General features: G+C 70.9%; 105 protein-coding genes (2 of these 105 only partly in view). 34 read left to right on the top strand and 71 right to left on the bottom strand.

The window, feature by feature from the left end:
• The 8 genes from argJ to infC form a co-directional block, all read right to left on the bottom strand.
• A protein-coding gene (gene argJ / locus AC3CBB_RS03250; protein WP_488625970.1) for a bifunctional glutamate N-acetyltransferase/amino-acid acetyltransferase ArgJ crosses the window boundary here: on the bottom strand, nt 1-84 show its 5' portion. It extends 1,074 nt beyond the left edge of the window; 84 of the gene's 1,158 nt are visible here — the first part of the coding sequence; it begins with the start codon at nt 82-84; its stop codon lies off the left edge, out of view.
• Nucleotides 81-1,127: an N-acetyl-gamma-glutamyl-phosphate reductase gene (gene argC / locus AC3CBB_RS03245; protein ID WP_488625969.1), complete on the bottom strand. Its 1,047-nt coding sequence runs from the start codon at nt 1,125-1,127 to the stop codon at nt 81-83. Before argC ends, argJ begins: the two co-directional genes overlap by 4 nt.
• Before the next feature lie 55 nt (nt 1,128-1,182).
• Nucleotides 1,183-3,699 (bottom strand): phenylalanine--tRNA ligase subunit beta, encoded by a 2,517-nt coding sequence (pheT, locus tag AC3CBB_RS03240; protein WP_488625968.1) that lies wholly within the window; start codon nt 3,697-3,699, stop codon nt 1,183-1,185.
• Complete coding sequence (gene pheS / locus AC3CBB_RS03235; RefSeq protein WP_488625967.1) at nt 3,699-4,739, bottom strand: phenylalanine--tRNA ligase subunit alpha; 1,041 nt, start codon at nt 4,737-4,739, stop codon at nt 3,699-3,701. The genes pheT and pheS overlap by 1 nt, the downstream gene beginning before the upstream one ends.
• Before the next feature lie 201 nt (nt 4,740-4,940).
• Nucleotides 4,941-5,744, bottom strand: coding sequence for a TrmH family RNA methyltransferase (locus AC3CBB_RS03230; RefSeq protein ID WP_488626702.1), 804 nt, complete (start codon nt 5,742-5,744; stop codon nt 4,941-4,943).
• Between the two features lie 46 nt (nt 5,745-5,790).
• Complete coding sequence (gene rplT, locus AC3CBB_RS03225; protein ID WP_123505957.1) at nt 5,791-6,180, bottom strand: 50S ribosomal protein L20; 390 nt, start codon at nt 6,178-6,180, stop codon at nt 5,791-5,793.
• 27 nt (nt 6,181-6,207) lie between these two features.
• Nucleotides 6,208-6,402 (bottom strand): 50S ribosomal protein L35, encoded by a 195-nt coding sequence (gene rpmI, locus AC3CBB_RS03220; RefSeq protein ID WP_055962484.1) that lies wholly within the window; start codon nt 6,400-6,402, stop codon nt 6,208-6,210.
• A gap of 61 nt (nt 6,403-6,463) precedes the next feature.
• On the bottom strand, nt 6,464-7,120 hold the full coding sequence (gene infC, locus AC3CBB_RS03215) for a translation initiation factor IF-3 (RefSeq protein ID WP_488625966.1): 657 nt from the start codon (nt 7,118-7,120) through the stop codon (nt 6,464-6,466).
• A 253-nt stretch (nt 7,121-7,373) separates the two neighbouring features.
• On the opposite strand from infC, the gene AC3CBB_RS03210 reads away from it, so the two are divergent.
• Nucleotides 7,374-7,715 carry a DUF1844 domain-containing protein gene (locus tag AC3CBB_RS03210; protein ID WP_123506489.1) on the top strand — a complete coding sequence of 114 codons (342 nt, stop codon included), beginning with the start codon at nt 7,374-7,376 and terminating at the stop codon, nt 7,713-7,715.
• On the opposite strand, the gene AC3CBB_RS03205 is transcribed toward AC3CBB_RS03210, so the two are convergent.
• From AC3CBB_RS03205 to AC3CBB_RS03180, 6 genes are all read right to left on the bottom strand, one after another.
• Nucleotides 7,708-8,526, bottom strand: coding sequence for an SseB family protein (locus AC3CBB_RS03205; protein WP_488625965.1), 819 nt, complete (start codon nt 8,524-8,526; stop codon nt 7,708-7,710). The genes AC3CBB_RS03210 and AC3CBB_RS03205 overlap by 8 nt on opposite strands.
• Entirely contained in the window at nt 8,526-9,272 is a 747-nt protein-coding gene (priA, locus tag AC3CBB_RS03200; protein ID WP_488625964.1) for a bifunctional 1-(5-phosphoribosyl)-5-((5-phosphoribosylamino)methylideneamino)imidazole-4-carboxamide isomerase/phosphoribosylanthranilate isomerase PriA, read from the bottom strand. Before priA ends, AC3CBB_RS03205 begins: the two co-directional genes overlap by 1 nt.
• 40 nt (nt 9,273-9,312) lie before the next feature.
• On the bottom strand, nt 9,313-10,020 hold the full coding sequence (gene hisH, locus AC3CBB_RS03195) for an imidazole glycerol phosphate synthase subunit HisH (RefSeq protein WP_488625963.1): 708 nt from the start codon (nt 10,018-10,020) through the stop codon (nt 9,313-9,315).
• The gene (gene hisB / locus AC3CBB_RS03190; protein ID WP_488625962.1) at nt 10,017-10,631 is read right to left on the bottom strand and encodes an imidazoleglycerol-phosphate dehydratase HisB; all 615 of its coding nucleotides are present in this window, start codon (nt 10,629-10,631) and stop codon (nt 10,017-10,019) included. Before hisB ends, hisH begins: the two co-directional genes overlap by 4 nt.
• Nucleotides 10,628-11,713 (bottom strand): histidinol-phosphate transaminase, encoded by a 1,086-nt coding sequence (locus AC3CBB_RS03185; RefSeq protein ID WP_488625961.1) that lies wholly within the window; start codon nt 11,711-11,713, stop codon nt 10,628-10,630. The genes hisB and AC3CBB_RS03185 overlap by 4 nt, the downstream gene beginning before the upstream one ends.
• Nucleotides 11,714-12,012: 299 nt before the next feature.
• A complete protein-coding gene (locus AC3CBB_RS03180; RefSeq protein WP_123505964.1) occupies nt 12,013-12,381 on the bottom strand; it encodes a LysM peptidoglycan-binding domain-containing protein in 369 nt (122 codons plus the stop codon).
• Between the two features lie 277 nt (nt 12,382-12,658).
• Between AC3CBB_RS03180 and lexA the strand changes: the two genes are divergently transcribed.
• A complete protein-coding gene (gene lexA, locus AC3CBB_RS03175) occupies nt 12,659-13,348 on the top strand; it encodes a transcriptional repressor LexA (RefSeq protein ID WP_488625960.1) in 690 nt (229 codons plus the stop codon).
• 82 nt (nt 13,349-13,430) lie between these two features.
• Here the strand turns inward: lexA and hflX are convergent, their stop codons facing one another.
• Complete coding sequence (hflX, locus tag AC3CBB_RS03170) at nt 13,431-14,960, bottom strand: GTPase HflX (RefSeq protein WP_123505966.1); 1,530 nt, start codon at nt 14,958-14,960, stop codon at nt 13,431-13,433.
• A gap of 41 nt (nt 14,961-15,001) precedes the next feature.
• Between hflX and AC3CBB_RS03165 the strand changes: the two genes are divergently transcribed.
• Nucleotides 15,002-15,613, top strand: a complete 612-nt coding sequence (locus tag AC3CBB_RS03165; RefSeq protein WP_488625959.1) for a class I SAM-dependent methyltransferase — start codon at nt 15,002-15,004, stop codon at nt 15,611-15,613.
• 713 nt (nt 15,614-16,326) lie between these two features.
• On the opposite strand, the gene dapF is transcribed toward AC3CBB_RS03165, so the two are convergent.
• The 13 genes from dapF to thyX form a co-directional block, all read right to left on the bottom strand.
• On the bottom strand, nt 16,327-17,223 hold the full coding sequence (dapF, locus tag AC3CBB_RS03160; protein ID WP_488625958.1) for a diaminopimelate epimerase: 897 nt from the start codon (nt 17,221-17,223) through the stop codon (nt 16,327-16,329).
• Nucleotides 17,220-18,158: a tRNA (adenosine(37)-N6)-dimethylallyltransferase MiaA gene (miaA, locus tag AC3CBB_RS03155; RefSeq protein WP_488625957.1), complete on the bottom strand. Its 939-nt coding sequence runs from the start codon at nt 18,156-18,158 to the stop codon at nt 17,220-17,222. Before miaA ends, dapF begins: the two co-directional genes overlap by 4 nt.
• A gap of 3 nt (nt 18,159-18,161) precedes the next feature.
• Nucleotides 18,162-19,841 (bottom strand): tRNA (N6-isopentenyl adenosine(37)-C2)-methylthiotransferase MiaB, encoded by a 1,680-nt coding sequence (gene miaB / locus AC3CBB_RS03150; protein WP_488625956.1) that lies wholly within the window; start codon nt 19,839-19,841, stop codon nt 18,162-18,164.
• A gap of 177 nt (nt 19,842-20,018) precedes the next feature.
• Nucleotides 20,019-20,885 (bottom strand): regulatory protein RecX, encoded by an 867-nt coding sequence (locus AC3CBB_RS03145; RefSeq protein ID WP_488625955.1) that lies wholly within the window; start codon nt 20,883-20,885, stop codon nt 20,019-20,021.
• A 164-nt stretch (nt 20,886-21,049) separates the two neighbouring features.
• Nucleotides 21,050-22,159, bottom strand: coding sequence for a recombinase RecA (gene recA, locus AC3CBB_RS03140; RefSeq protein WP_488625954.1), 1,110 nt, complete (start codon nt 22,157-22,159; stop codon nt 21,050-21,052).
• A gap of 445 nt (nt 22,160-22,604) precedes the next feature.
• Nucleotides 22,605-22,829 (bottom strand): DUF3046 domain-containing protein, encoded by a 225-nt coding sequence (locus tag AC3CBB_RS03135; RefSeq protein WP_123505970.1) that lies wholly within the window; start codon nt 22,827-22,829, stop codon nt 22,605-22,607.
• A 125-nt stretch (nt 22,830-22,954) separates the two neighbouring features.
• On the bottom strand, nt 22,955-23,263 hold the full coding sequence (locus tag AC3CBB_RS03130; RefSeq protein WP_123505971.1) for a helix-turn-helix domain-containing protein: 309 nt from the start codon (nt 23,261-23,263) through the stop codon (nt 22,955-22,957).
• Between the two features lie 122 nt (nt 23,264-23,385).
• Nucleotides 23,386-23,856 (bottom strand): CinA family protein, encoded by a 471-nt coding sequence (locus tag AC3CBB_RS03125; RefSeq protein WP_488626701.1) that lies wholly within the window; start codon nt 23,854-23,856, stop codon nt 23,386-23,388.
• A gap of 17 nt (nt 23,857-23,873) precedes the next feature.
• A complete protein-coding gene (gene pgsA, locus AC3CBB_RS03120) occupies nt 23,874-24,530 on the bottom strand; it encodes a CDP-diacylglycerol--glycerol-3-phosphate 3-phosphatidyltransferase (RefSeq protein ID WP_488625953.1) in 657 nt (218 codons plus the stop codon).
• Nucleotides 24,531-24,534: 4 nt separating this feature from the next.
• Nucleotides 24,535-27,435 carry an FtsK/SpoIIIE family DNA translocase gene (locus AC3CBB_RS03115; RefSeq protein WP_488625952.1) on the bottom strand — a complete coding sequence of 967 codons (2,901 nt, stop codon included), beginning with the start codon at nt 27,433-27,435 and terminating at the stop codon, nt 24,535-24,537.
• 177 nt (nt 27,436-27,612) lie between these two features.
• Nucleotides 27,613-29,289, bottom strand: a complete 1,677-nt coding sequence (locus tag AC3CBB_RS03110; protein ID WP_488625951.1) for a ribonuclease J — start codon at nt 29,287-29,289, stop codon at nt 27,613-27,615.
• Nucleotides 29,290-29,348: 59 nt separating this feature from the next.
• Nucleotides 29,349-30,326, bottom strand: coding sequence for a 4-hydroxy-tetrahydrodipicolinate synthase (dapA, locus tag AC3CBB_RS03105; protein ID WP_488625950.1), 978 nt, complete (start codon nt 30,324-30,326; stop codon nt 29,349-29,351).
• Nucleotides 30,327-30,389: 63 nt separating this feature from the next.
• Nucleotides 30,390-31,091, bottom strand: coding sequence for an FAD-dependent thymidylate synthase (thyX, locus tag AC3CBB_RS03100; protein ID WP_123506493.1), 702 nt, complete (start codon nt 31,089-31,091; stop codon nt 30,390-30,392).
• Nucleotides 31,092-31,216: 125 nt separating this feature from the next.
• Here thyX and AC3CBB_RS03095 point away from each other — a divergent pair, with 125 nt between their 5' ends.
• Nucleotides 31,217-32,125, top strand: coding sequence for a TIGR01777 family oxidoreductase (locus AC3CBB_RS03095; RefSeq protein ID WP_488625949.1), 909 nt, complete (start codon nt 31,217-31,219; stop codon nt 32,123-32,125).
• Nucleotides 32,126-32,168: 43 nt separating this feature from the next.
• On the opposite strand, the gene AC3CBB_RS03090 is transcribed toward AC3CBB_RS03095, so the two are convergent.
• Nucleotides 32,169-32,612 carry a hypothetical protein gene (locus AC3CBB_RS03090; protein WP_488625948.1) on the bottom strand — a complete coding sequence of 148 codons (444 nt, stop codon included), beginning with the start codon at nt 32,610-32,612 and terminating at the stop codon, nt 32,169-32,171.
• The gene (dapB, locus tag AC3CBB_RS03085) at nt 32,609-33,352 is read right to left on the bottom strand and encodes a 4-hydroxy-tetrahydrodipicolinate reductase (protein ID WP_123505977.1); all 744 of its coding nucleotides are present in this window, start codon (nt 33,350-33,352) and stop codon (nt 32,609-32,611) included. Before dapB ends, AC3CBB_RS03090 begins: the two co-directional genes overlap by 4 nt.
• 36 nt (nt 33,353-33,388) lie before the next feature.
• On the opposite strand from dapB, the gene AC3CBB_RS03080 reads away from it, so the two are divergent.
• The gene (locus AC3CBB_RS03080) at nt 33,389-33,865 is read left to right on the top strand and encodes a GNAT family N-acetyltransferase (protein WP_488625947.1); all 477 of its coding nucleotides are present in this window, start codon (nt 33,389-33,391) and stop codon (nt 33,863-33,865) included.
• Between the two features lie 257 nt (nt 33,866-34,122).
• Here the strand turns inward: AC3CBB_RS03080 and AC3CBB_RS03075 are convergent, their stop codons facing one another.
• Both AC3CBB_RS03075 and AC3CBB_RS03070 read right to left on the bottom strand, forming a co-directional pair.
• Nucleotides 34,123-34,725, bottom strand: a complete 603-nt coding sequence (locus AC3CBB_RS03075; protein WP_123505979.1) for a histidine phosphatase family protein — start codon at nt 34,723-34,725, stop codon at nt 34,123-34,125.
• Nucleotides 34,726-34,736: 11 nt separating this feature from the next.
• Nucleotides 34,737-36,110, bottom strand: coding sequence for a M16 family metallopeptidase (locus AC3CBB_RS03070; protein WP_488625946.1), 1,374 nt, complete (start codon nt 36,108-36,110; stop codon nt 34,737-34,739).
• Nucleotides 36,111-36,324: 214 nt separating this feature from the next.
• Here AC3CBB_RS03070 and AC3CBB_RS03065 point away from each other — a divergent pair, with 214 nt between their 5' ends.
• On the top strand, nt 36,325-36,930 hold the full coding sequence (locus AC3CBB_RS03065) for a TetR/AcrR family transcriptional regulator (RefSeq protein ID WP_488625945.1): 606 nt from the start codon (nt 36,325-36,327) through the stop codon (nt 36,928-36,930).
• Nucleotides 36,931-36,990: 60 nt separating this feature from the next.
• Here the strand turns inward: AC3CBB_RS03065 and AC3CBB_RS03060 are convergent, their stop codons facing one another.
• Together AC3CBB_RS03060 and AC3CBB_RS03055 are read right to left on the bottom strand one after the other, a co-directional pair.
• Nucleotides 36,991-38,049, bottom strand: a complete 1,059-nt coding sequence (locus AC3CBB_RS03060; RefSeq protein ID WP_488625944.1) for an aldo/keto reductase — start codon at nt 38,047-38,049, stop codon at nt 36,991-36,993.
• Nucleotides 38,050-38,480: 431 nt separating this feature from the next.
• A complete protein-coding gene (locus AC3CBB_RS03055; RefSeq protein WP_123505981.1) occupies nt 38,481-40,754 on the bottom strand; it encodes a polyribonucleotide nucleotidyltransferase in 2,274 nt (757 codons plus the stop codon).
• Between the two features lie 328 nt (nt 40,755-41,082).
• Here AC3CBB_RS03055 and AC3CBB_RS03050 point away from each other — a divergent pair, with 328 nt between their 5' ends.
• From AC3CBB_RS03050 to AC3CBB_RS03035, 4 genes are read left to right on the top strand one after another with little or no spacing between them, the layout of a single operon-like run.
• The gene (locus AC3CBB_RS03050) at nt 41,083-42,318 is read left to right on the top strand and encodes a coiled-coil domain-containing protein (protein ID WP_488625943.1); all 1,236 of its coding nucleotides are present in this window, start codon (nt 41,083-41,085) and stop codon (nt 42,316-42,318) included.
• 56 nt (nt 42,319-42,374) lie between these two features.
• A complete protein-coding gene (locus AC3CBB_RS03045; RefSeq protein ID WP_488625942.1) occupies nt 42,375-43,859 on the top strand; it encodes a class I adenylate-forming enzyme family protein in 1,485 nt (494 codons plus the stop codon).
• Nucleotides 43,856-45,079, top strand: a complete 1,224-nt coding sequence (locus tag AC3CBB_RS03040; protein ID WP_488625941.1) for an acyltransferase — start codon at nt 43,856-43,858, stop codon at nt 45,077-45,079. Before AC3CBB_RS03045 ends, AC3CBB_RS03040 begins: the two co-directional genes overlap by 4 nt.
• Before the next feature lie 10 nt (nt 45,080-45,089).
• Complete coding sequence (locus AC3CBB_RS03035) at nt 45,090-45,887, top strand: hypothetical protein (protein WP_488625940.1); 798 nt, start codon at nt 45,090-45,092, stop codon at nt 45,885-45,887.
• 29 nt (nt 45,888-45,916) lie between these two features.
• On the opposite strand, the gene AC3CBB_RS03030 is transcribed toward AC3CBB_RS03035, so the two are convergent.
• The 4 genes from AC3CBB_RS03030 to AC3CBB_RS03015 form a co-directional block, all read right to left on the bottom strand.
• Nucleotides 45,917-47,230, bottom strand: a complete 1,314-nt coding sequence (locus tag AC3CBB_RS03030; protein WP_199738254.1) for an MFS transporter — start codon at nt 47,228-47,230, stop codon at nt 45,917-45,919.
• 216 nt (nt 47,231-47,446) lie between these two features.
• A complete protein-coding gene (gene rpsO, locus AC3CBB_RS03025) occupies nt 47,447-47,716 on the bottom strand; it encodes a 30S ribosomal protein S15 (RefSeq protein ID WP_123505986.1) in 270 nt (89 codons plus the stop codon).
• A gap of 87 nt (nt 47,717-47,803) precedes the next feature.
• Complete coding sequence (locus AC3CBB_RS03020) at nt 47,804-48,286, bottom strand: VanZ family protein (protein WP_488625939.1); 483 nt, start codon at nt 48,284-48,286, stop codon at nt 47,804-47,806.
• Nucleotides 48,287-48,379: 93 nt separating this feature from the next.
• On the bottom strand, nt 48,380-49,156 hold the full coding sequence (locus AC3CBB_RS03015; protein ID WP_488625938.1) for a nuclease-related domain-containing protein: 777 nt from the start codon (nt 49,154-49,156) through the stop codon (nt 48,380-48,382).
• Nucleotides 49,157-49,334: 178 nt separating this feature from the next.
• On the opposite strand from AC3CBB_RS03015, the gene AC3CBB_RS03010 reads away from it, so the two are divergent.
• Nucleotides 49,335-50,069, top strand: coding sequence for a M50 family metallopeptidase (locus AC3CBB_RS03010; protein ID WP_488625937.1), 735 nt, complete (start codon nt 49,335-49,337; stop codon nt 50,067-50,069).
• A gap of 85 nt (nt 50,070-50,154) precedes the next feature.
• Here the strand turns inward: AC3CBB_RS03010 and AC3CBB_RS03005 are convergent, their stop codons facing one another.
• The gene (locus AC3CBB_RS03005) at nt 50,155-50,688 is read right to left on the bottom strand and encodes an adenine phosphoribosyltransferase (RefSeq protein ID WP_488625936.1); all 534 of its coding nucleotides are present in this window, start codon (nt 50,686-50,688) and stop codon (nt 50,155-50,157) included.
• 141 nt (nt 50,689-50,829) lie between these two features.
• Here AC3CBB_RS03005 and AC3CBB_RS03000 point away from each other — a divergent pair, with 141 nt between their 5' ends.
• Nucleotides 50,830-51,840 (top strand): glycoside hydrolase family 6 protein, encoded by a 1,011-nt coding sequence (locus tag AC3CBB_RS03000; RefSeq protein WP_488625935.1) that lies wholly within the window; start codon nt 50,830-50,832, stop codon nt 51,838-51,840.
• A gap of 33 nt (nt 51,841-51,873) precedes the next feature.
• Here the strand turns inward: AC3CBB_RS03000 and AC3CBB_RS02995 are convergent, their stop codons facing one another.
• The 4 genes from AC3CBB_RS02995 to AC3CBB_RS02980 form a co-directional block, all read right to left on the bottom strand.
• Nucleotides 51,874-52,200 carry a nuclear transport factor 2 family protein gene (locus tag AC3CBB_RS02995; RefSeq protein WP_488625934.1) on the bottom strand — a complete coding sequence of 109 codons (327 nt, stop codon included), beginning with the start codon at nt 52,198-52,200 and terminating at the stop codon, nt 51,874-51,876.
• Between the two features lie 75 nt (nt 52,201-52,275).
• Nucleotides 52,276-54,525 (bottom strand): UvrD-helicase domain-containing protein, encoded by a 2,250-nt coding sequence (locus tag AC3CBB_RS02990; RefSeq protein ID WP_488626700.1) that lies wholly within the window; start codon nt 54,523-54,525, stop codon nt 52,276-52,278.
• A gap of 180 nt (nt 54,526-54,705) precedes the next feature.
• Nucleotides 54,706-55,548, bottom strand: a complete 843-nt coding sequence (locus tag AC3CBB_RS02985; protein WP_488625933.1) for an aldo/keto reductase — start codon at nt 55,546-55,548, stop codon at nt 54,706-54,708.
• Nucleotides 55,548-55,922 carry an FKBP-type peptidyl-prolyl cis-trans isomerase gene (locus AC3CBB_RS02980; RefSeq protein ID WP_123505993.1) on the bottom strand — a complete coding sequence of 125 codons (375 nt, stop codon included), beginning with the start codon at nt 55,920-55,922 and terminating at the stop codon, nt 55,548-55,550. Before AC3CBB_RS02980 ends, AC3CBB_RS02985 begins: the two co-directional genes overlap by 1 nt.
• Before the next feature lie 208 nt (nt 55,923-56,130).
• Here AC3CBB_RS02980 and AC3CBB_RS02975 point away from each other — a divergent pair, with 208 nt between their 5' ends.
• A complete protein-coding gene (locus AC3CBB_RS02975; protein WP_488625932.1) occupies nt 56,131-57,447 on the top strand; it encodes an MFS transporter in 1,317 nt (438 codons plus the stop codon).
• 77 nt (nt 57,448-57,524) lie between these two features.
• On the opposite strand, the gene AC3CBB_RS02970 is transcribed toward AC3CBB_RS02975, so the two are convergent.
• Nucleotides 57,525-58,691: a PrsW family intramembrane metalloprotease gene (locus AC3CBB_RS02970; protein WP_123505995.1), complete on the bottom strand. Its 1,167-nt coding sequence runs from the start codon at nt 58,689-58,691 to the stop codon at nt 57,525-57,527.
• A 33-nt stretch (nt 58,692-58,724) separates the two neighbouring features.
• Between AC3CBB_RS02970 and AC3CBB_RS02965 the strand changes: the two genes are divergently transcribed.
• A complete protein-coding gene (locus AC3CBB_RS02965) occupies nt 58,725-59,906 on the top strand; it encodes a YihY/virulence factor BrkB family protein (protein ID WP_488625931.1) in 1,182 nt (393 codons plus the stop codon).
• A gap of 59 nt (nt 59,907-59,965) precedes the next feature.
• Here the strand turns inward: AC3CBB_RS02965 and AC3CBB_RS02960 are convergent, their stop codons facing one another.
• Nucleotides 59,966-61,369, bottom strand: a complete 1,404-nt coding sequence (locus AC3CBB_RS02960; RefSeq protein ID WP_488625930.1) for a 3-keto-alpha-glucoside-1,2-lyase-like domain-containing protein — start codon at nt 61,367-61,369, stop codon at nt 59,966-59,968.
• A gap of 143 nt (nt 61,370-61,512) precedes the next feature.
• On the opposite strand from AC3CBB_RS02960, the gene AC3CBB_RS02955 reads away from it, so the two are divergent.
• Entirely contained in the window at nt 61,513-63,012 is a 1,500-nt protein-coding gene (locus AC3CBB_RS02955; RefSeq protein ID WP_488625929.1) for an aspartate ammonia-lyase, read from the top strand.
• A gap of 252 nt (nt 63,013-63,264) precedes the next feature.
• Here the strand turns inward: AC3CBB_RS02955 and AC3CBB_RS02950 are convergent, their stop codons facing one another.
• The 5 genes from AC3CBB_RS02950 to AC3CBB_RS02930 all read right to left on the bottom strand — a co-directional run bounded on the left by AC3CBB_RS02950 (nt 63,265) and on the right by AC3CBB_RS02930 (nt 68,921).
• On the bottom strand, nt 63,265-64,260 hold the full coding sequence (locus AC3CBB_RS02950) for an alcohol dehydrogenase catalytic domain-containing protein (RefSeq protein WP_488625928.1): 996 nt from the start codon (nt 64,258-64,260) through the stop codon (nt 63,265-63,267).
• The gene (locus AC3CBB_RS02945; protein WP_488625927.1) at nt 64,257-64,778 is read right to left on the bottom strand and encodes a MarR family winged helix-turn-helix transcriptional regulator; all 522 of its coding nucleotides are present in this window, start codon (nt 64,776-64,778) and stop codon (nt 64,257-64,259) included. Before AC3CBB_RS02945 ends, AC3CBB_RS02950 begins: the two co-directional genes overlap by 4 nt.
• A 74-nt stretch (nt 64,779-64,852) precedes the next feature.
• Nucleotides 64,853-67,579: an ABC transporter permease gene (locus tag AC3CBB_RS02940; RefSeq protein ID WP_488625926.1), complete on the bottom strand. Its 2,727-nt coding sequence runs from the start codon at nt 67,577-67,579 to the stop codon at nt 64,853-64,855.
• Nucleotides 67,576-68,298, bottom strand: coding sequence for an ABC transporter ATP-binding protein (locus tag AC3CBB_RS02935; protein ID WP_488625925.1), 723 nt, complete (start codon nt 68,296-68,298; stop codon nt 67,576-67,578). Before AC3CBB_RS02935 ends, AC3CBB_RS02940 begins: the two co-directional genes overlap by 4 nt.
• Nucleotides 68,295-68,921: a PadR family transcriptional regulator gene (locus AC3CBB_RS02930; RefSeq protein ID WP_488625924.1), complete on the bottom strand. Its 627-nt coding sequence runs from the start codon at nt 68,919-68,921 to the stop codon at nt 68,295-68,297. The genes AC3CBB_RS02935 and AC3CBB_RS02930 overlap by 4 nt, the downstream gene beginning before the upstream one ends.
• A gap of 366 nt (nt 68,922-69,287) precedes the next feature.
• On the opposite strand from AC3CBB_RS02930, the gene AC3CBB_RS02925 reads away from it, so the two are divergent.
• Entirely contained in the window at nt 69,288-70,286 is a 999-nt protein-coding gene (locus AC3CBB_RS02925; RefSeq protein ID WP_488625923.1) for an aggregation-promoting factor C-terminal-like domain-containing protein, read from the top strand.
• 49 nt (nt 70,287-70,335) lie between these two features.
• On the opposite strand, the gene AC3CBB_RS02920 is transcribed toward AC3CBB_RS02925, so the two are convergent.
• On the bottom strand, nt 70,336-71,247 hold the full coding sequence (locus AC3CBB_RS02920; protein WP_488625922.1) for a diacylglycerol/lipid kinase family protein: 912 nt from the start codon (nt 71,245-71,247) through the stop codon (nt 70,336-70,338).
• A gap of 383 nt (nt 71,248-71,630) precedes the next feature.
• Between AC3CBB_RS02920 and AC3CBB_RS02915 the strand changes: the two genes are divergently transcribed.
• Entirely contained in the window at nt 71,631-72,389 is a 759-nt protein-coding gene (locus tag AC3CBB_RS02915) for a hypothetical protein (protein WP_488625921.1), read from the top strand.
• 9 nt (nt 72,390-72,398) lie between these two features.
• Here the strand turns inward: AC3CBB_RS02915 and AC3CBB_RS02910 are convergent, their stop codons facing one another.
• Genes AC3CBB_RS02910 through AC3CBB_RS02900 form a run of 3 tightly spaced genes read right to left on the bottom strand, consistent with a single transcriptional unit; the run spans nt 72,399 to nt 75,463 of the window.
• Nucleotides 72,399-72,611 carry a hypothetical protein gene (locus AC3CBB_RS02910; RefSeq protein WP_488625920.1) on the bottom strand — a complete coding sequence of 71 codons (213 nt, stop codon included), beginning with the start codon at nt 72,609-72,611 and terminating at the stop codon, nt 72,399-72,401.
• On the bottom strand, nt 72,608-73,882 hold the full coding sequence (locus AC3CBB_RS02905; protein ID WP_123506006.1) for an inorganic phosphate transporter: 1,275 nt from the start codon (nt 73,880-73,882) through the stop codon (nt 72,608-72,610). Before AC3CBB_RS02905 ends, AC3CBB_RS02910 begins: the two co-directional genes overlap by 4 nt.
• Before the next feature lie 57 nt (nt 73,883-73,939).
• Nucleotides 73,940-75,463: a carboxylesterase/lipase family protein gene (locus tag AC3CBB_RS02900; RefSeq protein WP_488625919.1), complete on the bottom strand. Its 1,524-nt coding sequence runs from the start codon at nt 75,461-75,463 to the stop codon at nt 73,940-73,942.
• Between the two features lie 149 nt (nt 75,464-75,612).
• Between AC3CBB_RS02900 and AC3CBB_RS02895 the strand changes: the two genes are divergently transcribed.
• On the top strand, nt 75,613-77,373 hold the full coding sequence (locus AC3CBB_RS02895) for a cation:proton antiporter (protein ID WP_488625918.1): 1,761 nt from the start codon (nt 75,613-75,615) through the stop codon (nt 77,371-77,373).
• Nucleotides 77,374-77,401: 28 nt separating this feature from the next.
• The gene (locus AC3CBB_RS02890) at nt 77,402-77,653 is read left to right on the top strand and encodes a hypothetical protein (protein ID WP_488625917.1); all 252 of its coding nucleotides are present in this window, start codon (nt 77,402-77,404) and stop codon (nt 77,651-77,653) included.
• 92 nt (nt 77,654-77,745) lie between these two features.
• Here the strand turns inward: AC3CBB_RS02890 and AC3CBB_RS02885 are convergent, their stop codons facing one another.
• A complete protein-coding gene (locus tag AC3CBB_RS02885) occupies nt 77,746-78,063 on the bottom strand; it encodes a hypothetical protein (RefSeq protein WP_123506010.1) in 318 nt (105 codons plus the stop codon).
• A 145-nt stretch (nt 78,064-78,208) separates the two neighbouring features.
• The gene (locus AC3CBB_RS02880) at nt 78,209-78,706 is read right to left on the bottom strand and encodes an 8-oxo-dGTP diphosphatase (RefSeq protein ID WP_488625916.1); all 498 of its coding nucleotides are present in this window, start codon (nt 78,704-78,706) and stop codon (nt 78,209-78,211) included.
• 48 nt (nt 78,707-78,754) lie between these two features.
• Between AC3CBB_RS02880 and AC3CBB_RS02875 the strand changes: the two genes are divergently transcribed.
• The 3 genes from AC3CBB_RS02875 (at nt 78,755) to AC3CBB_RS02865 (ending at nt 81,880) form a co-directional block, all read left to right on the top strand.
• A complete protein-coding gene (locus AC3CBB_RS02875; protein WP_123506502.1) occupies nt 78,755-79,090 on the top strand; it encodes a hypothetical protein in 336 nt (111 codons plus the stop codon).
• Between the two features lie 23 nt (nt 79,091-79,113).
• On the top strand, nt 79,114-81,234 hold the full coding sequence (locus tag AC3CBB_RS02870) for a S9 family peptidase (RefSeq protein WP_488625915.1): 2,121 nt from the start codon (nt 79,114-79,116) through the stop codon (nt 81,232-81,234).
• Nucleotides 81,235-81,334: 100 nt separating this feature from the next.
• Complete coding sequence (locus AC3CBB_RS02865; protein ID WP_488625914.1) at nt 81,335-81,880, top strand: DUF1697 domain-containing protein; 546 nt, start codon at nt 81,335-81,337, stop codon at nt 81,878-81,880.
• 451 nt (nt 81,881-82,331) lie between these two features.
• Here AC3CBB_RS02865 and AC3CBB_RS02860 read toward each other — a convergent pair whose 3' ends face one another.
• Nucleotides 82,332-83,843 carry a CYTH and CHAD domain-containing protein gene (locus AC3CBB_RS02860; protein WP_488625913.1) on the bottom strand — a complete coding sequence of 504 codons (1,512 nt, stop codon included), beginning with the start codon at nt 83,841-83,843 and terminating at the stop codon, nt 82,332-82,334.
• A gap of 63 nt (nt 83,844-83,906) precedes the next feature.
• Here AC3CBB_RS02860 and AC3CBB_RS02855 point away from each other — a divergent pair, with 63 nt between their 5' ends.
• Nucleotides 83,907-85,256: a maltokinase N-terminal cap-like domain-containing protein gene (locus tag AC3CBB_RS02855; protein WP_488625912.1), complete on the top strand. Its 1,350-nt coding sequence runs from the start codon at nt 83,907-83,909 to the stop codon at nt 85,254-85,256.
• 37 nt (nt 85,257-85,293) lie between these two features.
• Here the strand turns inward: AC3CBB_RS02855 and AC3CBB_RS02850 are convergent, their stop codons facing one another.
• Nucleotides 85,294-87,051, bottom strand: a complete 1,758-nt coding sequence (locus AC3CBB_RS02850; RefSeq protein WP_488625911.1) for a pyruvate dehydrogenase — start codon at nt 87,049-87,051, stop codon at nt 85,294-85,296.
• 64 nt (nt 87,052-87,115) lie between these two features.
• Here AC3CBB_RS02850 and AC3CBB_RS02845 point away from each other — a divergent pair, with 64 nt between their 5' ends.
• The gene (locus AC3CBB_RS02845) at nt 87,116-87,382 is read left to right on the top strand and encodes a mycoredoxin (RefSeq protein ID WP_488625910.1); all 267 of its coding nucleotides are present in this window, start codon (nt 87,116-87,118) and stop codon (nt 87,380-87,382) included.
• Between the two features lie 3 nt (nt 87,383-87,385).
• Here the strand turns inward: AC3CBB_RS02845 and AC3CBB_RS02840 are convergent, their stop codons facing one another.
• Nucleotides 87,386-87,979 carry a hypothetical protein gene (locus AC3CBB_RS02840; RefSeq protein WP_488625909.1) on the bottom strand — a complete coding sequence of 198 codons (594 nt, stop codon included), beginning with the start codon at nt 87,977-87,979 and terminating at the stop codon, nt 87,386-87,388.
• Between the two features lie 6 nt (nt 87,980-87,985).
• On the bottom strand, nt 87,986-88,384 hold the full coding sequence (locus AC3CBB_RS02835) for a VOC family protein (RefSeq protein WP_488625908.1): 399 nt from the start codon (nt 88,382-88,384) through the stop codon (nt 87,986-87,988).
• Nucleotides 88,385-88,665: 281 nt separating this feature from the next.
• Between AC3CBB_RS02835 and AC3CBB_RS02830 the strand changes: the two genes are divergently transcribed.
• Nucleotides 88,666-89,457: a type IV toxin-antitoxin system AbiEi family antitoxin gene (locus tag AC3CBB_RS02830; RefSeq protein WP_488625907.1), complete on the top strand. Its 792-nt coding sequence runs from the start codon at nt 88,666-88,668 to the stop codon at nt 89,455-89,457.
• An 84-nt stretch (nt 89,458-89,541) separates the two neighbouring features.
• On the opposite strand, the gene AC3CBB_RS02825 is transcribed toward AC3CBB_RS02830, so the two are convergent.
• The 3 genes from AC3CBB_RS02825 to AC3CBB_RS02815 all read right to left on the bottom strand — a co-directional run bounded on the left by AC3CBB_RS02825 (nt 89,542) and on the right by AC3CBB_RS02815 (nt 94,787).
• Nucleotides 89,542-91,716 (bottom strand): DEAD/DEAH box helicase, encoded by a 2,175-nt coding sequence (locus AC3CBB_RS02825; protein WP_488625906.1) that lies wholly within the window; start codon nt 91,714-91,716, stop codon nt 89,542-89,544.
• A gap of 313 nt (nt 91,717-92,029) precedes the next feature.
• Complete coding sequence (locus AC3CBB_RS02820) at nt 92,030-93,511, bottom strand: FAD-dependent oxidoreductase (protein WP_488625905.1); 1,482 nt, start codon at nt 93,509-93,511, stop codon at nt 92,030-92,032.
• 22 nt (nt 93,512-93,533) lie between these two features.
• Nucleotides 93,534-94,787, bottom strand: coding sequence for a phosphotransferase family protein (locus AC3CBB_RS02815; protein ID WP_488625904.1), 1,254 nt, complete (start codon nt 94,785-94,787; stop codon nt 93,534-93,536).
• Nucleotides 94,788-94,869: 82 nt separating this feature from the next.
• Here AC3CBB_RS02815 and AC3CBB_RS02810 point away from each other — a divergent pair, with 82 nt between their 5' ends.
• Nucleotides 94,870-95,934: an FUSC family protein gene (locus tag AC3CBB_RS02810; RefSeq protein WP_488625903.1), complete on the top strand. Its 1,065-nt coding sequence runs from the start codon at nt 94,870-94,872 to the stop codon at nt 95,932-95,934.
• A gap of 29 nt (nt 95,935-95,963) precedes the next feature.
• On the opposite strand, the gene AC3CBB_RS02805 is transcribed toward AC3CBB_RS02810, so the two are convergent.
• Together AC3CBB_RS02805 and AC3CBB_RS02800 are read right to left on the bottom strand one after the other, a co-directional pair.
• Entirely contained in the window at nt 95,964-96,683 is a 720-nt protein-coding gene (locus AC3CBB_RS02805; RefSeq protein ID WP_488625902.1) for an esterase/lipase family protein, read from the bottom strand.
• A gap of 9 nt (nt 96,684-96,692) precedes the next feature.
• Entirely contained in the window at nt 96,693-97,052 is a 360-nt protein-coding gene (locus AC3CBB_RS02800; protein WP_148061182.1) for a hypothetical protein, read from the bottom strand.
• A gap of 191 nt (nt 97,053-97,243) precedes the next feature.
• Between AC3CBB_RS02800 and AC3CBB_RS02795 the strand changes: the two genes are divergently transcribed.
• Together AC3CBB_RS02795 and AC3CBB_RS02790 are read left to right on the top strand one after the other, a co-directional pair.
• Complete coding sequence (locus AC3CBB_RS02795; protein WP_123506026.1) at nt 97,244-97,783, top strand: Dps family protein; 540 nt, start codon at nt 97,244-97,246, stop codon at nt 97,781-97,783.
• Nucleotides 97,784-97,817: 34 nt separating this feature from the next.
• Nucleotides 97,818-99,041 (top strand): NAD(P)/FAD-dependent oxidoreductase, encoded by a 1,224-nt coding sequence (locus tag AC3CBB_RS02790; protein ID WP_488625901.1) that lies wholly within the window; start codon nt 97,818-97,820, stop codon nt 99,039-99,041.
• Between the two features lie 16 nt (nt 99,042-99,057).
• Here the strand turns inward: AC3CBB_RS02790 and AC3CBB_RS02785 are convergent, their stop codons facing one another.
• Nucleotides 99,058-99,915 carry an SMP-30/gluconolactonase/LRE family protein gene (locus AC3CBB_RS02785; RefSeq protein WP_488625900.1) on the bottom strand — a complete coding sequence of 286 codons (858 nt, stop codon included), beginning with the start codon at nt 99,913-99,915 and terminating at the stop codon, nt 99,058-99,060.
• Between the two features lie 68 nt (nt 99,916-99,983).
• Here AC3CBB_RS02785 and AC3CBB_RS02780 point away from each other — a divergent pair, with 68 nt between their 5' ends.
• Both AC3CBB_RS02780 and AC3CBB_RS02775 read left to right on the top strand, forming a co-directional pair.
• The gene (locus AC3CBB_RS02780; RefSeq protein WP_488625899.1) at nt 99,984-101,870 is read left to right on the top strand and encodes a glycoside hydrolase family 15 protein; all 1,887 of its coding nucleotides are present in this window, start codon (nt 99,984-99,986) and stop codon (nt 101,868-101,870) included.
• 24 nt (nt 101,871-101,894) lie between these two features.
• Nucleotides 101,895-102,623 carry a VOC family protein gene (locus tag AC3CBB_RS02775; protein WP_488625898.1) on the top strand — a complete coding sequence of 243 codons (729 nt, stop codon included), beginning with the start codon at nt 101,895-101,897 and terminating at the stop codon, nt 102,621-102,623.
• On the opposite strand, the gene ku is transcribed toward AC3CBB_RS02775, so the two are convergent.
• Complete coding sequence (ku, locus tag AC3CBB_RS02770; protein ID WP_488625897.1) at nt 102,620-103,570, bottom strand: non-homologous end joining protein Ku; 951 nt, start codon at nt 103,568-103,570, stop codon at nt 102,620-102,622. The two genes, AC3CBB_RS02775 and ku, sit on opposite strands and share 4 nt — an antisense overlap.
• A gap of 66 nt (nt 103,571-103,636) precedes the next feature.
• Here ku and AC3CBB_RS02765 point away from each other — a divergent pair, with 66 nt between their 5' ends.
• From AC3CBB_RS02765 to AC3CBB_RS02755, 3 genes are read left to right on the top strand one after another with little or no spacing between them, the layout of a single operon-like run.
• The gene (locus tag AC3CBB_RS02765) at nt 103,637-104,524 is read left to right on the top strand and encodes an SDR family oxidoreductase (protein ID WP_488625896.1); all 888 of its coding nucleotides are present in this window, start codon (nt 103,637-103,639) and stop codon (nt 104,522-104,524) included.
• 2 nt (nt 104,525-104,526) lie between these two features.
• Nucleotides 104,527-106,977, top strand: coding sequence for an ATP-dependent DNA ligase (locus AC3CBB_RS02760; protein ID WP_488625895.1), 2,451 nt, complete (start codon nt 104,527-104,529; stop codon nt 106,975-106,977).
• Between the two features lie 9 nt (nt 106,978-106,986).
• A complete protein-coding gene (locus AC3CBB_RS02755) occupies nt 106,987-108,414 on the top strand; it encodes an MFS transporter (protein WP_488625894.1) in 1,428 nt (475 codons plus the stop codon).
• A 174-nt stretch (nt 108,415-108,588) separates the two neighbouring features.
• On the opposite strand, the gene AC3CBB_RS02750 is transcribed toward AC3CBB_RS02755, so the two are convergent.
• From AC3CBB_RS02750 to AC3CBB_RS02740, 3 genes are all read right to left on the bottom strand, one after another.
• On the bottom strand, nt 108,589-108,726 hold the full coding sequence (locus AC3CBB_RS02750) for a hypothetical protein (RefSeq protein WP_158614195.1): 138 nt from the start codon (nt 108,724-108,726) through the stop codon (nt 108,589-108,591).
• Nucleotides 108,727-108,866: 140 nt separating this feature from the next.
• Nucleotides 108,867-109,352 (bottom strand): GNAT family N-acetyltransferase, encoded by a 486-nt coding sequence (locus AC3CBB_RS02745; RefSeq protein ID WP_488625893.1) that lies wholly within the window; start codon nt 109,350-109,352, stop codon nt 108,867-108,869.
• A gap of 46 nt (nt 109,353-109,398) precedes the next feature.
• Nucleotides 109,399-110,106 carry a TetR/AcrR family transcriptional regulator gene (locus AC3CBB_RS02740; protein ID WP_488625892.1) on the bottom strand — a complete coding sequence of 236 codons (708 nt, stop codon included), beginning with the start codon at nt 110,104-110,106 and terminating at the stop codon, nt 109,399-109,401.
• Between the two features lie 126 nt (nt 110,107-110,232).
• On the opposite strand from AC3CBB_RS02740, the gene AC3CBB_RS02735 reads away from it, so the two are divergent.
• Nucleotides 110,233-111,786, top strand: coding sequence for an MFS transporter (locus AC3CBB_RS02735; protein WP_123506035.1), 1,554 nt, complete (start codon nt 110,233-110,235; stop codon nt 111,784-111,786).
• A 688-nt stretch (nt 111,787-112,474) separates the two neighbouring features.
• On the opposite strand, the gene AC3CBB_RS02730 is transcribed toward AC3CBB_RS02735, so the two are convergent.
• On the bottom strand, nt 112,475-112,940 hold the end of the coding sequence (locus AC3CBB_RS02730) for a TIGR03364 family FAD-dependent oxidoreductase (RefSeq protein ID WP_123506036.1). 671 nt of this gene lie beyond the right edge of the window; only the last 466 of its 1,137 coding nucleotides appear in the window; its start codon lies beyond the right edge, outside the window; its stop codon occupies nt 112,475-112,477.

Here is a 112,940-nt window from a genome sequence, read left to right as displayed (position 1 = left end):
GAGCGCCACGTCGGGCCTGCCCGTCGACTTGAGACCGGCTGCGACTCCCGCGGCCTGGAAGCCCTGCGCTGCTGTGACGCTCACGGGGCGACTCCGTTCATGGTGAGGCCGAGCGTCTCGGGAAGGCCGAGCGCGATGTTGGCCGACTGGACGGCGGCGCCTGCGGTTCCTTTGACCAGGTTGTCGAGCGCGCTGATCGCGACGAGGCGACCCGCGGCCTCGTCGACGGCGAGGCCGATGAGACAGGTGTTGGCCCCGACTGTGTCGGCGACGCGGGGGTACTCCCCCGCCGGGAGCACGTGCACGAAGGGCTCGTCGCCGTACGCGAGCTCGTAGGCGCGGCGGACGTCCGACTCGGTGACGCCGGGTGCGAGCTTGGCGGTCGTGGTCGCGAGGATGCCGCGCGACATCGGCACGAGCACCGGGGTGAACGACAGGCTCACGCGCGTGGCGCCGGCCACCCGGAGATTCTGCTGCGTCTCGGGGATGTGCCGGTGGCTGCCGCCCACGCCGTACGCAGAGGCGGAGCCCATCAGCTCGCTGGCCAGCAGGTGCGGCTTGAGCGACTTGCCGGCCCCCGACGGGCCCACGGCAAGGACGGCGACGATGTCGTCGGCCTCGACCAGGCCGGCCTCGACGGCGGGTGCCAGCCCCAGCGACATGGCCGTGACATTGCACCCGGGAACCGCGATGCGCTTCGTGCCCTCGAGCTCGCCGCGCTGCTTGCCCCCGCCGGAGTGGATGAGCTCGGGCATGCCGTAGCTCCAGGCGCCGTAGAACTCGCCGCCGTAGAACGCCGCCCAGTCCGCCTCGCTCGTGAGGCGGTGGTCGGCGCCGCAGTCGACGACCAGCGTCCCCTCGGGCAGCTCGGCCGTGATCTCACCCGACTTCCCGTGCGGCAGGGCGAGGAAGACGACATCGTGGCCCGCGAGGTTCTCGGCCGTGGTCGTGACGAGTGTCAAGTGCGCGAGGGATCGCAGGTGCGGCTGCGCCGCGAGGAGCGGCTGGCCGGCGTTCGTGAATGCGGTGACCGTGGTCACCTCGAATTCGGGGTGCTGACTGAGGATGCGGAGGAGTTCCCCACCGGCGTAACCGCTTGCGCCTGCAACGGCGACGGATAAAGGCATGCTTCTACCCTAATGTTCGACTGGACGATGACGGGGCGGCGGCGCCTCGCGACGGTCAGTCGCGGAGCGTCGCCCCGAATCGCTCGCCAGCGAGACGCACGGAGCCCTGCTTGGCCTCGGAGGCTTCGGCAGCGGTCAGAGTGCGGTCGGTCGCGCGGAAGCGCAGCGCGAACGTGAGGGACTTCGAGCCCTCATCGATGCCTTCGCCGCGGTAGTCGTCCACGAGGCGAGCATACTCGAGAAGCTCGCCGGCACCGGACACGACGGCCTCGAGCACCTCGCCGGCCGGGGCATCGGCCCCGACGACGAGCGACAGGTCTTGAGTCGCGACCGGGTACGCCGATATCGGCACCGGAGCCGGCTCCACCCGCGCCAGGGCCATGACACGGTCGAGATCGAGCTCGGCGACGACGACTCCGCGCGGCAGGTCGAGGTCGGCCGCCACCGCCGGCAGCAGCTCGCCGGCGACGCCGACGACCTCGCCTGCAACGATCAGCTCGGCCGTCCGGCCGGGGTGCAGCGAGACGTGGCGCCCCTGACGGACGCTCACCTCGGCCGCGACCTGGCGGACGGCGGTGCGGACATCGTCGAGCACGTCGGCTAGGTCGGCCGACTGGGCCGCCTGACCGGGCTGGCGCTCGACTGTAGAACCGGAGCGCAGGAACGCGAGATGCCTGGGCTGGCTCGGAAGGCCGGCATTCAGCGCCGCAAGGGTCTCGTCGTCGGGGCGGGCGGCGCCGGCGGGGATGAAGTCGGTCCCGGTCGAAGCGCCGGGCTTCACGTAGAAGACCGAGCCCGACTCGTACAGCGCCAGGTCGAGCAGGCCGCGCGACAGGTTGCGTCGGGCGGTGTCGAGCAGCCCGGGGATCAACGACATGCGCATCTCGGCGGCATCGGTGTCGAGCGGGTTGGCCAGCGTGACCGGCGTCGCCGCATCGGGGCCGTCGAGCACGGGCGAGAACGCGGCGTTGCGGGCGGGTGCGACGAAGGGGTACGCGAAGACCTCGGTGAGACCCGATGCCGCAAGGCCCGCCGAGACAGCGCGACGCAGCGACTGCTCGCGCGTCATGCCTCGCCCGGGAGGAGCGACAGGAAGGACAGACGGGATGCGGTCGTAGCCGGTGATCCGCGCGACCTCCTCGACGAGGTCGGCCGAGGTGAGGAGGTCGGGTCGCCAGGTCGGCGGGGTGACGGTGAAGCCGCCGTCGGCGGGCTCGACCGCGGCGCCGATGGCCAGGAGGCTCTCTTCCACCTCGGCCGTCGTGTAGTCCACGCCCATCATGCGACCGGCGCGGTCTTCGGCGAGGAAGATCGCCGACGGCGCGATGGAGACGTCGTAGACGGAGCCGAGCGTGTCGGCGGTGCCGCCGGCGAGCTCGACGAGGAGCTGGACGGCGCGCTCGGCAGCGGGACGGCTGACCGCCGGGTCGACGCCGCGCTCGAAGCGGCGCGAGGCCTCGCTCGGGAGCTTCTGGCGGCGCGCGGTGCGAGCGATGCTGATCGGCTCGAAGGTCGCGGCCTCGACCACGACGTCGGTCGTGGTAGGCGAGACCTCGGTGCGCTCACCCCCCATGACACCGGCGAGGCCGATCGGGCCGTCGTCGTCCGTGATGAGGAGGTCTTCGACGTCGAGCGCGCGGTCTCTCCCGTCGAGAGTGGTGAGGTGCTCCCCCGCGTTCGCGCGGCGCACCGTGAATCCTCCGGCGACGGTGGCCAGATCGTAGGCGTGCAGCGGCTGGCCGGTCTCGAGCATCACGTAGTTGGTGATGTCGACGGGCAGGCTGATCGAGCGGATGCCGGCGAGGCGGAGGCGCGAGCGCATCCACGGCGGTGTCGGGCGCGACGCGTCGATGCCGCGGACGACCGCGGTGATGAACGTGCTGACTCCGGCGCTGCCGCGGACTGGTGCCCCGTCGGCGACGTCGACGCGGAAACCCTGCCGGGCGACGGGCGACTGCGCGTCAGCCGGATCGCGGTACGCGGCTCCGGTCGAGTGCGAGTACTCGCGGGCGACGCCGCGGATGCTGAACGCGTAGCCGCGGTCGGGCGTGACGTTGATCTCGACGGCGGCGTCGTCGAGCCCGAGCAGCGGGATCGCGTCGGTGCCGACCTCGGGATCGAGACCCAGGTCTTTCAGCAGGAGGATGCCGTCGTGCTCCTCGCCGAGACCGAGCTCGCGCGTCGACGCCATCATGCCGTCGGACACGTGGCCGTACGTCTTGCGCGCGGCGATCGGGAACGGCCCGGGCAGCACGGCGCCGGGCAGGGATACGACGACCTTGTCGCCGACGGCGAAGTTGTGGGCGCCGCAGACGATGCCGCGCACGTCGGCCTCGTCGCTGGCGTGGTCCGGGCCGACTGCGATGCGGCACCAGTTGATGGTCTTGCCGTTCGACTGCGGCTCGGGCGTGAACTCGAGGACCTGCCCGACGACCAGGGGACCGGTCACCTCGGAGAGGTGCACGTCTTCTTCTTCGAAGCCGACGGCGACGAGGGCCTCGTGGACGTGCTCGAGCGTGACGTCGTCGGGAAGGTCGACGTACTCGCCGAGCCAGGAGAGAGGGACGCGCATCAGACCACCATTCCGAACTGCTCACTGAAGCGGACGTCGCCCTCGACCATGTCGCGCATGTCGTTCAGATCGTTGCGGAACTGAAGCGTGCGCTCGACACCCATGCCGAAGGCGAAGCCCTGGTACTCGTCGGGGTCGAGACCCGCCGAGCGGAGGACGTTGGGGTTGACCATCCCGCAGCCGCCCCACTCGACCCAGCGGGCACCGCCCTTGGCGTTCGGCTGCCAGACGTCCATCTCGGCGCTGGGCTCGGTGAAGGGGAAGTAGTTGGGGCGCAGGCGAATCTGCGCGTCGGGGCCGAACATCTGGCGCGCGAGGTGCTCGAGGGTGCCGCGGAGGTGCGCCATCGTGAGACCGCGGTCGATGGCGATGGCCTCGATCTGGGTGAAGACGGGCGTGTGCGTGGCGTCGAGCTCGTCGGTGCGGAAGACGCGGCCGGTCGCGACGTTGTAGACCGGCACGCCCTTCCCGAGCAGCGTGCGGATCTGCACCGGCGACGTGTGCGTGCGCAGGAGCAGGTGCTGGTCGACGGGCTCGACGAAGAAGGTGTCTTGCATGGCGCGGGCCGGGTGGTCGGCGTCGAAGTTGAGGGCGTCGAAGTTGAACCACTCGTGCTCGAGCTCCGGGCCGTCGGACAGCTCCCAGCCCATGGCGATGAAGATGTCGGCCATCTTCTCCTGCAGGAGGCTCAGCGGGTGACGGCTGCCCTGGGCACGACGGACCGGCAGCGCCGTCACGTCGATCCGCTCGGACTCCAGGCGCGCGGCCTCCTCCACAGCGGCGAGGGCCTCCTCGCGTGCGGCGACCGCCTGGTTGACACGGCCCCGGGCCGCGCCCATCAGCCTGCCCGCCGATGCCTTCTGGTCGTTCGGCAGAGAGCGGAGGCCGCCGTTCATTCGCGCAAGCGTCGACTGCTCGCCGGTGTGCTCGCCGCGCACCGTCTTCAGCTCGGCGACGGTCGAGGCCGCCTCGACGGCCGCAAGGGCCGCGGTGACGGCGCTCTCGACGGTGGATTCGGTGATGGCTGGCGTGTCTGACACGAGAAGCAAGCCTACCGAACGGGGGCAGACGGTCGGTTCAGTTCCTGCCCCCGTTCTGTGAGGAGTCGGATCACGCGGGCCGTCGTCGTGATGAAGCCCCGACGCGCCTCGTTCGCCGCGACCCGCATCATGCGCCAGCCGTCGTCCGAATCGGGCCGATTTGCGACAAAGATCGCACTCTCGGCGGGAGGCGCGCCGGCGCTAGCTGCGCTGCGCGAACGCGCTCTCGTAGAGGCAGACGGACGCGGCCGTCGCGAGGTTCATGCTCTCGGCGTGGCCGTAGATCGGCACGACGACAGCCCGGTCGGCTTTGGCGAGGTCCTCGTCGCTGAGGCCGCGGGCCTCGTTGCCGAACAGCCAGGCCGTCGGCGCGGCGAGGATGCCCTCCTTGCGCGCTTCCAGGAGGTCGCCGCCCTTGACGTCGGCGGCCAGCACCTGAAGCCCCGCCTGCGTGGCCAGCGCCAGCACGGCCGGCAGCTCGATGCCGACGGCCACGGGCACGTGGAACAGCGAGCCGGTGGTCGCTCGCACCACCTTCGGGTTGTACAGGTCGACGCTGCGGCCGGTCATGATGACGGCGTCGGCTCCGGCGGCGTCGGCCGCGCGGATGATGGTGCCCGCGTTGCCGGGGTCGCGCACTTCTTCGAGGATCGCCACGAGGCGCACCTCGGAGTCGCCGAAGATGTCTCTCACGCTGGTCGGGAACTGGCGGCAGACCGCCACGAGGCCCTGCGGCGTGACCGTGTCGGCCATCGTCGCGAGGACGTCCTCGGAGACGAACTCGATGTCGACGCCAGCGTCGACCGCAGCCTGCGCAAGCTCCGTGTAGCGCTCGAGCGCCGTCGGAGTGGCGAAGAGCTCGACCACCAGCTCGGGCCGGAAGGTCAAGGCCTCCGTGACGGACTGCGGGCCTTCCAACAGAAAGAGCCCGGTCTGGGACCGGGCATCTCTCTTGGCCAGTTTGGCCACCGCGCGCACTCGGGGCGAACGCGGGTTGTCGATCATCTGGTTGCTGGGCACGGATGCAATCCTGCCTCAGACACGCAGATAATTACGCAGCGTCGACCTTCGGGGCCGACGTGTCGGCGGGAAGGGCCGCCTTCGCGGTGGCGACGAGGCCGGCGAAGGTGGCGGGCTCGTTGACCGCGAGGTCGGCGAGCAGACGACGGTCGACCTCGACGCCGGCCAGGGCGAGGCCCTGGATGAGTCGGTTGTAGGTGAGGCCGTTCGCACGCGACGCGGCGTTGATGCGCTGGATCCAGAGGCGACGGAACTCGCCCTTCCTGGCGCGGCGGTCGCGGTACGAGTAGACGAGCGAGTGAGTGACCTGCTCCTTGGCCTTGCGGTACAGGCGCGAACGCTGACCGCGGTAGCCCTCGGCGCGCTCGAGGACAACGCGACGCTTCTTGGCGGCGTTGACCGCCCTCTTGACTCTTGCCATTTTCTTATTCCCTTACGTTCGCGCGGCTCAGCGGCCGAGAAGCTTCTTGATGACCTTGGCGTCGGCCGGAGCCAGCACCTGGTCCTGGTTCAGGCGGGCCTTGCGCTTGGCGCTCTTGACCTCGAGGTTGTGACGCATGCCGGCCTGCTGCTTCATGAGCTTGCCGGTGCCGGTGACCTTGAACCGCTTCTTGGAGCCGGAGTGGGTCTTCATCTTGGGCATAGTCGTTACTTTCTTCTAGGAACCACCCGGGATGGCCCGGGTGGCGCGAAGCGGGCCGGTGTTACTCGGCCGGTGCCTCGGTGGTCGTGGTCTCGGCGGCGGCAACGGGTGCCTCCGCAGGTGCGGGATGCTTGGGGGGCTTGTTGGCCTGCTTGCGAGCTTCGGACTCGGCTTTCGCCTCGGCCTTGTTCTTCAGCGGACCGATGACCATGACCATGTTGCGGCCGTCGATGGTGGGGTTGTTCTCGACAGTGCCCCACTCCTGCACGTCCTCGGCGAAGCGCTGGAGCAGACGGACGCCCTGCTCGGGACGCGACTGCTCGCGACCGCGGAACAGGATCATGGCCTTGACCTTGTCGCCGGACTGGAGGAAGCCCTCGGCGCGCTTGAGCTTGGTCTCGTAGTCGTGCTTGTCGATCTTCAGGCGGAAGCGAACCTCTTTGAGGATCGTGTTCGCCTGGTTGCGCCGGGCCTCCTTGGCCTTCTGCGCAGCCTCGTACTTGAACTTGCCGTAGTCCATGATCTTTGCGACGGGCGGCTTCGAGTTCGGTGCAACTTCGACCAGATCCAGGTCGGCCTCTGCGGCAAGGCGCAGAGCCATGGCGATGGGGACAACGCCCACCTGCTCGCCGGCGGGTCCGACAAGTCGGACCTCAGGGACGCGGATGCGGTCGTTGGTACGGGGATCGCTGATGCGGGGCTCCTCTGACTGAGTCAACACGCGACGGTTGGTCACGCGGGCGAAAGAGGAGCGGTCGATGCACGTCGGAACAGGCATCCACACCCTTGAAGCTGACCTCGCGTGCAATGCACGTGAAGATCGGGGTGACAACTACCCGGTAACCTGAGGTCGCGGGTGGGAGAGACTCCACTTTCAATACGGGCGCAGGCGCCCGTAGCCGTCCAGAAGCTTAGCAGAGAGAATGCCAGTGAGCCAGACCAACGCCGATCACGTCTCGCCCTACGACTCGATGGGCGACGGCGTCGACGAAGTCGGCGCCGAACGCGACATCGCCGAGGTGCCGGCCGTCGAGGTCATCAACACCGTAGCCGTCCACCTCCTCAGCGCCGCGGCCGTCAAGGTCGGGCTCGCCGACTCCCCCGACGAGCAGACCGACCTCGACGAGGCCCGCAAGCTCATCACCGCCCTGGCCGGCCTCGTCACGGCCGCAGCCCCCGAGATCGGCGACACCCACGCGCGGGCTCTTCGCGACGGACTGCGCAGCCTCCAGCTGGCGTTCCGCGAAGCCTCGCCGATCCCGGACGCCGTGGGGCAGGGGCCGGGCGAGAAGTACACCGGGCCCGTCAACTAGCGGCGACGACCTTGAGACCCAGGCTGTCGACGCGCTCCGCGATGACCGGGTCAAGGGCCCAGGCCTCCTGAAGTCGCTGGAGCAGGGCCGACAGCTCGGCGCGGTCGAGACCCGGTCGGAGCCCCAGCTGCACGACGACCTCGGGCCCCGTGAGCGCGGACGGTCCGGGCTGGGGCGCGAGTCCGACGGATGCGACTGCGGGCTCGAGCTCGACCGACGCGACGAACGCCCGGGCCACGTCGGGATCGAGGGCCGCCGGGACCCACGGCAGGTCCTGCGCAAGAGCCCAGAGTGCTGGTCTCCGCACGCCGAACTCGGTCTCCGAGCCGGGATCGAGCACCATCAGCTCGGTCGACTCCGCCGCCGCCGCGATGGCGATCCGGCGCGACTGCGCAGGAACTGGACGTGCGAACCTGTTCCACGCCTGGAGCGTCCGCACCGAGGTGAAGGCCGGCAGCACCGTGCGGCCGTCGGGGCCGGCCACGGTCACGATCGCGAGTTCCTGCGTCTTGTCGACCCGTACGCCGTGCTCGCCCGCGCCCTCGTCGCCCGCGTGCGCCAGGAGCGGGATGAGGAGGCGGGCGGCGCGCAGGGCGTCGAGCACCGCCGCCTCGTCGGCCTGCCCTGCGAGATGGGCTTCGAGCGCGGCCAGGAGGGCGGGGTCGGCTGATCCGTCGTCGCCGGCGTAGGCGGTGTCGTGCGCCTGGAAGGTGCGCCCCTCCCAGGGGTTCCCGGCGCTGTCGGCGCCGAGCGACCGGGCGAATCCGTGCGCCTCGGCCTGGTCGTGGCCGTGATCGAGCGGCTCGGCCATCAGTGCCCGGCGACGTCCAGAGCCGCGCCGAGCGTGAAGGCGCCCGCGTAGAGGGCCTTGCCGACGATGGCGCCCTCGAGGCCGTGCGGGACGAGCTCGCGGAGTGCGACCAGGTCGTCGAGGCTGGAGATGCCGCCCGAGGCGACGACCGGGCGGTCGGTGCGCTCCATGACCTGCTTGAGGAGCTCGATGTTCGGCCCCTGGAGAGTGCCGTCTTTCGTGACGTCGGTGACGACGTAGCGGGCGCAGCCGGCCTCCTCGAGGCGGGCGAGCACCTCGAACAGGTCGCCGCCTTCCTGCGTCCAGCCGCGCGCGGCCAGCGTCGTGCCGCGCACATCCAGGCCCACCGCGATGGCGTCGCCGTACTGGGCGATGACGTGGGCCGCCCACTCGGGGTTCTCGAGGGCGGCCGTGCCGAGGTTGATCCGCTTCACGCCGGTCTCGAGGGCCGCCTCGAGCGACGCGTCGTCGCGGATTCCGCCTGACAGCTCGACGTCGATGCCCTTGACGTGCGAGATGACGCGGCGGATGACCTCGCGGTTGTCGCCACGGCCGAAGGCCGCATCGAGGTCGACCAGGTGGAGCCACTCGGCGCCCTGGTCTTTCCAGTCGGCGGCGGCGTCGACGGGGTCGCCGTAGTTGGTCTCGGTGCCGGCCTCGCCCTGGGTGAGGCGGACGGCCTTGCCGTCGGCGACGTCGACCGCGGGGAGCAGCGTGAGGGCGGGAGTGCTGGTGAAGTCGGTCATGGTGCTTTCCGGTGTGGGTCGCCGCTCGCGGCGGCAGGCGCTAGAGGGTCTGGAGCCAGTTGGTCAGGAGGCGGATGCCCGGGGCGCCGGACTTCTCGGGGTGGAACTGCGTGGCCCAGAGCGGTCCGTTCTCGACGGCCGCCACGAAGGGCCCGCCGTGGTCGGCCCAGGTCACGAGCGGCGACTTGCGCGCGCCGTGGCCGTCGAGCGACCACTCCTGCGCGGCGTAGGAGTGCACGAAGTAGAACCGCTCGTCACGGATGCCCTCGAAGAGCATGGACTCATCGGGAGCGGACACGGTATTCCAGCCCATGTGCGGGAGGACGTCGGCCTTGAGCTCGTCGATCGTGCCCGGCCACTCCCCCAGGCCCTCGGTGGTCTGACCCCGCTCGACGCCGGTCTCGAAGAGCACCTGCATGCCGACGCAGATGCCGAGGACGGGGCGGCCGCCGGCGAGGCGGCGGTCGATCTTCTCGGCGCCGCGCACCGACCGGAGCTGCGACATGACGGCGGAGAAAGCACCCACACCCGGGACGAAGAGACCGTCGGCCTTGGCCACACGGTCGCTGTCGGCCGTGAGCTCGACCTCGGCTCCGGCCAGCTCGAGCGCCTTGATGGCGGAGTGGACGTTGCCGCTGCCGTAGTCGAGGACGACGACGCGGGGGCGGGCCGCGCCGCTCGGAGCCGTGCGGGCAGTGGACTCGGCGGCTTCGGCAGACCCTCTGGCATCGGCCTGAGCGTCGGTCACAGCGCACCCTTGGTCGACGGAATGCCGTCGACACGCGGATCGGGCTCGATGGCGGCGCGGAGCGCACGGGCGAACGCCTTGAACTCGGCTTCGGCGATGTGGTGCGGGTCGCGGCCGCCCAGCACGGTGATGTGCACCGTCAGGCCGGCGTGGAAGGTGATCGCCTCGAAGACGTGGCGCACCATGCTGCCGGTGAAGTGACCGCCGATCAGGTGGAACTCGAAGCCCTCCGGCTCACCGGAGTGCACCAGGTACGGGCGCCCGGAGACGTCGACGACCGCCTGGACGAGCGCCTCGTCGAGCGGGACGAGCGCGTCGCCGTAGCGGCGGATGCCCGTCTTGTCGCCGAGGGCCTCGCGGAGGGCGGTGCCGAAGGTGATGCCGATGTCTTCGACCGTGTGGTGCACGTCGATGTCGGTGTCGCCGGTCGCCTTGAGGTCGAGGTCGATCAGCGAGTGCTTCGACAGGGCCGTGAGCAGGTGGTCGTAGAACGGCACCGAGGAGTCGATGCGCGAGGTGCCCGTGCCGTCGAGGTCGAGGGATAGGTCGATGCTGGACTCGCTCGTGGACCGCGAGACGGTAGCCGTGCGCGCGGCGCTGTCGGTGCTCATGCTCCGAGCCTAATGTCGCGCATGGCGTCCAGGAACGCGGTCGTCTCGGCCTCGGTGCCCGCGCTCACGCGGAGGTGGCCCTCGATCGCGAGGTCGCGCACGATGATGCCGCGCTCGAGGAGAGCCTCGAAGACGGCGTGCGGGTCGTCGACGCCGCCGAACAGCACGAAGTTCGACCAGGTCGGCCACGCGTGGTACCCGAGCCCGGTCAGCGTCTCGACCATGCGGTCGCGCTGGGCCTTGATGTCGTCGACCATGGCGAGCATCTCGTCGGAGTGACGGAGCGCCGCGACCGCCGCCGCCTGGGTGAGCGACGACAGGTGGTACGGCAGGCGCACGAGACGGAGGGCGTCGATCGCGACCGGGTCGGCCGCGAGATAGCCGACGCGGGCGCCGGCGAACGCGAACGCCTTGCTCATGGTGCGCGAGACCAGCAGGCGCGGACGCCCCTCGAGCAGCGTGACCGCGCTCGGCCGGTCGGCCGGCATGAACTCGGCGTAGGCCTCGTCGACCAGGACGATTCCGCGCGCCGCGTCGTAGGCCGCTTCGATCACGTCGAGCTCCATCGGGGTGCCGGTCGGGTTGTTCGGCGCGCAGAGGAAGACGACGTCGGGGTCGGTGCGCTCGATCTCGGCGCGGACCGTCTCGGGCGAGAGCGTGAAATCGGCGTCGCGCACGCCCTCGACCCACTCGGAGCCGACGCCTCGCGTGATGATCGAGTGCATGGAATAGGTGGGCGGGAAGCCGAGCACACGACGACCAGGGCCGCCGAACGCCTGCAGAATCTGCTGGATGACCTCGTTCGAGCCGTTCGCCGCCCAGATCTGGTCGGCGGTCAGGCCGTGGCCGAGGTACGCGGCGAGGGAATCGCGCAGAGTCGTGAACTCGCGGTCGGGGTAGCGATTGACCTCGAGCACGGCGGCCGCGACCGACTCGACGATGTCTCGCGCCACGTCTTCCGGGATGGGATGCGTGTTCTCGTTGACGTTCAGCGCGACGCGCACCTTCTTCTGAGGGGCGCCGTAAGGCGACTGACCACGGAGGTCGTCGCGGAGGGGCAGGTCGTCGAGAGAAATGGCCACGAGGCTATTTTACGGGGGTCGCGACATGTGTTGCGCCCGGTACCGGGTGTCCTTAGACGAGGACGAGGTGCTCGCTCACAAGGCATTCGAGAGCGAGTTGCACGCGCTGCAAGGAACTGCTCGGCGCGGCGTGCGCTCATGAAGGATCGCTGCCGCCGAGATCCTTGCGAAGCCCCGCCAAGCACAGCACGCGCGCAGAAGCGCCGCCCCGCGAGTGCGGGACGGCGCCGGGCGACGGTGCTCGAGAAGCCGACCGCGTAGATCGAGCTGCCTAGTTCGAGCTGCCTGGTTCGAGCTGCCTAGTTCGAATACTTCGTCGGGATCGCAAGCGACTGACCCGGCATGACCTGCGTGCTCGACAGGTTGTTGAGCGAGACGATGTCGGAGATGACGTCACGCGGATCGGCAGTCGGGGCCACATCTTCGGCGACCTGCCAGAGCGTCTCACCAGCCGCCACGGTGACGTGGTCGAAATGGACGTCGCCCGCTTGGCCGGTGGCGACCGCGCCGCCGCCCGTCAGAACGAAGCCGGCGATGATCGCGACGGCGGCGAGGAGGACGGCGATCGTGAGGACGACGCGACCCCGAGCGGTGATGCGGAGGTGGGAGACGGATGCGGTGCGGGTCGCGGGAGCTGCCGTGGGGAAGGCGGTGATCGTTGCGCTCATGATGCGTACCTCTCTTGTCGATTCTGTCGAGACGACTTGGCTGTGGTCTTCGTGCCAGGCCGCCGGCCGGGGCCGCCTGACACGAAGAGGTGTTCCGAAGAACACTTCCGAACATATCTTCGATTAACACCGATTTCAAGAGGCTCTAGCCGAAAATCGCAGAAAAACCACGCGACACACTCGAACATGTGTTTGTTCTGCTCATTTCGACCGGATACAGTTTCGATCGGTGGGATCAGTAGAACAGCAGCCACCGACATTCGAGAGAGGTGGGCGCGTGCCCGAGGCAACGACTACAGAGGCTGGGCCCGATCCCCGTGCCCGAAAGCCCCTGACGGCGAAGCAGAACCTGATCCTGACGGCCATCCGCGCCTCGATCGCCAGCCGCGGCTATCCGCCGAGCATGCGCGAGATCGGCGACGCCGTCGGCCTCGCCTCCCTCTCCAGCGTCACTCACCAGCTCAACCAGCTCGAGCTCGCCGGTGCGATCCGCCGCGACCCCAACCGGCCCCGCGCTCTCGAGGTGCTCCTCGAGGACCCCGACAAGGTGGTCCCCGAGCCGACGATCGTCCGCTACGACGATGACGACAACGTGACCGCTCGCGTGCCCCTGGTCGGACGCATCGCCGCAGGCATCCCGATCACCGCCGAGCAGCAGGTCGAAGACGTCATGCCCCTCCCCCGCACCCTCGTGGGCAAGGGCGAGCTGTTCATGCTCAAGGTCGTCGGCGAGTCCATGATCGACGCCGCCATCTGCGACGGCGACTGGGTCGTCGTCCGTCAGCAGGGCAACGCCGAGAACGGCGAGATCGTCGCGGCGATGCTCGACGACGAGGCGACGGTGAAGGTGTTCCGGCAGCGCGACGGTCACACCTGGCTGCTCCCGCGCAACTCCAACTTCGAGCCGATCATGGGCGACCACGCGCAGATCCTCGGCAAGGTCGTCGCCGTCCTGCGGTCTCTGTAGGGGCCCGACGGGGCGGAGCCGCCCGAGAATGCCGAATGGCCGCAGGAAGTTCCTGCGGCCATTCGGGTATCAGGGGTGCGTCTCAGTTGGCGAACTCGCGCAGGGGCGCTGCGTCCTGCGGGTAGACCTTGGCCGTGACGCGCGTGCCCTCGGGGAGGTACTCGACGTCGACGACCGTGCCGATCTCGTGGATCCGCGCGATGACCTCGCCTCGGTCGTACGGAACCAGCAGATCGAGCTCGACCTCGGGCCGCGGCAGGAGCTCCGCGAGCGTGGCACGCAGCTCGTCGATGCCCTCACCGGTGCGGGCCGACACGAAGATCGCGTCGGGCACCATCCCGCGCAGCACGAGCCGCTGGCTCTCGTCGACCAGGTCGCTCTTGTTGAAGACGACGACCTCGGGGATGTCTCGCCCGTCGACCTCCGAGATGACCTCGCGGACCGTTGCCAGCTGCGCAGCCGGGTCGGGGTGCGAGCCGTCGACGACGTGCACGATGATGTCGCTGTCGTGGACCTCCTCGAGCGTCGAGCGGAAGGCCTCGACCAGCTGATGCGGAAGGTTGCGCACGAAGCCGACCGTGTCGGCGTACGTGAACGGACGGCCGTCGTCGGTCAGCGACTTGCGCACGGTGGTGTCGAGGGTCGCGAACAGGGCGTTCTCGACCAGGACTCCGGTGCGAGTCATCCGGTTGAGCAGGCTCGACTTGCCGGCGTTGGTGTAGCCGGCGATCGCGACGCTCGGGACCGCGTTGCGCGTGCGGTTGGCCCGCTTCGCCTCGCGTGCCGGCTTCATCTCTTTGATCTTCTTGCGCAGGATCGCCATCCGGGTGTGGATCCGACGTCGATCGAGCTCGATCTTCGTCTCACCCGGACCGCGCGAGCCCATTCCGTTGCCGGCGCCGACCTGGCCACCGGCCTGGCGCGACATCGACTCACCCCAGCCGCGGAGCCTCGGGAGGAGGTACTCGAGCTGCGCGAGCTCGACCTGCGCCTTGCCCTCGCGGCTCTTGGCGTGCTGGCTGAAGATGTCGAGGATCACGGCCGTCCGGTCGATCACCTTGACCTTCACCACGTCTTCGAGCGCACGACGCTGGCTCGGTGCCAGCTCGGTGTCGGCGATCACGGTGTCGGCACCGAGTGCCTGCACAGTGGCCTTCAGCTCGAGCGCCTTGCCCGATCCGAGGTACGTCGACGGGTCGGGGTTCGGCCGGCGCTGCAGGAGGCCGTCGAGCACGACGGCGCCCGCGGTCTCGGCCAGGGCGGCGAGCTCGCGGATCGAGTTCTCGGCGTCCTGGAGCGACCCCTGCGAGTACACGCCGATCAGCACGACGTTCTCGAGCCGCAGCTGTCGGTACTCGACCTCGGTGACGTCTTCGAGCTCGGTCGACAGACCGGCCACACGCCGGAGCGCCTGGCGGTCGGCGACGTCGAGCTGCTCGCCGTCGAAGCTCTCGTCGCGGCTGGTGCCCGCACCGGAGAGCCCTTCGGTCTGGATCGCCTGGGCCGGAGCGAACACGCTCAGACCAGCCCTCGACGACGCGTTGCTCAGGATGCGGTCGACGACGTCGTCGCTCTCCTCGCGCGGCGCATCGGTGCTGGTGTGCTCAGTCATTGCAGTCACATTAGACCTTTCAGGTTCGATAATCTGTGGGGATGGCCAGCGAGCACTACTTCTCATCGCAGCCGTCGAGTGAGCTCCGACCGCGTGAGATCACGGTCGAGCTCGCCGGGCGCGAACTCTCTCTGGCGACCGCCGCGGGCGTCTTCAGTCCGGGGCGGATCGATCCGGGCACCGCAGTGCTTCTCGGATCCATGCCGACGCCACCGCGCGACGGCACTTTCTTGGATGTGGGTTGTGGATGGGGGCCGATCGCTCTCACGCTCGCGCTGCGCTCGCCCGAAGCCGAGGTATGGGCCGTCGACGTGAACGAGCGTGTACTCGAGCTTCTCCGCGAGAACGCGAAGCGGGCCGGGCTGACGAACGTGCACGCCGTGCTGCCGGGCGACGTGCCCGACGACCTCGTCTTCGACGGGATCTGGTCGAACCCGCCGATCCGCGTCGGCAAGCAGGCCTTGCACGACATCCTGTCGGCGTGGCTGCCGCGTCTCGGCATCGACATGGAGGCGTACCTCGTCGTCGCGAAGAACCTCGGAGCCGACTCGCTCCAGCGCTGGATCGCCGACGAACTCGGCCCGGTCGTGGAGATCGAGCGGGATTCGACGTCGAAGGGCTACCGGATCTTGCGGGCTACGCGGCTGGCCTGACGAGGCGCTGGCGTGACGAGCTGCTGGCCTGACGACTTGCTGGCCTGACGCGCCGAGTGTCGCGGTCGGGACTGTTCGCTTGATACGAACTGGTGCAGGAACTGCACGGGGAGACTTCGGTCTCAGATGGAGAACTTCATTGTGCGAGTTTAGCGGGTCGGCGGCGCTGAGGCCAGGGGTGGGCGGTGGCTGGGTCGCGCCGGCGGGGTCGGTGGTGGCGGGGTGCGAGTTCCTGCGCCCGCGGTCGGGGGTGCGTGTCGGCGCGGGAACCCGCCGAAGCGGCGCAGCCCCGCCGCAACCGCGGCGGGATCGAGCCGGAACGGCGGGTACGACGCCGCCGGGGCCCACCCCGACCCAGCAGAGCCCTCCGAAACGGCACAGACCCGCCGCAACCGCGGCGGGATTGAGCCGGAACGGCGGGTACGACGGCGCCGGGGCCCACCCCGACCCCACAGAGCCCGTCGAAGCGGTACAGCCCCGCGGCAATCGCAGCGGGATCGAGCCGAAACGGCGGGTACGACGCCGCCGGGGCCACCCCGACCCCACGGAGCCCTCCGAACCGGCACAGGCCCGCCAGGCAGCCGGCGGGATCGAGCCGAAACGGCGGGTGCCACGCCGCCGGGCCCGCCCCGACCCGGCCGAACCCGCCGAAGCGGCACAGCCCCGCCAGGCAGCCGGCGGGATCGAGCCGAAACGGCGGGTGCAGCCCCGCGTCAGATCGCGAGCTCGCCGGTGAACACCAGCTCGGCGGGGCCGCTCAGCGAGACGTGCTCGCCGTCTTCGGTCGCGAACATGCGGACGCCGACCGTGCCGCCGGGGACGTCGACGCGCCACTGGTCGGGCGCGCTGTCTCCGGCGTAGTACCGGACGGCCAAGGCGGCCGCGGCCGCGCCCGTGCCACACGAGAGGGTCTCGCCTGAGCCGCGCTCGTGAACGCGCATCGAGATGCGGCCGACCCCGTCTGCGACGAGCGGCTCGGCCGGGACGACGAACTCGACGTTGGCGCCGGCGGCGGGGACCGGGTCGAGGACGGGGATGACGGTGAGATCGATACCGGCGAGCTCGTCGGCGGAGGCGAGGGCCACGACGACGTGCGGGTTGCCGACGCTGAGGCCGAGGCCGGGTCGCGCTGCGTGGAGGTCGCGGGCGCGCACCTCGGGGTGGTCGTCGGAGAGCGACCAGCGGCCCAGGTCGACCTGGAAGCCGGCGCGGTTCAGCTGGACGTCACGGACACCGGCGCGGGTGCCGATCGACAAGGTCTCCCCGGGCTCGAGCGTCGCCAGACCCTGCTCGAGGAGGTAGGCGGCGAAGACGCGGATGCCGTTGCCGCACATCTCGGCAACGCTGCCGTCGGCGTTGTGGTAATCCATGAACCACTCGGCCTCGGGCTCTTCGGCCAACGTGGCCGCCCCCTCGGGGTGGCTGGCGCTGCGGACGGCACGGATGACTCCGTCGCCGCCGACTCCGAAGTGACGGTCGGCCAGCGCGCGGATGCGATCGGGCGTCAGGTCGAACGTTCCGTCGGGGTCGGCAAAGAGCACGAAGTCGTTGCCCGTGCCCTGCCCTTTGGTGAAGCGGACGACGGTGGGGATGGTGGCGGTGGTGGTCACCCGGTGAGTGTATCGGCGACCGCTGACACGGCGCTGGCGAGGTCGCCACGGCTCTCGACCCAGGTCACGCGCGGGTAACGCTTGAACCAGCTGACCTGGCGTCGGGCGTAGCGACGGGTCAGCTGCTTGGTGAGGTCGCGAGCCTCGGTCTCGGTCAGCTCGCCGCGAATCTCGGCGATCGCCTGCGCGTAGCCGATGGCGCGCGAAGCCGTGACGCCCAGCGCGGGGCCCTCGGCCAGCAGTCCCTCCACCTCGGCGACGAGGCCCTGCCGCCACATGTCGTCCACGCGACCGTCGAGGCGCTCAACCAGCACGTCGCGGTCGTCGCGGAGCCCGACAAACGCGGCAGGACGCCAGAGCGGGGCGTCTTCGGGAAGCCCCACGGCGAAGGGCTCGCCCGTGATCTCGCCCACCTCGAGGGCTCGCACGATGCGGCGGGCATTGTGCGGGCCGATGGCGAGGGCGGCAGCGGGATCACGCTCCTTCAGGAGGTCGTACGCCGCTCGGGTCCCCCGCTCGGCAGCCAGCCGCTCGTAGCGCTCGCGTACGACCGCGTCCGTGCCCGGGAAGCGGAAGTCGAACACGGCGCCCGAGACGTAGAGCCCGGACCCGCCGACCAGGATGGCGACCGCCCCGCGCCCCAGGATCTCGTCGACGACGTCGCGCGCCCGCCGCTGGTACCACTCGACGCTCGCCTCGTCCGAGACCTGGAGCTCGTCGAACAGGTGGTGCGGGACTCCGCGGCGCTCTGCCTGCGGAAGCTTGGCCGTGCCGATGTCCATCCCCCGGTACAGCTGCATCGCGTCGGCGTTGACGACCTCGGCGCTTCGGCCCCTGCGGCCCAGCTCGTCGGCCAGGTCGAGGGCGAAGTCCGACTTGCCGGTGCCGGTGGCCCCGACCACCACGGCGAGGTCGGGATGCTCGGAGTCCGTCACGCCCTAGGCGAGGTCGGCCGGGCGACGCTCGCCGTCGAGTGCGTCGTAGATCGGAGTGGTCACGGCGGCGCCCTCACCGGTGCCGCCCGCTCTCGTCGGGGCCGGGACTCCGACGCGCAGCGTGGGCAGGCCGAGCGACACACGGGCCGGAGCGCCGGAGGCGGTCGCAGCGCCCGCGGGCGTCGTGACCGCTGGCACACCGCAGGAGGCGGCCTGGGCGGCGTCCCAGGCGTCGCCCGCGCGGGTCCGGCGCACCTCGTAGATCGAGCCGTCGGGCTGGTCGGCGAGGAGGTAGAACGGCTTCGCCTCGGTGATGCGGACGCTCACCATGTCGCCGGGACGCGGCACGTCGCCGCCCTCGGGAACCTCGAAGTGCACCAGGCGCGAGTCGGCGGCGCGGCCCGAGAGGCGATGCGTCGCCGTGTCTTTGCGCCCTTCGCCGGTCGCGACGAGCAGCTCGACGAGAGCGCCGACCTGCTTCGCGTTCTCCTCGGCGCTGATCCGGTCTTGCAGGGCGGTGAGCCGCTCGAAGCGCTCCTGCACGACCTCCTTGGCGATCTGGTCGGGCAGGTCGGCCGCGGGCGTGCCGGGCCGGATCGAGTACTGGAACGTGAACGCCGTGGCGAACCGCGACTGCTCGACGACGCGGAGGGTCTCTTGGAAGTCCTCCTCCGTCTCGCCGGGGAAGCCGACGATGATGTCGGTGCTGATCGCCGCGTTCGGGATCTCGGCGCGCACCCGGTCGAGGATGCCGAGGAACTTCTCGCTCCGGTAGCTACGGCGCATGGCCTTGAGAATCCGGTCGGAGCCCGACTGCAGCGGCATGTGCAGCTGCGGCATCACCGAGGGGGTCTCGGCCATGGCGTCGATGACGTCGTCGGTGAAGGCCGCCGGGTGCGGACTGGTGAAGCGGATGCGCTCGAGGCCGTCGATCTGGCCCGCGGCGCGGAGCAGCTTGGCGAAAGCGCCGCGGTCGCCGAACTCGACGCCGTACGAGTTGACGTTCTGCCCGAGCAGCGTGACCTCGACGGCCCCGTCGTCGACGAGGGCCTGGATCTCGGCGAGGATCTCGCCCGGGCGGCGGTCCTTCTCCTTGCCGCGGAGCGACGGGACGATGCAGAACGTGCAGGTGTTGTTGCAGCCGACCGAGATCGACACCCAGCCGCTGTAGGTCGAGTCGCGCTTCGTGGGCAACGTCGACGGGAACACGTCGAGCGACTCGAGGATCTCGAGCTGCGCCTCGTCGTTGTGGCGTGCTCGCTCGAGCAGCGTCGGCAGGGCACCCATGTTGTGAGTGCCGAAGACGACGTCGACCCACGGCGCCTTGTCGAGGATCACCGACTTGTCTTTCTGGGCGAGGCACCCGCCGACGGCGATCTGCATGCCCTCGTGAGTCCGCTTCGTCTTGGCCAGGTGGCCGAGCGTGCCGTAGAGCTTGTTGTCGGCGTTCTCGCGGACTGCGCACGTGTTGATGACGACGATGTCGGCCTCGGCTCCGTCGGCCGGAACGTAGCCGGCGGCCTCGAGCGAGCCGCTCAGGCGCTCCGAGTCGTGCACGTTCATCTGGCACCCGAAGGTGCGCACCTCGTAGGTGCGGGGCGCGGGGCTCGCCGCTGCCCCGGTGGTGGTGGCTGCTGATGCAGCGCTGGCCGCTGCGGCGCTGGCTTCGAGGACCGTCGACATAGTCCCCCAGTGTAATTCGGGATTCGCAGGCCGAGCACCGGTCGCCTCGTGGGGCCTACGCCGCACGGCCCGGCCGTGGCGCTCCCGCGTCGCCTCCGGCCGTGCCACTGAGCGCCGTCGCGCCGCGCACGACCGCCGGCGCACGCTCGGCGCCGCCGGCCCCGCCCCCGCCAGGGGCTACTCGAAGCGGACGCCGCCCCGTGACGAGCCACCGCGTGGCAGCGCCTTCTCGACCGCACGGCGGATGACCTCGGACCGGTAGCCACGTCGCATCAGGTAGCCGTTGAGACGGCGCTCGGCGGTCGCCTGGTCGAGCCCGCGGAGCTGCCCGGCGCGCTTGCGCGCCCACTCGTCGGCCCGCGACTGCTCTTCGTCGTCGTCGATCTCGTCGACCGCGGCTTCGATGGCCTCCTGTGCGAGGCCCCGCTGACGCAGCTCGGCGGTGATGGCGCCCTTGCCGAGGCCCTTGCGGTCTTGCTTGGTGCGGACCAGGTTCTCGGCCAGCTCGGCGTCGTTCAGGAGACCGACTCCTTCGAGCCGCGCGATCTCCTCCTCCACGACCTCGTCGGGGAGGTCACGGGATCGGAGGGTCTTCGCCATCTCGGACGAGGAGACCCCGCGGCGCGACAGCGCGTGCATGCTGATGTTCTCGGCTCGGGCACGCGCGGCGTCGAGAGTCTCAGCGGGCTCGTCGTCCGACTCGTCGGCGTCGATCACGGCGGCGTCGATCTTGTCGGGGAACTCCGAGCCGGATCGGATGGGCTCGGACTGTGCGCGACCGGGGACGGCCCCGCCTTCGCGGCGCCCCACGGGGAGCGACGTCACGGCCGACAGGCGCTCGCGCGCCTCGGACTTCGCGGCGAACGCCTCGTAGGTCGGGAGGGGGCGGGCCTGCCCCGCGGCGTCGAGATCGGATTCGGCCGCGCGGGATCCTGCGCCCGAAACCGAGTCGAGGTCGTCGGGCGTCTCGTCAGCGTCAGCCGGCGTCTCGTCGCCGTCAGCCAGGGTCTCATCGGCGCCTGGGGCGGCGTCGTCGGCCCACACGGAATCCGCCCTGGCCCACGGGGAGCCTGCCGAGCCTTCCGGCACATCGGCGGCGCCATCGCGAGGACCAGCCTCGCCGGCGGGGCCGCGCTTCGAAGCACGGCCCCCGCCGAAGAGCGGCGTGACGGGAGCGAGGTCGTCGCCCCCGGTGGAGTCGGCGATGACTACGCGCCCTTGCGCTCGGCCAGCTTGCGCTGGGTCGCCGAGAGGGTCGGGGCGGCCGGCTCGCCGGATGCGGCGGCGGCAGCGTCGTTGGCTGCCTTGGCCGCGGCCCCGTCGGTGCCGACGCCGAGCTTCGCCAGGATCTTCTGCTCGATCTCGAGTGCGATCGACGCGTTCTGGAGCAGGAAGTTGCGCGAGTTCTCTTTGCCCTGGCCGAGCTGATCGCCCTCGTAGGTGTACCAGGCGCCCGACTTGCGGACGATTCCGTGCTCGACGCCGAAGTCGATCAGGCTGCCCTCACGCGAGATGCCGACGCCGTAGAGGATGTCGAACTCGGCCTGCTTGAAGGGCGGCGCCATCTTGTTCTTGACGACCTTGACGCGGGTGCGGTTGCCGACTGCGTCGGTACCGTCTTTCAGGGTCTCGATGCGGCGGATGTCGAGGCGGACGGACGCGTAGAACTTGAGCGCCTTACCGCCGGCGGTGGTCTCGGGGCTTCCGAAGAAGACGCCGATCTTCTCACGCAGCTGGTTGATGAAGATCATCGTGGTGCCGGTCTGGCTGAGGCCACCGGTCAGCTTGCGGAGAGCCTGCGACATGAGTCGGGCCTGGAGGCCGACGTGCGAGTCGCCCATCTCGCCCTCGATCTCGGCACGGGGCACGAGCGCGGCGACGGAGTCGATGACGACGAGGTCGATGGACCCGGAGCGTACGAGCATGTCGGCGATCTCGAGGGCCTGCTCACCGGTGTCGGGCTGCGACACGAGGAGGGCGTCGATGTCGACGCCGAGCTTCTTCGCATACTCGGGGTCGAGCGCGTGCTCGGCGTCGATGAACGCGGCGATGCCGCCGGCGGCCTGAGCATTCGCGATGGCGTGAAGGGTGAGCGTCGTCTTACCCGACGACTCGGGCCCGTAGATCTCGACGATGCGCCCGCGGGGAAGACCGCCGATGCCGAGTGCGACGTCGAGGGCGATCGACCCCGTGGGGATGACGGCGACGGGAGCGCGCTCGTCGCTGCCGAGGCGCATGACGGCGCCCTTGCCGAACTGACGATCGATCTGAGCGAGAGCCGTCTCGAGGGCCTTCTCGCGATCTGCAACTGAGGGCATGATGTCTCCTTCTCGGTCGTCGCGCGGACGGCCGGGGTCGTCGCCGTCGAGCGATGCTCGTCGACGTCAGTCGGTGCGCCTATAGGCTGTCGCGTCTGCCCGGGCCGGTGGTACAAGGCCAGGAGGTGTTCGACAAGGCTCAGGGGAAGCGCTGTTGCCGAGAACGTTACGGAGAGCCACCGACACTCGAAGCGCCGCTCAGCCATCTGTGGAGAACCCGGCACCGGAGCGCCCCTGTGGAGGAGAGGCTAGCACCCGACCGAACACATGTTCGAGTCGCCGGCGCGGCGTGTCGACCTCCGAAATTCAAGGAGATTTTGGCCGTGTAAGCCCAACCCGCGGCCATCGCAGGCCACGCCGGCGAAAATCTCCTTGAATTTTTGGGACGCGGGCGGGCAGGAGGCCAGGCGGGGCGGGCAGGAGGGCGGAGCGCCGGCGGCGCGGACTACGGGCGCGGCTTGGGCAGCCCGACGCCGTAGCGGCGCGACTCGGGCACGTTCTCTACCTCGCATAGGGCCAGCCACACGTCGCGCGGGTCGTCGCCCCGACCGATCGCCTCGTCGGCCGACACGCTGCCGAGCGCCGCCAGCACGACGTCGCGCGTCACGACCCGGCCGTACCCTTCGCCGAACTCGTCGACGACCGCTCGGGCGAACTCACTCTTGCGCACGCGTCGAGGCTACCCGCGCAACGCCGACCCCGAACGCAACGCGACCTGAACGCGCCGAACCCGACCCCGGACGCACGAATGCCCCGGCCGACAGGCCGGGGCATTCGTGTGACTCGCGGAGAGCTCTAGCGGACCGCGAGGTCGGCGTCGAACTCGGCGACGAGGTCGTCGGGGAGCGTGTCGGGAACGGGGCTGAGCCCCTCGAGGACCGCCATGCGGTCACCGACCTCACGCATGATCGTGGAGATGGGCGTCTCGAGAGCATCCGCTACCGAGGCGAGGATCTCAGAGCTGGCCTCTTTTTGGCCACGCTCGACCTCACTGAGGTAACCGAGCGCGACACTGGCCTTGGATGCGACCTGACGAAGCGTGCGGCCCTTTTGCAGGCGGAAGTCACGAAGGACGTCACCGATTTCTTGACGTACGAGAACCATAGGACCCTCCTCCTGAGGACGACCCACCGTGATCGGAGTACCAGGTGGGTAGGTGCAACTGTAATCAGCAATGTCTGGATGTGCCGTGCGACCTGAGAGATGTAACAGGACTGAAACCCGCGCTATTCCCTGAACCGCTCGACCATCCGCTGAAGTGCTGCAAGTGATTCGGCGACTGTAGCCGATCGGATTGCCTGGCGGTCACCCTCCAGTGCGAGGGGTACCACTTCGACATGATTCTCCCAGGCGATACCCACGTAGACGGTGCCGACGGGCTGGCCGTCCTGGGGGTCGGGGCCGGCGACACCTGTCGTCGCGATTCCGAACGTGGGCCGGGCGTGGGCGATGGTGAGGCGTTCTCGGACACCCGTCGCCATGGCCGCCGCGACGTCGGGGTGGACCGCGCCGTGCTCGGCGAGGAGAGCCGCGGGCACCCCGAGGAGCGAGTGCTTGACCTCGGTCTGGTAGGCCACCACTCCCCCGGCGACGACGCTGGAGGCGCCCGGCACGGAGACGAGCTCGGCGACGAGCAGGCCCCCGGTGAGCGACTCGGCGACGGCGACGGTGAGTTCCTGCGCCCGAAGAGACGCCATGAGGTCGACGACGAGCGTCACGCTGCGCCGTCCGCGGGGGTGCGCGATCGCGAGTGCTGCAGCGCGACCCGCATGTAGTCGAGCCCCGACAGCACGGTGGCGAGGAAGGCGGCCGACATGAGCACGATGTTGACCCAGTTGAACCAGTCGCCCAGCCAGGTGGTGAACGGGAAGAGGGCGAGCGTCAGGGCCACGCCCTGCAGCAGCGTCTTGAGCTTGCCGCCGCGCGAGGCGGGGATGACGCGGTCGCTGAGCGCGACGAAGCGGTAGACCGTGATGCCGATCTCGCGCACGAGGATGACGATGGTCACCCACCAGGGCAGCTCGCCCAGCACCGACAGCACGATGAACGCGCCGCCGGTCAGCACCTTGTCGGCTAGCGGGTCGACGATCTTGCCGAAGTCGGACACGAGGTTCTGCCGACGCGCGAGGAACCCGTCGAGGCTGTCGGTCAGGATCGCCACCACGAAGATGACCGCGGCCCACACCCGCAGAGCCCCCATGCTGCCGTCGTCGACCACCAGCAGGACGAAGAAGACCGGCGCCATCAGGATCCGCACCACCGTGATGATGTTCGCGATGTTGGCGGTCGAGGCCGGTCCGTCGCCGCGGCTGACGATCCTCCCCGTCAGGGGGAAGGTCTTCGCGCGGGGGGACGCAGGTTCGTGGCTCATGGGATCAGTCTCGTCCTGTCAGACCCCAGGCGTCCTCCGAATCGTCGGCGTCGACCTCTCGGTACCCCGAGGTCATGTCGCCGACCGGGTCGGCGGAGTACCGGTCGTCGGACGGCGCCGAGGGCGCGGTGCTGCGCTCAGGAACTCGCGCCCCCGACCCCGCGCCGGGATCCTCCCCGCCGCGGATCTTCGCCAGCACGCCCGGGAGCTGCTCCACGGTCACCAGGACGTCGCGCGCCTTCGACCCCTCGGAGGGCCCCACGATGTCGCGCGACTCCATGAGATCCATGAGCCTGCCGGCTTTGGCGAAGCCGACGCGCAGCTTGCGCTGGAGCATCGACGTCGAGCCGAACTGGGTCGACACGACGAGCTCGGCGGCGGCGAGCAGGAGCTCGAGGTCGTCGCCGATGTCGCCGTCGATCTCTTTCTTCTCGACGACCTGGGCCACGTCGTTGCGGTACTCGGGGCGGGCCTGGCGGGTCACGTGCTGGACGACGTCGTTGACCTCGCTCTCCTGCACCCACGCGCCCTGGACGCGCATGGCCTTGGACGCCCCCATGGGCAGGAAGAGCGCGTCGCCCTGGCCGATGAGCTTGTCGGCGCCCGGCTGGTCGAGGATGACCCGCGAGTCGGTCACGCTGGTCACGGCGAAGGCGAGGCGCGACGGCACGTTGGCCTTGATGAGGCCGGTGACGACGTCGACGGACGGACGCTGCGTCGCGAGCACGAGGTGGATGCCCGAGGCGCGGGCCAGCTGCGTGATGCGGACGATGGAGTCCTCGACGTCGCGCGGGGCGACCATCATCAGGTCGGCGAGCTCGTCGACCACGACGAGGAGGTACGGGTACGGCTTGAGCGAGCGCTCGCTCCCCTGCGGCAGCACGATCTCGTTGTTGACGACGGCCTTGTTGAAGTCGTCGATGTGGCGGAAGCCGAACGACGCGAGGTCGTCGTACCGCATGTCCATCTCCTTGACGACCCACTGGAGCGCCTCGGCCGCCTTCTTGGCGTTGGTGATGATGGGCGTGATCAGGTGCGGCACGCCGGCGTAGATCGAGAGCTCGACGCGCTTCGGGTCGATGAGGACCATCCGCACCTCGCTCGGCTTGGCGCGCATCAGCAGCGACGTGATCATCGAGTTGACGAAGCTCGACTTGCCGGAGCCGGTGGAGCCGGCGACCAGGAGGTGAGGCATCTTCGCGAGGTTGGCGACGACGAAGCCTCCCTCGACGTCCTTGCCCACTCCGATGGTCATCGGGTGCGCGCTCTTGGTCGCGGCCGACGAGCGGAGCACGTCGCCGAGCGACACGATCTCGCGGTCGGTGTTCGGGATCTCGACGCCGATGGCGCTCTTGCCGGGGATCGGCGAGAGGATGCGGACCTCGTTCGACGCGACCGCGTACGAGAGGTTCTTCGCCAGGGCGGTGACCTTCTCGACCTTCACGCCCGGGCCGAGCTCGATCTCGTAGCGGGTGACCGTCGGTCCGCGGCTGAAGCCGATGACGCGGGCGTCGACGTTGAACTGCGTCAGCACCTCGGTGATGGCCGCGACGATCGTGTCGTTCGCCTCGCTTCGGGTCTTGGCCGGGTCGCCCGGGCTGAGGGTCGAGACCGCGGGCAGGCGGTAGGGCGCCTCGTCGTCGTCGGTGTCGGCGATCTCGAAGCTCGGACGCTCGTCGGCGGGGTCGGGCTCGAAGAACTCGGCCGCGGCGTCCGAGGGGCCGAGTGCGGCCGCGGCGGGCACGACGACGGGTGCCGGTGCGGCGACCGGCGGTGTCGGGATGACGGCGGCGCTCGTTCCTGCGCCCGGTGCGACAGCGGGAGCCCCGGACAGGCCGAGCGCGCTCTCGGCGGCTGCGGCCTCGGCGAAGCCCAGCCCGGAGAGGACGTCGGTCGGGAAGTCATCTTCGGTCTTCGGGCCCTCGATGATGTCGGTGAACGAGTTCGCCTCCTCGCGCGCCTTGCGGCCTCGGCTCTTGCGCGCGACGGGGCCGGTCTCGGCGACCACCGGGGAGTCGTAGGCGGGGTCTTCCTCGCGGCCGCTCTTGTTGCGGCGCCACCAGGGCAGCTCGGCGGCCTCGTCGTCTCCGTCGACGGCGTCTTCGATCGCGGTCGACGAGAGGGCCTTCGACGATCCCGCCTTCGCCCCCTCGGCACCGGGCTCGGACGGACCGGGGGCGCCGAAGAGATAGGCGTAGAGCTCGTGCAGGCGTCGGCCGATGTGGTTCGGCGGCGTCTTCGTGATGATGAGCAGCGAGAGCGCCAGCACGATGGAGACCACCGGCACGGCCACCCAGACGGTCAGGAGGTTGACCATCCACGAGGCGACCACCCAGCCGAGGATCCCGCCGCCGGATGCCAGGCCGGCCATGCCGCCGGACGCCTCAGGCCGCCCGCCGTAGATGTGGCAGAGCCCGGAGATCGAGACGACCATGAGGCCCAGGCCGATGCCGATGCGCGTGTTGTCGTGGACCGACGCCGGGTGCCGGAACAGCCAGCCCGCGAACACGACCATGATCACGGGCAGGGCGTAGGCGACCCGCCCGAACAGCCCGCCGAAGGTGTAGTGGTCGAGGGCGATGGCCGCGGCGTTGCCGGGGTTGAGCCATTCCACGACCGCTCCGGCCACCGCCAGGAGCACGAGGAAGAACGGCACCCCGTCACGACGCTCCGCAGGATCGAGCGACTCGCGGCCGAGCACGCGGAATCCGGCGCCGACCACGTGGGCGAGCCCGAGCCAGGCGCGTGTTCCGATTCCGGGGCCGTGATCGATGACGACCGGGGCCTTGGCGGCAGGGAGCTTCTTGGTCGGTGCGGCGCCGCCCCGCGGGCCGGAGCCCCCGGCGCGCGAGGGTGCGCGATTGGAAGTGCGCGCGCGCGGCGAAGGTTTCGTGCTCGTAGCCATGCGGCAAACGTACCTTGCACCCCCGGTTGAAGGTGTGAAGGATGTTGCGCGTGTTCGGTCGGGCGCCTGCTCCCACAGGCGCAGGGCGCAATCGCATCAGAGGCAAGGCGGAGCCCCGGGAACGATGGCGGAGCCATGTCCCCGGGGCGACAACGCCGCAGGTGATGTGAGTGAGGCCTACGCCGAGATGACCACCGGGACGATCATCGGGCGGCGGCGGTGCTGCGAGTTCACCCAGCGGCCCACCGTGCGGCGGACGACCTGGCTGAAGGCGTGCGCGTCGCGGGTGCCGTTCTGCGCGGCCTCGGTGAGCGCCGCGACGATCTTCGGCTTGACGTCGTCGAAGACCGACTCGTCTTCGGCGAAGCCTCGCGACTGGATCTCCGGCCCCACGACGATGCGGCCGGTCTGCGGGTCGATCGCGAGGAAGATGCTGATGAAGCCCTCTTCGGCGAGAACGCGGCGGTCTTTCAGGTCGGCGTCGGTGATCTCGCCCACGGTCGAGCCGTCGACGTAGACGTAGCCGAGGTCGAGCTGGCCGACGACCTTCGCCACACCGTCGCGGAGGTCGACGACGATGCCGTCCTGCCCCGTGATGATGTTCTTCGGGTTGACGCCGGTGCGCTCGGCCAGGGCGGCGTTCGCGTAGAGGTGACGGTGCTCGCCGTGGACCGGGAGGACGTTCTTCGGACGCAGGATGTTGTAGCAGTAGAGCAGCTCGCCCGCCGAGGCGTGGCCCGAGACGTGCACCTTCGCGTTGCCCTTGTGCACGACGTGGGCGCCGAGCTTGGTCAGGCCGTCGATCACGCGGTAGACCGCGTTCTCGTTGCCCGGGATCAGGCTCGAGGCGAGGATGACGGTATCGCCCTCGCCGATCTCGATCTGGTGCTCGAGGTTGGCCATCCGGGCCAGGACCGCCATCGGCTCGCCCTGCGACCCGGTCGACATGTAGACGATGCGGTCGTCGGGGAGGTCTTTGGCCTTCTTCGAGTCGATGAGGACGTTCTCGGGCACCCTGAGGTAGCCGAGGTCGGCCGCGATCGTCATGTTGCGGATCATCGAGCGGCCCATGAAGGCGACGCGGCGGCCGTTCATGTGCGCGGCGTCGAGCACCTGCTGCACGCGGTGCACGTGGCTCGAGAAGCTGGCGACGACGACGCGACGCGGGGCTCGGGCGATGATGTCGTCGAGGACCGGGCCGATGTCGCGCTCGAGAGCGGTGAAGCCGGGCACGTCGGAGTTCGTCGAGTCGGGCAGGAAGAGGTCGACCCCCTCTTCGCCGAGTCGCGCGAAGGCGCGGAGGTCGGTGATGCGGTTGTCGAGGGGCAGCTGGTCCATCTTGAAGTCGCCGGTGTGGAGCACCAGGCCGGCCGACGTGCGGATGGCCACGGCCAGAGCGTCGGGGATGGAGTGGTTGACGGCGATGAACTCGAGCTCGAACGGGCCGAGCTTCTCGATCTGCCCTTCCTTCACGGCGAGCGTGTAGGGCTTGATGCGGTGCTCCTTGAGCTTCGCCTCGACGAGCGCGAGGGTCAGCGTGGAGCCGAGCAGCGGGATGTCCTGACGGAGGCGCAGGAGGTAGGGCACGGCGCCGATGTGGTCTTCGTGGCCGTGCGTGAGCACGACGCCGAGGATGTCGTCGAGGCGGTCCTTGATCGGGGTGAAGTCGGGCAGGATCAGGTCGACGCCGGGCTGGTGCTCTTCGGGGAAGAGCACGCCGGCGTCGACGATCAGGAGCTTGCCGTCGAGTTCGTAGACGGTCATGTTGCGACCGATCTCGCCGAGACCGCCGATCGGGATGACTCGGAGGGTGCCCTTCGCGAGGGCGGGAGGGGACTGGATCGTTGTGGGCATGTGTTCCTTGGTGTTCTGGTGTGAGGCCGCGAGCCTCCGGTGTAAGTCGTGGGGCGCGCCTAGCGCGTGGTGCCGTGCACCTTCGGGAGCGCACCACCGGCGGCCGCATTGCGGTCGGGGCGGAACCTCGATAAGTCGACGCCGGGGATCTCGCCCACGTGCGACAGCTCGTCTTCGATGAGGGCGGCCTCCGTGTCTTCCGGCCCGACGAGCGGGAGGCGCACGCGGGGGCTCGAGATACGGCCGAGGCCGTGGAGGATGTACTTGGCGGCGACGGTTCCGGGCACGTGGGTCATGACGGCGCGCACTAGTGGCTCGAGCTGCCTGTGGGCGGCGGTCGCGGTGTGGAGGTCGCCCGCGTTGACCGCGTCGACGATGGTCCGGTACGGGGCCGCGGCGATGTTGGCGGTGACGCCGATGAGGCCGGTCGCGCCGATGGCCAGGTGCGGCAGCACGTTGGTGTCGTCGCCCGAGAAGTAGAGCAGGTCGGTCTGGTTCAGCACGCGGCTGACCTCGGCGAAGTCGCCCTTCGCGTCTTTGACGCCGACGATGTTCGGGTGCTTGGCGGCGCGCAGGATCGTCTCGTACCGGATCGGGACGCCGGTGCGGCCGGGGATGTCGTAGAGCAGCACAGGCAGGTCGGTCGCGTCGGCGATCATGCGGAAGTGCGTGAGGATGCCGGCCTGCGTGGGCTTGTTGTAGTAGGGCGTGACGATCATGACGCCGTCGGCGCCGGCCTTCTCGCTGGCCTTGTAGAGCTGAATCGCGTGCGCGGTCTCGTTCGAGCCGCCGCCGGTGATGATCTTCGCGCGGCCGGCCGCCACCGACTTGCCGACCTCGACGAGCTTGAGCTTCTCGGGGTCGGTGAGGGTCGAGGTCTCGCCCGTGGTGCCGGTCACGACGATGCCGTCGGCACCCGCGCTGATGCAGTCGTCGATGTGCTTCTCGACGCCCGGCCAGTCGACTTCACCGTCGGCGGTGAAGGGGGTCACGAGAGCGACGAGGACCTGCCCGAAGGGGTTGGAGATGTTCGACACCCCTACAGAGTATCGGGATCGACGCCCCTCCCCTACCGCCGGGAGGCGACGCGGCGATCGCCGTCAGGGGGCGACGCGGCCGTTCTTCTCGAACGCGGAGTAGGTGAGTGGCATGAGGCCGGCCCAGATGTCTTCCATCTTCTCGGCGCACATCTCGATCTCGCGCTGCGGGAAGGAGGGGAAGTGCGTGCCCTCGCGCTTGGTGCGCAGGCTGAGGAAGTTCATGAGCGAGCGGGCGTTCACCGTGACGTACATCGACGAGTAGATGTTGAGCGGGAGGACGATGCGGGCGACCTCGCGGGCCACGCCGGCCTCGAGCATCTTCTGGTATGCGTCGAAGGCGAGCGTCGACGAGGCGCGGGTGGCCTCCGACACCAGCTCGTACTGCTCGGGGCTGCCGGGCAGGAAGTCGTAGGCGCCGGGCTTGCCGACCTGCACGAGGTTGCGGTTCTCAGCGGGCACGTAGAAGACGGGGTTGAGCTCGCGGTAGCGGCCCGACTCCTCGTTGTACGACGCCATGCGGTGCCGCATGAACTCGCGGAACACGAAGATCGGCGCCTGCACGTAGAAGGTCATGGAGTTGTGCTCGAACGGCGAGCCGTGGCGGTCGCGCATCAGGTAGTTGATGAGGCCCGCGCCCTTGGGGGCGCCATCGCTCTCGGGGGCCTGCGCCGACTCGAGCGTCTGCTCGCCCATCGTCGACACGCGCGCGGCGAACAGCACGTCGGAGTCATGGGCGCTGGAGCGGACGAGCTCCACCGTCATGTCGCTGCGGAACTCGATCTCGGGTGCGGTGGGGGTCTCATCGGTCACGCAACGAGACTACCCGTAGCGGTCGCGGACACGGTCAGCGCGCCCGCCTAGTGTGAGGGATCGACGAAGGGCAGGCAATGACAGCAGAGCACGGCACAGGACTCACGGTCTTGATAGCGGGGGCATCGGGCCTGATCGGCACGGAGGTCGCGAAGCAGGCCCGGGCGAAGGGCCATACGGTCCTCACGCTGGTGCGTCGCCCGACGACGAACCGCGACGAGTTCACCTGGTCGCCGCAGGCCGGGATCCTCGACTACAACCTGCTCGACCGGGCCGACGCCGTCATCAACCTCTCGGGCGCCTCGCTGTCGAAGCTGCCGTGGACGCGCTCGTACAAAGACGAGATCCGCCAGTCCCGGGTCGACGCCACGCACACTCTGGCCGACGCGATGCACCACGCCGCCACGCCGCCGTCGGTGTTCCTGAGCGGCTCGGCCGTAGGCATCTACGGCGACAGGCCGCTCGACATCCTCACCGAGGAGTCTCCCCGCGGCACCGGCTTCCTCGCCGACGTCGTCTCGGACTGGGAGGCCGAGGCCCACCAGGCGCCCGAGGGCACCCGCGTCGCCACGGTCCGCACCGGCATCGTCGTGGGCCCCGGCGGCGCGATGAAGCCGATCCTGGGGCTGACCCGCGCGTTCCTCGGCTCGCGTCTGGGCAACGGCGCTCAGATCTGGCCGTGGATCAGCCTCCGCGACGAGGCCGCCGCGATCGTCCATCTGCTCACCTCGTCGCTCGAGGGCCCCGTCAACCTCACCGGCCCGGTCGCGGCGACGAGCGACCGCCTCACGGCTCGCGTCGCCAAGGACCTCGGGCGCCCGTACAAGCTCGCCGTGCCCGACTTCGCCATCCGCACTCTGCTGGGCGACGCCGGCCAGGAGATGCTGCTGTCGAGCCAGAAGGTCGTGCCCGAGAAGCTGCTCGCCGACGGCTTCGTCTTCCGCGACGAGACGATCGAGAGCGCGCTCGACACCCTCCTGAAGTAGGGGCAGCAGGCTTTCCCCGCAGGAACTCGGGGCGGTCGCCTTCTCAGCGCTCCGCGCGCCGCAGAGAGAACGACTTCCGCATGGCGCCCCGCGCGCGGCGACGGTCGCCGCAGGCGTCGTACGCCAGGCCCAGGCGGAACCACGCGCGCCAGTCGTCCGGTGCCTGCTCGACCGCGGTCGCGTAGGCGGGGAACGCCGAGTCGGCCGCCTCGCGCTCGTAGCGCCCCGAAGGCCGCTTCGGCAGGTCGTCGACGGGCAGCGCGCCCTCGGCGCCGAGCTGGGTGACGATGCGCTCGGTGAGGATGCCGAAGCGGAGCTCGAAGAGCAGCGCGACGACTCCGATGACCGGCAGCACGAACAGCGCGATGCCGAGGATCACGGCGACGACCTCGCCGGTCAGGATGAACAGGACGGCCCGCTGCGCGACGAGCACGAGGTAGACCACGAGGAGCGCGCACATCACGAGCGCGGCGATGCGGCCCTTCACTGCTGAGCGGGCCCGAGCGGCAGGACCTTGTCGAGCCCCACGACCACGCCCTGGATCGACGGGGCCGCGGCGAGGGCGACGCGGATGCCCTGCTCGTACGCTGTCTGCGACGTCGTGTCGTGCTGCAGCGACAGCGTCTCGCCGGGGCCGCCGAACACGACCTCCTGGCGGGCCTCGATGCCCGGCAGGCGGAGGCTGTGCACGGGCACGCTGGCGACCTGCTGGCCGCGGGCGCGCTGGTCGACATGGGGGGCGACGACCGGACCGAGGTCGCGCCTCGCCGCGGCGATGAGCTCGGCGGTGCGGATCGCGGTGCCCGACGGCGAGTCGACCTTGCCGGGGTGGTGGGTCTCGATGATCTCGACGGACTCGTAGAAGCGCGCGGCCATGGTGGCGAACGTCGTCGCGAGGACGGACCCGACGGAGAAGTTGGGGACCACGAGGACGCCTGGGCCCGCGACCTCGGCCACGATCCTGCGCAGGTCGGCGAGGCGGGGCTCGGACCAGCCCGACGTGCCGACGAGCACCGGGATGCCCGCGCGGACCGCCGTCTCGACGATGCCCGGACTCACGGCGGGAACGGTCACGTCGACGACCAGGTCGGCACCCTCGACGGCGGCCAGGTCGTCGCGCGACGACAGCGCCGCGTGCAGCTCGAGCGAGTCGCTCTCGTCGATGAGGCGGCGGAAGAGGCCGCCCATTCTTCCGGTGGCTCCGACGACGGCGACGCGAGTTGACATGCCCCCAACCTACCGGGGTCGGTAGCATCGGTCGTCGTGACCGAGTACCGAGCCGTAGCCGTCGACGACCCCGAAGCGCACGCCCTCCTGGCGGCGTACTTCGACGAGCGGATCGCGACCTTCCCCGACCCGGTCGGCTACACGACGACGTTCCCCGAGCCGGCCGCGTTCGTGCCGCCCGCCGGCGTCTTCCTGGTGGCCGACGTCGAGGGAGCCTCCGGTGTGGCGTGCGGAGGGATCCGGCGCATCTCGGACGACCCCGACGGCGGCGTGCGCTACGAGGTCAAGCACCTGTACGTCGGGCCGGACGGGCGCGGCCGCGGGCTCGGCAAGGCGTTCCTGGCCGAGCTGGAGCGGCGCGCACGCGAGTTCGGCGCCGATTCGGCCGTGCTCGACACGAATGCGAGTCTGACGGCCGCGGGCGGGCTGTACCGGTCGACCGGCTACGAGGACGTCGAGCCCTACAACGACAACCCCAACGCAACCAACTGGTACCGGAAGCCGCTCCGCTAAGGCGGCTTGCCGCCCCCCTTTAGCGCCCTAGCGGCCGGCGAACGAAGGCGGCTTGCCGCCCTTTAGCGCCCCTGCGGCAGGCAGCCGGCACACCGGACGACCGAGGCTTGTCCGAGGTCCGGTGCGCGGCCGCCCGCCGCCCTGAAGAAACGAAGGCGGCTCGCCGCCCCTTCAGCGCTTTTGCGGCAGGCAGCCGGCACACCGGACGACCGAGGCTTGTCCGAGGTCCGGTGCGCGGCCGCCCGCCGCCCAATGAGTTACAGCGGCTGCTCGACCGGCAAGCCCGTGCGCAGCTCGACGGGGAGGTGCGCGAGGTCGTTGTGGGTGACGAGCTCCGGCGGCTTGGCCGAGCGCACGCGAATGATCGTCAGGCCGCCGTTGGCCTGGTTGACGCCCATCCAGCGCCAGGCCGGGGCCCCGAACACCTCGCGCACGAACCAGCCGATCACGAAGTTGTGCGTGATGAGGAGGTCGTGGCGGTCTTCGCGCGCCGGGGTCAGCCACTCGGCGACCGCATCGGCCATCTGCGCCTCGCCGGCCTCGATCTGCTCGCCGGTGACGCCGCCGTAGAACGGCTTGAAGGCGGCCGGCATGTCGGGAGTCGGCCCGGACGGGATGCAGTCGAAGAGAAGCGTCGAGGGCTCGGGTCGGAGCGCGGGCATCACCTCGCTCATGATCCGCGCCGTCTCGGCGGCGCCTTCGAGCGGCGAGTGCCACGCGGAGTCGAACGGGACGCCGCCGAGACGCTCGGCGATGGCTCGCGCCTGACGCTTGCCCCGCTCGGAGAGCGGGCCGTCGGGCAGGCCGTACTCGGCGTCCTGCTGCTCACCGTGGCGGACGAAGTAGAGGTAGTGCGACACGAGGGACTCTTTCACGAACTGGCCTGCGGCGACGTTGCCGCAGGCTGAACAGCGGAGGTCGGGTCGAAGAGAGCGGGCTCGACATCTCCGACGACCACGGTGGACAGTACGCCGGCGCGGAGATCGCCGGCGAGGGTTGACACGCTCGCGGGCGTGACCCGCGCCAGCCGCACCAGCGACTCGTCGAGGTCGACGAACTCGCCCGTCGAGATCTCTGCCCGACCCAGTCGGTTCATGCGAGTGTCGCTGTCTTCGAGCGCCAGCGCGGCCGCGCCGCCGAGCATGCCGATGGCGCGCTCGAGCTCGAGGTCGGAGATCCCGTCGGCCGCGAGCCGGTCGAACTCCTCGAGCATCAGCGACGCGACCTCGGCGGCGTTGCGCGGCGCGCAGCCGGCGTAAAGGCCGAACAGGCCGGCGTCGGAGTAGCTGGGCGTGAACGAGTAGACCGAGTACGCCAGGCCGCGCTTCTCGCGGATCTCCTGGAAGAGGCGCGACGACATGCCCCCGCCGAGCACGGCGTTCAGGATGCTGAGGGTGGGGCGGCGCTCGTCGGTGAGCGCGAGGCCGGGCACGCCGAGCAGCACGGTGGCCTGCTCGAGGGGCCGCGGAACCACCAGCACCGGTCGACCCTGCGTGAGGGCGACGGCATCGGTGCTGCGACGTGGCACGGGCTCGCCTGCCTCGTCGGGCCAGCCTGCCGCCTTCAGCGCCGCCTCGATGCGGGCGACGAGGGCGTCGTGCCCGACGGCGCCGGCGACTGTGATGACGAGATCCTGCGGGCGGTAGTTCGCGCGGTAGTGGCGCAGGACGTCGTCGCGGGACGCCGCGCGGATCGAGTCGGGCGAGCCGCCGATCGGGCGGCCGAGGGCGTGGTCGCCGAAGACCGACTCGAAGAGGCGCTCGCTGCCGAGGTCGGCCGCGTCGTCGTCGGCCATCGCGAGCTCATCGAGGATCACGCCGCGCTCGATCTCGAACTCGTCGGGGTCGATCCGAGACGAGATGACCATGTCGGCGAGCACGTCGACGGCCATGTCGAGGTCGACGTCGCGCACCTTGGCGTAGTAGCAGGTGTACTCCTTCGCGGTGGCGGCGTTGTGCTCGCCGCCGACCGACTCGAAGCTCACCGAGATGTCGAACGCGCTGCGGGTCGGCGTGCCCTTGAACAGGAGGTGCTCGAGGAAGTGCGTGGAACCCCGCTCGCCTTCGGTCTCGTCACGCGAGCCGACCGCGACCCAGAAGCCGACCGTGGCGCTGCGCGCGCCGGGCATCTGCTCGGAGAGGACGCGCACGCCGGTCGGGAGAATGCTTCGCCGAACGAGCTCGCCGGCCGTGGCGCGGAAAGAGATGTCGTCGACATCGAGCGGGAGAGGGACGGGACCGTTCATCGCCTTCGAGCCTACGGGATCGATGACACCCGAACTGGGGTACGGAGATTGTGGACAGACAGACTCGTCTGTTTGTCCTCCTCTGTGTTATATTGATTTCACTGACCGGTTTCGCCCCTAGCCGGAACGGGTCAGCGGCAAGTCGGACTTTCGATGTCTGCGCCGTCGTTCCCCCCTCGACGGTTTCCGCCGAAAGTCCTTGAGGAGCCACGCTGTGACGGTCGAATTCCCCCCATCGGCCGTCCAGCGTTCCCTCAATCAGCCCGGCCCCGGCGCCAAGATGCGCGTTCTCACCACGGCCGACCGCCTCTTCTACGACGAGGGCATCCGCACCGTCGGCGTCGACCGGCTCATCGCGGAGTCGACGGTCACGAAGGCCACCTTCTACAAGCACTTCGGTGCGAAGGACAATCTCGTCGTCGAGTACGTCAACCGCCGTCACGCGGCCGCCGAGGCGGAGCTCGAATCCATTGGCGAGACCAGCGACTCCCCCCTCGCGACGCTCCGCGGCATCGTCGTCTCCATCGTCGACGACCTGCAGCGTCCCGGCTTCCGCGGCTGCCCGTTCGTGAACGCCGCCGCCGAGTTCGCCGATCCGGAGCACCCCGTGCGCGTGATCGTCCTGCAGCACCGCGACTGGTACACCGAGACGCTCGTCGACCTGTTCCGCGAGGCCGGCCATCCGCTCTCGGGCGACGCGGCCGACGAGTTCCTGCTGGCCCGCGACGGCGCGATGGTAGGCGGCTACGCCGGCGACACCATCGCGGCGGCTGCAGCCTTCACGCGCGTGGCCGACCGCCTGTTCGGCGACTGCCGGTAATCCTCCAGCCCGGCGTGCCGAGGCGTGTCCGAGGTCCGGCGCCGCGGACGGCGGCCGCGATCAGAAGCTGCCGTGGCTGACGCGGTCGAGCTCGGCCACGTCGTGCCGCGTGAGCTGCACCCGGGCGGCCTCGACGAGCTCCACGACCTGCTGCGGTGACGTGGCGCTGGCGACCGGTGCGACGACGTTCGGCTTGGCGAGCAACCAGGCGAGCGCCACGGCCGGCACCGGCGCGGCGTGCAGCGACGCGATGCGGTCGAGCTCGTGCAGGACCCTCAGGTTGCGCTTGGTGACCAGCTTGGCCACCTCGCTCCCCCGGCGGTGGCCCTTGATGTCGCCTCGGCCTCGGTACTTGCCGGTGAGGAACCCGCTGGCGAGCGGGAATCGGGGCATGACAGCGAGCCGCTGCTGCGAGGCGACCTGCGCGAGGTCGCGCTCGAACTCGGCGCGACGGACGAGGCTGTACTGGTTCTGGAGCGCGACCATCGGGGCGACGCCGAGCATGCCGGCGGCGATCCGGGCCTCGTAGAGCCGGTTGCCGGAGTGATCGGAGCCGCCGAACCAGCGCACCTTGCCGGCTCGGATGAGCCGATCCACGCCGAGGAGCGTGCGCTCGAAGGCGACGTCGGTGTCGTCGATGTGCAGGTACAGCAGGTCGATGCGGTCGGTGCCCAGGCGCTTGAGCGACGCGTCGACCGACCGCTCGATGGCCAGCGGCGTGAGGCCGGGGTTGTCGCGGCTCTTGCCGATCTTGGTGGCGAGCACGATGTCGTCGCGCATGCGGCGGGAGTGCATCCACTCGCCGATCAGCTCCTCGCTGCGGCCGTGGGTGTACGAGTCGGCGGTGTCGACGAAGTTGCCGCCGACCTGCACGTAGGTGTCGAGCACGTCGAAGGTCTGAGCCTCGTCGGTGGTCCAGCCGAAGACGTTGCCGCTCAGGGCGACCGGGAAGACGCGGAGGTCTGAGACGCCGAGACGACGGCGAGGCTGGATGATCCCGAGATCGACCGGCACCGTCGACAGCGGTGTCGGAACCGCCGAACGACGGCCGTGGGCGGGGTTTTCGGCGCGAAGAGGCTCGGTGTCGATTGACTCGATGCGTGATCGGGTCTCCGTCACCTGCGCCTCCTGATCCTGGTCGTAAGTCGAGGTTACGTCTTGTTCGACGGGTGTCGGCGCCGACGCACCAGAACTTCACCTAAATCGTTACCCCAGTGCTGGGGTGACAGGTGTTCGGAGCGGCGCCGCCCGGCGACGGGGCTGCTCGGCGAGACCCCTCAGGAAACACATAGTGGCGCCAAGTGCTCCGCACAGGGGCCGTCCGTAATGTCTCTCTCGTGCGGTTCCTGGGAGGGTGCCGGGGCATCGTTTTCTGTGGTGGGGAGCGGTGCCGTCACAAGTGCCGGTACGCATGGCCGGTGTCAGAAGGGCTCTTCGCGGTGGGGATCGCGAAGGGCCCTTCGTCAATCTGCAGGCAGTGCACGGGTGCAGGAACCGCGGAACCCCCGCCCTACCGAGGTAGAGCGGGGGTTCGCGGTCGTGCTGAGGGACTAGACCTCGACGGACGCGTCGACCGAGTCGGAAGCCGCACCCGACGAGTCGGTGTCAGCCTCCTCGGCGACCACCGGGGCGAGCGAGAGCTTGCCGCGGTCGTCGATCTTCGTGATCTCGACGAGGATCTTCTGGCCCACGCCGAGCACGTCTTCGACGTTCTCGACGCGCTTGCCGCCGGCCAGCTTGCGGACCTCGCTGATGTGCAGCAGGCCGTCCTTGCCGGGGAGGAGCGAGACGAACGCGCCGAAGGTCGCGATCTTGACGACCGTGCCGAGGAACTGCTCGCCGACCTCGGGGTTGGTCGGGTTGGCGATGGCGTTGACCTGGGCGCGGGCGGCCTCGGCCGACGGACCGTCGACGGCGCCGATGTAGACGGTGCCGTCCTCCTCGATGGAGATGTCGGCGCCGGTCTCGTCCTGGATCGCGTTGATCGTCTTGCCCTTCGGGCCGATCAGCTCGCCGATCTTGTCCTGCGGGATCTGCACCGAGATCACGCGGGGCGCGGTCGGGGCCATCTCGTCGGGGGCGTCGATCGCGCTCGTCAGCACGTTCAGGATGGCCGTGCGGGCCTCCTTCGCCTGCTTGAGAGCGGCGTCGAGGACTGCCGAGGGGATGCCGTCGAGCTTGGTGTCGAGCTGGATCGCGGTGACGAACTCGGACGTGCCGGCCACCTTGAAGTCCATGTCGCCCAGGGCGTCTTCGGCGCCGAGGATGTCGGTCAGCGCCGCGTAGCGGGTCTGGCCGTCGACCTCGTCGGACACGAGGCCCATGGCGATACCGGCGACGGGGGCCTTCAGCGGCACACCGGCGTTGAGCAGCGACAGCGTCGAGGCGCAGACGGAGCCCATCGAGGTGGAGCCGTTCGAGGACAGCGCCTCGGACACCTGACGGATCGCGTAGGGGAACTCCTCGCGGCTCGGCAGGACCGGGACGAGCGCGCGCTCGGCCAGGAAGCCGTGGCCGATCTCGCGACGCTTCGGACTGCCGACTCGGCCGGTCTCACCGGTCGAGTAGGGCGGGAAGTTGTAGTGGTGCAGGTACCGCTTCTTCGTGATGGGGCTCAGCGAGTCGATCTGCTGCTCCATCTTGAGCATGTTCAGCGTGGTGACGCCCAGGATCTGGGTCTCGCCGCGCTGGAAGATGGCGGAGCCGTGGACGCGCGGGATGACCTGCACTTCGGCGTCGAGCGGACGGATGTCGGCGAGGCCGCGGCCGTCCATGCGGATCTGCTCGGAGAGGATGCGGCCGCGGACGACCTTCTTCGTGACCGACTTGTAGGCGGCCGACACCTGCGAGGTGGCGGTGCCGGGCAGCTCGCCGGCCTCGACCTTGGCGGCGACGGCCTCCTTGACGCGGCTCTTGAGAGCGTCGTCGGCGTCCTGGCGCTCGGTCTTCGCTGCGATCTGGTAGACGCCCTTGAGGTCCTCTTCCGCCACGGCGGCGACGGCCGAGTAGACCTCGTCGGTGTAGGGCGGGAAGACCGGGTACTCGGCGATCTCCTTGGCGGACTGCGCGGCAAGCTTGGCCTGCGCCTCGACGAGGGCCTTGAGGAACGGCTTGGCCGCCTCGAGACCCTGCGCGACGACGGCCTCGTCGGGCTTGACGTCGCCGCCCTGGATGAGACCCCAGGCGTGCTCGGTGGCCTCGGCCTCGACCATCATGATCGCGACATCCTCGTTGCCCGCGGCGTCGGTGACGACGCGGCCGGCGACGGTCAGGTCGAAGACGGCGTCCTCCAGCTGCGACGCCTTCGGGAAGGCGACCCACTGGCCCTTGATGAGCGCGAGGCGCACACCGGCGATGGGGCCCGAGAAGGGCAGACCCGAGATCTGGGTCGACATGCTCGCCGCGTTGATGGCGAGCGCATCGTAGAACTCGTCGGGTGCGATCGAGAGGACAGTGATGACGATCTGGACCTCGTTGCGGAGGCCCTCGACGAACGACGGGCGCAGGGGCCGGTCGATCAGACGGCAGACGAGGATCGCCTCGGTGGAGGGGCGGCCCTCGCGACGGAAGAACGAGCCGGGGATCTTGCCTGCGGCGTACGAGCGCTCTTCGACGTCGACGGTCAGCGGGAAGAAGTCGAAGTTGTCTTTCGGGTTCTTCGAGGCGCTGGTAGCCGACAGAAGCATGGTCTCTTCGTCGAGGTACGCGGCGACGGCTCCCTGAGCCTGCTGCGCGAGACGGCCGGCTTCGAACCGGACCGTGCGGGTGCCGTACTTGCCATTGTCGATGACAGCTTCGGCGAACTTGATTTCTGGACCCTCCATATGGGGGTTTTCTCCTCTTTGTTTTGAATCGTCTTCCCGTGTGGAAGGCGATGTCGTGCTGTGTCGCTCCGTGAAGAGCTGAGTCTTCTCGGAGGACACGGAGCGGCTTCGAGGCACGAGATGGTGCACTCGATCGCGACGTCGGATCGACGTCTCTGCGGCAGCGTGAGCCAGCCGGCTCCTAGTGACACAGGGTACCACCCGGCGTGTCGCACGCCCCCAGAACGCGCGGCATGGTGCCCGTGTTACTGGTGTTACTCGTGTGATTCGCAGTACAGTCGGCTTCATGCGCCCTTCTCGCACGCCCCGGAACCGGGGTCTGGCAGCCGTGAGCGGTGCCGCCGTGGTGCTCATCGCGTGCGGCGTCCTGATCGCCCCCCTGTCGGCGTCGGCGTACCCGACATGGTCCGAGGTCGAGGCCGCCAAGGGCGACGCGAGCGCCACCAAGCGGCAGGTGCAGACGATCACCTCCTCTCTCGACTCGCTCGAGAGCACGGCCGCGACTGCCAGCGAGGCTGCGCTGAAGGCCGACGCCGCGAACTCCACCGCCCAGCAGAAGCTCGCGGTCGCGAAGGCGCAGGCATCGGCGCTGGCCGCTCAGGTGTCGTCGCAGAAGAAGAAGGCCGACGAGGCCCATCAGGAGGCGGGCCAGCTGGCCGCGCACCTCTACCGGATCGGCGGGTCGTCGCTCGACAGCCAGCTCCTGACCGGGACGGACGCCGACAAGACCCTGTACAAGCTCGGGGCCCTCTCGCAGCTGACCACCCAGTGGCAGACCGTGCTCGACCAGGCGACCGTGGCAAGCAGGTCGGTGTCGTCGCTCGAAGCCCAGGCGAAGGTCGCGGCCGACGAGCGCGACACCCTGGCGAGCAAAGCCGCCAGCACCCTGGCGAGTGCCCAGACGGCGCAGCAGGCGGCTGACGACGAGGTCGCCTCGGCTACCGCCCACCAGAAGACCCTCTACGCGCAGCTCGCCTCGCTCAACGACACGACGGCGTCGCTCGAGAAGAGGTACCGCCAGGGCGTGGCCGCCAAGGCCGCATACGCCGCCGCCCAGGCCAAGAAGGCCGCGGACGCCCGGGCTGCCGCCGCGGCCGCCGCTCAGGAGCAGACCGCCTCGGGGTCGTCCGGCTCCGGCGCGTCCGGCTCGGGGTCGAGCTCCGGAGACGCCGGATCGTCGGGATCGGGCGGGACGCCGGTGTCGTCGGGAGGCTCCGGCGGATCGTCCGGCGGATCCCTCGGATCCGGCGTGGTCGACGACCCTGCCGGCGCCCAGGCCTACGCCCGCGGCGCGCTGCCGTCGTACGGGTGGGCGTCGTCCGAGATGTCGTGCCTGGTCTCCCTCTGGAACCAGGAGTCCGGCTGGCGCACCAGCGCGCTGAACGTCTCCAGCGGCGCCTACGGCATTCCGCAGGCCCTGCCCGCCATCAAGCTCTCGTCGGCCGGCCTCGACTGGCAGACCAGCTACCGCACCCAGATCACCTGGGGCCTCGGCTACATCAAGTCGGTCTACGGCTCTCCGTGCGGCGCCTGGTCGCACGAGGTCGCGCACAACTGGTATTGATACCGGCACCGGCACCGGCATAGGCGTGTCATAGGGTCCGCGTCTAATCTGAGCGGATGGACACCCTCGCATCGCTGATCCGGTCGCGTGCCGCTGAGACGCCCTCCTCCGCCTACCTGGAGGACGCCCGGTCCGAGCGCACCGTCACGTTCGGCGACCTGGGTCGCCTCGTCGGCGAGTGGGCAGCGGCCTTCGACGCCGACTCGGTCTCCCCCGGAGCGACTGTCGTGCTCGATGTCGCCGATCCGCTGTCGTTCGCCGTCGCCCACCTGTCGGTGGTGGCCTCGGGCCGCCGCGGAGTCCCGGTGAACCCGGGCGGCACCTGGGGCGAGATCCTCAAAGCCGTCGGGCTCGGCTCCTGCGAGGCGATCGTCACCGATCGCGCCGAGCCGGGCGAGGCCGACGTCGTGCTGATCCGCCCCGACGCCGCGACCCTCGCCCCGGCGGGCTCCCCCGCCGCGGCCTCCGAGCCGCTGACGACTGCCGAGAGCCCGGGCTCCGTCATCCTCTTCACGTCGGGTTCGACCGGCCAGCCGAAGGGCGTCGAGCTCGACGAGCAGCAGCTGCTCTTCGTCGCGCGCGCCATCGCCGAGCACAACGGCCTGACCGCCGCCGACCGCGGCTTCAGCTCGCTGCCCCTCTTCCACGTGAACGCCGAGGTCGTCGGCCTGCTCTCGACGCTGGTCGCCGGCGCGACGCTGGTGCTCGACCAGCGGTTCCACCGCACCGGCTTCTGGGAGCTCCTCGCCGAGCGGCGCATCACCTGGCTGAACGCCGTGCCGGCGATCCTCGCTGTGCTGGCGAAGTCCGGCCCGGCCGTGCCGCCCGAGGGCCTGCGGTTCGTCCGCAGCGCGTCGAGCGCGCTGCCTGAGGCCGTCCGCACCGCATTCGCCGGCATCCCGATGATCGTCAGCTACGGCATGACCGAGGGGGCCAGCCAGATCACCGCGACCCCGCTCGGCCAGGAGCCCCGGCCAGGCTCGGTCGGCCTCCCGGTCGGCGACGAGGTGCAGCCTCGGGATGCCGACGGCGCAGCGCTGCCCGCAGGCGAGATCGGCGAGCTCTGGATCCGCGGGCCCGGCGTCGTGACCGCGTACTTCGAGGGCCGGGCCGCCGACCGCTTCGACGACGACGGCTGGCTGCGCACCGGCGACCTGGGGCACCTCGACGACGACGGCTGGGTCTACCTCGCCGGCCGGACCGACGACGTCATCAACCGCGGCGGCGAGAAGGTCTACCCCGCCGAGGTCGAAGACGTCCTGCTCGAAGACGCACGCGTCCGCGAGGCCGTCGTCGTCGCCCGGCCCGACCCGATCCTCGGATCGGTCCCGGTCGCCTACGTCATCCCGGCCGACCTCGAGCTGCCGGACGACGTCCGCGCCTCGCTCGTCGCCGATCTCACGACGCGCTGCGACGCCGAGCTGCCCCGCTTCAAGCGGCCCCTGGAGATCACCGTCGTCGATGACCTGCCGCGCACGCCGACCGGCAAGGTGCAGCGCAATCGCACCCGCGACATGGTCGCGGGCACGTCGAACGCGTGACCACGTCGCAGGCCGGGGCGGCGCCCGACGAGGCCGGGCGCCGGGAAGACGCGATGCCCGAGGCGCCGACGGCCCCGCCGGCAGCGGCCCCATCGGGACGGCGTCGGCATCTCTACGAGGTCGACATCCTGCGCATCCTGACCTTCGTCTGCGTCATCGCCGTGCACACGGTGAGCCACGCGATCGATGCGTCCGACCAGCTCGTGCAGAACGGCTTCCTCATCCTCGTGCACTTCACCCGCGAGGTGTTCTTCGCGCTGACGGCCTTCGTGCTCGTCTACTCGTTCTTGACGAAGCCGCGGCCGCTGCGCGAGTTCTGGCCGAAGCGCTTCCTGCTCGTCATCGTGCCGTACGTGACGTGGTCTCTCGTCTACGACGCTCTCGCGTGGATCGTGAAGCCCGACGGGGTCACCCTGCTCGACTGGCTCGCGGCCTTCTGGCACGACCTCTACACCGGCGGCGCGTGGTACCACCTGTACTTCCTGCTCGTGACGATGCAGGTGTACCTGCTGCTGCCGGTCGTCGTGTGGCTGATCCGGAAGACCCGGGGGCATCACTGGACGCTGCTCGGAGTCTCGCTCGCCGTCGAGCTGCTGCTCACCGGCAGCTACCAGTACTTCCCGGCCGCGACCGACTGGTTTAACAGCTACAGCCGGATCGAGTTCTGGAGCTACCAGTTCTTGATCATCGCCGGGGCGGTCGCCGCCGACCATGTCGACGGGTTCCTCGCCTGGGTGCGCGGCCACCGGCGGCTGATCGGGCTGCTGACCGTGGCCGGCGCGGTGCTGTCGATCGCGGTGTACGTGATCAACCTCGGCATCGGCCAGAGCGCCGTCGACGCCGTGCAGGCGCTGCAGCCGGTGGTGATCGTCTGGTCGATCCCGATCGCGCTGGCCTTCCTCGCGCTCGGCACGAAGTGGGCCGACCGGCGGGTGGCCACGTCTCGGATGGCCCGGCTCGTCGACACGGCGTCCGACCGGTCGTTCGGCATCTTCCTGGCCCACCCGTTCCTGATCTGGATCCTGCTTCTGGCCGGCGACGGCTGGCTGAAGCACGCGATCCCGTCGCCGTGGCTCAGCGTCGTGCTCTACGTGCTCGTGGTGATCGGCACCGTGGCGCTCGTCGAGATCCTGCGCCGCACTCCGGCCTCGCTGGCGCTCACCGGGCGCCCGTTCCACGGGCTGCACCCCGGTGCGAAGAAGAAGGCGCCGACGGCCTAGACTCCCTCGCGTGAGCGACGGCAGCACGGCGGGCGAGGCCGAGGGCGACGACGACCGGACGCGCGCGGCGCTCGAGCGCGACGCCTTCGGGCCCGAGACGGACGCCGAGGCGAGCGCGGCGGCCGTGCGCGAGCTGCGGCGGAGGGACGACGCGGCCGAAGGGCTGTCGGCGGGGGTGCCGGAGGGAGTTCCTGCGCCCCAGACGGGAGACGGGGCCCAGACGAGAGACGGGTCCCAGACGAGAGGCGGGGCCCAGACGAGTGACGCGGCCCGGCCGAGACGGGTGGCCCGGGCAGCGATCGCTGTCGGGGTGGTGCTCGTGATGGGCGGCGTCGCGGGTTTCGGCCTGGCCCGGGGTCGGGAGCAGGCGCAGCCCGCCGTACCGGCTGGCGCGACCGCCGCCCCCATCGCGACGCTCGGCGGGGGCGGCGACGAGGCGTCCGATCCGGCGGTCGCTGCCAACTCGCGGCGGACGATCCTGGCGGCCGAGATCCTGCTGAGGACGCCGGCGACGAAGGGCGACGCCCTCCCGGCCGCAGCCGGCCTCAGCGGCTTCCTCCGCTCGTCGACGCGCCTGGTGGCCACGGCGACCGGCGACCGGCGACTGTGGGTGGCGCGTTCCGACGACGCGGGCGGCGGCTACTGCCTGGTCGCGTACGACGGCGTCTCGGCGCCCGACGGCAGCCCCGGATCGACTTCGTGCGCCGACGTCGGGGCCTTCGTCGCCCTGGGCATCACGCTCGACGAGAGCGGCTTCACCGCCAGCTGGCGTGCCGGTACCGTCACGGCGACGGTGACCCGGAGCTGACGCTCGACCGCACTCACCTGCGCCGCGGCCTAGGCGAGCTTCGGCTGCCTCGCGAGACCGTCGGTCGACGAGATGCGCTGCGGGTTCATGCGCCAGGCCACGAACGCGGCGGCCGCGAGGAGCACGATCGAGGCGACGAACGGCCACTGCCAGCCTGTCGCGTCGACGAGGGCGCCGAACACGATGGGCGAGAAGATCCCGGCGATGCCGAAGCCGGTGTTCATCATGCCCGAGGCCGTGCCCGACCACTCGGGGGCGGTGTCCATCGGGATCGCCCAGAGCACGGCGTTGCAGAGCTCGAGGAAGAAGAACGACAGGGTCAGCGAGACGATCGCGACAGGCAGGCTGTGGAACACGAACACCGGCACGAGGCAGATCCCCGACCCGATGAGGCCGATCATGAGCGTGTTGCGGCGGGCCGTGCGCATGTCGCGCGAGCGGCGGAAGAACGCGTCGCTCATCATGCCGCCGAACGTGTCGCCGACCACGCCGCCGAGCAGGACGAGCGAGGTGAAGAGGGCGAAGGTCGTGAGCTTGAGGCCGTAGCTGTCGCCGAGGAAGGAGGGCAGCCAGGTCAGGAACACCCACAGGGTCCAGCCGTAGCCGAAGTCGACGAAGGTGACCGGCAGGATCGTGCGGGCGAGGCGCTTCCACGGCACGGGAGGCGCGATGGCGCTCTTGGGACGGTCGGGCATCTCCTCCAGCTCGACCTTGGTGATGCTCTTGTGCTCGTCGGGGCGGTTGCGGAAGTAGAAGTACCAGACGATCCCCCACAGCACGCTGATGCCGCCGAGGATGAAGAACATCTCGCGCCACGAGCCGAAGGCGACGATGAGGTAGGCGACGATCAGGGGCGCGGCGGCATTGCCGAGGCGGGAGGCGGAGTGCACGACGCCCTGCACGAAGCCGTTGCGGTCGGCCGGCACCCAGCGCGTCATGGCGCTGGTCGCCGTCGGGAACGCCGCCGACTCGCTGAAGCCGAGCACGAGGCGGGCGATGAACAGCGACCAGAAGCCGACCGACATGCCCGTCGCGAGCGTGGCGATCCCCCACAGGATCGCGATGACGAAGAGGGCCTTGCGCGCCCCGAACTTCTCGCCGAGGCGGCCGCCGAAGATCTGCAGCAGCGCGTACGGGATCGAGAATGCCGCTACGACGATGCCGAGCTGCGTGTCGGTGAGCGACAGGTCGGCCTTGATGTCAGGCAGCGCCGTCGAGATGTTGGTGCGGTCGATGTACGAGATCGCGTACATGACGCACAGCAGGATGACCACCTTGCCGCGCACGCGCCCGCGCATCGGGGTCGCCTTCACCTTGGCGGGCTCTTCAGTGGTCAGGCTCATTCGGGTGGTCACCTTCGGGTCGTCAGCTCGTTGTACTCCGCATTCCCTGTATGCAGATGTATCGACTGTGTCGCAGCCCCCGATGAGGATCCTATGAGAAACGCAGGAACTCGGAATGGAGATAAAAAAGAACGGCCCGCGCTCCGGAGAGGGCGGGCCGTTCAGTGAAGAGTGTGAGCCTCTGAGGACTCTGCTTCAGTTATCGATGCAGACGCACTAGCGACGCAGGCCGAGGCGCTCGATGAGCGCACGGTAGCGGCTGATGTCGACGTTGCTGAGGTAGCCCAGCAGACGACGGCGCTGGCCGACGAGGAGCAGCAGACCACGACGCGAGTGGTGGTCGTGCTTGTGCTCCTTGAGGTGCTCGGTCAGGTCTTTGATGCGCTGCGTGAGCACGGCCACCTGGACCTCGGGGGAACCCGTGTCGCCCGGGTGGGTCGCGTACTCTTCGATGATCGCAGTCTTCACTTCGGGTGCAAGTGCCATAGGTGGATCCCCTTGTCAGTCGTTGCGCGGCGCCCGACGCCTGATGCGTGGGCTCTCTTTATCCGCGGCCGTTGGACGGCGACCTGCCTAGCGTACCAGTCCGGCGGCGCGACGGCGACTGGACGCCCGCCCGGCTGGCCGGCGGCCCAGCGAGGCGAACGGCAGGAGGAGCAGGCGGAGCACCAGCGCGATCAGGACCCCGACCAGGCCGCCGAGGGTGTTGTGCAGGACGTCGGCCGGATCGCTGACCCGCGTCGACAGGAACGCGCCCTGATAGGTCTCGATGCCGTACGACAGCAGCGCGCACAGCCCGACGGCGAGGACGAACAGCCTCTTCGGGAAGAACAGCGCCAGGAAGAAGCCCAGCGGCACGAACATCACGGCGTTCGACACCGACTCGACCACCGAGAACGTGATCCAGCTCGTCGAGCCGTGACGGCCGAACTCGTCGAGGGCCCGCCACAGCAGCTCGGACGTGCGGTGCCCGTAGACGTCGGGACGCAGGGTCATCCACGCGACGGCCATCAGGTACAGGACGGTCACGACGAGGAGCCACGGACGGAAGCGCATCCGACCATGGTGAGGCACGGCACCTGGGCGGCACCCGCCAGGCGCCGGGGTGTCAGCCGAGCAGGAGCTGCGGCGAGCCCGGCAGAGACCGTCTCAGCCCAGCACGGACTGGGCGAGCGCCGGGCCGGAGGCGGCGAGCGCGACGATGGCGCCGCAGCCGCCCAGCGCCCACGCGGTCTGCACCCGGCGGGCGGCGGCGACCTCGGTGCGGACGCGGCCGAACCAGGCGTGCAGGTCGTCGCGCGCCGGGACGGGCCGAGCGGGCGCGGCCGGTGCCGCCAGCGGCCGGGTGCGCCAGGTGCGGGGCCGGAGGGCGGCCCGGGTGATCTCGCGCACCTCGTCGACGGAGAGGACCGGACGGAGGCCGCGCAGGGAGGAGGCCAGGCGCGCGGCGGAGACCGCGGTGGCGGCGGGCAGTTCCTGCGCCCCCGGGATCGCGGTCTGCCGGCGCGGGCTCGTGGCGACGACGACGCCCGACACGGCGATCGGGCGGCCCAGTGCGTGGGAGAGCAGAGCGGACGCACCCTCGGCGTCACCCGGAGAGCCGACGGTGATCGCGAAGACTCCGGCGGGGCCGATGACGAGGTGGTCGATCTCGGAGCCGCCGACCGGGACGCCGTGGAGCACCCGCCACGACCTGCCCGACACGGCCAGGGTGCGCAGGCGCTCGGCGACCTGAGCCTCGGCGAGCGCCGCGGTGAAGGCGGAGCGGTCGGCGGGGCTGATCGGCGACGCACCGAGCACCCGGGCGAGCGGGCCGCGCGGCGGGCGGCCCGAGTGGCCCGACCAGAGCCGGTCGAGCGGCTTCGCCGGCGCCGCCTCCACCGGGACGGCGGTGGCTGCGTCGCGGGTCGGTGCGGGGATGGTCATGCGGGCCTCTCGGAAGCACTGCGCGGGTCGGCGGCGGTCCTCGAACGGTAATCGGCACCGCCGACGCGGCGGAATCGCCAGTTGGGGGGCCAGGGTACGTTTCGGGGCACAACAGCGGCATGGGGGGCGGGCGGCCGGTGCTTTATCGATTGTCAGGGGGCATCCCTACGCTTGGCGGGTGGACTTCCTTGCTGCGCTCTGGTCGCGCGTCACCCAGACCTCCGAGCCGCTCGGCCTCCCGCTGCTGCTCGGCTCCCTCGTGGTCGGCGCCGTCCTGGTGCTGCTCCCGGCGACGTGGCACACCGTGCGGCATGCCGTCACCGTCGTCCACGAGGGCGGCCACGGTCTCGCCGCCGTCGTGACCGGGCGGCGGCTGACCGGTATCCGGCTGCACTCCGATACCTCCGGCCTGACCGTCTCGAAGGGTCCGCGGACCGGGCCGGGCATGGTCATGACCCTGCTGGCCGGCTACACGGCCCCCGCACTCGCGGCGCTCGGAGCCTCGTGGATGCTCAGCCGCGGCTACTCGGCGGGCCTTCTCTGGTCGCTCCTGCTGGTGCTCGCGCTGATGCTCGTGCAGATCCGCAACTGGTTCGGGCTGTGGGTGATCCTCGTCGGAGCGGCCATCGTCTTCGGCGTCACCTGGTTCGCGCCCACCGAGTGGCAGCTCGTCTTCGGGCACGTGCTCACCGTCGTGCTCGGGCTGGGTGCCCTCCGAGCGGCGCTGGAACTCCAGACCAGCCGCCGCCGCACGAGATCGGGGCAGTCCGACGCCGACCAGCTCGCCCGGCTGACGCGCATCCCCGGCCTGTTCTGGGTGTTCGTGTACGTGCTCGTCGCCGTGGTCTGCGCGATCGCCGACGCGTGGATGCTGGTGCCGGCCGGCGTGCTGACCGTGCCCGCCGGGCTGTAGGGCGCACACCCGCAGCGGCGGCGGACGATCCCCGCCACGGCGGCGGTCTCCTGCCGCCGACGGGGGTCGGGCCGCCGGGCGGCGGCTAGGCCGGGGCGGATGAGAGAGCGTGCACCGGCACGCGGCCGTCGAGGCGCGCGCGACCGTCGAGCCCGTCGAGCTCGAGCAGCACGGCGATGCCGACGACCTCGTACCCGGCGCGCTCGAGCAGCGTGATCGAGGCCTCGGCCGTGCCGCCGGTGGCCAGGACGTCGTCGACGACGAGCACGCGCGACCCCGCGGGCAGCTGGCCGGGGCGGAGCTCGATCGACGCCTCGCCGTACTCGAGCGCGTAGCTCTCGCTGAGCACCTCGCCGGGAAGCTTGCCCGCCTTCCGCACGGTGAGGACGCCCGTCCCGGTCTGCGCGGCGATGCCCCCGGCGAGTGCGAACCCGCGCGCCTCGATGCCGGCCACTGCGGCGAACCCGCCCTCGAACGGCTCGGCGAGCGCAACGCAGACGGCGGCGAAGCCCTCGGCGTCGGCGAACACCGGCGTCACGTCGCGGAAGAGGATGCCGGGTTTCGGGAAGTCCTCGACGACGGCCGTCAGGCGGTCGACGAGGTCGGAGGCGTCAGACATGCCTTTACGGTAGCGGCCCCAGGAGTGGGGTGGCCGCCGCCCCCGAATGGGCGCTCCCGGGTGGGCGGAGTTCCTGCTGGAGTGGATCTCACGGTCGATCCGGAGCGCAGAGGGCTCCCACGACCGCGACTCGGGGGAACGATGGCACCGCACCACGCGACACTCGTGGCCGTCTCGGCGGCTGTCATCGCCCTGTCGAGCGCTCTGCTCCTGGGTGCGCCCGCCGGCGCTGCGAGCACGGCCAAGCCGCTCACGGTCGCGCAGATCCAGGCCGCCAAGCCGTCGACGCTCTACCCCGGCGGCCTCGCGGTGCACCCCGACACCAAGGCGGCCTCCATGTACGCCGGGCTCGCGAAAGCGAAGAAGACGACCGAGGCGGCAGCCATCAAGAAGATCTCGTCGCAGCCGGTGGCACTGTGGCTGGGCGACTGGTACTCCGACGCGCAGCTGAAGACCGTCGTCGCGAAGTCGCTGGCGAGCGCTGAGAAGGCGAAGCGCACGCCGACCTTCGTCACCTACGCGATCCCGGACCGCGACTGCGGCGACTACTCGGCCGGCGGGCTCACTGCCGACGAGTACGGCACCTGGAACCAGACGATCGCCACGGCTCTGAACGGGCACCGCGCCACCGTCATCGTCGAGCCGGACGCGCTCGCGATGATCAGCAACTGCCCCGGCACGGCGTCGGTGCGACTGCCCCTCATCAAGGCGGCCGTCACGGACTTCGCCGCAGCGGGCGTGACCACCTACATCGACGCGGGCAACTCGCACTGGGTCGACCCGGCCGTCATGGCCGACCGCCTGGAGCAGGCCGGCATCGCCGAGGCGCGGGGCTTCTCGACCAACGTGTCGAACTTCTACCCCACCGCCGACGAGAAGGCGTACGGCCTCACCGTGTCGAAGCTCACCGGCGGATCGCACTTCGTGATCGACACGTCGCGCAACGGCCAGGGCTGGAAGGGCACCTGGTGCAACCCCACCGGAGCCGGACTCGGCGTGACGCCGCGAGTCGCCTCAGGCAGGTCGAAGGTCGACGCGCTGCTCTGGATCAAGACGCCGGGCGCGAGCGACGGCACCTGCAACGGCGGCCCGACCGCGGGCACGTGGTGGCAGAAGTACGCGCTGGCGCTGGTGAAGCACCGCGCGAAGTAGCAACGGGCGCGGGAGTCGACAGCGTCGCGGGGTCTACGTGATCGTCAGCGACTTCACCCGCTCGCCGGCGAGCACGAACGTCATGGTGCCGACGCCGTTGTAGCCGTCGCCCGACACGTCGACCGTCACGACGAACTCGTCGGCCGACGACCCCGCGGCGACCTCGACCACGTCGAACCGGGAGTGCTTGCCGATGTTGTCGGACTCGTTCCAGCGCGCGATGCCGTCGCGGCCGTGGAACACGCGGCCCCAGTCGTCGAGCGTCGCGTCGTCGGCGAAGCACGCCAGAAACCCCGTGTCGTCTTCACGGTTGGTCGTGTCGATGAACGAGTGGATGGCTGACGGGGTCGCGACGGTCATGCCCCATCGAACCACGGCCGCCGCCGGTGGGCTCCAGCCGTGCCCCCGGGCCGAGACACGTCGGGCCGCCCGTCGTCAGACGTCGAGGTCGACGACCGTCAGGCGCTGCGTCGGCCGCGTCATCGCCACGTACAGCGATGCGTTGCCGCGCGACGACAGCGCGAGGATGCGCGACGGCGACACGACCACGACCGAGTCGAACTCGAGACCCTTCGACGTCGCCGGGCTGAGCACGCTGATGGGCGTCGTCAGCGACGAGGTGCCGGGCGCGACGAGCCCTGGGAACGCGGCGTCGAGCGCCTCGACGAGCGCGGGCACGACCTCGGGCGGCGCGATGACGGCGAGGGTGCCGGCGCTGTCGATTTCTCGGTCGGTCGTCACGGCCTCGACGACCCCGGCGGCCGCATCGGACGAGCGGGTCTCGCGCACCGGCCACTCGCTCGCGCGCACCGAGCGGCTCGGCGTGATCCGGAGGCCGGTGCTGCGGGCCTCCGCCTCGGCGTACTCGACGATCTGGCTGGGCGTGCGGTAGTTGACGGTGAGCTCTTCGAGGCGCCACGCGCCCTCGCGCCGACGCCGGCCGAGGAGGCTCTGGATCGCGCGCTCCCACGAGTCGGCCGACGCGGGCGACGACGCCTGGGCGATGTCGCCGACGACGGTGAAGGAGCGGAGCGGGCAGCGCCTGGCGAGGAGCCTCCACTGCATGGGGCTGAGTTCCTGCGCCTCATCCACCACCACGTGTCCGTAGGCCCAGGTGCGATCGTCGGCGGCGCGCTCGGCGGTGGTCATCGACGCGGCGCGCTCGGCGAAGTTGCCCGCGATGTCGGAGGCCGTCACCATGCCCTCGACCTGCATGTTCTCGATCGCGCGCTCGGCGTTCTCGATGTCGCGCTTCTGCTGCTGCTTGCGGGCGCGCTTGTCGGCGTCGGCGACGGCGTCGAACTCGCCGAGCAGCTCGGCGGCCTCGTCGAGCAGCGGCACGTCGCTGATGGTCATCGCCTCGCCGCGGGGGCGACGCAGCAGGGCGCGCTGCTCGGGCGTCCACTGCGGTGTGATGGTGGCCAGCCAGTTCGGACGCGCGTAGATGTCTTCGAGCAGCTTCTGCGGCGACAGCGGCAGCCAGGCGGTGTTGAGCAGCACCCGGACGTCGTACGACTGGCGGATGTCGTCGCGCAGCACCAGCTCGTCGGCCTCGTCGATGGTGGTGCCCCGGGTACGGAGCTGCTGCACGAGCTGCTTGGACAGCGCCGTGATCGCGAGCTTGTTGAAGGTGACGCGGCCCACGTTGTGCTGCTTGCCGCGGTCCTGCGCGCGACGCAGGGCCTCGGCTACGAGCTGCGGCTGCACGACCATGCGCTCTCCGTCGATGTCGACCTCGACCGGCTCCGTCGGCACGATCTGACGGGAGCGGACCGCCCGGCGCAGCAGGTCGGCCATGCGCGCCGACCCCTTCAGCGCAGCCACGTCGGGCGCGTCGTCGATCGTCGCCTCGACGCCCGGGAAGAGCCCGCCGAGACTCGACAGCACGACCCCGCTCTCGCCGAGCGAGGGCAGGACCTGCTCGATGTAGCGCAGGAACGAGCGACTCGGCCCGACGACCAGGACTCCGGAGCCGCGGAGCCGCTCCCGGTGCGAGTACAGCAGATAGGCCGCCCGGTGCAGGGCCACGGCGGTCTTGCCTGTTCCGGGGCCGCCCTGCACGACCAGGATGCCGTCGAGCTCGGAGCGGATGATGCGGTCCTGCTCGCCCTGGATCGTCGCGACGATGTCGGTCATGCGGCCGGTGCGCTGCGCCGTGAGCGCGGCCATGAGAGCGCCCTCGCCCTGCAGCTGCGCGTCTCCGCGGTCGAGGAGCGTCGGGTCGAAGACCTCGTCTTCGATGCGGGTGACCGCGCGTCCGCTCAGAGTGAGGTGGCGGCGAGCGCGAGCACCCATCGGGGTCGCCGCCGTGGCCTGGTAGAACGCGCTCGCGCCCGGGACTCGCCAGTCGAGCAGGATCGGGTGGTGGTCGGTGTCGCGCAGCCCCACGCGGCCGATGTACCGGAAGGCGCCGTCGCCGGCCGTGGGAGAGGTGGTCTCGTCGGGCTTCTCGAGCTCGAGCCGGCCGAAGGCCAGGCGATCGTCGACCTCGCTCAGCTGCGCGAGGGTGTCTTCGTAGAGGCGCGCGTAGGCGTCGCGCTCGCTGCGGCTCTGGTGGTTGCCGCCGACCATCTCGCGACGGGTCTCGACGAGCCTTGCTCGTGCCTCGTCTTTCAGGGTGTCGAGGCGCTCGTAGAGCGTCTGGACGTAGTCACGTTCACGGTCGAGTTCAGATGGCAACGGGATGGCACTCCTCGAGAAAGACAGCACACGATTCTAATCACTCGCCGGCTTCGAATCTGACGACAGGGGAAGCCGCCCCACGTGGAGGACCCCGCCGGATCGGCACGGCCCCGCTGGAGAGTGCGAGGGGACGTGCCGAATCGGCGGGGCCAGAGGGTGCGAGCGGTCAGAACTCCTCGGGGGTCAGAACTCCTCGTGGGTCAGCGGATCGCCGTCCCAGAGGCGGCCGCGCTCGAGACCGGAGATGCGGGCGACCTCCTCGTCGGACAGCTCGAAGCCGAAGACGTCGAGGTTCTCGCGCTGGCGTCCGGCGTCGCCCGACTTGGGCAGCGGGACGGCGCCGAGCTGGACGTGCCAGCGGATGACGACCTGCGTCGGTGTCACGCCGTGAGCGGCCGCGACGTCGAGGATGACCTGCTCGGTGAGCAGCTCGGACTGCTTGCCGATCGGGCTCCAGCTCTCGGTCACGATGCCCAGGTCGGCGTGGACCGCCCGGAGCTCCGCCTGCGGGAAGTACGGGTGCAGCTCGACCTGGTTCACGGCCGGCACGACGCCGACCTCGTCGCGGACGCGCTCGAGGTGCTCCTTCGTGAAGTTGGAGACGCCGATGCTGGTGACCAGCCCGTCGTCCTGCAGCTTCTTCAAGGCCTTGAACGACTCGACGTACTTGTCGATGCGCGGTAGCGGCCAGTGGATCAGGTACAGGTCGACGTGCTCGAGGCCCAGGTTCGTCCGGGTCTCCTCGAAGCTCGCCAGCGCCTCCTCGTAGCCGTGGTGGCGGCCCGGGAGCTTCGACGTGACGATGATCTCGTCGCGCGGCACGCCGGTCTCGCGGACGGCGCGCCCCACGGCGTCCTCGTTGCCGTAGTTGAGCGCCGTGTCGAGGATCCGGTAGCCGGTCTCGAGTCCGGAGAGCACGGCGGCCGTGCCTTCGTCGCCGTTGAGCTTGTAGGTGCCGAGTCCGACGGCGGGGAAGGCCGTCCCGTCGTTCAGCGCGAGGGTGGGAACCGCGATGGGCTCGGCCACTAGCTGACGCCCAGGAGGTCGATGACGAAGATGAGGGTCTTGCCGCTGAGCGGGTGGCCTCCGCCGGCCGGGCCGTAGGCGAGGTGGGGCGGGAGCACGAGCTTGCGTCGGCCGCCGACCTTCATGCCGGGGATGCCCTCCTGCCAGCCGCGCACGAGAGCCGCGAGCGGGAAGTTGATGGCCTCGCCGCGGCCCCACGACGAGTCGAACTCCTCGCCGGAGTCGTACTCGACGCCCACGTAGTGGACGTTGACGGTGGAGCCGGCGAGCGCCTCGGCGCCGTCGCCGACGGTGATGTCGGTGCTCTCGAGCTGCGAGGGGGCAGGGCCCTCCGGCGCGTCGATCTCGGGCTTGGTCGATGAGTCGTGAGTCATGCCACCAGTCAAGCACCATCCGGCGACCGGCCGGAAACGGGCGACGGGCCGAGCGCCCGGTTCCTCCCTGCGAGGAGACGGATGCTCGGCCCATCGGAATCCGCACCGAGATCGAGTCATCGATGCGAACGCACGCAGGCTACGCCTGCGACACCCGTCGCGCAAACGCGATCGGACGGACGACGCGCGAATCCGTCAGAATGGACCCTTGACCACCACACCGCGCAAGACACTGTTCGTCGACATCTCCCCGCTCCGCGAGAGTCCCGCGTTCGCCCGACTCTGGATCGGCTCGTCGATCTCGGGCATCGGCGCGCAGCTCACCCTCGTCGCTGTCGGTCTCGAGATCTACGACATCACCCGGTCGACGTTCGCCGTCGCCCTCGTCGGCGTCATCTCGCTCGTGCCGATGATCGCGGCCGGCCTCTACGGCGGCATGCTGGCCGACGCGTTCGACCGGCGCCTCGTCGCGCTCCTCGCCGCCGTCGTCGCCTGGGTGACCACGGCGGCCATCGCCCTGCACGCCTACCTCGGCCTCGAGAACGTCGGCCTGCTCTACCTGCTGACGACGATCGACGCCGTCGCGGCGACGATCATCACGACGTCGAGGGCCGCGATCATCCCGCGGCTCCTGCCCGCGCGGCTGCTCCCCGCGGCCTCGGCGCTGAACGGAATCGGCACGGGAGTCCAGCTCACCGTCGGTCCGGCGCTCGCGGGAATCCTCGTGGCCGCCGCGGGTTTCCCGGCGACGTACACGGTCGACGTCGTGCTGTTCACGTTCGCCTTCCTCGGCATCCTGACGCTGCCGGCGATCCGGCCGGAGGGCGAGACGCAGCGGCCCGGACTGTCGTCGCTCATGTTCGGCGTGCGGTTCCTGCGCCGCTCCCCCAACATCCGGATGACGTTCATCGTCGACATCATCGCCATGACCTTCGGCCAGCCTCGCGTGCTCTACCCCGTCGTCGGCGCCGTGCTGATCGGCGGCGGCGCGGTGACCGTCGGCGTGCTCACCGCCGCCTACGCCGTCGGAGCCCTGGTCTGCAGCGTCTTCTCGGGCCGGCTCGGGCAGGTCCGCAAGCAGGGCGCCGCCGTCAACTGGGCCATCACGGCCTACGGCGCGTGCATCCTCGCCTTCGGCGGCGCCCTGCTCGCCGCCCAGATCTCGGGCCCGCGCGGAGCCGGAGGCCTCACGGAGGACTTCTGGTCGGCCAACCTGCCGGCGCTCGCGTTCGCCGCACTGGCGCTCGCCGGCGCGGGCGCCGCGGACAACGTGTCGGCGATCTTCCGGTCGACGATCCTGCAGTCGGCCGCGCCCGACGCCATGCGCGGTCGCCTCCAGGGGATCTTCGTCGTCGTGGTGACCGGCGGGCCCCGCATCGGCGACCTGTTCGTCGGACTGCTCGCCGTGGCCGGGACCGTGTGGCCGCCCCTGCTCGGCGGAGCGCTCATCATCGCGCTCATCGGGCTGCTGGCGCGGGTGCAGCCGTCGTTCCGGCGGTACGACGCGCTCGAGCCGACCCCGTAGCGCCGGGCTCGCCGGCGTCCGTCGATCCTGCGCCACCGGAGACGCTCGACGGGACGCGGCTGCGGCGAGCCGCCGCCCTAGGGGCGGAGCGCCGCGCGTTCGGCGGCGACCGCCGCCAGGAGCTCCTGCTCGTCGGCCTGGGCGGCCGCTCGCGCCGCCGGGGCATGCGCCATCGACAGGATCTTCTGCCGGGTCGAGGCCAGGCGGGTGGCATCGGAGACGAACGCCCGCATCGCCGGACCGACGCCGTTGTACTTCGCCCAGCGGAGGGCCCGGCGCCGCGCCGGTCCGCTCGACAGCATCGCCACCTCGTCGCGGTCGAACCAGCCGACGGCGGCGTACTCCGCCAGGCGCAGGCGGGTGACCCGGCGCTCGAGGTGGCGGAGCACGAAGACGAGGGCGACGCAGGCGAGGAAGATCGGCACCTGCACGAGCACGTAGTACGTGAAGAAGCGGTCGCCGACGACGACGAGGGCGCCGTTCCAGAGGGCGTGCAGCAGCATCGCCGGGATGAGGCCGAGCACGAAGTAGCCGATCGCTCCGGCCGCGCCGGTGCGGCGAGCGGCCAGCCCGAGCGCGAAGCCCGTGCACGCCGTGTAGATGATGTGGCCGAACGGCGCCATCAGGGCCCGCACGACGAAGACCCCGGCGAGGCTCTCGCCGCCGTAGGCCTGATCGACGGCCTGCACCGAGAAGTACTGGATGTTCTCGACGAACGCGAAGCCCGCCGCCACGGTCGCGGCGTAGACCACGCCGTCGACCGGGCCGTCGAAGTGCTTGCGGAAGATCCAGAGGATCAGCAGCACGCCGAACCCCTTCGCCGTCTCTTCGACGACGGGCGCCTGCACGACCGCGCCGAGCACGTCGGCCGCGTCGCTCTGACCGCCGCCGAACACGCTCTGCACCGTCTGCACGGCGAAGTCGAAGAGCAGGGCCGCGCCGACCGACACGGCGGCTCCCCAGAAGAACGCGAACACGAGGGTGATGCGCGGCTCGGGCTCCCAGCGGTCGACGAGCCACACGCCGAACAGCACGATCACCAGCGGGACCGCCGCGAGCAGCAGGCCGATGACGAGCACCTGCGTCGGCAGGACCTGCACGAAGTAGAAGAACACGGCGACCGCGAAGCAGGCGACCACCACGAAGGCGACCGCGACGGCAGCGAAGTTCGCCGACGGCCGACGGCGGGTCAGCACCGTCGGAACGGGCACCCAGGCGTCGCGGTCGGGAGGCGCCTCTGTCATAGGAGGAGCGTACCGGCCCGGTATCCTCGGGGTATGACAGGACGAGCACTCGAGCCCGTCCTCGCGCTGCTGCGGCTGCTGGCCTCGCCCTTCGTGAAGGCCTGGAACGCCTGGCTCGTCGTCGGCCCCGACGACCCGATCCCGTGGCGCTACGCCCTGCGCCGCACCTACCACGGCTTCCTCCGCCACCGGACGGTCGATGCCGGCGCGGCGCTCGCGTTCTTCTCGACCCTGGCGATCCTGCCCGGCGCCCTCGCGGTCGTGTCGGCCGCGTCGCTCGGCCAGAGCGACGGCGATGCGGTCGACGACATCCTCGAGATCGCGCGTCTCGTGATCGGGCCGAACGCGGCCTCGGCGCTCCGGTCGCCGCTGATCTCGCTGCTCAGCCTGTCGAGCCCCGGCGTGACCCTCGGTGTCGGCCTGGTGCTGACGCTGTGGGCGCTGTCGGGCTACAGCTCGGCATTCGGGCGCGCGATGAACACGATCTACGACGTGCAGGAGGGGCGGCGCTTCTTCCGGTTCCGGGCGCAGATGCTGCTGCTGTCGGCCGTTCTGATGGTGCTGTACGCCGGTATCGCCGCGATCCTGCTCATCACTCCGACGATCGCCGAAGCCGTCGGGTCGCAGCTCCGCATCGGGTTCCTGCTCGTTCCGCTCTGGAACGTGCTCAAGTGGCCGGTGCTGGTCGGGCTCGTGGTGCTGTCGGTCGCGCTGCTGTACTACTTCACGCCGACGATCAAGCATCCGCGCGTGCGCTGGGTCTCGTACGGCGCGCTGCTCGCCATCGGCGGCTGGGGCCTGTCGACGGCGGGCTTCGCGATCTACGTGACGACCTTCACCAAGTACGACCGGGTCTACGGGGTGCTCGGCGGCGCGGTCGTCGTGCTGGTCTACGCGTTCATCTCGAACTTCGTGCTGGTGCTGGGCGGCGAGCTCGACTCGCAGATCATCCGGGTGCGCTACCTGCAGTCGGGCGTCGAGGCGGAGGGTCTGATCCCGCTGCCGATGCGCGACAGCAAGCGCAACCTGGCGCTCGCCCGGCACAACTCGCTCGACATGGTCGACGGGCGCACGATGCGCCTGAAGGCGGTGCGCCTCTACGGCGAGCCGACCCTCGACGAGCTGGGGCGGCCGCACATCCGGCCGCGCTTCCAGGTGCACGAGAGCCGCGGCCACATCGAGATCGACGACCAGGACCTCGACGACCGCTCGTAGGCTTCCGCGCCTCGCGGCAGTGTCGTCTGACAAGCGCCAGGGCGCAGGAACTGGCCGCCCTACCTCGGCGTCACCGCGATCGCACGCCAGGTCGCCGGCGTGCCCAGCGTCCGCAGCCCGACGAGGCCGCTCGTCGCCGCGCAGCCGGTGTCGGCGACCGTCGACCTGGTCAGCACGCTGCCGGTCTTGAGCTGCGCCGTCGCCGAGATCGTGCAGCCGACGGCCTCGACCGTCACGTGGTACCAGGTGCTCGCTCCGAGAGTCGCGGGGAGCGGGTCGGTATCGAGCACCGTCGCGGTGCCCGACGCGATGCGCGTGATGCTGAGGTTCGTCGACGACAGGTTGACGTAGTAGCCCGCGACGTTGCTGAGGCCGCTGGAGGCGCCGCTCGCCCGCACCAGGAACCCCGCGCCCGTCGTCGCGGTCGGAGCCGACGTCATCAGGACGTCGCCCGTCAGCGAGTAGTTGCCCCAGGTCGACGTGCCCGTCAGGGCCTTCGCCCCGGCTGTCGAGCTGGAGTTCGCGTAGGTCTCGTTGCCGGTGTTCGTGGACCAGGTGCCGCCGTAGGTGCTCCAGCCGGACGTCGAGGCAGTCGTTGCGCCGAACTGCGACAGGTACGGGGCGATCGCCGTCGAGGTCGTGCCGCCGGAGGTCGCTGTGATGTTGCGCCAGCTCGCACCGCTGCCGAACTCGCGCACCCCGATGGCGCCAGCGGTCGGACAGCCGGCGTCGGTGTAGGTGGCGCTCGTGACGGGCCCGGTGCCGAGGAGCTGGCCGAGGGGCTGCATCGTGTAGGTGAAGACGCAGCCGACCGCCTGGATCGTGACGTGGTACCAGGTGCCCGCCGCCACGGTCCCGGCCGTCGACTTGAGCGCCGTGTACGAGTTGTTCTCGCGGCCGAGCGTCATCGAGCCGGACGTGTAGAGCCCCAGGTAGTAGCCGTTCAGGGTGTCGGTGCCGACGCCGGGACTCTGGACGCGGAACAGCAGGCCGGCCTGCGAGCCCGAGTTGATCTTGACGTCGCCCTGGAGCGTGTAGTCGGTCCAGCTCGTCTGGCCGGTCACGGCCTTCGGGCCGTTGGCCGCGGACGACGACTCGGTGTAGGTCGAGCCGGAGGTGGCGGACGCCGTGGCCCAGGTGCCGGAGTAGTCGTTCCAGCCGCTGTCGCCGCCGTCCCACGTGTCGTTGTAGGGCAGGACGCCGCCGGAGGGGCTGAAGTTCGGCGCGGTGCCGACGGTGTTCGAGGTGGTGCCGACCGTCGCGGTGAAGCCCGACGACGTGCCCGGAGCGAGCTCGGCGGTGAGGGCGACCGACGCCAGCAGGAGAACGCCGACACCGGCGACGACCCGTCGGCGACGCAGCTGCGCGGAGACCCAGGTGCGGGCGCGATGAGGAGCGGGGGCTTGCCCCGTGGCGTCCGCCGGCTGGTTCGTCCGGTCGGACGCGGTCTCCTGAACAGACACGCGCTCGCTCTCTCCTGGGGGTGGGTGGTGATGCCAGACCAGGTGGTGCAGCGCCGAGTCTACCGGGACAGGTGTCGAGCGCCTCAGCCCTGCGCGGGTGTCAGACCGGACCGCCTCGGGGAGCGCCGGTTAGTCTCGACGGCATGACGGATGCGACGCAGCAGACCAGGCTCGAGACCGACTCCCTCGGATCGAGGGAGGTGCCGGCCGACGCGTACTGGGGCGTGCATACTCTCCGGGCCGTCGAGAACTTCCCGATCGCCAACCGCCCGATCTCGGTCTACCCGGAGCTCGTCGTCGCGCTCGCCGTGGTCAAGCAGGCCGCCGCTCGCGCCAACGTCGAGATCGGCGTGCTGTCGCGGGAGAAGGCCGCGGCGATCGAGCAGGCCTGCGAGGAGATCCGCGCCGGGGCGCTGCACGACCAGTTCCGGGTGGGGGTGCTGCAGGGCGGCGCGGGCACGAGCACGAACATGAACAGCAACGAGGTCATCGCCAACCGCGCACTCGAGATTCTCGGACACGGCAAGGGCGACTACGAGTTCCTGCACCCGATCGACGACGTGAACCGCAGCCAGTCGACCAACGACACCTACCCGACCGCCATCAAGCTGGCCATGTCGCTCGCGCTCACCCCGTTCGTCGCCGAGCTCGGCCGCACCGCCGAGGCGTTCGCGAAGAAGGGGCACGAGTTCCGCGACGTGCTGAAGGTCGGCCGCACCCAGCTGCAGGACGCCGTGCCGATGACGCTCGGCCAGGAGTTCACCGGCTTCGCCCACACCCTCGGCGAGGACCAGCAGCGGCTGCGCGACACGCTCCCGCTGCTCGCCGAGATCAATCTCGGAGCCACCGCCATCGGCACCGGCATAACGGCCGACCCGAAGTACGCCGAGGCCGTGCGCCGCCACCTCAGCGACATCTCGGGCATCGAGATGGTCACGGCGCCCGACCTCATCGAGGCGACCAGCGACGCCGGGGTCTACATGACCGTCTCGGGCGCACTCAAGCGGAGCGCCATCAAGCTGTCGAAGATCTGCAACGACCTGCGGCTGCTCTCGAGCGGGCCGCAGGCGGGCCTCGGCGAGATCACGCTGCCGCCGCGCCAGGCCGGGTCGTCGATCATGCCGGGCAAGGTGAACCCGGTGATCCCCGAGGTCGTGAACCAGGTCGCGTTCGCCGTCGCCGGCGCCGACGTCACGGTGACGATGGCCGCCGAGGCCGGGCAGCTGCAGCTCAACGCGTTCGAGCCCGTGATCGCCAACTCGATCCTGCAGAGCGTGTCGTGGCTGTCGCGTGCCTGCGTCACCCTGCGGGTCAACTGCATCGACGGCATCCGCGCCAACACGTCGCGGCTCGCCGCCCAGGTCGAGACGAACATCGGCGTCGTCACGGCGCTCACGCCCTACATCGGCTACGCGGCCGCCGCGTCGATCGCGCACACCGCTCTCGCCACCGACACGCCGATCGCGACCCTGGTCGTGGCCGCCGGCCTCATGAGCGACGATCAGGTTCAGCACGTGCTGTCGCCGGCCCGACTCTCGGGGCTGGAGGCGATCACGTCGTCGATCCCGGTGGTCACGGCCGAGCAGATCACGAAGCACCTGGCGTCGCTGGATGCCGGGCATGCGGATGAGACGAGCGGCTGAGCCGCGCCGCTCGGGCGGCTGCGCCGCGGGGTGAGGCGGATGCGCTGCCGCTCGTGAGATCTGTCCTGCGGACCGTCGCACCGGCGTGTGCGTCGTGCTGAAGGGGCGGCTCGCCGCCGCGGGGCGGCGTCGGGCGGCGGGCGGCGCCCTCGGAATCGGCACGGGCCCGCCGGCGCGCAGGCGGGGACGAGCCGAAACGGCGGGGGCGGCCGGGGCGCTCAGGGCCACGGCCGAGCCGATGCGGCCGCCCCGTCAGGTGGTGACGACGAGCTTGCCGGCGCCGCCCCCGCGCTCCATCACGGCGTGCGCGTCGGCGATTCGGTCGAGCGGGAACACCTCCTGGATCGGCACGGCGGCCTCCCCCGCTGCGACGGCGTCGAGGAACTCCTGCAGCACGGCCGCCGGCAGGTCGGACGCGTCGCCCGAGTAGGCCGCGAGCCGCACGCCGCGGGGCAGCCAGCCGTTCGGGTAGAAGTCGTCGAGGATCCACCTGTTCGACAGCATCCCCGTGAAGCACACGGTGCCGTGGTAGCCCGTCGCGGCGAGGGTGTCGCGGAGCGTCGGGGCGCCGATCAGCTCCAGGGCCGAGCCGACGCCGTCGGGGGCGATCACCCGCACCTGGGCGGCGACGTCGCCGTCGTCGACGAGCACGTGGTCGACCCCGATCGCCGTGAGAGACGACGCCTTCGCAGCGCTCCGCGTGGTCGAGAACACCGTCATGCCGCGTCGCTTGGCCAGGACCGCCGCCGCCATGCCGATCGACGACGTCCCGCCGCGGATCAGCACCGACGACCCGGGCTGGGCGTCCATGCCGACGGTGAGCGACCCGTAGGCCGTCTGCAGCATCTCGGGCACGGCGCCGAGGGTGGCCCAGTCGAGCGCGGACGAGAAGGGCACGACCTGAGATGCGGGCACCGACGTGTACTCCGCGTAGCCGCCGTCGAAGGTGCGCCCCATGCCGCCCATCATCGCGACCACCTGCTGCCCCGCCTCGAACTCCCCGCCCGGAGCCGACTCGACCACTCCGGTGGCCTCGATGCCGAGCACGCGCGGGTAGGTGACGCCCTCGCCGAACCCCATGCGGGTGTGCAGCTCGGAACGGTTGAGGCCGAACGCCCTGACGCGGATCAGCACCTCCCCGGGCTTCGGCACCGGCACCGGGATCTCGCGAACGTCGAGCGCTCCGGGAGCCTCCTCGGTGCCGGGAGCGTCGAGCACGGCTGCGCGCATGGTGGTGGGTGCGGTCATCGGTCTGCCCTCTCGGTGGGGTCGGTCGCTGTTTCGGTGTCGGTGTCTGTCTGGGTGCGTGCCTTCGCATCAGCGCGCAGGAACTGGAGGGCCCGCCCGAACGCGGCAAACCCGTCGGGGCCCAGCGGCTCCGCAATCCGGGTCTCCACCTCGGCGGCCACCTCGACGTTCGCCCGCTCGAGCACCGCCTCCCCCTCCGCCGTCAGCCCGAGCAGCGACGACCGCCTGTCGCCCGGGTTGGCACGCCGTTCGCACAGGCCGCGCGCCTCCAGCCGGTCGACGATCTTGCTCGCGCCGCCGACCGTAATCACGAGGCGCTCGGAGATGTCGGCGACCCGGCAGTCGCCCCGCTCGGCCATGATGCGCAAGGGCTGATGGATCGCCACAGGCAGGTCGAGGGTGCGCTGGAGGCGGGCGTCGACGGCGTTCCAGACCTCGATCTGGAAGCGGACGAGGTCTTCGAAGACGTCGATCGGTGTTTCCGGAGCTGATTTGGTTGCCATGGATGTATCTTCCACGGTAACTAGTTGTGGCGCAAGCCCGGCCCGCCGATTCGGCACGGCCCCGCCGCAACGGGTCGGGCGCCGGCCACTCAGACGGCTGGCAGCCGCCGCACCGTCCAGAGGCCGCGCGGGCGGCGGAGCGCGAGCCAGGAGCCGCCGGCGATGACCAGGGGGATGCCGATAGCGGTCAACCCCAGGAGGAGCCACGGAGGCACGAACGGGACGTACCCTGCGGAGCCGTCCACACCGTGGACTGACAGGGCCGCGGCCGGTACGAGGCCGAGGGCGACGCCGATCACCGATCCGAGGCCGGTGATCACGATCGCCTGCCAGAAGCCGAAGGCTCGCTGGAGTCGCGGCGGGGCGCCGACGGCGACGAGCACCTCGTCGTCGCGACGGGCGTCGGCCCGAGCCAGTGCCAGCGCCACGGCTGCGGACACCAGCGCGATGAGAGTGGTCACAGCCAGAAGCGGCCACGACCACAGCGCCGCGAAGCGCGGAGGACCGGTCTCGACATAGGGGAACACGATCGGATTGGCGACGGACACCGCGGCTCTCGCGGCGTCGTCCTCGGCGGCGGTCGGAGCGTGGTCGAGAGCGGCCACGACGGCGGTCGGATGGATCGGGATGCCGAGCCGATCAGCCGTCGCGGTCGTGACGAAGATTCCGAAGTCGGTCGGCACCGATGCGCTCTGGACGGTCGCCGCAAGCGACTGCGAGCGCACCGGCTTGCCGGGGTCGTCCGCGGTGAGCGACGCGCTCGTCACGGTGTCGATGGTGACTCGTCCGTCGTGGAGGTACTGCGGGTAGAGCGACACCGCCCCACCGGCGGCCAGCGTGGCCCGGGACGTCGCGTTCGCGGGCTCGCCCAGCATGACCGCCAGGTCGTCGAGGTCGCCCGCGATGAGATGACCTGTCCCGGTGCTCGACTGCTGATACGACTCGGTGAGCCCCTTCGTCGTCACGAGCCGCGGCACCGTGTACGTCGAGACCGAGTCGCCCACGAGTCCCGCGTCGAGCGCACCCGAGAGGACCACAGCCTGCGATCCCGGGTAGCTCTTGGCGAGCGCGGCGGCGATCCCGTCGGGCTGTACCAGGAACGAGCGGCCCTGGGCATCGCTGTAGCCGGTCAGGTTGACGACGGCGGTGTTGTCGGGCACCGTCCAGCTGTAGGTGTCGACCGTGAGCTTCTGCCCACCCGCCAGCATGCAGAGGGCGAAGGCGGAGACGAAGACGCAGCTCATGATCGCGGCGACGGCGGGCACGGTGCGGCCGGAGTTGCGCGAGGCATCGCGCGCCCCGAGCCGAGCGGCCGTGCCGAGGCGGGAGAGTCCGCGCGCCGTCCAGCGGAGAAGGAGGGGCGCGGTCAGGAGAGCGCCGATCTGCATGATCACGGGGCCAGCCGCCAGGAGGACGATGCCGAGTGTCAGCACCCGGTTCTGACCGTTGGCCTCGATGTTCTGGGACGAGATGATCACGAGTCCTCCGGCGAGCGCGATCACCGAGCCGGCTGCCGCGATGAAGACGCCCACGAGCGGACGACGGAGCGTCGAAGCAGTCGGGCGCTGGGCACCGCGCAGCGCCACGACGATGTCGACACGGGACGCCGCGCGGGCGGGGATCGCGGCTGAGATCCAGCCGGCCAGGGTGGCCGCGAGAACCGTGGCGCCCAGGGCCAGCGGATCGACATGGAATCCCGGGTACCTGCTCTGGTCGCCGCCGGCCAGGATCGGGGCGGCGATGGCAGCCCCCGCGATGCCGAGAGCGGTGCCGAGCAGGCCGCCGAGGGCCCCCAGGATCACGCCTTCGAACGACATGATGCCGAACAGGGTGCGGCGATCGGCGCCGACGCTCGACAGGATGGCCAGAGCCCGCTGGCGGCGACGAGCACCGACGGCGAACGCGGCGCCGGCGAGCAGGCAGACCTCGAACAGGCCGAAAGCGGCGAGGAGCACGACGAAGAGGCCGAGCAGGCCGTCTCCGCCTGTCGATGACGAGATGGAGGCGTCCGTCGGCGGGTCCAGCACGACCGCGCGCGACAGCACCGTCAGCCCCTTCGCGTTGAGCGCCTGCACCTGGGGCCAGTCGAGACGGAGGTCGGGCAGGTAGTACTCGGCCTGCGAGACCGCCTCGGACGGCTTCACCGTCGCGAACGCGCCGGTGCGGCCGTAGACGACGGCGTCGTCGGCCGGCGAGCTGGCGTTCTTGAGCACGCCGACGACGGTGTACGTGTGCGGGGAGGGCTGCGTGACCCGCAGCGTGCCGCCGACCGCGACGCCGAACCGCTTCACCCCGCCGGGCGAGACCATCACCTCGTCGTCCGTCGTCGGCGAGCGCCCCGTGACCACGTCGTCGCGGCCCGCGAAGGCGCGATTCCAGACGGGCCCCTCGACGGCCGACACGTTGGCGATGCCGGTCACGGTGCGGACGACGACGCTGGTGGCCAGCACGGGCAGGATGCGCGTGCCCGGGGGCAGCACCTCGGCGGGAGACGAGATGGTCACCGGGGTGTCGATCGAGCCGCTCGTGCTGAAGGGGTCGACGGGGTCCTGCTCGAGCCCCGACCCGGGGCCGGAGACCACCTGCACCATCGCCTCGTTCTGGCCGAGCTGCAGCCGGACCGACTCGGACGGCGTCGCCTGGCGGCTCGCCTGGACGGTGTCGATGCCGGCGACGCCGAGGATGGGGACGGCGATGAGCACCGCCACCAGGACGCTGCGCCCCACGGACTGCTGCGCCATCCTGCGCGACATCCGGAAGGCGAGCCGCCATCCCCCGCGGCTCGTCTCCGGAAGCCCCTCCCCCCTCTTCGTCACCGGTCTGCTCCCTCGAAGAGCGTCGCGACCGGCGGCGTCTGCGCCTCGTCGACCAGGCGGCCGTCGCGGATGAACACGATCCGGTCGGCCCAGGCGGCGTGGCGGGCGTCGTGCGTGACGAGGATGCCGCCGGCACCCGCGTCGACGCGCGAGCGCAGCATGCGGAGCACGACTTCGCCCGTCGTCGAGTCGAGCGCGCCGGTGGGCTCGTCGGCGAGGATCAGCGAGCGGCCGCCGACGACCGCCCGTGCGATGGCGACTCGCTGCTGCTGGCCGCCCGAGAGGTCGACGGGATAGCGGTCGGCCTTGTCGAGCAGCTCGACTGAGGCGAGCGCGTCGAGGCCGGGGCGCTTGGCGCGCCTGCCCGGGAAGCCGTCGAGCTCGAGCGGGAGCGTCACGTTCTCGAGCACGGTGAGCGACGGGATCAGGTTGAAGTCCTGGAAGACGAAGCCGAGGCTCCGGCGACGGAGGGTCGCGAGCTGGCGGGGCGAGAGCTGGCTGAGCCAGTTGCCCTCGACGATCACCTCGCCGCTGGTCGGCGTGGTCAGGCCGCCGGCGACCGTGAGGAGGGTCGACTTGCCGGAGCCGGAGGCGCCCATGACGGCGACGAGCTCGCCGCGGGACACGGTCAGGTCGATGCCCGACAGCGCGGTCACCCGCGTCTCGCCGGTGCCGTACTGCATGGAGACGCCGTCGAGGCGGAGGAGCTCTTCGGTCATGCGCGGGCCTTCCCGTCGATGGGGACGCCGCCGCGAGCCGGACGACCCCGCCGTGCCGGCGTCTCGTCGATCGGCATCGGCGCGGCGAGGCCGCTGGCCTTCGCGCGCACGAGGCGCGTCTCGGAGTGGCCGAGCCACCGCACCTCGGCCTCGGCCTGGAAGATGAGCGAGTCGATGACGAGCTGCCAGGAGAGGTCGTCTCCTGCACCGCCGTCGCCCCCGGCGCGCTTGGCCCGGGTGAGCTCCTGCAGGTTGCGCAGCGTGGCCTGCCGCTGCGCCTGGATCAGGGCGGTGATGTCGACGCCCGGGAGCGTGATCGCGATCGCGAGCTTCATGGCGAGCTCGTCGCGGGGCGCCGCTGTCGATCGGACGACCGGCGAGACCAGCCACTGGGCGACCTCGTCGTGACCGGTCGGCGTGATCGCGTAGTACACGTGGTCGGAGTCGTCGGCCTCGGTTCGCTCGACGAGGCCGTCGCGCTCCAGACGATCGAGCGTCGAGTAGATCTGGCCGATGTTGAGGGGCCACGTCGACCCCGTCCGCCGGTCGAACTCGGCCCGGAGCTGGTAGCCGTAGCAGGCGCCCTGGTCGAGGATGGCCAGGAAGCTCTGGCGTATGGACATTCGATTCCCCCGTCGTAAGTACCTACGCAGTATTGCATACCCGGTACGCACGAACCAGCAGGTTCGGATCTATGCAAACGCATGGGTGGACAGAGGGTTCTCGCAGGCTTCTGACCAGCTCTCTCCAGGAACCCCGGCAATACTCGCCACTTCGTGCCCGCCGGCCCTAGCGCCTGGCACGTCTGAGGCTTCGCCGCCTCGCAGAACCGCAACCGGCCCACCATCCGCCTGGCACGCGCGTCCCGAGCTTCGTCCGGGGCCCGGCCCGGTACGGCCGCGCGCTCCCGCGACCCCGCGCGAGCCGCGATTCGTCGTCGCCCTGTCTTCGTCGAGGTGGTGGCACACCGGTCGAGCACGAGGAACTCCTTGCCCTTCAGAAGCACCGCCACTAGCACCAGCACCAGCACCACCCGCCACTGCCAGACCCTCGCCCGCCGCCGCTCCCGCCGCCTCCGGCTGGCGGGCCTCGGCGCCTTCGCGGTCGCCGCCGGCCTCGCCTGCACCGGCGTCGTCGTCTCCGCCACGACCGGCACCCCCGTGATCGGCACATCGGCCCTGGCCGACAGCATCGGCGCCGGCCACCCGAGCGGCACGCCGACCATCGACGCCGGCGCCGGAGTGACGATCACCCGGCTCGCCGACGACCGCATCTCGGTCCACGCCGGCTCGGCCGTGCCCCGGAACACGGCGAACACCGTCGCCGCCATCGCGCTGGCCTCGGGCCACGACGTCAAGGCCAAGGCGCAGAGCGTCGCCACGAAGACGCCTGCCACCGTGTCCACGACGACGCTGAGCCGATCCACGATGACGCTGAGCCGATCCACGACGACCCTCAGCAGCCGCCTCGCGAAGCTCTCGGACTACCGCCGCGCCGACCCCGACATCGTCATGGCGCGCGTCGAGGCGACCCAGGACGCCGCCGACGCCGTCTCGACCGCCACCGCGGCGACCGAGAAGGCGGCCCAGGCCGAGGCCACCGCGAAGGCGAAGGCCGCCACCGCTGCGAAGGCGAAGGCCGCCGAGGCCAAGGCCGACGCCATCCGCCAGGCCGCAGCGAACACGCCCGACGGCGCCAAGGCCACCGCGAAGGCCCTGATGGCCAGCCAGTACGGCTGGGGCGACGACCAGTACAGCTGCCTGGTCAGCCTCTGGACCAAGGAGTCCGGCTGGAACTACGAGGCCTACAACGCATCCGGCGCCACCGGCATCCCCCAGGCGCTGCCCGGCAGCAAGATGGCGAGCGTGTCGTCCGACTGGGCCTCCAACGCCACGACCCAGGTCATCTGGGGCCTCGGGTACATCTCGGGCTCGTACGGCACGCCCTGCGCGGCCTGGGCGCACTCGGTCGCGAACAACTGGTACTGAGCGGCGGCGGGTGCGGGCGGGAGCGCCAGTTCCTGCGCGGTCGGCTCTTCTAACGCGGGGCGAACACCCGCAGGGCCCCGGGTACCACGCCGACGTCGACGGGGAGCGGGCCGATCCGCTCGCCGTCGCCGTACGCGATGACGCCGGGCGCATCGATGCGCACCCGCTCGGCACGGCTCAGCCGCACGCGCGGATCGTCGCCGTGCGTCCCCTTCGAGACCCGGGGGAACAGGCGCAGGAACTGCGTTCGAGTCAGACGGTCCACGACGAGAAGATCGAGCCGGCCGTCGTCGATCCTCGCGTCGGGCAGCAGGGTGATCCCGCCGCCGACGGAGCGCGCGTTGCCCACCGACACCAGCGTGCCGGCCACCGACCGGGTCTCGCCGTCGACGGTCACCTCGTACTCGACCTGCCGGAGCCGCACCAGCTCGAGCGCGAGCGCCACGTCGTAGCGCAGGCGGCCGCGCGGGCGCCGGATCCGGTTGGCGGTCTCGTTGACGAACGCGTCGAAGCCGGCCGACACTCCCCCGGCGACCCAGGTCTCGCCGCCGCCGTGCGTGACACGGAGTGCGTCGACCACCCGCGGCTCGCCGTCGAGCAGCCCGATGAGCTGGTCTAGGGCTGCCTCCGGGTCGTCGAAGGGGATGCCGAGGGCGCGCGCGAAGTCGTTGCCCGTGCCGGCGGGAACGATCCCCAGCGGCGTGCCGGTCTCGGCGACGAGCCCCACGCCGAGGCTGACCATGCCGTCGCCGCCGACGACGACCAGGGCGTCGGCTCCCGCCGCCAGCTCGGCCCGGCACGCGGTGAGCAGCTCGGCGTGCGACCCCCGCTGGAGCGGCACGACGTCGTGGCCCGCGGCGCCCAGCCGGTCGACGACGGCGGGGCCGACCGGGCGATGGCGGCCGAAGGAGGCGCTCGGGTTGATGGCGACGGCGATCCTGCGCGGCGTCGGTGTCGTCATGCGTCGATCATGGCATGCGGTCGCGGCGTGGGGCCGGGCTCGGGCCCGCGGGGTCAGCTCGATCCCGCCGATTCGGCTCGACACCGCCGGATCGGGGCGGGCACCCCGCCGATTCGGCTCAGCCCCGCCGTCGCGCCGGAGGGAGTGTGCCGATTCGGCGGGGGCGGCCGGGGCACCGCGGGGTCGGCTCGATCCCGCCGATTCGGCTCGACACCGCCGAACCGGGCCGGGCACCCCGCCGATTCGGCTCAGCCCCGCCGTCGCGCCGGAGGGAGTGTGCCGATTCGGCGGGGGCGGCCCTGGACCGGCGGGGAGCAGCGGCGCGCGACTCCGCCGGGCCGCCGGGGTTACGCTCGGCGCGGGACGAGAACGGGAGGCCGACGGTGGCACGAGGCGAGGCGGAGCGTGACCCGGGCCCCGGCGACGCCGACGGCCCGGCGGCCGACGACCGCGACGCCGCCCGCCGCCGGCTGATCGAGGTCGCGTACTCCCCCGATGCCACGCCCGCCGAGTCGGCCACCGCCGCGCGGGCTCTCCGCGACCTCGACTCCATGCCCGCCGCCGCGCCGGATACGGTGCCCGCGCACGCGCCCGCCACCGCCCCGGACTCCGTGCCCGCGCCCGCCACCGCGCCGGCGGCGCTGCGTAGGCCGTCGGCGCGCCGCACCGGCGCTCTGCTCGCCGGCGTCGCCGTGGCGGCGTTCGGCCTCGGGATCGCGGCGACGACGGCCGGCGCGACGCTGCGCCCGGGCACGGCAGCGCCGACGCCGAGCCCGACCATCACCGCCGACGCACCGCTGACGGTGTCGGTCATCACCCGGGCCCTCGGCCGGGTGCAGGTGCAAACCGACGCCCTGCCGACCGCGCTCCGCGGCGACGTCGACGCCCGGTCGAGCAGGCTGCTCTACGACGACGACCCCAGGGCCGGCGCGACCCGCGAGCGGTGGCGCCTCTGGCTCGGGACCGGCGAGAACCCCCAGCAGCTCTGCTTCGTCGGCACGTTCGACAACGTCACGGACCAGGTGACGTGCGTGCCCGCCGATCGCGCCATGGTCGACCGCTACGTGTTCACGCAGACCACGCGCGCCGGGACGTTCGAGGTGCTCGTCAACGGGGGCGCCGTGGCGGTCGCCATCGAGTGACCCGGCGGGTCAGCCGCCGTGGAACGCCGGAACGATGAGGTAGATCCCGAACAGCACGCCGAGCCCGCACACGACGAAGCAGGCGCAGGCGCCGGCGCGGGCCACCCGGACCGGTCCTTCGACGGCCAGGAGGCGGAGCCCGGCGGCGTACAGGCTCACGAGCGCGGCAGCCGACACCAGCGAGACGAGCGCCACGACGACGAATGCTCCCCAGTCGATCATCGGGATCCTCCCTCGGCCGGCACGTCGACGGCGTCGTCGGCACCCATCTCGAAGAGCGACGACTCGTCGCTCATGCGGCGTCGCTCGGCCAGCATCTCGTCGCCGCGCTTCTTCGCGCGGGCCCGGCGCTCCTGCCGGGTGAGGACGGAGTTCATGGCGACGTCGACCTCGAGCGCGTTGGACTGCTCGGCGGGCTTGCGGCGCGACGCGACGAAGATGGCCACGATGACGCCGGCTCCGAGGAGGGCGTCGATCACGAGGCCGATGGTCCCCGCGCGGGCGATCAGCTCGCAGGCGGCGCCGACGAGACCGGCCGCCGGCAGCGTGATGAACCAGGCGATCACGATCTTGCTCGCCGTGCCCCACTGAATGACACCGCCGCGGCGGCCGAGGCCGGCGCCGATGATCGATCCCGACGACACCTGGGTCGTCGACAGGGCGAAGCCGAGGTGGCTCGACGCGAGCACGGTGGCGGCGGTGGACGCCTCGGCCGAGAAGCCCTGCGTCGCCTTGATGTCGGTGAGGCCGCCGCCCATCGTCTGGATGATCCGCCAGCCGCCGGTGTAGGTGCCGAGCGCGATGGCGAGGGCGCAGACGAGGATCACCCAGAACGGCGGGCTGGCCCCGGTGTCGAGGAAGCCGCCGGCGATCAGGGCCAGCGTGATGACGCCCATCGTCTTCTGGGCGTCGTTCGTTCCGTGCGCCAGGGCCACCAGCGACGACGTGAACATCTGCCCGACTCGGAAGCCGCCGCGCTGGTTCTTGCCGACCGGCCGACGCGTGATCCGGTAGGCGAGGCGCGTCGCGGTGAAGGCCACGAGCCCAGCGACGAGAGGCGCCAGGAACGCCGGCAGCACGACCTTCGAGAGCACGACTCCGAAGTCGACCGAGCCCGTCCCTGCCCCGACGAGCGCCGCGCCGATGAGCCCGCCGAAGAGCGCGTGCGACGACGACGACGGAAGGCCGCGGAGCCAGGTGATCATGTTCCAGATCACGGCGCCGATGAGGCCGGCGAAGATCATCGTCGGCGTGATCTCGACGCCGCCCGGACCCTCGCGGATGATCCCGCCCGAGATCGTCTTGGCGACCTCGGTCGAGAGGAACGCGCCGACCAGATTGAGGAGCGCGGCGACGGTGACCGCCACCCGGGGCCTCAGCGCCCCGGTCGCGATCGGCGTGGCCATCGCGTTGGCCGTGTCGTGAAAGCCGTTTGTGAAGTCGAAGAAGACGGCCAACACGATGACCAGGACGACTATGACTGTGAGATCCACCGCCGTCACTCTTCCAGTCCGATGAACGCGCGTCAAACGCCAGGTGAACGAACCGGTTCAGATGTGCGGCACGAACGACTGCCAGACCCGGCGGCGCTCGCCCCGTGGGTCGAACTCGACGCGGTCGGCCTTGTCGATGATGAGCGTCCGGCGCCGGAACGGGTCGTACGACGGCCAGTCGGCCACGTCGCCGGTCGTCACGAACTCGAGCCACCGGCGGCGCATCCGCCGGGCCGCGAGCTGGAACGCGCGTCGCCCGCCGAGCGCCGACATGGCGAAGCCGAACGCCGAGTCCATCCGGTCGAAGAGCGCGTAGAGGTCGAGCCCGTGGAACGCGTCGACGCCGGCCGCCCTCAGGATGCGCGGCGCGATGTCGAACCGGTAGAAGAACACCTTCGCGAACCGGGCGTGCCGCTCGGCGACCTTCACCGTCGGGAACCAGAACGAGAAGTCGCCGCCGAAGTCGAGCGCCGCGGGCCGCGACGGCAGCCCCGGGTACTGAGCGGTGATCGCCTTCCGGGCCTTCTTCTTCGTGTTGGCGAAGATCGACCGGATGCGCAGCGGCGTCGTCGCCAGGATGTCGCGGCGCCCCGTGAACACGGAGCCCTCGCGGTCGTTGGTGCCGATGATCAGCGGCACCCGGTGGGCGCGCCCCGCCTTGAACGCATCGAGCGGGCGCTCCGGCAGGATCTCGCCGTCGATCACAGGCGACAGGAAGATCGACCCGGGCACGTCGTCGGGCGTCCGGAGGAAGAGCCTCGCCGTCGCGCGCACGATCGCCTGCGTCGACGCGCTCTGCAGCAGGGCCGGCGCGTCTTCGTGCGAGGTCGACTCCAGGTCGTCGTCGCGCACGACGCGGCTGAGGATCTCGAGGAAGTCGCCCGCCCACCTCTCGGTCACCTCGGGCTCGTAGATGGCGTTGGCCGGCGACGACTGCGCGATCGCGGCGCGGAACAGGCCCTCCGCCCGGGGCACGGCCATCAGCGTCGTCACGGCGTTCGCCCCCGCCGACTCGCCGCACACCGTGACCTGCTCGGGGTCGCCGCCGAACGCCGCGATGTTGTCGCGCACCCACTCGAGCGCGTGCAGCTGGTCGCGCAGGCCCAGGTTCGACTCGATCGGGCGCTCGGCCGTCGACCAGGCCGAGAAGTCGACGTAGCCGAGCCCTCCGAGGCGGTAGTTGAACGACACGTAGACGATGCCGCCCTCGCGCACCAGCGCCTCGCCCTGCCGCGGGAACTCGCGCGACGACCCGACGGCGTACGCCCCGCCGTGGATGTAGACCATGACCGGCAGGCCGGCGCCGGGTCGCGAGCCGCCTGGAGCGACGACGTTGATCGTGAGGCAGTCCTCGCTCTGAGGCGTCGTGGCGTCGATGCCGACGAACTGCCCGCGATCCTGCGGTGCTGCCGGGCCGAAGTGCCGCGCGGCGCGGACGCCACTCCAGGGCGCAGGAACCCGCGGCGCCCTGAACCGCAGCTCGCCCACGGGCGGCTCGGCGTACGGGATGCCCCGCCACGCGAGCACGTCGCGCTCGGCAACGCCGCGGACCGCCCCCGAGGTCGTCGTCCGCTGAATCACGTTCCAAGGCTAGGCGCGGAAGCGAGTCGGGGCACAGGTGTCGCCTGGGCGGAACCTGGCAGAATGGTGATCCCCTGCTTCACGGCCTGACGGATGGATCCGCCCTGGAACTCCTCGAACTCCTCCTTCTGCTCGCGGGCTCGCTCGCGGTGACCGCGTTCGCCCGCTGGCGAGGCCTGCCCGCGCCCCTGCTCGTCGTCGCCGTCGCGCTCCTGGTGTCGTTCATCCCAGGGCTGCCCGAGATCGAGATCGACTCCGAGGTGATCCTCACCGTCATCCTGCCGCCGCTGCTCTACTCGGCCTCGCTCGACGTGTCGTTCCAGAACTTCCGCGAGAGCCTCGTGCAGATCCGGCGGCTCGGCATCTTCCTCGTCATCGTGACCGCGCTCGTCGTCGGCTGGATCGCCTACGTGCTGATCCCCGACATGTCGCTGCCGGCGGCGATCCTCGTCGGCGCCGTGGTGGCCCCGCCCGACGCCGTGTCGGCCGCGTCCATCGGCCGCAAGCTGGGGCTGCCCCGCAAGATGATGGCCGTGATCTCGGGCGAGAGCCTCATCAACGACGCCGCATCGCTGACCCTGGTGAAGGTGTTCCTCGCGATCGTCGGCGGAGCCGCCCTGACCGGCTGGCAGGGCCTCGGCATCTTCGGCCTCGCGATCGGGGTGGGTGTCGGCGTGGGCCTGGTGCTGGGCGTGCTGGCGCACTACCTGCGCATCCACGTCAAAGACCCCGTCGTCGAGATAGTGATCGGCCTGATCCTGCCGTTCCTCGCGTACATCACGGCCGAGCAGATCCAGGGCTCGGGCGTGCTGGCGGTCGTGGCCGCCGGGCTCTACGTCGGCTACAACTCGCCCAAGGCGGGCTACGCGTCGCGCCTCCAGGAGCGCCCCATCTGGGCCGCCGCCGACGTCACGCTCGAGGGCTTCGTGTTCGCGCTGATCGGCCTGCAGCTCTCGACGGTCGTCAACGACGTCACGGAGAGCGGCCGCGATCTGGGCCAGAGCGTCGGCGTCGCGTTCGTCGTGCTCGGAGTCGTGATCGTCGTCAGACCGATCTTCATCTTCGTCACCTACTACTGGTCGCGCGGCATGCGGCGGTTCGTCTACGTGCGGTTCCGCCGGTTCCGCAAGGCGCGAGTCCGACGTCTGCTCTGGGGTCGCCGCGATCCGAAGCTGTCCTGGCGGCAGCTGCTCGTGCTGTCGTGGACGGGCATGCGCGGTGTGGTCACCCTCGCTGCCGCCGTCTCGATCCCCGTCATGACGGACTCCGGCCGAGAGGTGCCCGCCCGTGACGTCATGTTCCTCATCGCGTTCGTCGTGACAGTCGGCACGCTCCTGCTCCAGGGCCTGACCCTGCCCTGGATGATCCGACGTCTCGGCGTGCAAGACCTTGAGCAGAACGAGCGCGACGTGCAGGCCGAGCTGCGCCTGGTGTCCAACAGCACGCAGGAGGCCATCGAGTACCTCGACACCCGTCGCGCCGCGTGGGCCGAGGAGTGGGGCGAGGAGCCGATCGACCGCGGCATCACCATCCTCAAGGAGCGTCTCCAGCGGCAGGACCAGGCCTTCCGCCAGGGGCTGCGCGAAGACAGCGACGCCGCAGCCGAAGCCGACTCGGACGCCGAGGAGGTCGAGCCTCCGTCGCCGGAGCGCGGCTCCGACATGCGGTCGACCCCGCACATCGCGATCCCGGACATCACGCCCGATCCGACGCTGGCGCGCCCCACGCGCAACAACGCTCGGGCGCTGGCGAGCATCCGGCGCGAGCTGCTGCAGAAGCGGCGCGAGGTCGTGCTGCGGGAGCGCGATGCCGGCAACCTCGACGAAGAGGTGATGCGGCGCGTGCTGCTCGGCCTCGACGCCGAGGAGCTCGCGATGGACACGTCGGCGGTCGCGCGCACCCGCTCGTGACCCCTCGGCGGCGGCGTATCCTGGGCCCGTGACACGTCTTCAGCTGCACCGCCTGCTCCTCGCCCTGGTCGCCGTCTTCGTCGTCGGCGCGGTCGTCCTCTACGTCCTCTCGATCGCGCTCGCGGGCAACGGCGGCGGCACGGCGCGTCTCTTCGACAGCTTCGCGATCGTCGCCTTCATGGGCGCCGTGCTCTTCGGAATCATCGACTTCTTCGTGCGCCCGGTCATGCGGGCGACACCCGACGGCTCGCGAGACGTCGAGACCCCGCTCAACGGCTGAGCCGGGCGCCTGACACCTGCTCCACGCAGAAACGCACCGACCGGGAGGGATCCGGGCGGTGCGTCTGCGTGTGGAGAGAAGTGCGGAGGGCCTCAGGCCGAGTGGCGCTCGTACGGCTGGGCGACACGCTCGAACGGCGCGTTGTCGATGATGAAGTTGGCGCGGCGCACATTGCGCCGGGCGACCTTCACGGCCTGCCGGGCGAACATGGCGAGCACGCCGACGACGCCGGCCCAGAAGAGGAGGGTGCCCTCGGAGCCGAGGAGGCTGCCTGCGACGACCGCGGTCCAGACAGCGGGCCAGACGAGAGCGGCGACCCAGCCGACATGGTTTGCGGCGACCCCCGGGGTACGGTTCGTGTCCGTCGAAAGGTGGACGTTGTTCGCGATCCTGCTGTCGAACGTGCTCATGATGCTCCCTCAGCAATGCTTGGTCGTGCATCTGTCCCGATGCGTTTGTCACCCGGCGGGTGGCTCTACATCGAATCTAGTGAGTGATCAGATCGGACGCGTCCCCCTTTCGTGGTGGCACCCATCCGGGGGGACACGCCTGAATCTACGCTGTTCCGGACGGAACCGTCCGGTGCGAGGCCACGCTCGCGAGGTCGTCGGCGAAGACGAACTCGCTCGAGACGTGTCCCCCGAGGAGTACCCCGGGGAGCCACGCCTTCGCGTCGTCCCACATCTCGTCGAGCGGCACGGAGTCGAGATCGAACCACTCGGGGTCGAGCTCGTCACTGGGGGACGGATCGCCGGCCCAGCGGGTGACGACGAATACCGTCGACCGCTGGCTCCAGGCCGGCCGGGCCGGGAAGAGGTAGTGCAGATCGCCGCGCCGATCGAGGTCGGCGGGGTCGACCACGACGCCCGCCTCCTCCTCGATCTCGCGCACTATGGCCTCGCGCTCGGTCTCGCCCTCCTCGAACTTGCCGCCGAGGCCGACGAACCGCCCCTCGCCGAGGCCGCGCTTCTTGCGGCCGAGGAGCACCTGCGATCGGCCCTGGTGCTCGCGGAGGAGGTAGGCCACGCAGACGCGGCGCAGGTCGGAGATCATGCGTCCAGGATGGCAGGCCACCAGCGGCACGGGCGTAGCCTTGTCGAGATGGATTCCACGGACGCACCCGAGTTCTCGGGGGCCGGCCGCAGCCTGGAGGTGCTGCGCGCTGAGGCCCACGACGAGCTCCGCACGCTCATCGAGCTGCGCTGCCGCGCCGGCGAAGACCCGTGGGAGGTCATCCCGGAGCTGCCGACGGTCGACGAGCAGGTCGTGATCTCGCTGAGGGCGGACGCGTTCGGGCATGCCGGGGCGGGGGCCAGCTCGGGCATGAGCCTGGGCGGCGAGCTGGAGTTCCTGCGCCGGATCGCCCTGTGGCACCCCGAGCTCTCGCGGGCCGTCTGGCTGCTGATGGGCAAGCTCGAAGACGCGGGCCACCTCTAGCCCGGCGTCACTAGGCTTTGGTCATGGCAGCACCAGAGGCACCGCACGCCCCCAAGAAGCCCATCACCCGTCGTCACCACGGTCGCGAGTTCATCGACGACTACGAGTGGCTCCGCGAGAAGCAGAACCCGGAGGTGGTCGCGCACCTCGAGGCCGAGAACGCCTTCACGGAGCTCGAGAACCGCCACCTCGAGGGCCTTCGCGAGACGGTCTTCGAAGAGATCAAGGGCCGCGTCCAGGAGACCGACCTCGGCGTCGCGACCCGCGAGGGCGGCTACTGGTACTACTCCCGCACGGCCGAGGGCAAGCAGTACGGCATCCAGTGCCGCCTGCCGATCACCGGCACCGACGACTGGACCCCGCCGACCATCGAGCCCGGCGCCCCCGCCGCCGGCGAGCAGGTCATCTTCGACGGCAACATCGAGGCGGAGGGCCACGACTTCTTCTCGCTCGGCAGCTTCGACGTCTCGCCCGACGGCGGCCTGCTGGCGTACGCCATCGACACCGACGGCTCCGAGCGGTACACGCTGCGCGTCCGCGACCTGGAGACCGGCGCCGACCTGGCCGACGAGATCGCCGAGACCGCCCCCGGCGCGACCTTCGACGCCTCGGGCCGCTACCTCTTCTACCCGACCGTCGATGAGTCGTGGCGCCCCGACACCATCTGGCGCCACCGCGTCGGGTCGACGGAGGCCGACGTCTCGATCTTCCACGAGCCCGACGACCGCTACTGGATCGGCGTCGGCCTCACGCGAAGCAAGCAGTACCTCCTCATCGAGGCGGGCTCGAAGATCACGAGCGAGACCTGGATCCTCGACGCAGCCGACCCCGTCGGCGACTTCCGCGTCGTCTGGCCGCGCCGCGAGGGCGTCGAGTACGAGATCGATCACGCGATCGTCGACGGCAGCGACCGCCTGCTGATCCTTCACAACGAGGGCGCCGTCGGCTTCGAGCTGATCGACGTGCCGGCCGACGACCCGCAGTCGACCAGCGACCGCCGCGTGGTCCTCGCCCACGACCCGGACCGACGACTCGAGTCGGTCGAGGCCTTCACCGGCCACCTGCTGGTCGACTTCCGCGCCGACGGCCTCTCGCAGATCGCCATCGTGCGCCTGCCCGGCGACGGCTCCGGCTACGGCGACCTCGACGTGCTCGAGTTCGACGAGGCCCTGTTCACGGCGGGCTGGTCGGGCAACCCCGAGTTCACCCAGGCGACGGCGCGGTTCGGGTTCTCGTCGTTCGTGACGCCGGCGACGGTGCTCGACCTCGATGTCCGCGCAGGAACTCGCACCACCCTCAAGCAGCAGATCGTGCTCGGCGACTACTCCCCTGCCGACTACGACCAGGCCCGCGAGTGGGCCACGGCCGACGACGGCACCCTGGTGCCCGTCTCCCTGGTCTGGAAGAAGGGCCTGGTCGCGCCGGGTCAGCCCGCGCCGGTGCACCTCTACGGGTACGGGTCGTACGAGCACAGCATCGACCCGGGCTTCAGCGTCGCCCGGCTCTCGCTCCTCGACCGCGGCGTCGTGTTCGCCGTCGCGCACGTCCGCGGCGGCGGAGAGATGGGCCGCGAGTGGTACGAGAACGGCAAGACGCTGACGAAGCGCAACACGTTCACCGACTTCGTCGCCGCGGCCGACCACCTGATCTCCGAGGGCCGCACGACCCCGCAGCTGCTGGTCGCCGAGGGCGGCAGCGCCGGCGGGCTCCTCATGGGCGCCGTCGCCAACCTGGCCCCCGACCGGTTCGCCGGGATCCTGGCAGCAGTGCCGTTCGTCGACGCGCTCACGTCCATCCTCGACCCCGATCTGCCCCTGACGGTGATCGAGTGGGACGAGTGGGGCGACCCCCTGCACGATCCTGACGTGTACGACTACATGGCGACGTACACGCCCTATGAGAACGTGGCCGACGACGCCAGCGCCTACCCGAAGATCCTCGCGGTTACGAGCTTCAACGACACCCGGGTGCTCTACGTCGAGCCGGCGAAGTGGGTGGCGCGCCTCCGCGACGCCGGCGCTCCCGCCACGATGAAGATCGAGATGCAGGCCGGACACGGCGGCGTCTCGGGCCGCTACGAGTCGTGGCGCGAGCGCGCCTTCGAGATCGCCTGGCTGCTCGAGGTGCTGGGGCTGGCGTCGTGAGCGGGACTGCGTCGTGAGCAGGCCCGCGTCGTGAGCGGGCCCGCGTCGTGAGCGGGACCGGGTCGCGTGCGGCGCGCGTCGAGGCCGGGGCGGCTCGGTCGTGAGCGACACGCGCAGCTGGGTCGCGCTCCTGCGGGGCATCAACGTCGGAACCGCCAAGCGGGTGCCGATGGCCGAGCTGCGCGGGGCCGTCGAGTCCCTCGGCGGCACGGACGTGAAGACCCTGCTGAACAGCGGCAACGTGGTCTACGACACCCGCGCCGAGGCCGGCCCGAGCGCGGATGCCATTCGCGGGGCAGTGCGCGAGCGCACCGGCGTCGACAGCGAGGTGATCGTGGTCGGCGGCGACGCCTTCCGCGCCGTCGCCGAGGCCTGCCCCCTGCGCGCCGCGGGCCGACCCGGCAATCGCGTGAGCATCGCGTTCCCCGCGGCACCCCTCGATCCCACGTCGCAGGTGCCCGACCCGGCCGCGCTCGCGCCCGAAGAGCTCGCGCTGACCGCGACCGCCGTCTACCAGTGGCTTCCCGACGGACAGCTCGCCACGAAGGTCCCGGCCGCGTGGTGGCGCGGACTCGGCGTGACCGTGACCGCGCGCAACGACGCCACGGTCCAGAAGCTGGTCGCGCTGCTCGACGCGCGCGCCTGAGCCGCTCCGAGAGCAGCGCGCCGCCCGGCCCGATGTGCAGCCCGCCCGCGGTGTCGGCGACCACAGGCTCAGGGGCCGCGGCGTCGGGGCCGGGGCCGGGCCACGGGGTCCGGGCCACGCGGGCCGGGCCACGCGGGCCGGGCCACGGGGTCAGAGCCACGGGGTCAGGGGATCTTCTCCAGAGCCGCTTTCCCTGGGCGTGAATTCACGCCCAGGGAAAGCGTCTCCAGACGGAAGTGCCCCGGGCTTCCGTTTGCGGCTGCTGCGGGTTCGCGTGAGGTCGCGCGAACCTGATGGGGCTCCCGAGCAAACCCCGAGGCCGCGGCACTCTTTCGCACGGCGAGCCGCTGCGTGTGAGCGCGCGGGCCCCGTGCGGTCGGCCAGCGCGAGGTGCCGGCCAGTGCGAGGCGCCGGCCAGCGCGAGGGTCCCGTCCCGCAAGGGGTGTCCGCGCTAGAGCTTCTCGGCGAGCTTGGGGAGGCGGGCGAAGGCGGCGTCGCGGCGGCCGAGCGCGACCGTGGCGAGCACGCCGTAGCCGAAGGTGTCCTCCTCGGCCCATCGGGCGGTGTCGGCCACGGTGCGGTACCGCTCCATGGCCGCGTGGGCGTCGAGCGCCTCGCCGAGCACGCGCTGGATCGCGTGCGCCGCCTTCGGGCTGACGCCGCCCTTGAGCTCAGCAGACCTCTGGGCCTCGATGCCGTAGCGCAGGCGACGACCCGCCTTGCGGGCCCGGTGCACCGGCACGACGTCGAACGCGTCGAGGGCCGCGGCAGCCCTGGCGCCGCGGCGCGCCCGCTTCGACTCCTTGGCGATGCGGGCGGCGGCGTACTTGGCCGCCGACTTGTCGGCCGAGGGGCCGTCCGGAGTCTCGCGCGGCAGCGCCTCCAGCTGGTCGAGGAGCTCGAAGTACGAGGTGTCGGTCATGGCGATCTCGAGGCGGTAGCGGGCGTCGACGGCCTGCTCGCGGAACTGCGCCCGGATCCTCCCCGCCACATCGTGAGAGACGAAGCCCTGCGGGGCCTCGGCGAGGTCGACAGCGAGCTGCTGCTCGGCGACCTCGGCATCGCGCACGGCGCCCGCGGCCGCTCCGATCACGGCCAGCCTCTCGTCGAGCGCGGCTGTCGTCTCGGCATCGACGACGCCGCGGTACACGCGAAGCACGCTGCGGAGGCGACGGAGGGTCGTGCGGTACTGGTGGACGGCGTCCTCCTCGTCGTCGCGGGCGGAGGGGTCGAGCGAGACGATGCGGGCGACGAGGTCGGCGACGCGGGTCATCACGAAGGCGCCGGCGGTTCCGTCGTCCGGATCGATCGGGTCCTCGGCGGGGGCCGGCACGGCGGCGGCGAGGCCGGGCAGATCGCCGAGGCCGCGCGCGAGCTTCGACTTCGAGGCCGAGACGGATGCGCCGGCGGCTTCGAGCACGTCGCCGACCTCGTCGAGGAGCGCCTCGCCGTCGGCCCGATCGACGCCGGGTGCCAGCTCGACCTCCCATTCGCGCCAGGAGCGGATCGAGGCCGTGTCGGGGTTGGTCGCCGTGACCTCGTCATCGGCGAGCTCGGCCAGCGGCTGACCGTCCGGGTCCAGAAGCGCGGTGGCGGTGCGGGTCGTCTCGAGCACGAGCACCGGGTGAAGAGGGCGACCGCGCAGGATCGCCTCGACCCGGCGGCGGATCTCAGCGGGCACCCCCGCGTCGGCGGAACCCAGCGGCGCGTGCACCTCACGGCGAGCGCCGCCGCCCGCCGGCAGCTTCACGTGCCAGCCCTCGTCGTGGCCGCCCTCGCGGCGGCGGAGGGTGACGCGGTTCGCGAGGAGGAGGTGCTCGGCGGTGTCGTAGTAGACGGCGCGCAGGCTCACGGGCTCGTCGGGCCTTACGGTCGCGATCGGGCCCACGCCCTCGAGGGCCGGCACCCTCACATCGGTGCCGACGTCGTACTTGCGCTCGATCTCGATCTGCTGGGTGCTCATTCACCCTGTCTATCGGATGCGGGTGAAGGCCGCGTGCAAGGACCCGGGCGTATTGTGCGAGGCATGAGCACTGTTGCCCCGTCGTTCCCCGGTTGGATGGCGCGTCAGCGCTGGTATGCCACGAAGGGTGCCACCCCGAACATCCGCGTGATCGGCAGCATGGAGACCATGGTCGAGGACACCCTCGTCATGACCCTGCTGGTGATCGACGAGGCCCCGCTGCAGCCGGTGCTGTACCAGGTGCCGATGGTCGCCCGGACGGCGCCGCTGCCCGGTGGCGACAACGCGTTCATCGGTTCGAGCGACGGCTACTACCTCTACGACGGCCCGCGCGACCCGATCTACGCGCGCGGCCTTCTGACCACGATGGCCCAGCAGAGTCATGTCGACGGCTCCGACCTCACGGCCGACGGCGTGCTGCTCCAGGACCCGGGGCGGGTCGTGCGGACGCGGGTGCTCGAGGGCGAGCAGTCGAACACGTCGATCATCTACGACGTCGACGGGCCGGTCTCGAAGGTCATCGCGAAGGTCTTCCGCGTGCTGCACCACGGCGAGAACCCCGACGTCACCTCGCAGGCGGCGCTGACCGCCGGAGGCTCGACGCGTGTTCCGTCGTCGTTCGGCTTCGTCACGGCGAGCTGGACCGACCCGGGCCGCGACGAGGGCGTGGCGCACGGGCACCTCGCCTTCGCGCAGGAGTTCCTGGACGGGTCGGAGGACGCCTGGCGCGTCGCGCTCGAAGCCGCTCGCTACGGCCACGACTTCTCCGAGCAGGCGCATGCGCTCGGCAAGGCCACCGCCGAGGTGCACCACACCCTCGCCGAGCGCCTGGGGACGACTCCGGCCGGGCCCGCCGAGGTCGAGGGCGCCCTCGCCAGCATGCGACGCAGGATCGCGACGGCCTCCCGCGAGGTCCCCGCCGTCGCGGAGTACCGCGCCGCCATCGAGGCCGTCTACGACTCCGTCACCGACCTCCCCTGGCCCGACCTGCAGCGGATCCACGGCGACCTGCACCTCGGCCAGGCGCTCCAGTCACCCGAGCGCGGCTGGATCCTGCTCGATTTCGAGGGTGAGCCGCTCCGGCCGATGCCCGAGCGCTCGCGCCCCGACGTGCCGCTGCGCGACGTCGCGGGCATGCTGCGCTCGTTCGACTACGTCGCCGGGTCGCTGGCGCAGGAGCGCCCCCGCATCGACGCGACCGCCTGGGCGTCGGCCGCCCGCCGGGCCTTCGTCGACGGATACGTGGAGGCGTCGGGCGCGGACGTGCGCCAGCAGCGCGCGCTCCTCGACGCGTTCGAGATCGACAAGGCCGTCTACGAGGCCATCTACGAGTCGCGCAACCGCCCCGACTGGATCGGGATCCCGCTCGGGGCGATCGGGCGGCTGGTGGCGCGGAGCGCGCCCGCGGCCTGAGGGTCGGCGGCGGGCACGCAGTTCCTGCGCCCGGGCTCTAGGGCTTCGGGATGTTGCGCAGGTTCGAGCGCGCCATGGCGACCGCCTCGCCGGCGCCGCCGTTCATCACGACCTTCGACATCGCCAGCGCGAAGCCCTTGAGCTGCGTGCCGGTGATGGTCGGCGGCAGCGAGAGGGCGCGCGGGTCGGTGACGATGTCGACGAGGGCGGGTCCGTCGTGCTCGAAGGCGGCCTCGAGGGCGGTCTCGAGGTCGCCCGGGTCCTCGACCCGGACAGCGTGGATCCCGAGGGCCCGAGCGACGGCCGCGTAGTCGGTCGGGGGCACGTCGACGCCGAAGTCCGGCAGCCCTGCGACGAGCATCTCGACCTTGACCAGGCCGAGCGTCGAGTTGTTGAACACGACGATCTTGACCGGCACCTTGTAGGCGGCGACGGTCACGAGCTCGCCGAGCAGCATGGAGAGCCCGCCGTCGCCCGACATCGACACGACCTGGCGGCCCGGGTAGGCGAAGGCGGCGCCGACGGCCTGCGGCAGAGCGTTGGCCATCGAGCCGTGCAGGTACGAGCCGATGATGCGACGTCGGCCGTTGGGGGTCAGGTAGCGGGCGCTCCAGACGTTCGACATGCCGGTGTCGGCCGTGAAGATCGCGTCGTCCGAGGCGGCCTGGTCGACCAGCGAGGCGGCGAACTCGGGGTGGATCGGCACGATCTTGGTGGCGTCCTTCGTGTACGAGCCGACGACGCCGGTCATGAGCTTCTGGTGCTTCTTGAGCAGGCCGTCGAGGAATCTGCGGTTGGTCTTGCGCTTCAGCAGCGGCAGCAGAGCGCGGATCGCCGGGCCCACCTCGGCGTGCACGGGCAGGTGCACGTCGACCCGGCGGCCGATGTTCGCCGCGTTGGCGTCGATCTGCGCGACCTTGACCTTGTCGCCGTCGGGCAGGAACTGCTCGTACGGGAAGTCGGTGCCGAGCATCAGCATCACGTCGGCGTCGTGGATGCCCGCGTGCGCCGCCCCGTAGCCGAGTAGACCCGTCATCCCGACGTCGAACGGGTTGTCGTACTGGACGATGTCCTTGCCGCGCATCGAGTGGCCGACAGGCGCGAGCAGGAACTCGGCCAGCTCCACGACGGCATCGTGCTCGCCGACCGCGCCCGCCCCGACGAACAGCGCCACCGACTTCGCCGCGTTGAGGGCGTCGGCGAGGGCCTGGAGGTCGTCGGGGTTCGGCTCGAGAGTCGGCGGCTTCGTCGCCACGTACGCGGGCACATGGCCGGCCGCCTCGAACTCCGCGATGTCGCCCGGCAGCGTGATGACGCTGACGCCGTCGCCGGCCAGCGTGTGCCGGATCGCGCTCGCGACCACGCGCGGCGCCTGCTCGGCGGTCGAGATCATCTCGGAGTAGCCCGAGCACTCGGTGAACAGGCGGTCGGGGTGGGTCTCCTGGAAGTACGACATGCCGATCTGCTTCGCGGGGATGTGGCTGGCGATCGCGAGCACGGGCCCGCCGGAGCGGTGCGCGTCGTAGAGTCCGTTGATCAGGTGGAGGTTGCCGGGGCCGCACGAGCCCGCGCACACCGCCAGCTCGCCGGTCAGCTGAGCGTCGGCGGAGGCCATGAACGCGGCCGCCTCCTCGTGCCGCACGTGAATCCAGTCGATACCGCCCTTCGCCGACCCGCCGGTGCGTCTGACTGCGTCGACCACCGGGTTGAGGCTGTCGCCCACGATGCCGTAGATGCGACGCACCCCGGCCTCCACGAGCTGGGAGACGAGCTGGTCGGCGATGGTCTGAGCCATGGGGGTGAGCCTTTCGTTCGGAATCTCCACTCAACTCCAGGCCCGCCCGGCGTACCCTTTGACCATGACCACCATTGCCCATGACTACGTGCCCGCGGCCGGCACGATCACGATGTTCTCGACCGGCTGGTGCGGCTACTGCGCGCGCCTCAAGCAGCAGCTGACCAAAGACGGCATCGCCTACAACGAGATCAACATCGAAGAGGTCGACGGCACTGCCGAGATCGTCGAGAACGTCAACGGCGGCAATCAGACCGTGCCGACGGTGATCTTCCCCGACGGCACCTCGGCGACCAACCCGTCGCTGGCCGAGGTGAAGGCGCGGCTCTAGGCCTCAGCGCTTGTAGTCGTCGGGGTGATCCGTGCCGAGCTGGCGGTAGGGCTTCGAGGCGTGTGGCTGATCCTGCCGCGGATTCTTCTCGGGTAATGAGTCCGGTGTCTGTCCCAGTTTCCTCACGAACGTCACAGCGTTCACCACGGGAATCATCATCGCGAAGAGCGCGCCGAACGCGCCGAACGCGCCGAAGCCGTTACCCTCTCTTCCGATGACGACATCTACCATCCCGATCATGAAGGCCACCACGATTCCGCACGCTCCCAACGACGACAGGATCAGGCCTTGGAACGCCGGTCGGGGGTCATTCCATTCGGAGATCGACCGGTAGCGGTCCTGCTTGGATGACTTTGGGCGCCAGCGTGTCATGAGGATCCACGCGGCGATGCTGGCAAGCGCCACGCCAGCAGCCAGCGAGATCAGCACGTTCGGGACGCCATCGAAGACGCCGACCGCAGACAGGCCCGCGGAGCCGCCGAGACCGAGCGCGACGACCACGGCGGCCAGGATCCGCTGACGGCGGGGAGGGACGACCTCTCGGGCGTACGGAAGGAACAGCCGCCACCCGGCGCTCAAGTCGGCGCGGACTCCCACGACGGATCAGTCGGTCGAGTCGGGCGCCGCGAAGAACTCGATCGCGTTGCCGTCGGGGTCCTTGATGTTGAGGACGGTGCCGTAGTCCACCTCGACGAGGTCGCCCGGGATACCCGCGTCGGCGAGCCGGTTCTGGATGCGCACCACGTCGGAGCCGCTCGGGACGGCGAAGCTGACGTGATCGAGGCCCGGAACGAGCGGGTCGAAGCGCCCGGCCTTCTTCTCGGTGTACTCGGTCACACCGAAGATCTGGCCCCCTCCGGCAGGGAAGATCTTGCGGTCGAAGTCGTCGGTCACGATCTCGCCGACCGGCTTCGTCTCGAAGACGATCTCGTAGAACGGGAGGCTCTTCGCGTGGTCGGTGACCGTGATGGCGACGTGGGCGTAGCCGGAGAACTCGGGCATGGGGTCTCACTTCTCTGTACTGGTTCGAAATCGAGTGCTCGTTCGAAATGGGGCGCTCGTTCGGGCTCTTGCAGTCAACACCTGCCGCCCTCCAGGAGTTCTCCACAGACGTGTCGCGAGGCGTCCCCCGGTGGTCGCCGGTGCGCCACGCTTGTCGGGTGCAGATCGGCCCTCATCTCCTCGTCCACTCATCACATGACGACACCGAAGTCCGACGCGCGTGTCTCCGTGGCGACCTCGTCCGGGTCGTGCCCGGGCGCTACGTCCGGACTGCGCACTGGATGTCGCTGTCCCTCGACGAGAAGGAGATCATGCGCGTCGTCGCAGCGGTCACGACCCTGCACGGCACGGCGGTGGTCTCCCGCCTCTCTGCGGCGGCCCTCTGGGGCATGCCTCGCCTCGGTGCGCCACCCAAGCGAGTTCACGTGACAGATAGCAGGATCACTCAGACGGTGCAGAACGCGTTCACGGTGAAGCACGCGGGCTCACTGGGCCCGGCCGAGGTCGCCGAGCGCTTCGGAGTACTTGTCACGACGCCAACACGGACAGCTCTCGACATCGCACTGACGGCGTCCTTCCGGCAGTCCGTCGTCGTCCTCGACCATTGCCTCCGCTCCGGGCTCGTGACGAAGGACGGTCTCCGACGCGACCTCGAGCGTCAGCCGACGGCGCGAGGCAGCGTGAGAGCGGCTCGGGCCATCGACTTCGCCGACCACCGGGCGAATCGACCGGGCGAGTCGCTGAGCCGCGTGGTCATGCTCGAGGCGCGCATCGAGGCCCCCGAGCTTCAGGCGCCCTTCGACGGCCCCGACAGTCAACATGCCGACGTCGACTTCTTCTGGCCGGGCCTCGGGCTCGTCGGGGAGTTCGACGGCATGACCAAGTACCGCGACTCGGGCCGGTGGTCCGGGCTCGAGCCGCACGAGGTGGTGATCGCCGAGAAGGTGCGCGAGGACTGGATCAGGGCCGACCCCGCCGTGCGGGGCTTCGTCCGCTGGACGTGGCACGACGTGGTGGCATCGGGACGGCTGGCGGCTTTGCTGTCGGCGGCCATGAGGCCTCGCCTGCGCTAACCGTTGCACGCAGGGCTAACCGCCGCGACGGTTAGCTGTACGTGAAACGGTTAGCGGGGCGACTCAGCGGCGGGGCGGGCGGGGCTAGCGGCGGCGCTGCGGCGCCGCGCGACGCGCCGCGGGCGACGCCGACAGCGCGTCGGTGAGCAGTGCGACGAGCGCACCGAGCTGCACGTCGGCCGACGAGGTCACCTCTTCGTCCGAGCCGTCCAGCGCGCGGGCGGCGAGGCCGGCCTTCGAGTCGATGAGCTCGGCGATCTTGGTGTCGATCGTCTGGGCGGCGATCACACGCCACGCGGTGACGGGCTCCTCCTGGCCGATGCGGTGCACGCGGTCGATGGCCTGCGTCTGCTCGGCGTCGGTCCACGAGAGCTCGGCGAGCACCACGTTCGAGGCGACCTGAAGGTTGAGGCCGACGCCGGCGGCGGTGAGCGAGCAGACGATCACCTCGACCGAGGGGTCGTTCACGAACGCATCGATGTTCTTCTGGCGCACCGTCGACGACTGGTCGCCGCGGATCGACGCGAACTTGATGTCGCGGCGCTTGAAGGTGTCTTCGGCGACGTCCATGACGTCGATGTGCTTGGCGAAGAAGACGACCTTGCCGACGTTGCGCGCCAGCTGAGCGGTGTAGTCGGCGGCGAGGCCGGCCTTGGCCTGGCCGATGCGGCGCACCATGCTGAAGACGTTCTCGCCGGTCTTGCCGCCGTCGCCGTCTTCGAGCTCCCACTTGGCGACCTGGCGCACCAGGTCGTGGTCGATGCCCTCGACCTGCACGCCGGAGGTGCGGGTGGCGAGAGCGGTCTGGTAGCGGGCGACGAGCTTCTTGGCGAGGTCGCGCTCGGCCTCGCGGATGGAGCGGCCCGCCTCGTCGTCGAGCTCGACGGGGAGGTCGGCGATCCTGCGTGCCGGGATGTCGGCGGCCACGTCGACCTTGCGCCTGCGCACGATGCCGAGGTCGATCACCGAGGCGCGGGCCGATGCGAAGAAGCCGGGCTCGGCCGGGGTCAGACCGGTCTCTTCGAGTGCCTCCATCAATTCGGCGCCGGGCTTCTTGTCGTCAATCCAGCCCAGGAACTGCCAGATCGCCCTGAAGTCCTCGATGTCGTTGATCAGCGGCGTGCCGGTCAGCGCCATCAGGAGGGGGTGAGCCGTGCGGGCGCGGATCCGCGCCGAGAGCTGCAGCACGTTGCGCGAGCGCTGCGAGTCCTTGTTCTTGATGAAGTGCGCCTCGTCGACGACCATGCCGCGGAAGCCCAGGTCGCCGAGCCAGCCGACGTGGCGGTCGAGCACCTCGTAGTTGACGATGACGATGTCGGCGAAGCCGTCGATGGTGTCGCCGTCGCCGTGGATCACGGTGGCGGTGCGATTCGGGGTCCAGAGGCCGACCTCACGAGCCCAGTTCGTCTTGACGACGTTGGGCACGACGACGAGCAGGGGGTAGGCGTTCGCGGCCTGAGCGGCGAGGAGCGACTGCGCGGTCTTGCCGAGGCCTGGCTCGTCGGCGAGCAGGAAGGTGCGGTGGCCCTCGGCCGCCGCCTCGACGACCTGCGCCTGGTGGCGCATCATCTCGGCGCCGCCGGGGGCGCTGAGGGTGGTCGGCTCGGGGAGGTCCATGCACGCCGAGACACCGCCGGCGCCGTACTCGAACGACTTGAACAGGGGGCCGAAGAGCTCCCAGTTGGCCAGGCGGCGCGGGTGCGCCTCACGCTGCTCGGCGAGGGCGAAGTCGGGCGCGAGGAAGGGGTTCGCCAACTGGCGAGAGATGACCGACTGCGGGATCACCTGGCGCTCGGTCGAGACAGTCGGCGCTGCGGCCTCGATGGTGATGATGAGGTCGTCGGGGCTCATCTCGGCGCCGGCGGCCATGAGCATGTCGCGCTTGAGCGAGCGCGCGGTCTCGGAGACCACGACCTCTTCGGCGAGCAGGGCGATCAGCGAGGTGTCGCGCGCGGCCGCCTTCGCGAGGATCGTCGCTACGCCGTCGAGGCGCTTGAGCTGCTCGGCGCGGTCGGCGTCGCCGACCGTCTTGTCGCCCTTGACGCGGGCGCGCTCTTCGCGCATGAGGATCGCGACCACCTGGAACTTGGTGCGCCCGGACGGCTTGACGGGGCCGCGCTGCGCAGCGGCCTCGACCTCGCGGACGGCCTTGGCGAGGACGGGGATGATGCCGTCGTTGTCGAGGTCGCGGACGCGTCGATGGTTCGAGCGGGTGGCGGTTCGAGTACCGCCGGACTGGCGCTGGCCTGGTCGAGCCAAGGCTCCTCCTAGTGTGGCCTCCGGTCGGGCGGCACCGTGGTGTCGCGCCGGGAGGCGGGAAGGTCTGCATCGGGGCCGGTGGTTCGGCCGGATGCGGAAATGCTGAGAGACCGGCATTCGGTGGCGGCCCCCGGGTGCGACAGGCGGATCGGAGAGATCCGTCGGACACCTGGCAGGACCCGGGGCCGAAAGTCGCTGGCACGAACAGTCGCACAGGAAGGCGAAGCCGTGTTCCCGCTTATGCTACGCCCCGCTCGACCCCAAGGCCAGCGGAGTCCGCGCCGGGCGTGTCCGTCGTCGAGGGCCGGGCCGGTCAGTCGTCGTGACGGGCGAGGCCGCGACCGGCCGGACCCTCGATGACCTCTCCGGTGCGGGTGAAGCGGGAGCCGTGCAGCGGGCAGTCCCAGGTGAGCTCCTGGTCGTTCCAGGTGACGACGCCGGCGAGGTGAGGGCAGACGGCCGAGAGCGTGCAGGTCTCGCCCTCGACGGTCGAGCGCGCGACGGGCGTGAAGCCGTCGATGCCGACGCGTCCGTGCCCTTCGGACGGGATCTCGCCCTTCAGGAGCGGGTTGGTCAGCGCCCTGCCCCAGCCGCGGGCGAACGACCAGGCCACCGCGGCGTTCTCGCCGAGCGCGGCTCCGATGGCGACCGGGGTCGTGACACGGTGATGGATGGTGGTCATCCACGGAGTGTTGTCGCCGACGACGTCCGACACGAGCATGCGGGCGGCCGAGACCGCACCGGTCATGCCCCACGAGTCGTAGCCGGTCGCGAGGTAGATGCGCCCGCGCCCGCGCGGCAGGGAGCCGACGAACGGCACGCCGTGCGGCGTCGCGTAGTCCTGCCCGCTCCAGACCCGGCGGGTGTGCGCGGTGGGCCAGTGCGACCGCGTCCAGCGCTCGAGCGAGTGGGCGATCTGCGCCTCCGAGGAGGCTCGGCCGACACCGTGCGCTCCCCCGCCGACGATCAGCTGGCTGCCGAAGCTGCGCACCGAGCGCCCGCCGTCGTCGACGCCCTGGTACATGGCGTCGGGGAGCTCAGCCGCGTCGATGCCCGAGAACGCGAGGCCGAACGAGCGGCGCGGCGCGATCTTCGCGAAGTACAGGCCGCGGTCGAGGATGGGGGCGCCGGTCGTCAGGTGCACGCGCTCCGACGAGACGTCGCCGAGCGCGGTGTGCGTGGTCGCGGGATCGCCGGCATCGACGCCGGTGACGCGGGCGTTCTCGACGATGACGCCGCCGAGGGCGCGCAGGTCGGCGGCGAGCGCCGCGACGAGGTCGAGCGGGTCGAGCTGCGCCTGGTCGCGGAGGCGCACGGCGCCGATGGTCGCGAAAGGCGCGTCGACGTCGACGGTCTTCTCGAGGTCGAGCCCGGCGCCTCGGCCGACGAGGTACTCGGCGTCGACGCGGGCGAGTCCACGGCGGTCGGTCGCGTAGCTGTAGGCGTCGCGGCGCTCGACGTCGACGCCCGCGTCGGCGGCGTAGCCCAGGAGCCAGTCGAAGGCCTCGCCGGTGCCCGCCACGTACGCGTCGACGACGGACTGGTAGGTGCGGCGGCGGATCTTCTGCAGCTGCGCGCCCTGCAGGCGGCTGACCATCGCCGACGAGCTGGCCGTGGCGAGCCCTCCGACCCGGCCCGCCTCGAGGACTGCGACGGTGTGCCCGCGCCGGGCGAAGAGGAGGGCGGTCACGAGGCCGGTGAGGCCGGCGCCGATGACGACGTCGTCGTAGGTCGCGAGAGGTTCGAACTCGTCGGTCGGGATCTCGCGGACCTTGTCGAGCCAGATCGAGGTCACGCTTCCTCCAAAGACGGTCGGATCAGGTGTCGGAGCCCACGGTAGGCCCGTCTCCTGGCAGCGGCTCGGATCGGCGCGGCCAGAGCGCGCCCTCGGCGGCGTCGACCAGCTGGAGCGCCTTGCGGCGGCCGGTGTCGGTGCCGAGGGTGGCTTGTCCGCCGGCGTGCGCCAGCAGCTGGGAGGCGACCGTCGGCGCGAGCCGGTCGGCGATGTCGGGGTGCCGGTCGGTCCACTCGACCGACACGGCGTCGGCGATGCGCTCGCAGGCGCGGGCCTGCTCCTCGTCGCCGTTGCCGCGGTGCCACTGCGCCGTGACGACGAGGTGGGCGACGAGCGAGCCGGCGTCGCGCGCGGCGTGCCCGACGCCGGCGGTGTCGATGTCGAGCAGGCCGGTGACGTGGCCCGGCTGGTCGGGATCGACGAAGAGCTGCTCGAGGTGGAGGTCGCCGTGGACGACCCGCATCTCGTCGAATGACCAGGTCGAGGTGCGCGCCTCGATCTCGTCGTAGACGGCGTCGATCCCCGATGCCCGGTCGGGCAGCGACCCGGTGAGGCTGCGGCGGTGCCACGAGCCGTTGTCGAGGGCGTCGGCCTGGGCCGTCTGGGTGAGGTGCACGCGCGCGACGGTCTCGGAGAGCCCGACCACGGTGTCGACGAACGCACGTCCGGCCGCGAGGTCGATCACGCGGGTTCCGGCGGGTACGCCGTCGACGCGGCGCAGGATCAGGAGGCCGTCCGGCTGCGTCGCGACCACCGTCGGCACAGGCAGCCCCGCCTCCGCGAAGGCCGCGTGCAGCGCGGCGATGGGCTCGGCGCGGCTGGGTCGCACCACCTTCAGGAAGAGCGTGGCCTCGGAGCTCTCGAGCTTGATGACGGCGCGCTTGCCGGGGCGGTAGGCGGCCACGCTGAGGGTCGGATCGCTGACGGCGATGCCGATGCGGGCCAGGAGCTCGACGACGCGCTCGGGGTAGGTGACTGCGGCGAGCGCCGGCAGCGCCGGGTCGGCCGGGTAGGCCCAGACGCGCACGAGCTGACCGCTGCCCGGGTCGGCGACGACGTTCCCGCCGGCGGCGCGCGACGCCTCGACCGAGGACGGGTCGGTGTCGACGAACGTCAGGACGGTCGAGGAGGCACCCGCGGCGTCGATCGTGTCGACCTCGTATCCGAAGAGGTAGCCGCCGCCCGACGGCTCGACGGAGTGCGGCCGGAACGACACGACTCGGACCCCGCTGTCCGCGAACGCTGCGGGGAGGATCTCTCCTGAGTTGGGCCACACGAGCCACAGTCAAGCAGGAACGGCGAGATTTACTCAGGCGTCGGGCCGGTGCGCCGAAAGCGCGGCCCGTACCCTGGAGACCGTGCACGTGCCCCGGGTCCCGCTGATCTCCCGCCTTCGGCAGCCCTCGCGCCTGCCGCTGCTCCAGGTGGTCAAGACGTCGATCGCGGTCGTCGTCGCCTGGGTCGTGAGCTTCCTGGCGCTCGGCCAGCCGCTGCCGATCTTCGGCGCGATCGCCGCCCTCCTGGTGGTGCAGCCGAGCGTCAACCAGTCGTTCGCCCGCGGCCTCGAGCGCAGCGCGGGTGTCGTGATGGGTGTGGGCCTCGCCTACGTCGTCGGGGCCGTCCTCGGCCACGAGCACACCTGGGTGGTGCTGGTCGCCGTCGTGCTGGCGCTGCTGCTGGCCTGGCTCGTGAAGCTGACGCCGACGTCGAGCACTCAGGTGCCGATCTCGGCGATGCTCGTGCTGTCGGTGGGGGTCGTCACGCCCGGCTATGCTGTCGACCGCATCATCGAGACGGTGATCGGGGCGGTGGTGGCGCTGCTGGTCAACGCCCTGATCGTCCCGCCGGTGCTCCTCGGGCCGGCGCACCTCTCCGTCGGCCGGCTGGCTCGCGACCTCGGCACGGCCCTCGACGACCTGGCGGGCTCCCTCGAGCAGGCGACGCCGACGGCCGACCTCGACGCGATGCTCCTGCGGGCGCGCGAGCTCCGCGTGCTCCGCGACCAGGCCGCGTCGGCCGTCAAGACGGGCGAGGAGTCGCTCACCCTCAACCCGCGCGCCAGCCGGCAGCGCCGGGTGCTCGAGGCCGACCGAGCCCTGCTCGCCCCGCTCTCGAATCTGGTGCACCGCGTCGTCGCGATGACCCGCACCCTCCGCGACAACTACGACCCGGCGCTCGTCGACGACTCGGTGGTCGCCGGAATCGCCGAGGAGCTCCGTCGCGCCGCCCACGACGTGCGCCTGCTCGTGCACGACCGCGAGGAGACCGCTGCGCGGGGCGAGGGCGCAGGAACGGGCTCCCCCGACGACCTCCCCGCCCTGACCGCGCCCCTGCAGGTCATCCGCCCCGACCCCGACCACTGGATCCTGGTGGGGTCGCTTCTGGAGGACCTCCGCCGCGTGCGCGAGGAGCTGCGACAGTAGCGGCGAGTTCCTGCGCCCGCCTCCGGGGTTCAGCCCTGGAGCGCCGCCAGGATCGCCGCCCGGCCGGCCGGGTGGCCGAGGATGCGGAAGTGGCCGTCGATCGGCACGCTGACGTTGCGCGCCCCCTCGAGGCGGCTGCCGTCGGGCACGTGGCCGTCGAATCGCGCGAACACCGACGTGATGCGGGCGTTGACGTCGACGAGGCCGCTGAGGCGCACCAGACCGGCATCGTCGGTGCGGAACGCGCGGAGCGTCTTGCCGGGAGCGAACCGTGCCATGCGCGACCCTGAGAACGGGCTGTTGACGGCGACCATGCGGTCGATGCGAGCGCTGGCGTCGGTGTCGAGCATCATCGACTTTCCGACGAGGCCGCCCTTGCTGTGGGCCAGGACGACGACGCCGCGGAGGTCGTTGGCGTCGAGCACGCGCTGCGCGAGCTCGGCGGTCTCGGCGATCGGCCGTACGTTGTGCGCCATCCCGGGCACGATCACGACCGGGTGGCCCTGCTCGTTGAGGCGGTCGGCGAACCAGCGCAGCGTGCGCCACGACTCGTAGACGCCGGGCAGCAGCAGCACGGGCGCGAGGCCGCCCTCGCGGTACCGGGCAGGCACCGACGCGTTGCCGAACAGGCTCCGCGAGTGCGTTCGCACCGCGTAGGCGTAGTCGGCGGGCAGGAACTCGAGGTAGTGCAGGACGCTCCCCCGAGGGGTTCGCGCCCGCACGATCTTGCGCAGATCAGGCAGGGTCACGCCGCCAGCCTAGGCGCGGAGCAGCTCGCCGAGGTCGAGTGGCGACGGTGTCGTCAGGACGATGTCGGCGCTCTCGGCGAGCATGTCGTCCCAGCGCTGGCAGATCGACGCCCACGCCGGCGGGCATCCGGCGGCAGCGAGCAGCACTCGCTCGGCCGAGTCGCCGTACCCGGCCCGCGCGGCGGCCGCGGCGGCCTCCGGCACGATCCCGCTGATCTCGTCGACGACGCGCACGCGGTGCGCGAAGTCCATCTCCTCGATCGCGTCGAACGCATGGAAGGCGCTGGTCAGAGCGTTCTCCAGGTCGGTGATCTCACGCGGGACCCTGGCCCCCCGCACAGCGCTTCGAACTGCCGTCACGTCACTCATGACTGCCCCCTCAGGCCCCGCAGCTTTTCGGGAACCGCGGGTGTCTGCAGACTACACGAAAGGGGTACATTCTCTGCGCCCAATTTGAGGGACAACTGCGGGGTACAAACCGGGAGCGCGGAGCGTCACGGGCCTACCGTCCACTCTGACGCCGATTCACGGCGCCCCCACGACGACCACAAGGAGGAACCATGTTCCAAGGATCCGAGAAACTGCGCGACAGCATGCAGAAAGTGCTCGTCGACCTCATCGAGCTCCACGTCCAGGGCAAGCAGGCCCACTGGAACCTGCTCGGCTCGAACTTCCGCGACCTGCACCTGCAGCTCGACGAGATCGTCGACGCCGCCCGCGGGTTCTCGGACGAGGTGGCCGAGCGCATGCGCGCCGTCTACCTGGTGCCGGACGGCCGAACGAGCACCGTCACGAAGACGACCGCCCTGCCGGAGTTCCCCGAGGGCCCGGTCGAGACGACCGCCGTCGTCGATCTGATCGTCGAGCGGATGTACGCGGCCACCGAGACCATGCGCACGGTCCACGATGACATCGATGACGAAGACCCCACCACCGCCGACGTGCTGCACTCGATCCTCGAGCGGCTCGAGCAGCTCGCCTGGATGACCGGTGCGGAGAACCGCCACCCCGCCGCCGACGCCAAGAGCAAGGCGACGCGCGAGCGCGACGAGAAGGCGGAAGAGGCCGGACTCGACCGCGTCGGCGCCATCGCCAACTGATCGACCCGCCCGCTCACCCCTGATTGGAGCTTCCATGGCCGACGCCGACACTGCGCCCGCTGACACCGCCGTTGCAGAGACGGCGGCTGCCGAATACGTCATCGTCGGAGGCGGGATGGTCGCCGATGCGGCCGCCCGCGGCATCCGCGAGCGCGACGCGACCGGGTCGATCCTCATCCTGAGCGACGACGTCGACCAGCCGTACACCCGGCCGGCGCTGTCGAAGAAGCTGTGGACCGATGACAGCTTCACCGCCAGCGACAACGACCTGGGCACGGCCGCCGAGACGGGCGCCGAGATTCGCCTGCGCACCTCGGTCGACAGGATCGACCGCACCGGCCGGACCGTCACCACGACCGACGGCGAGACCATCGGCTACGGCCGGCTCCTGCTTGCCACAGGCGGACGGCCGAAGACGCTCGATCTGCCGGACGACGACCGCGTGATCTACTTCCGCACGGCGGCCGACTACCGGAATCTGCGTGAGCTGTCGGGCTCCGGCAAGCACGTCGCCGTCATCGGCGGCGGCTACATCGGGTCGGAGCTGGCCGCGGCACTCGTGCAGAACGACACGGCCGTCACGATCGTCTTCCCCGACCCCGACCTCGGTGCCTCGCTGTTCCCCGAGCGGGTCGACGCGAAGTTCGAGTCGCGGTTCGTCGAGCACGGCGTCACGCTCCGCGCGAACAGCCGTCTCCGCAGCGGCACGGCCAAGGGCGACAGCTTCGAGCTGGTGCTCGACGACGGCTCGACGCTCCGGGCCGACGGCGTCGCGGTCGGGCTGGGCATCGAGCCGAACACCGAGCTCGCCGAGAAGGCCGGGCTCGCCGTCGACGACGGCATCCTGGTCGATGCGCGTCTTGCGACCGACGACCCGTTCGTCTACTCCGCCGGCGACGTCGCGTCGTACCCGGACCCGATCCTGGGTCGACGTCGTGTCGAGCACGTCGACAACGCGAAGGAGCAGGGAGCCGCGGTCGGCCGGATCATGGCCGGCTCGGATGAGAAGTACACGCATACGCCGATGTACTACTCCGACGTGTTCGACCTGGGCTACGAGGCCGTCGGCAGGCTCGACGCCTCGCTCGAGACGGTGGAGGACTGGAAGGACGACGACAGCGTCGTCGTCTACTACCTCGAAGGCGGCGTGCCCGTGGGCGTGCTGCTCTGGAACGTGTGGGACTCCACCGACAAGGCGCGTCAGATCCTCGCCGAGGCGCGGGCGCTCACGCCCGACAACCTCGTCGGCCTGATCTAGCAGCTCATCCAGCCCGTCAGCCGAAGAGGCGGGGCAGCACGCCCGGTCGGTCGAGCTCGACGGCGAACAGACCGCCGGAGAGCGGAGACTCCTGGAGCTGCTGCTCCGTCGCGTTCTCCCGCGCCGACCCCACGTAGAGCGTCGTCAGATCAGCGCCGCCGATCGTGATGCCGGTCACGTTCGGCGCGGGCAGGGCGATCGTCTCGAGCAGCTCGCCTGTGGCCGACAGGTGCACCACCTCGCCGTCGCCGTAGATCGCGCTCCAGAACTCCCCCAGCGAGTCGCGGACGAGCCCGTCGTGCGTGCGCCCGGTCGCGAACGGCACCAGCTCGCCGAGAGTGCCGTCGGCGTCGTACGAGGCCTGGTAGATCGTCTGCACGGCGGTGTCGGTCACCCACATCACGCTGCCGTCGTCGGAGAACTCGATTCCGTTGGTCGTGCCGAAGCCGCCGGTGAGCACCGTGACCTCGCCAGACGGAGTGATCCGGTAGAGGCCCGCGTCCGGGTCGTCACGGGTCGCATCCATGCCGCCGACGACGAAGTTGCCGAACGGGTCGCACTTGCCCTCGTTGAAGCGGATGCCGGCGTGCGAGTGGTCGACGCGCACGAGGTCGCGCTCGTAGACGCCGGCGTCGTCGGTGAGCACGACGCGATCCTGGAGGGCCACGACGAGGCCGCCACCGGAGCGCCTCTGGAACGAGGCCAGTGGAGGCGGCAGCACCGCCTCGAGTTCCTGCGCCCCGTCCGGGCTCGCCCGGTGCAGCGTGCCGGCGGTGATGTCGCACCAGAGAATCTGCTGGGCGTCGGCGTCCCACACGGGGCTCTCGATGAGGATGGCGCGGGCGTCGACGATGAGGCGCGGTTCGGAGGTCACCCGGTCAGGTCTATCAGGCGGGGGACGCCGCCGGTGCGCACTCAGGGGCACCGGAGCATCGTGGGTGCGTGACCGATACGATCGACCAGCCCACCGTCCGCGACTGGCGCTCGCCCTCGCAGCGCACCGACGGCTACCAGCCCCTCCGCTCGTACGCCGCGATCGGAGACGGCCGCACGGTCGCCCTCATCGCCGACGACGGTCAGATCGACTGGCTGCCTCTGCCCGAGATGAACACGGCGCCGGTGATCGCCGGGCTGCTCGACGCCGGGCGCGGCGGCTTCTTCGAGCTGCGACCCACGGCCGACTTCGAGGTAGACCGGTCGTACCTCGAGGGCACCAACGTCCTGACCACGCGCTTCCGCACCGCGACCGGCGAGGTCGAGATCACGGACGCCCTCGTGACGGGCGTCGCGGGCCGCCTGCCCTGGTCGGAGCTGGTGCGCCGCATCGAGGGCGTCGAGGGCAGCGTGGAGATGACCTGGGCGGTCGTGCCGGGCAACGTCTTCGACACCCACGACGTCGAGCGCGTCGACACGGTCCACGGCCCCGTCCTTCGGGCCGGCGACGTCAACCTCGTGCTCATCGGCTCCGACCACGGCCGCACCGATCCGACGGGTCCCGGCGACGGCGTCTCCGACGAGGCGGCGGAGTTCCGCGGAGCCTTCACGACGACGCCCGGCTCGCGCACGATCCTCTGCCTCTGCGGCACCGACGACGAGCCCGTCCACATCCCGAACGCCGAGGTCGTCGACCAGGGCGTCGACCGCACCGTCGACAACTGGGCGCTGTGGTCGAAGAACTTCTCCTGGGTCGGCCCGTGGTCGGAGGCCGTCACCCGCTCCACCCTCGCGCTCAAGCTCCTGATCTACAGCCCCACCGGCGCGATCGCCGCCGCGGCCACCGCCGCCGTGCCCGAGAACTTCACCGGCCGCAAGAACTGGGACTACCGCTTCGCCTGGGTGCGCGACCTCGCCTACACGGTGCAGGCGCTCCTCAACTTCGGCCTCCGCGAGGAGCCCCACGCCGCCGTCTCGTGGATCCTGAGCTGCCTCAAGGAGCACGGCCGCGAGATGCACATCTTCTTCACCCTCGACGGCGGGCTGCCCGACGGAACGACGCTGACCGAGGCCGAGGGCTGGCGCGGCATAGGCCCGGTCTACGACGGCAACCCGGCGTCGGGGCAGCTGCAGCTCGGCGTGTTCGCCGACATCCTGGCGATCCTGAGCCAGTACGCCTCGGGCGGCAACATCATCGACGCCTCCACCGACGAACTCCTGTGCTCGTTCGCCGACGAGGCCTGCCGCCGGTGGCAGGAGGAGGACTCGGGCATGTGGGAGCTCGGCGACCTCCAGCACTACACGTCGAGCAAGATGGGCTGCTGGCAGGCCATCGACGCCGCCTGCCACCTCGCCGACATCGGCCAGCTGCACCCCTCCGACGACGATCTCGCGCACTGGAAGAAGAACGCGCGGCTGATCCGCGAGTACGTCGACGAGAAGTGCTGGTCGGAGTCGCGTGGTGCGTACCTGATGTACCCCGGGTCGCAGGAACTCGACGCCTCCGTCCTCCTGCACGCCCCCACGGGCTTCGACCGCGGCGAGCGCATGTCGCGCACGATCGACGCGCTCCGCGACGAGCTCGGCCGGGGCCCGCTCCTGTACCGCTACTCGGGCATGGACGCCGAGGAGGGCACCTTCACGGCGTGCGCGTTCTGGTGCGCGGCCGCGCTGGCCTGCGTGGGCCGGCTCGACGAGGCCGTGGCCCTGATGGACGAGCTGGTGGAGCAGGTCAACGACGTCGGGATGCTCTCCGAGATGATCTCGGAGAACGGCGAGTTCCTGGGCAATCTGCCCCAGGGCCTCAGCCACCTCGCGCTGGTCAACGCGGTCATCACGATCGACCAGCTGACGAAAGAGAAGGGCGAGGACGAGGGCGACGAAGTCGGAGCGTGACAGCTGATCGCGTAGTTTCGGGGCATGCCGCTCCGCATCGTGAACGTGAACGTCAAGGCCCGTGACGACCAGGCACTCGGCCGCTTCTGGGCCGACGCGCTCGGCTGGAGCACCGACAGCGAGGGCCCGGGCGTCACGAGCGCCTACCCCGACGGCCTCGAGTGGCCCGACGCGTCGGCGGTGTGCATCGACGCGGTCAGCGTGCCCGACCCCGAGACCGTGCACTACCGGGTGCGCATCGAGCTGGCCACCGAATCGCTCGAGCACCGCGCAGCCCTGATCGAGCGCCTGCTCGGGCTCGGGGCGACCCGCCTCGACGCGGGGTTCGCCGACCCCGAGGGCAATGTCTTCCGGGTGCAGGATCCCCGCCCCGCCGAGAGCGCGACCGGGCCGATCGGGGCGATTGTGCTCGAGTGCGACCACCCGCGCAGCCAGGCGGCGTTCTGGGCGGCGGCGACCGACTGGGTCGCCGTCGAGCGGCCCGAGCAGCGAGACCAGCACGACGGCCCGGCGCGGTTGCGGTCGGCGGCCGGGGTCGGGCCGTTCGTGGAGTTCGTCGAGGCGCCCGGAGTTCCTGCGCCCAGCCGGTTTCACATCGACCTGAAGCCGTACGCCGCCGACGACCAGGCGGCCGAGGTCTCACGGCTGCACTCGCTCGGGGCCGTCGACATCGACCTCGGGCAGGGCGACTCGGCGTGGAAGTGCCTCGCCGACCCCGAGGGCAACGACTTCTGCGTGCTGGCGGCGGGCTAGCCGGCCTTCGCTGTGCCGTCCTTCGTGGCTGTGCCGCTCTTCTTCGCCGTGCCGCTCTTCTTGGCGACCGCCGGCTTCTTCGCCGCGGCCTTCTTCGCCGTCGCCTTCTTCGCGGCGGGGGCGGGCTTCTTCGCACCCTTGGCGGCCCGGTTCTTCTCGACGCTCGCGCGCAGGGCGTCCATCAGGTCGATGACCTCGCCGCCCCCCGCCGACGAACCCGACTCGTCGTCGTCCGACGTCTCGCCGAAGGTGGCGTCGGTGTCGAGCGTCTCGCCCTCCTCGAGCTTGGCGTCGATGAGCTGCTGAAGCTCCTTCTGGTAGTCGTCGCTGAAGTCGGCGGGCTCGAAGTCGTCCGAGAGGCTGTCGACGAGGCTGGCCGACATGTCAAGCTCCTTGTCGGTGATGCGGATGCCCTTCGACAGCGCCGGGAAGTCGGCGTCGCGCACCTCGTCGTCCCAGAGGAGCGACTGCAGCATGAGCACCGTGCCGCGCACGCGGAGGGCGCCGAGCCGGGTCTTCTGCCGCAGCGAGAAGTGCACGATCGCGGTGCGGTCCGTCTCTTCGAGGGTGCGCCGCAGCAGAACGTACGCTTTCGCCGACGAGCCGTCGGGCTCCAGGAAGTACGAGCGGTCGAACATGATCGGATCGAGCTGGTCGCTCGGCACGAACTCGAGCACGTCGATCTCACGGCTGCGCTCCTCGGGCAGCGACGAGAGGTCGTCGTCGGTGAGCACGACCGTCTGGTCGCCGTCGTCGAACGCCTTGTCGATGTGCTCGTAGTCGACCACCTTGCCGCACACCTCGCACCGGCGCTGGTAGCGGATGCGCCCGCCGTCTTCGTCGTGCACCTGGTGCAGCGAGATGTCGTGGTCTTGGGTGGCGCTGTAGACCTTCACCGGCACGTTGACGAGGCCGAAGGTGATGGCGCCCTTCCAGATCGATCGCATGCGGCCAGTGTGCTCCCGCCGCGGGGTGAGGGGTACACGATTCCCGATGCGGAGTTGACTCGACGGATGAGCCAGTACGAGAAGAAGGATCCGATCAGCCTCTACCCCGCCCCGCCGTTCCCGGAGCAGGATCAGTCGCTGCCGGGCCGCGCCTCGAAGATGCGCCCGAAGCCCGACCACGGCGAGGAGAGCTACGTCGGCCTCGAGCGCCTGAAGGGGTTCCGCGGAATCGTCACCGGCGCCGACTCCGGCATCGGCCGTGCCGCCGCGATCGCGCTGTCGCGCGAAGGCGCCGACCTCGTGCTCACCTACCTGCCCGACGAGCAGGAGGACGCCGAGGAGGTGCGCGACCTGCTCGAGGCCGAGGGCCGCAAGGCCGTTCTCGTTCCGGGCGACATCAGCGACGAGTGGTTCTGCGGCGCTCTCGTCGACACGGCCGTCAAGGAGCTCGGAGGCCTCGACACCCTCGTCATGGTGGCCGGCCACCAGGAGAGCCACCCCGACATCCTCGAGATGTCGACTGACGGCATCGACGCGACGTTCAAGACCAACCTCTACTCGCTGTTCTGGCTGACCCAGGCGGCGATCCCCCACCTCGAGCCGGGATCGTCGATCGTGACGACCGGGTCGATCCAGGGCAGCCAGCCCTCCCCCGACAAGCTCGACTACGCCATGTCGAAGGGCGCGATCGGCGTCTTCACCGCGGCCCTCGCCCAGCAGCTCGCGCCGAAGGGGATCCGGGTCAACTCGGTCGCCCCCGGTCCGGTGTGGACGCCGCTGCAGCCCGCGTCTCAAGACCCGGAGCGCGTCTCCGAGTTCGGCTCCGACTCCCCCTACGGCCGCCCCGGGCAGCCGGCCGAGCTGGGCGCCGCGTACGTGCACCTCGTCAGCCCCGAGTCGAGCTACACCTCGGGCGCGACGATCACGATCGCCGGCGGCACCGCGGCCTTCTGATCGTGGCTGCCGGCGACCGCGTCACCGTCGAGGGGCACGTGCTGCGCCTCACGCACCTCGACAAGGTGCTGTATCCCTCGACGGGCACCACCAAGGGCGACGTGCTCGCCTACTACGCGGCGATCGCCGAGCACCTGATCGCGCACGCCGAGGGTCGGCCGGCCACCCGCAAGCGCTGGGTGAACGGCACCGGCGAGGAGCCCTTCTTCGAGAAGAACCTCCCCGAGTCGGCCCCCGGGTGGATCCCCCGCCACACCATCGAGCACAAGGGCCACGACAACGTCTACCCGATGGTGAACGACCTGGCGACGCTCACCTGGCTCGGCCAGCAGGCAGCCCTCGAGATTCACGTGCCGCAGTGGCGCTTCGGCCCGCGCGGTGCCCAGCGCAACCCCGACCGGCTCGTGCTCGACCTCGACCCGGGCGACGGCGTCGGCCTGCCCGAGTGCGTGTTCGTGGCGCAGGAACTCCGGCCCATCCTGCGCGGCATGGGCCTCGACCCGATGCCCGTGACGAGCGGCAGCAAGGGAATCCACCTCTACGCGGCGCTCGACGGGTCGCAGCCGCCCGACGTCGTCAGCGAGGTGGCACACGAGCTGGCCCGCGCCCTCGAGGCCGATCACCCCGACCTGGTGCTCAGCTCGATGGGCAAGGCCGACCGGCGCGGCAAGGTGTTTCTCGACTGGTCGCAGAACAACGGCAGCAAGACGACGGTCGCCCCGTACTCGCTGCGCGGACGCGAGCGGCCGACGGTCGCGGTACCCCGCACCTGGCGCGAGCTGGCGTCGAAGTCGCTGCGCCAGCTCGAGATCGGCGACGTGCTGACGGCCGTGAAGCGGCGCGGCGACCCGCTGGCGGGCATGTCGGCGGGCGCTCCCGTGCCCGCGGACGAGGAGGACGGCGATGCGGCCGAGGACCGCCTGACGGCGTACCGCTCGAAGCGGGATGCCTCGAAGACGCGGGAGCCCGTTCCTGCGACCGCTCCCGTCTCGACCGACGGCCGCAGCTTCGTGATCCAGGAGCACCACGCGCGGCGCCTGCACTGGGACTTCCGGCTCGAGCACGACGGCGTGCTGGTGAGCTGGGCGCTGCCCAAGGGCGAGCCCGCCGACGTGAAGCACAACCGCCTCGCCGTGCAGACCGAAGACCACCCGCTCGAGTACGGCACCTTCGAGGGCACTATCGCGAAGGGCGAGTACGGGGCCGGCACGGTGTCGATCTGGGACTCCGGCGAGTACGAGCTCGAGAAGTGGCGCGACGGCAAGGAGGTCATCGCGGTGCTCCACGGCGAGCAGCGGGGCACGAGGCGCGTCGCGCTGATCCACACGGGCGAGCAGAACTGGCTGATCCACCGCATGAACGACACGGCGGTCGACGACCACGGGGCGCAGGAACCCGACCACCCGCGGGCGCGCCCGAAGCCGTCGTCGAAGCCCGCCCCGTCGCACCGTGCCGCCGGGCCGCCCGCCGCCCCGATGCTCGCCACCGCCGGCACGGCCGCCGACATCGGCGGGCCCGACGAGTGGGCCTACGAGCTGAAGTGGGACGGCCTCCGCGCCACGGTCGTCGTGCAGGACGGCTCTGTCACCATCGCCAGCCGCAACGGCCACGACCTCACGCCGTCGTACCCGGAGTTCGCCGCGCTGGCCGAGCGGCTGACCGGAGCCGACGACGCCGTGCTCGACGGCGAGATCGTCGCCGTCGACCCGTCGGGGCGGCCCGACTTCGGGCTCCTGCAGACGCGCATGAAGCGGACCCGGCCGCGCGACGTGGAGCGCGTCTCGAAGTCGGCGCCCGTGCGACTGCTGCTGTTCGACGTCACGGCGGTCGACGGTCGCTCGCTCGTGAAGGAGCAGTACGACGAACGCCGAGCGACCCTCGAGAGCCTCGTCGACACCGACCGCACCATCGACGTGCCGCCGGCGTTCGAGGGCGATCTCGACGGCGCCGTCGCCTTCTCGAAGTCGCTGCGCCTCGAGGGCGTCGTGGCCAAGCGCCGCGACAGCACCTACACGGCCGGACGCCGCAGCCGCGCCTGGATCAAGATCAAGCACCACGCCACCCAGGAGGTCGTGATCGCCGGCTGGCGCCCGGGAGCGGGCCGTCGATCCGGCGGCGTGGGATCTCTGCTGGTCGGCATCCCCGGTCCGGACGGCCTCCGGTACGCGGGCCGAGTCGGAACCGGATTCCGCGACTCCGACCTCGACGACCTGCAGGAGCGCCTGGGGCGTCTCGCCCGGAAGACCTCGCCGCTCGTCGACGTCCCCGCCGCCGACTCCCGCGACGCGCACTGGGTGACCCCGTCGCTCGTCGGCGAGGTCGAGTTCGCGGAATGGACGTCGACGGGCCGCCTCCGACAGCCGTCGTGGAGGGGGTTCCGGCCCGACAAAGACCCGGTCGACGTCGTCCTGGAGAGGCCGGAACGCCCGCCCTCGGGCCTCCACGAGGGCTAGCCTGACCCCATGGCCAATCGCTCCGGCGAACGCGTAGTTCTGGTCGTCGCGATCCTCGCGTCGTTCGTGGCCTTCCTCGACGGCTCGATCGTCACGGTGGCGCTCCCGGCGATCGCCCGGGACCTCGGCGGCGGCGTGACTCTGCAGGCCTGGGTCGTCGACGGCTACCTGCTGACTCTCGGCTCGCTCATGCTCGCAGCAGGCTCGCTCTCGGACACCTTCGGCCGGGTGCGCATCCTCCGCATCGGCCTGGCCGGATTCGCGGCGACGTCGATCCTGGCCGCCGTGGCGCCCAGCGCCGGCCTCCTGATCGCCGCGCGCGCACTGCAGGGCGTCTCGGGGGCCCTCCTCGTGCCGTCGAGCCTCGCGGTCATCACGGCGACCTTCTCCGGTGCTGCCCTCGCCCGTGCCATCGGCACCTGGACCGCCTGGACCGGCGTCGCCTTCCTGATCGGCCCGCTGGCCGGCGGCGGCCTGGTCGACACGGTCGGCTGGCGGTGGGTGTTCGGCATCGTCGTGGTCCCCGTCGTCGTCACGCTCGTCGTCATGGGTCGACTGCCGGGCGATGCCCATCGAGGAGGCGCCGGAACGGGCGCCCACGTCGATGTGCCCGGCGCCGTGCTGGCGGCCCTCGGGCTCGCGGGCCCCGTCTTCGCGCTGATCGAGGGCCAGCGGATCGGCTTCGACGACCCGTTCGTGCTGACGGCGCTGGTGGCCGGCGTCGCCTGCCTCGTCGCCTTCGTCTGGTGGGAGCGGCGAGCGACCCAGCCGATGCTGCCGCTCCGCCTGTTCTCGGTGCGCGCGTTCAGCGTGAGCAACCTCGCGACCGTCGGCATCTATGCCTCGGTGAGCCTCGGCACGCTCGTGATCCCGCTCGCTGTGCAGGAGATCGGCCACCTGCCCGCGACGGTCTCCGGGCTCATCACCCTGCCGACGACGGTCGTGTCGCTGCTGCTGTCATCGCGCGTGGGCGCCCTGGCCGGCCGCTTCGGGCCCCGCCGCTTCATGGCGGTCGGGCCGCTGATCACAGCAGCCGGCTTCCTCTGGATGCTGACCGTCTCGACCGACTTCGACCCCTGGCTGCAGATCCTGCCCGGCGTCACCCTGTTCGGCCTCGGCATGACCATCACGGTGACGCCGCTGACCTCCACGGTGCTCGGCCAGATCGATCCGTCGGAGGCCGGCATCGCCTCAGCCGTCAACAACGCGATCTCGCGGGTCGCCGGCCTGGTCGCGATCGCGTTCGTCGGCGTCATCACGGGAGGCGTGCTCGACGTCCCCGGCTTCCACCGCGTCGTCATCGTGGTCGCCGTGCTGCTCGTCATCTCGGCGGCGGTGTCGTTCTTCGGGCTGCCGCGCGGGCTGATGGCCGAGCGGACGACGCCGCCGAAGCCGCCCGCGCCTTCGTCGTCGTCTTCGTCTTCGTCTTCGTCTTGAACCAAGGGCTAGGCGCTCGCGACCGTCGCCCAAACGCCAAAAGCCGCCCCATGCTCCGGTAGGGCGGAGGGGGCGGCTTCGGCGGGTCCTGACGAGGGATGCTTCGCACTGCGCGACGACCTGTAGGGGATGGTCGCCGCACAGCGGCTCGCAGGACCGGTCTGGGGGGGGAGGTCAGTCCGCTCCGAACTGGCGCACTCGCTCCTCGAGCCAGTCGTCGCTGACCGAGACGCGTCCGTAGTCTCCGAAGTCATGCTGCTGGCCCAGCGAGAGCGCTGAGAGCCCTTCGTCGTGAAGCTGTTCGTTGTCCATTGGTCGACCTCCTGGTCTGACGGTAATTGAGGTCGGCAGGAGGCCACGAGTCCACCTTCGGGGCGCGCTCGTTCGGGGGCAGACGGGTCGTCGCCCCCTCGTTCGGGTCGTTCCGAGACGCGCCACCGCCCGCCCGGGAGTCAGGGCGTGGAGACGAACGTGCCCGTCGCCGAGCCGTTCAGCGGGTGCGGGAATCGCTCCCCCACCTCGACCCAGCCCTGCGAGCGGTACAGCCCGACCGCCACGGCGTTCTCGACGAGCACGTGCAGCACCGCCTCGTCGTACCCGGCGGACGCGATGCGCTCGTGCACGGCGCGGAGCAGGCGCCCGCCCAGGCCGGCCCCCTGGCGACCGGGGGCGACCGCGAAGAGCGAGAGGTAGGCGGCGGCGGGCGGGTCGGCGGGGCGGCCGGTTCCTGCGCCCGTGACCAGGCTGAAGGCCGCGATCTCGGCGAGCTCGTCGCGCAGAACCACCCAGGCGACGCGCGCGAGGGCGAACTTGCCGCGGCAGCGCTCGGCCGTGCCCTCGACGGGCGGATGGCCGTCGCGCACCTCGAGGGCGTGCAGCCACAGCGCGACGCAGGCCTCGAGATCGTCGTCCGAGGCCTCGGCTGTCACGATGCTCACCCGTCCATCATGGCGCAGGAACTGCCCCGCCCCGCCGAGCTCGGCCTCAGGAGGCCGGTGCGCCGGCGCGGAGCCCCACCGCCGGCAGGATGACGCTGTCGACGAGCGAGACGAGGAACTCGCGGTCGACGGGCTTCCGCTGCACGAGCGTGCGGTAGGCGGCCATCGACGGCGAGATCAGCGAGAGCGCCTCGACGTCGCAGTCGGCCGAGATCTCGCCGCGATCGATCGCGCGCTGGAAGAGCACGCGGTTGATCTTCGCTCGGGGCTCGACCATCGCGGCGTTGACGGCGTCGGACATCTCGGGGCTCCGCGCGATGAGCGACACGATGCCCGCCATGACCTTGAGCTTCTTGTCGGCGTCGTCGATCGAGTGCGGGCGGATGAGGGCGAGGAGGTCGCCGCGCAGCGTTCCCGTGTCGGGCAGGGTCTCTGGAGCGACGCCGCGCTTCATGCAGGCGATGGCCTCGATGACGAGCTCGCTCTTGGAGCCCCAGCGGCGGTAGACCGTCGCCTTGCCGGCCTTGGCGCGGGCCGCCACCATCTCCATGGTCATGCCGTCGTAGCCCTCCTCGGCGAGGACGTCGATGGCCGCGCTGAGGATCTCGGGGTCGCGGGTGTGATCGCGCTTGCGGCCCAGCTTGGCGGGCTCGGGGCTGCCGGGCTCGGTGCTGCCGGGCTCGGTGCTGCCGGGCTCGGTGCTTTCACGCTCGGGGCTGTCGCTGGTCGCTGGCATGTCGGTGGTCGCTGGCATGGTTCTCTCGTCGGGATCGACTCGCGTCATCGCCGTCGCCCCTTTTCTCGTTGTGCCGATTGTACGTCTGCACATTGTGAAACTCCATAGTTCCGAAACTCGCCAGAACCGGATAGAGTTCCCCGCATGACGCAAACCTCCCCCGTTACCGGCGCCCCGAGCGCCGTGGTGGCGCCTCGCCGGTGGCTCACCCTCACCACTGTCGCCCTGGCGCAGCTCATGGTCGTGCTCGACTCGACCGTCGTCAACATCGCGCTCCCCAGCGCCCAGCACGACCTCGGATTCACGAACGGCGAACGCCAGTGGATCGTCACCGCCTACTCCCTCGCCTTCGGCAGCCTCCTGCTGCTGGGCGGGCGCCTCTCCGACCTCATCGGCCGCAAGCGCACCTTCATCATCGGCCTCATCGGCTTCGCCCTCGCCTCGGCCCTCGGCGGCGCGGCCGGCAGCTTCGGCATGCTCGTGTTCGCCCGGGCCCTGCAGGGCGCCTTCGGAGCGCTCCTCGCCCCGACCGCGCTCGCCGTGCTCACGACGACCTTCACCATCCCGAAGGAGCGCGCCCGCGCGTTCGGCGTGTTCGGCGCCATCGCCGGTGCGGGCGGGGCCATCGGCCTCCTGCTCGGCGGCGTGCTGACCGAGAACTTCAACTGGCGCTGGAACCTCTACATCAACGTCTTCATCGCCGTCATCGCCGTCATCGGCGCCGTGATCTTCGTCACCAGCCCCAAGCGCCAAGGGCCGCGTCCGAAGCTCGACGTGCCCGGCACCGTCCTGGTCTCGGCTGCGCTGTTCTCGCTCGTCTACGGGTTCTCGAACGCCGAGACCGAGAAGTGGTCGTCGCCGCTCACGTGGGGCTTCCTGTCGGCCGCCGGGATCCTGCTCATCGCCTTCGTGCTCTGGCAGCGTCGCGCGGCGCACCCGCTCCTGCCGCTGCACATCATCCTCGACCGCAACCGCGGCGCCGCCTACGCGTCGGTCACGATCGCGGGTGCGGGCATGTTCGGCATCTTCCTGTTCGTGACGTACTACCTGCAGACGTCGCTGGCGTACACGCCGATCCAGACGGGCGTCTCGTTCCTGCCGATGATCGGCATGCTCGTGCTCGCCGCCCAGCTGTCGACGAACATCTTCGTTCCGCGTTTCGGCCCCAAGATCATGGTGCCGTTCGGCATGGTGCTCGGCGCAGCGGGAATGCTCTACCTCACCCGCCTGGGCCTGGACAGCACCTACGCCCGCGACGTGCTCCCCGCGCTGATGGTGCTCGGCTTCGGCATGGGCTCCATCATGCCCGCGTCGATCCAGACCGCGACCCTCGGCGTCGACCGCGGCCACGCCGGCGTGGCCTCGGCGATGGTCAACACCAGCCAGCAGGTCGGCGGATCGATCGGCACGGCGCTGCTCAACACGCTCGCCGCCACCGCCGCAGTGAACTACGTCGCGTCACACACCCCCGCCACCGCGCGGGTCGCGGCCGAGGCCGCCGTGCACAGCTACGCGACCGCGTACGCCTGGGGCGCCGGCTTCTTCGCCTTCGGTGCCGTGATGGCCGTGCTGCTCTTCCGCACCCGGTCCGACACCCGGGCCCGGGCCGAGGCCGCTACCGCTCGTGCCGACGCGGAGGCCGCCGCCGAGGGCACGACCGTCGACTCGTCGCCGGCCGAGCCGGTCGTCGCGCACTAGCCGCGCCGCCGCGAGGCCCCCGCGCGCGTCGCGTGCGGGGGCCTCGCGGCGTGCGACGCGTGCGGGGCCTCGCCGCGTGCGGGCTCGGCCGAGCGCGGGGTCCTCGCCGCGTGCGGCCCCGTGCGCGTCCGCGCCGCCCCCTCACGCCGCCGCTCCCTTTCGCGACATGGCCCTTCCCGTCGGCCGCCCCGCCGACCAGCCACCCCCACCCCACCCGCGAGATGGCCCTTCCCGTCGGGGCGCCCCCGCCGCGGCGACAAGCACGGCCACCTCGCGCAGGCCACGCCCGCCCACGCCGGCGCGCCACCCGCCGCCGCCCCGCGCCCGCACCCGCCGCCGCGCCCTCCCGCGAGATGGCCTCCGCCGTCGGGCCGGACCCGCCGGGGCGACAAGCACGGCCACCTCGCGCAGGCCGGGCCCACCCACGCCCGACCAGCCACCCCGACCCCACCCGCGAGATGGCCCCCGCCGTCGGGCCGGCCCCGCCGGGGCGACAAGCACGGCCACCTCGCGGAAGCCGCGCCCGCCCACGCCGGCGCGCCGCCCGCCGCCGCCCCGCGCCCGCCCGCGCTGGCGAGCAACCCGCCGACCCTCCCGCGAGATGGCCCGCGGTGTCGGGCCGGCCCCGCCGCGGCGACAAGCACGGCCACCTCGCGCAAGCCGCGCCCGCCCGGCGCCAGCGCCGGCGCTACACCCCGACGGGCTCGTAGATCTCGCTCAGGACACGGTCGGCCAGCCCGAGCCCGGTCGTCATGCCGATGCCCGTCGTCACGGAGACGACGTGCACGCCATCGAGAGGCTCCTCGACCAGGAACTCCTCCGGCGCCACCGCGTACACGCCCTGCCAGCGCTCCACGACCTCGAGCGTCGACGCCGGCTGGCCGAAGAAGTCGGCCGTCCCGCGCAGCAGGGCGTCGAACGACCCCTCCGACTGGAACGGCGCGATGGCGTCGTCGCGGTAGTGCGTGTCGCCGACGATGACCGTTCCATCGGGCAGCTGCGTGTACATCTGGTTGATGTCGAGGGCACGGAACTCCGGGTCGCCGGCCCACAGCCGCTCGCGCACGGCCTCGAGCGAGGGCGCCGTGGCGAAACCCGAGTAGCGCAGCATCGACCAGCCGGTGAGCACGGGCCCGGCGAGCGGCGCGGTCAGG

This window comes from Frondihabitans sp. OV104, assembly GCF_057787745.1.
The sequence above is the reverse complement of the archived record's forward strand: the minus strand, read 5'-3'. Positions and strand labels throughout refer to the sequence as shown.

What these genes read in the sequence shown, in the direction of transcription:
- argC (WP_488625969.1), bottom strand. Translation starts at nt 1,127, where the DNA reads ATGCCTTTATCCGTCGCCGTTGCAGGCGCAAGCGGTTACGCCGGTGGG.
- pheT (WP_488625968.1), bottom strand. Translation starts at nt 3,699, where the DNA reads ATGCGCGTCCCTCTCTCCTGGCTCGGCGAGTACGTCGACCTTCCCGAC.
- AC3CBB_RS03230 (WP_488626702.1), bottom strand. Translation starts at nt 5,744, where the DNA reads ATGATCGACAACCCGCGTTCGCCCCGAGTGCGCGCGGTGGCCAAACTG.
- rplT (WP_123505957.1), bottom strand. Translation starts at nt 6,180, where the DNA reads ATGGCAAGAGTCAAGAGGGCGGTCAACGCCGCCAAGAAGCGTCGCGTT.
- rpmI (WP_055962484.1), bottom strand. Translation starts at nt 6,402, where the DNA reads ATGCCCAAGATGAAGACCCACTCCGGCTCCAAGAAGCGGTTCAAGGTC.
- AC3CBB_RS03210 (WP_123506489.1), top strand. Translation starts at nt 7,374, where the DNA reads ATGGGCGACGGCGTCGACGAAGTCGGCGCCGAACGCGACATCGCCGAG.
- AC3CBB_RS03205 (WP_488625965.1), bottom strand. Translation starts at nt 8,526, where the DNA reads ATGGCCGAGCCGCTCGATCACGGCCACGACCAGGCCGAGGCGCACGGA.
- priA (WP_488625964.1), bottom strand. Translation starts at nt 9,272, where the DNA reads ATGACCGACTTCACCAGCACTCCCGCCCTCACGCTGCTCCCCGCGGTC.
- hisB (WP_488625962.1), bottom strand. Translation starts at nt 10,631, where the DNA reads ATGAGCACCGACAGCGCCGCGCGCACGGCTACCGTCTCGCGGTCCACG.
- AC3CBB_RS03180 (WP_123505964.1), bottom strand. Translation starts at nt 12,381, where the DNA reads ATGAGCGCAACGATCACCGCCTTCCCCACGGCAGCTCCCGCGACCCGC.
- hflX (WP_123505966.1), bottom strand. Translation starts at nt 14,960, where the DNA reads ATGACTGAGCACACCAGCACCGATGCGCCGCGCGAGGAGAGCGACGAC.
- AC3CBB_RS03165 (WP_488625959.1), top strand. Translation starts at nt 15,002, where the DNA reads ATGGCCAGCGAGCACTACTTCTCATCGCAGCCGTCGAGTGAGCTCCGA.
- miaB (WP_488625956.1), bottom strand. Translation starts at nt 19,841, where the DNA reads ATGTCGACGGTCCTCGAAGCCAGCGCCGCAGCGGCCAGCGCTGCATCA.
- recA (WP_488625954.1), bottom strand. Translation starts at nt 22,159, where the DNA reads ATGCCCTCAGTTGCAGATCGCGAGAAGGCCCTCGAGACGGCTCTCGCT.
- AC3CBB_RS03130 (WP_123505971.1), bottom strand. Translation starts at nt 23,263, where the DNA reads ATGGTTCTCGTACGTCAAGAAATCGGTGACGTCCTTCGTGACTTCCGC.
- AC3CBB_RS03125 (WP_488626701.1), bottom strand. Translation starts at nt 23,856, where the DNA reads ATGGCGTCTCTTCGGGCGCAGGAACTCACCGTCGCCGTCGCCGAGTCG.
- pgsA (WP_488625953.1), bottom strand. Translation starts at nt 24,530, where the DNA reads ATGAGCCACGAACCTGCGTCCCCCCGCGCGAAGACCTTCCCCCTGACG.
- AC3CBB_RS03115 (WP_488625952.1), bottom strand. Translation starts at nt 27,435, where the DNA reads ATGGCTACGAGCACGAAACCTTCGCCGCGCGCGCGCACTTCCAATCGC.
- AC3CBB_RS03110 (WP_488625951.1), bottom strand. Translation starts at nt 29,289, where the DNA reads ATGCCCACAACGATCCAGTCCCCTCCCGCCCTCGCGAAGGGCACCCTC.
- thyX (WP_123506493.1), bottom strand. Translation starts at nt 31,091, where the DNA reads ATGACGGTGGAGCTCGTCCGCTCCAGCGCCCATGACTCCGACGTGCTG.
- AC3CBB_RS03095 (WP_488625949.1), top strand. Translation starts at nt 31,217, where the DNA reads ATGACAGCAGAGCACGGCACAGGACTCACGGTCTTGATAGCGGGGGCA.
- dapB (WP_123505977.1), bottom strand. Translation starts at nt 33,352, where the DNA reads ATGTCAACTCGCGTCGCCGTCGTCGGAGCCACCGGAAGAATGGGCGGC.
- AC3CBB_RS03070 (WP_488625946.1), bottom strand. Translation starts at nt 36,110, where the DNA reads ATGAACGGTCCCGTCCCTCTCCCGCTCGATGTCGACGACATCTCTTTC.
- AC3CBB_RS03055 (WP_123505981.1), bottom strand. Translation starts at nt 40,754, where the DNA reads ATGGAGGGTCCAGAAATCAAGTTCGCCGAAGCTGTCATCGACAATGGC.
- AC3CBB_RS03045 (WP_488625942.1), top strand. Translation starts at nt 42,375, where the DNA reads ATGGACACCCTCGCATCGCTGATCCGGTCGCGTGCCGCTGAGACGCCC.
- AC3CBB_RS03030 (WP_199738254.1), bottom strand. Translation starts at nt 47,230, where the DNA reads ATGAGCCTGACCACTGAAGAGCCCGCCAAGGTGAAGGCGACCCCGATG.
- rpsO (WP_123505986.1), bottom strand. Translation starts at nt 47,716, where the DNA reads ATGGCACTTGCACCCGAAGTGAAGACTGCGATCATCGAAGAGTACGCG.
- AC3CBB_RS03020 (WP_488625939.1), bottom strand. Translation starts at nt 48,286, where the DNA reads ATGCGCTTCCGTCCGTGGCTCCTCGTCGTGACCGTCCTGTACCTGATG.
- AC3CBB_RS03015 (WP_488625938.1), bottom strand. Translation starts at nt 49,156, where the DNA reads ATGACCATCCCCGCACCGACCCGCGACGCAGCCACCGCCGTCCCGGTG.
- AC3CBB_RS03005 (WP_488625936.1), bottom strand. Translation starts at nt 50,688, where the DNA reads ATGTCTGACGCCTCCGACCTCGTCGACCGCCTGACGGCCGTCGTCGAG.
- AC3CBB_RS03000 (WP_488625935.1), top strand. Translation starts at nt 50,830, where the DNA reads ATGGCACCGCACCACGCGACACTCGTGGCCGTCTCGGCGGCTGTCATC.
- AC3CBB_RS02995 (WP_488625934.1), bottom strand. Translation starts at nt 52,200, where the DNA reads ATGACCGTCGCGACCCCGTCAGCCATCCACTCGTTCATCGACACGACC.
- AC3CBB_RS02980 (WP_123505993.1), bottom strand. Translation starts at nt 55,922, where the DNA reads ATGACTCACGACTCATCGACCAAGCCCGAGATCGACGCGCCGGAGGGC.
- AC3CBB_RS02970 (WP_123505995.1), bottom strand. Translation starts at nt 58,691, where the DNA reads ATGACAGAGGCGCCTCCCGACCGCGACGCCTGGGTGCCCGTTCCGACG.
- AC3CBB_RS02965 (WP_488625931.1), top strand. Translation starts at nt 58,725, where the DNA reads ATGACAGGACGAGCACTCGAGCCCGTCCTCGCGCTGCTGCGGCTGCTG.
- AC3CBB_RS02955 (WP_488625929.1), top strand. Translation starts at nt 61,513, where the DNA reads ATGACGGATGCGACGCAGCAGACCAGGCTCGAGACCGACTCCCTCGGA.
- AC3CBB_RS02950 (WP_488625928.1), bottom strand. Translation starts at nt 64,260, where the DNA reads ATGACCGCACCCACCACCATGCGCGCAGCCGTGCTCGACGCTCCCGGC.
- AC3CBB_RS02935 (WP_488625925.1), bottom strand. Translation starts at nt 68,298, where the DNA reads ATGACCGAAGAGCTCCTCCGCCTCGACGGCGTCTCCATGCAGTACGGC.
- AC3CBB_RS02930 (WP_488625924.1), bottom strand. Translation starts at nt 68,921, where the DNA reads ATGTCCATACGCCAGAGCTTCCTGGCCATCCTCGACCAGGGCGCCTGC.
- AC3CBB_RS02920 (WP_488625922.1), bottom strand. Translation starts at nt 71,247, where the DNA reads ATGACGACACCGACGCCGCGCAGGATCGCCGTCGCCATCAACCCGAGC.
- AC3CBB_RS02910 (WP_488625920.1), bottom strand. Translation starts at nt 72,611, where the DNA reads ATGATCGACTGGGGAGCATTCGTCGTCGTGGCGCTCGTCTCGCTGGTG.
- AC3CBB_RS02885 (WP_123506010.1), bottom strand. Translation starts at nt 78,063, where the DNA reads ATGAGCACGTTCGACAGCAGGATCGCGAACAACGTCCACCTTTCGACG.
- AC3CBB_RS02880 (WP_488625916.1), bottom strand. Translation starts at nt 78,706, where the DNA reads ATGATCTCCGACCTGCGCCGCGTCTGCGTGGCCTACCTCCTCCGCGAG.
- AC3CBB_RS02875 (WP_123506502.1), top strand. Translation starts at nt 78,755, where the DNA reads ATGGATTCCACGGACGCACCCGAGTTCTCGGGGGCCGGCCGCAGCCTG.
- AC3CBB_RS02870 (WP_488625915.1), top strand. Translation starts at nt 79,114, where the DNA reads ATGGCAGCACCAGAGGCACCGCACGCCCCCAAGAAGCCCATCACCCGT.
- AC3CBB_RS02860 (WP_488625913.1), bottom strand. Translation starts at nt 83,843, where the DNA reads ATGAGCACCCAGCAGATCGAGATCGAGCGCAAGTACGACGTCGGCACC.
- AC3CBB_RS02855 (WP_488625912.1), top strand. Translation starts at nt 83,907, where the DNA reads ATGAGCACTGTTGCCCCGTCGTTCCCCGGTTGGATGGCGCGTCAGCGC.
- AC3CBB_RS02850 (WP_488625911.1), bottom strand. Translation starts at nt 87,051, where the DNA reads ATGGCTCAGACCATCGCCGACCAGCTCGTCTCCCAGCTCGTGGAGGCC.
- AC3CBB_RS02845 (WP_488625910.1), top strand. Translation starts at nt 87,116, where the DNA reads ATGACCACCATTGCCCATGACTACGTGCCCGCGGCCGGCACGATCACG.
- AC3CBB_RS02835 (WP_488625908.1), bottom strand. Translation starts at nt 88,384, where the DNA reads ATGCCCGAGTTCTCCGGCTACGCCCACGTCGCCATCACGGTCACCGAC.
- AC3CBB_RS02830 (WP_488625907.1), top strand. Translation starts at nt 88,666, where the DNA reads ATGTCGCTGTCCCTCGACGAGAAGGAGATCATGCGCGTCGTCGCAGCG.
- AC3CBB_RS02800 (WP_148061182.1), bottom strand. Translation starts at nt 97,052, where the DNA reads ATGAGTGACGTGACGGCAGTTCGAAGCGCTGTGCGGGGGGCCAGGGTC.
- AC3CBB_RS02795 (WP_123506026.1), top strand. Translation starts at nt 97,244, where the DNA reads ATGTTCCAAGGATCCGAGAAACTGCGCGACAGCATGCAGAAAGTGCTC.
- AC3CBB_RS02790 (WP_488625901.1), top strand. Translation starts at nt 97,818, where the DNA reads ATGGCCGACGCCGACACTGCGCCCGCTGACACCGCCGTTGCAGAGACG.
- AC3CBB_RS02775 (WP_488625898.1), top strand. Translation starts at nt 101,895, where the DNA reads ATGCCGCTCCGCATCGTGAACGTGAACGTCAAGGCCCGTGACGACCAG.
- ku (WP_488625897.1), bottom strand. Translation starts at nt 103,570, where the DNA reads ATGCGATCGATCTGGAAGGGCGCCATCACCTTCGGCCTCGTCAACGTG.
- AC3CBB_RS02765 (WP_488625896.1), top strand. Translation starts at nt 103,637, where the DNA reads ATGAGCCAGTACGAGAAGAAGGATCCGATCAGCCTCTACCCCGCCCCG.
- AC3CBB_RS02755 (WP_488625894.1), top strand. Translation starts at nt 106,987, where the DNA reads ATGGCCAATCGCTCCGGCGAACGCGTAGTTCTGGTCGTCGCGATCCTC.
- AC3CBB_RS02750 (WP_158614195.1), bottom strand. Translation starts at nt 108,726, where the DNA reads ATGGACAACGAACAGCTTCACGACGAAGGGCTCTCAGCGCTCTCGCTG.
- AC3CBB_RS02740 (WP_488625892.1), bottom strand. Translation starts at nt 110,106, where the DNA reads ATGCCAGCGACCACCGACATGCCAGCGACCAGCGACAGCCCCGAGCGT.
- AC3CBB_RS02735 (WP_123506035.1), top strand. Translation starts at nt 110,233, where the DNA reads ATGACGCAAACCTCCCCCGTTACCGGCGCCCCGAGCGCCGTGGTGGCG.